The organism is Curvibacter sp. T50, from assembly GCF_057219955.1.
Map to the genome: position 1 here is coordinate 956,031 of NZ_JBXVVU010000001.1, position 113,715 is coordinate 1,069,745.

The 113,715-nt window shown below is 65.3% G+C and carries 105 protein-coding genes, 2 other RNA genes, 2 pseudogenes and 1 riboswitch (1 of these 110 cut by a window edge); of the genes and pseudogenes, 50 read left to right on the plus strand and 59 right to left on the minus strand.

Annotation, left to right across the window (positions count from 1 at the left end; all coding sequences use genetic code 11):
* The first annotated feature begins 59 nt into the window (after positions 1-59).
* From AC2EBU_RS04555 to AC2EBU_RS04575, 5 genes are all read left to right on the plus strand, one after another.
* Entirely contained in the window at positions 60-917 is an 858-nt protein-coding gene (locus AC2EBU_RS04555) for an esterase/lipase family protein (RefSeq protein ID WP_484609181.1), read from the plus strand.
* 26 nt (positions 918-943) lie between these two features.
* Positions 944-1,264, plus strand: a complete 321-nt coding sequence (locus AC2EBU_RS04560; RefSeq protein ID WP_484609182.1) for a hypothetical protein — start codon at positions 944-946, stop codon at positions 1,262-1,264.
* A 17-nt stretch (positions 1,265-1,281) separates the two neighbouring features.
* Positions 1,282-1,773, plus strand: a complete 492-nt coding sequence (locus AC2EBU_RS04565; RefSeq protein WP_484609183.1) for a bactofilin family protein — start codon at positions 1,282-1,284, stop codon at positions 1,771-1,773.
* Positions 1,774-1,784: 11 nt separating this feature from the next.
* Entirely contained in the window at positions 1,785-2,357 is a 573-nt protein-coding gene (locus AC2EBU_RS04570; RefSeq protein WP_484609184.1) for a bactofilin family protein, read from the plus strand.
* Between the two features lie 486 nt (positions 2,358-2,843).
* Entirely contained in the window at positions 2,844-3,254 is a 411-nt protein-coding gene (locus AC2EBU_RS04575) for a bactofilin family protein (RefSeq protein WP_484609185.1), read from the plus strand.
* Positions 3,255-3,344: 90 nt separating this feature from the next.
* On the opposite strand, the gene ppa is transcribed toward AC2EBU_RS04575, so the two are convergent.
* The gene (gene ppa, locus AC2EBU_RS04580; protein WP_484609186.1) at positions 3,345-3,887 is read right to left on the minus strand and encodes an inorganic diphosphatase; all 543 of its coding nucleotides are present in this window, start codon (positions 3,885-3,887) and stop codon (positions 3,345-3,347) included.
* A 231-nt stretch (positions 3,888-4,118) separates the two neighbouring features.
* On the opposite strand from ppa, the gene AC2EBU_RS04585 reads away from it, so the two are divergent.
* A complete protein-coding gene (locus AC2EBU_RS04585; RefSeq protein WP_484609187.1) occupies positions 4,119-6,188 on the plus strand; it encodes a sodium-translocating pyrophosphatase in 2,070 nt (689 codons plus the stop codon).
* 113 nt (positions 6,189-6,301) lie between these two features.
* On the opposite strand, the gene AC2EBU_RS04590 is transcribed toward AC2EBU_RS04585, so the two are convergent.
* Entirely contained in the window at positions 6,302-6,925 is a 624-nt protein-coding gene (locus AC2EBU_RS04590) for a TetR/AcrR family transcriptional regulator (RefSeq protein WP_484609188.1), read from the minus strand.
* A 173-nt stretch (positions 6,926-7,098) separates the two neighbouring features.
* Here AC2EBU_RS04590 and AC2EBU_RS04595 point away from each other — a divergent pair, with 173 nt between their 5' ends.
* Positions 7,099-7,923, plus strand: a complete 825-nt coding sequence (locus AC2EBU_RS04595; RefSeq protein ID WP_484609189.1) for a metal-dependent hydrolase — start codon at positions 7,099-7,101, stop codon at positions 7,921-7,923.
* A 54-nt stretch (positions 7,924-7,977) separates the two neighbouring features.
* Here AC2EBU_RS04595 and AC2EBU_RS04600 read toward each other — a convergent pair whose 3' ends face one another.
* On the minus strand, positions 7,978-10,101 hold the full coding sequence (locus AC2EBU_RS04600; RefSeq protein WP_484609190.1) for a beta-propeller domain-containing protein: 2,124 nt from the start codon (positions 10,099-10,101) through the stop codon (positions 7,978-7,980).
* A 116-nt stretch (positions 10,102-10,217) separates the two neighbouring features.
* On the opposite strand from AC2EBU_RS04600, the gene AC2EBU_RS04605 reads away from it, so the two are divergent.
* The 5 genes from AC2EBU_RS04605 to AC2EBU_RS04625 all read left to right on the plus strand — a co-directional run bounded on the left by AC2EBU_RS04605 (position 10,218) and on the right by AC2EBU_RS04625 (position 14,570).
* Positions 10,218-11,084 carry a DUF6502 family protein gene (locus AC2EBU_RS04605; protein WP_484609191.1) on the plus strand — a complete coding sequence of 289 codons (867 nt, stop codon included), beginning with the start codon at positions 10,218-10,220 and terminating at the stop codon, positions 11,082-11,084.
* Positions 11,044-11,598 (plus strand): hypothetical protein, encoded by a 555-nt coding sequence (locus AC2EBU_RS04610; RefSeq protein ID WP_484609192.1) that lies wholly within the window; start codon positions 11,044-11,046, stop codon positions 11,596-11,598. Before AC2EBU_RS04605 ends, AC2EBU_RS04610 begins: the two co-directional genes overlap by 41 nt.
* Before the next feature lie 56 nt (positions 11,599-11,654).
* Positions 11,655-13,088 (plus strand): aldehyde dehydrogenase family protein, encoded by a 1,434-nt coding sequence (locus AC2EBU_RS04615; protein ID WP_484609193.1) that lies wholly within the window; start codon positions 11,655-11,657, stop codon positions 13,086-13,088.
* A 109-nt stretch (positions 13,089-13,197) separates the two neighbouring features.
* Positions 13,198-13,959, plus strand: coding sequence for an SDR family oxidoreductase (locus AC2EBU_RS04620; protein ID WP_484609194.1), 762 nt, complete (start codon positions 13,198-13,200; stop codon positions 13,957-13,959).
* Positions 13,960-14,003: 44 nt separating this feature from the next.
* Positions 14,004-14,570 (plus strand): glutathione peroxidase, encoded by a 567-nt coding sequence (locus tag AC2EBU_RS04625; protein ID WP_484609195.1) that lies wholly within the window; start codon positions 14,004-14,006, stop codon positions 14,568-14,570.
* A gap of 19 nt (positions 14,571-14,589) precedes the next feature.
* On the opposite strand, the gene AC2EBU_RS04630 is transcribed toward AC2EBU_RS04625, so the two are convergent.
* Both AC2EBU_RS04630 and AC2EBU_RS04635 read right to left on the minus strand, forming a co-directional pair.
* Complete coding sequence (locus AC2EBU_RS04630; protein ID WP_484609196.1) at positions 14,590-16,332, minus strand: cation:proton antiporter domain-containing protein; 1,743 nt, start codon at positions 16,330-16,332, stop codon at positions 14,590-14,592.
* Positions 16,333-16,452: 120 nt separating this feature from the next.
* A complete protein-coding gene (locus tag AC2EBU_RS04635; RefSeq protein ID WP_484609197.1) occupies positions 16,453-16,989 on the minus strand; it encodes a TlpA family protein disulfide reductase in 537 nt (178 codons plus the stop codon).
* Between the two features lie 146 nt (positions 16,990-17,135).
* Between AC2EBU_RS04635 and moaA the strand changes: the two genes are divergently transcribed.
* From moaA to moeA, 4 genes are all read left to right on the plus strand, one after another.
* The gene (gene moaA / locus AC2EBU_RS04640; RefSeq protein WP_484609198.1) at positions 17,136-18,272 is read left to right on the plus strand and encodes a GTP 3',8-cyclase MoaA; all 1,137 of its coding nucleotides are present in this window, start codon (positions 17,136-17,138) and stop codon (positions 18,270-18,272) included.
* Positions 18,273-18,367: 95 nt separating this feature from the next.
* Positions 18,368-18,928 carry a cysteine hydrolase family protein gene (locus AC2EBU_RS04645; RefSeq protein WP_484609199.1) on the plus strand — a complete coding sequence of 187 codons (561 nt, stop codon included), beginning with the start codon at positions 18,368-18,370 and terminating at the stop codon, positions 18,926-18,928.
* Positions 18,925-19,545, plus strand: a complete 621-nt coding sequence (gene mobA / locus AC2EBU_RS04650) for a molybdenum cofactor guanylyltransferase MobA (RefSeq protein ID WP_484609200.1) — start codon at positions 18,925-18,927, stop codon at positions 19,543-19,545. Before AC2EBU_RS04645 ends, mobA begins: the two co-directional genes overlap by 4 nt.
* Positions 19,542-20,873 (plus strand): molybdopterin molybdotransferase MoeA, encoded by a 1,332-nt coding sequence (moeA, locus tag AC2EBU_RS04655; RefSeq protein WP_484609201.1) that lies wholly within the window; start codon positions 19,542-19,544, stop codon positions 20,871-20,873. Before mobA ends, moeA begins: the two co-directional genes overlap by 4 nt.
* Before the next feature lie 69 nt (positions 20,874-20,942).
* On the opposite strand, the gene AC2EBU_RS04660 is transcribed toward moeA, so the two are convergent.
* A complete protein-coding gene (locus AC2EBU_RS04660; RefSeq protein ID WP_484609202.1) occupies positions 20,943-22,418 on the minus strand; it encodes a phenylacetate--CoA ligase family protein in 1,476 nt (491 codons plus the stop codon).
* 293 nt (positions 22,419-22,711) lie between these two features.
* On the opposite strand from AC2EBU_RS04660, the gene AC2EBU_RS04665 reads away from it, so the two are divergent.
* The gene (locus AC2EBU_RS04665; RefSeq protein WP_484609203.1) at positions 22,712-24,481 is read left to right on the plus strand and encodes a PHA/PHB synthase family protein; all 1,770 of its coding nucleotides are present in this window, start codon (positions 22,712-22,714) and stop codon (positions 24,479-24,481) included.
* 59 nt (positions 24,482-24,540) lie between these two features.
* On the opposite strand, the gene AC2EBU_RS04670 is transcribed toward AC2EBU_RS04665, so the two are convergent.
* From AC2EBU_RS04670 to AC2EBU_RS04685, 4 genes are all read right to left on the minus strand, one after another.
* Entirely contained in the window at positions 24,541-27,633 is a 3,093-nt protein-coding gene (locus tag AC2EBU_RS04670) for an efflux RND transporter permease subunit (protein WP_484609204.1), read from the minus strand.
* Between the two features lie 12 nt (positions 27,634-27,645).
* Positions 27,646-29,151, minus strand: a complete 1,506-nt coding sequence (locus AC2EBU_RS04675; RefSeq protein WP_484609205.1) for an efflux RND transporter periplasmic adaptor subunit — start codon at positions 29,149-29,151, stop codon at positions 27,646-27,648.
* Between the two features lie 115 nt (positions 29,152-29,266).
* Entirely contained in the window at positions 29,267-29,719 is a 453-nt protein-coding gene (gene rnhA, locus AC2EBU_RS04680; protein ID WP_484609206.1) for a ribonuclease HI, read from the minus strand.
* Complete coding sequence (locus AC2EBU_RS04685; RefSeq protein WP_484609207.1) at positions 29,706-30,533, minus strand: class I SAM-dependent methyltransferase; 828 nt, start codon at positions 30,531-30,533, stop codon at positions 29,706-29,708. The genes rnhA and AC2EBU_RS04685 overlap by 14 nt, the downstream gene beginning before the upstream one ends.
* On the opposite strand from AC2EBU_RS04685, the gene gloB reads away from it, so the two are divergent.
* On the plus strand, positions 30,532-31,299 hold the full coding sequence (gene gloB / locus AC2EBU_RS04690) for a hydroxyacylglutathione hydrolase (RefSeq protein WP_484609208.1): 768 nt from the start codon (positions 30,532-30,534) through the stop codon (positions 31,297-31,299). The two genes, AC2EBU_RS04685 and gloB, sit on opposite strands and share 2 nt — an antisense overlap.
* Entirely contained in the window at positions 31,296-32,897 is a 1,602-nt protein-coding gene (locus tag AC2EBU_RS04695; RefSeq protein WP_484609209.1) for a transglycosylase SLT domain-containing protein, read from the plus strand. The genes gloB and AC2EBU_RS04695 overlap by 4 nt, the downstream gene beginning before the upstream one ends.
* Before the next feature lie 86 nt (positions 32,898-32,983).
* Here the strand turns inward: AC2EBU_RS04695 and AC2EBU_RS04700 are convergent, their stop codons facing one another.
* The 5 genes from AC2EBU_RS04700 to dnaX all read right to left on the minus strand — a co-directional run bounded on the left by AC2EBU_RS04700 (position 32,984) and on the right by dnaX (position 37,510).
* Positions 32,984-34,036 (minus strand): ABC transporter substrate-binding protein, encoded by a 1,053-nt coding sequence (locus AC2EBU_RS04700; RefSeq protein WP_484609210.1) that lies wholly within the window; start codon positions 34,034-34,036, stop codon positions 32,984-32,986.
* Positions 34,037-34,168: 132 nt separating this feature from the next.
* Positions 34,169-34,594, minus strand: coding sequence for an MAPEG family protein (locus AC2EBU_RS04705; RefSeq protein ID WP_484609211.1), 426 nt, complete (start codon positions 34,592-34,594; stop codon positions 34,169-34,171).
* A gap of 63 nt (positions 34,595-34,657) precedes the next feature.
* A complete protein-coding gene (recR, locus tag AC2EBU_RS04710) occupies positions 34,658-35,254 on the minus strand; it encodes a recombination mediator RecR (protein WP_484609212.1) in 597 nt (198 codons plus the stop codon).
* Between the two features lie 51 nt (positions 35,255-35,305).
* The gene (locus tag AC2EBU_RS04715; RefSeq protein WP_484609213.1) at positions 35,306-35,638 is read right to left on the minus strand and encodes a YbaB/EbfC family nucleoid-associated protein; all 333 of its coding nucleotides are present in this window, start codon (positions 35,636-35,638) and stop codon (positions 35,306-35,308) included.
* A 72-nt stretch (positions 35,639-35,710) separates the two neighbouring features.
* Positions 35,711-37,510 (minus strand): DNA polymerase III subunit gamma/tau, encoded by a 1,800-nt coding sequence (dnaX, locus tag AC2EBU_RS04720; protein ID WP_484609214.1) that lies wholly within the window; start codon positions 37,508-37,510, stop codon positions 35,711-35,713.
* Between the two features lie 175 nt (positions 37,511-37,685).
* On the opposite strand from dnaX, the gene AC2EBU_RS04725 reads away from it, so the two are divergent.
* The 5 genes from AC2EBU_RS04725 to AC2EBU_RS04745 all read left to right on the plus strand — a co-directional run bounded on the left by AC2EBU_RS04725 (position 37,686) and on the right by AC2EBU_RS04745 (position 40,951).
* Entirely contained in the window at positions 37,686-37,928 is a 243-nt protein-coding gene (locus AC2EBU_RS04725) for a hypothetical protein (RefSeq protein ID WP_484609215.1), read from the plus strand.
* A 5-nt stretch (positions 37,929-37,933) separates the two neighbouring features.
* An RNA gene (gene ffs / locus AC2EBU_RS04730) (signal recognition particle sRNA small type) lies at positions 37,934-38,030 on the plus strand.
* A gap of 166 nt (positions 38,031-38,196) precedes the next feature.
* On the plus strand, positions 38,197-39,168 hold the full coding sequence (locus AC2EBU_RS04735) for an MBL fold metallo-hydrolase (protein WP_484609216.1): 972 nt from the start codon (positions 38,197-38,199) through the stop codon (positions 39,166-39,168).
* A gap of 63 nt (positions 39,169-39,231) precedes the next feature.
* Entirely contained in the window at positions 39,232-39,684 is a 453-nt protein-coding gene (locus AC2EBU_RS04740; protein WP_484609217.1) for an EVE domain-containing protein, read from the plus strand.
* A 49-nt stretch (positions 39,685-39,733) separates the two neighbouring features.
* Positions 39,734-40,951, plus strand: coding sequence for a formylglycine-generating enzyme family protein (locus AC2EBU_RS04745; RefSeq protein WP_484609218.1), 1,218 nt, complete (start codon positions 39,734-39,736; stop codon positions 40,949-40,951).
* A 75-nt stretch (positions 40,952-41,026) separates the two neighbouring features.
* Here AC2EBU_RS04745 and AC2EBU_RS04750 read toward each other — a convergent pair whose 3' ends face one another.
* Together AC2EBU_RS04750 and AC2EBU_RS04755 are read right to left on the minus strand one after the other, a co-directional pair.
* Positions 41,027-43,990, minus strand: a complete 2,964-nt coding sequence (locus tag AC2EBU_RS04750; protein WP_484609219.1) for a hybrid sensor histidine kinase/response regulator — start codon at positions 43,988-43,990, stop codon at positions 41,027-41,029.
* A gap of 24 nt (positions 43,991-44,014) precedes the next feature.
* On the minus strand, positions 44,015-45,130 hold the full coding sequence (locus AC2EBU_RS04755) for a response regulator (protein ID WP_484609220.1): 1,116 nt from the start codon (positions 45,128-45,130) through the stop codon (positions 44,015-44,017).
* Between the two features lie 240 nt (positions 45,131-45,370).
* Here AC2EBU_RS04755 and AC2EBU_RS04760 point away from each other — a divergent pair, with 240 nt between their 5' ends.
* Positions 45,371-46,282 carry an alpha/beta hydrolase family protein gene (locus AC2EBU_RS04760; protein WP_484609221.1) on the plus strand — a complete coding sequence of 304 codons (912 nt, stop codon included), beginning with the start codon at positions 45,371-45,373 and terminating at the stop codon, positions 46,280-46,282.
* 64 nt (positions 46,283-46,346) lie between these two features.
* Here AC2EBU_RS04760 and AC2EBU_RS04765 read toward each other — a convergent pair whose 3' ends face one another.
* Both AC2EBU_RS04765 and AC2EBU_RS04770 read right to left on the minus strand, forming a co-directional pair.
* On the minus strand, positions 46,347-46,493 hold the full coding sequence (locus tag AC2EBU_RS04765; RefSeq protein WP_484609222.1) for a cation transporting ATPase C-terminal domain-containing protein: 147 nt from the start codon (positions 46,491-46,493) through the stop codon (positions 46,347-46,349).
* 110 nt (positions 46,494-46,603) lie between these two features.
* Positions 46,604-47,524 (minus strand): alpha/beta fold hydrolase, encoded by a 921-nt coding sequence (locus AC2EBU_RS04770; RefSeq protein ID WP_484609223.1) that lies wholly within the window; start codon positions 47,522-47,524, stop codon positions 46,604-46,606.
* Between the two features lie 214 nt (positions 47,525-47,738).
* Here AC2EBU_RS04770 and AC2EBU_RS04775 point away from each other — a divergent pair, with 214 nt between their 5' ends.
* From AC2EBU_RS04775 to AC2EBU_RS04785, 3 genes are all read left to right on the plus strand, one after another.
* The gene (locus AC2EBU_RS04775) at positions 47,739-48,854 is read left to right on the plus strand and encodes a phosphoserine transaminase (RefSeq protein WP_484609224.1); all 1,116 of its coding nucleotides are present in this window, start codon (positions 47,739-47,741) and stop codon (positions 48,852-48,854) included.
* Between the two features lie 80 nt (positions 48,855-48,934).
* Positions 48,935-50,107 carry a phosphoglycerate dehydrogenase gene (locus tag AC2EBU_RS04780; RefSeq protein WP_484609225.1) on the plus strand — a complete coding sequence of 391 codons (1,173 nt, stop codon included), beginning with the start codon at positions 48,935-48,937 and terminating at the stop codon, positions 50,105-50,107.
* Between the two features lie 183 nt (positions 50,108-50,290).
* Positions 50,291-51,991, plus strand: a complete 1,701-nt coding sequence (locus AC2EBU_RS04785; protein ID WP_484609226.1) for a hypothetical protein — start codon at positions 50,291-50,293, stop codon at positions 51,989-51,991.
* 161 nt (positions 51,992-52,152) lie between these two features.
* Here the strand turns inward: AC2EBU_RS04785 and AC2EBU_RS04790 are convergent, their stop codons facing one another.
* From AC2EBU_RS04790 to AC2EBU_RS04800, 3 genes are all read right to left on the minus strand, one after another.
* Complete coding sequence (locus AC2EBU_RS04790) at positions 52,153-53,586, minus strand: LutB/LldF family L-lactate oxidation iron-sulfur protein (protein WP_484609227.1); 1,434 nt, start codon at positions 53,584-53,586, stop codon at positions 52,153-52,155.
* A 58-nt stretch (positions 53,587-53,644) separates the two neighbouring features.
* Complete coding sequence (locus tag AC2EBU_RS04795; protein ID WP_484609228.1) at positions 53,645-54,355, minus strand: LutC/YkgG family protein; 711 nt, start codon at positions 54,353-54,355, stop codon at positions 53,645-53,647.
* 70 nt (positions 54,356-54,425) lie between these two features.
* On the minus strand, positions 54,426-55,244 hold the full coding sequence (locus tag AC2EBU_RS04800) for a (Fe-S)-binding protein (RefSeq protein ID WP_484609229.1): 819 nt from the start codon (positions 55,242-55,244) through the stop codon (positions 54,426-54,428).
* 381 nt (positions 55,245-55,625) lie between these two features.
* Here AC2EBU_RS04800 and AC2EBU_RS04805 point away from each other — a divergent pair, with 381 nt between their 5' ends.
* Positions 55,626-56,246, plus strand: coding sequence for a glutathione S-transferase family protein (locus AC2EBU_RS04805; RefSeq protein WP_484609230.1), 621 nt, complete (start codon positions 55,626-55,628; stop codon positions 56,244-56,246).
* Between the two features lie 3 nt (positions 56,247-56,249).
* On the opposite strand, the gene AC2EBU_RS04810 is transcribed toward AC2EBU_RS04805, so the two are convergent.
* Entirely contained in the window at positions 56,250-56,981 is a 732-nt protein-coding gene (locus tag AC2EBU_RS04810; RefSeq protein WP_484609231.1) for a tRNA-uridine aminocarboxypropyltransferase, read from the minus strand.
* 230 nt (positions 56,982-57,211) lie between these two features.
* Here AC2EBU_RS04810 and AC2EBU_RS04815 point away from each other — a divergent pair, with 230 nt between their 5' ends.
* Positions 57,212-57,535 carry a hypothetical protein gene (locus tag AC2EBU_RS04815; protein ID WP_484609232.1) on the plus strand — a complete coding sequence of 108 codons (324 nt, stop codon included), beginning with the start codon at positions 57,212-57,214 and terminating at the stop codon, positions 57,533-57,535.
* A gap of 203 nt (positions 57,536-57,738) precedes the next feature.
* Here AC2EBU_RS04815 and AC2EBU_RS04820 read toward each other — a convergent pair whose 3' ends face one another.
* The 3 genes from AC2EBU_RS04820 to AC2EBU_RS04830 form a co-directional block, all read right to left on the minus strand.
* Positions 57,739-58,056 carry a hypothetical protein gene (locus AC2EBU_RS04820; protein ID WP_484609233.1) on the minus strand — a complete coding sequence of 106 codons (318 nt, stop codon included), beginning with the start codon at positions 58,054-58,056 and terminating at the stop codon, positions 57,739-57,741.
* A gap of 331 nt (positions 58,057-58,387) precedes the next feature.
* On the minus strand, positions 58,388-58,870 hold the full coding sequence (locus AC2EBU_RS04825; protein ID WP_484609234.1) for a hypothetical protein: 483 nt from the start codon (positions 58,868-58,870) through the stop codon (positions 58,388-58,390).
* A gap of 255 nt (positions 58,871-59,125) precedes the next feature.
* Positions 59,126-59,971 carry a hypothetical protein gene (locus tag AC2EBU_RS04830; protein ID WP_484609235.1) on the minus strand — a complete coding sequence of 282 codons (846 nt, stop codon included), beginning with the start codon at positions 59,969-59,971 and terminating at the stop codon, positions 59,126-59,128.
* A gap of 339 nt (positions 59,972-60,310) precedes the next feature.
* Between AC2EBU_RS04830 and AC2EBU_RS04835 the strand changes: the two genes are divergently transcribed.
* The gene (locus AC2EBU_RS04835) at positions 60,311-60,967 is read left to right on the plus strand and encodes a hypothetical protein (protein WP_484609236.1); all 657 of its coding nucleotides are present in this window, start codon (positions 60,311-60,313) and stop codon (positions 60,965-60,967) included.
* Between the two features lie 261 nt (positions 60,968-61,228).
* Here AC2EBU_RS04835 and AC2EBU_RS04840 read toward each other — a convergent pair whose 3' ends face one another.
* Positions 61,229-62,329 carry a YeeE/YedE family protein gene (locus AC2EBU_RS04840; protein ID WP_484609237.1) on the minus strand — a complete coding sequence of 367 codons (1,101 nt, stop codon included), beginning with the start codon at positions 62,327-62,329 and terminating at the stop codon, positions 61,229-61,231.
* 97 nt (positions 62,330-62,426) lie between these two features.
* Between AC2EBU_RS04840 and AC2EBU_RS04845 the strand changes: the two genes are divergently transcribed.
* On the plus strand, positions 62,427-62,696 hold the full coding sequence (locus AC2EBU_RS04845) for an MBL fold metallo-hydrolase (protein ID WP_484609238.1): 270 nt from the start codon (positions 62,427-62,429) through the stop codon (positions 62,694-62,696).
* Positions 62,697-62,717: 21 nt separating this feature from the next.
* On the opposite strand, the gene AC2EBU_RS04850 is transcribed toward AC2EBU_RS04845, so the two are convergent.
* Complete coding sequence (locus AC2EBU_RS04850) at positions 62,718-62,840, minus strand: hypothetical protein (protein WP_484610155.1); 123 nt, start codon at positions 62,838-62,840, stop codon at positions 62,718-62,720.
* Between the two features lie 80 nt (positions 62,841-62,920).
* Positions 62,921-63,925, minus strand: a complete 1,005-nt coding sequence (locus tag AC2EBU_RS04855; RefSeq protein ID WP_484609239.1) for a putative transporter — start codon at positions 63,923-63,925, stop codon at positions 62,921-62,923.
* Between the two features lie 519 nt (positions 63,926-64,444).
* Here AC2EBU_RS04855 and AC2EBU_RS04860 point away from each other — a divergent pair.
* Positions 64,445-64,654 carry a hypothetical protein gene (locus AC2EBU_RS04860; protein ID WP_484609240.1) on the plus strand — a complete coding sequence of 70 codons (210 nt, stop codon included), beginning with the start codon at positions 64,445-64,447 and terminating at the stop codon, positions 64,652-64,654.
* A gap of 71 nt (positions 64,655-64,725) precedes the next feature.
* On the opposite strand, the gene AC2EBU_RS04865 is transcribed toward AC2EBU_RS04860, so the two are convergent.
* Positions 64,726-66,762 (minus strand): oxidoreductase, encoded by a 2,037-nt coding sequence (locus tag AC2EBU_RS04865; RefSeq protein WP_484609241.1) that lies wholly within the window; start codon positions 66,760-66,762, stop codon positions 64,726-64,728.
* Positions 66,763-67,188: 426 nt separating this feature from the next.
* Here AC2EBU_RS04865 and AC2EBU_RS04870 point away from each other — a divergent pair, with 426 nt between their 5' ends.
* Positions 67,189-67,443: a type II toxin-antitoxin system Phd/YefM family antitoxin gene (locus tag AC2EBU_RS04870; RefSeq protein ID WP_484610120.1), complete on the plus strand. Its 255-nt coding sequence runs from the start codon at positions 67,189-67,191 to the stop codon at positions 67,441-67,443.
* A gap of 5 nt (positions 67,444-67,448) precedes the next feature.
* Complete coding sequence (locus tag AC2EBU_RS04875) at positions 67,449-67,715, plus strand: Txe/YoeB family addiction module toxin (protein WP_484609242.1); 267 nt, start codon at positions 67,449-67,451, stop codon at positions 67,713-67,715.
* Positions 67,716-67,816: 101 nt separating this feature from the next.
* Here AC2EBU_RS04875 and AC2EBU_RS04880 read toward each other — a convergent pair.
* The 7 genes and pseudogenes from AC2EBU_RS04880 to aceE form a co-directional block, all read right to left on the minus strand.
* A pseudogene (locus AC2EBU_RS04880) lies at positions 67,817-68,626 on the minus strand (FAD-dependent oxidoreductase); the annotation flags it as partial.
* Positions 68,627-68,649: 23 nt separating this feature from the next.
* Positions 68,650-69,702, minus strand: a complete 1,053-nt coding sequence (locus AC2EBU_RS04885; RefSeq protein WP_484609243.1) for a hypothetical protein — start codon at positions 69,700-69,702, stop codon at positions 68,650-68,652.
* A 272-nt stretch (positions 69,703-69,974) separates the two neighbouring features.
* Positions 69,975-70,174 (minus strand): annotated as a pseudogene (locus AC2EBU_RS04890) (IS91 family transposase); the annotation flags it as partial.
* A 165-nt stretch (positions 70,175-70,339) separates the two neighbouring features.
* Positions 70,340-72,199 (minus strand): dihydrolipoyl dehydrogenase, encoded by a 1,860-nt coding sequence (lpdA, locus tag AC2EBU_RS04895; RefSeq protein WP_484609244.1) that lies wholly within the window; start codon positions 72,197-72,199, stop codon positions 70,340-70,342.
* A gap of 37 nt (positions 72,200-72,236) precedes the next feature.
* The gene (locus AC2EBU_RS04900) at positions 72,237-72,821 is read right to left on the minus strand and encodes an MFS transporter (protein ID WP_484609245.1); all 585 of its coding nucleotides are present in this window, start codon (positions 72,819-72,821) and stop codon (positions 72,237-72,239) included.
* Positions 72,822-72,840: 19 nt separating this feature from the next.
* On the minus strand, positions 72,841-74,532 hold the full coding sequence (gene aceF, locus AC2EBU_RS04905) for a dihydrolipoyllysine-residue acetyltransferase (protein ID WP_484609246.1): 1,692 nt from the start codon (positions 74,530-74,532) through the stop codon (positions 72,841-72,843).
* Between the two features lie 18 nt (positions 74,533-74,550).
* Positions 74,551-77,256 (minus strand): pyruvate dehydrogenase (acetyl-transferring), homodimeric type, encoded by a 2,706-nt coding sequence (aceE, locus tag AC2EBU_RS04910; RefSeq protein WP_484609247.1) that lies wholly within the window; start codon positions 77,254-77,256, stop codon positions 74,551-74,553.
* Positions 77,257-77,406: 150 nt separating this feature from the next.
* On the opposite strand from aceE, the gene AC2EBU_RS04915 reads away from it, so the two are divergent.
* From AC2EBU_RS04915 to AC2EBU_RS04935, 5 genes are all read left to right on the plus strand, one after another.
* Entirely contained in the window at positions 77,407-79,947 is a 2,541-nt protein-coding gene (locus tag AC2EBU_RS04915; protein WP_484609248.1) for a PAS domain S-box protein, read from the plus strand.
* Complete coding sequence (locus AC2EBU_RS04920; protein WP_484609249.1) at positions 79,944-80,570, plus strand: response regulator transcription factor; 627 nt, start codon at positions 79,944-79,946, stop codon at positions 80,568-80,570. Before AC2EBU_RS04915 ends, AC2EBU_RS04920 begins: the two co-directional genes overlap by 4 nt.
* A 70-nt stretch (positions 80,571-80,640) precedes the next feature.
* The gene (locus AC2EBU_RS04925; protein WP_484609250.1) at positions 80,641-81,522 is read left to right on the plus strand and encodes a bifunctional methylenetetrahydrofolate dehydrogenase/methenyltetrahydrofolate cyclohydrolase; all 882 of its coding nucleotides are present in this window, start codon (positions 80,641-80,643) and stop codon (positions 81,520-81,522) included.
* Positions 81,523-81,552: 30 nt separating this feature from the next.
* Positions 81,553-83,607 (plus strand): M3 family metallopeptidase, encoded by a 2,055-nt coding sequence (locus AC2EBU_RS04930; RefSeq protein ID WP_484609251.1) that lies wholly within the window; start codon positions 81,553-81,555, stop codon positions 83,605-83,607.
* Positions 83,608-83,630: 23 nt separating this feature from the next.
* Complete coding sequence (locus AC2EBU_RS04935) at positions 83,631-84,296, plus strand: glutaredoxin family protein (RefSeq protein ID WP_484609252.1); 666 nt, start codon at positions 83,631-83,633, stop codon at positions 84,294-84,296.
* A gap of 101 nt (positions 84,297-84,397) precedes the next feature.
* On the opposite strand, the gene rpiA is transcribed toward AC2EBU_RS04935, so the two are convergent.
* On the minus strand, positions 84,398-85,075 hold the full coding sequence (rpiA, locus tag AC2EBU_RS04940) for a ribose-5-phosphate isomerase RpiA (RefSeq protein ID WP_484609253.1): 678 nt from the start codon (positions 85,073-85,075) through the stop codon (positions 84,398-84,400).
* 37 nt (positions 85,076-85,112) lie between these two features.
* On the opposite strand from rpiA, the gene AC2EBU_RS04945 reads away from it, so the two are divergent.
* Complete coding sequence (locus tag AC2EBU_RS04945; protein WP_484609254.1) at positions 85,113-86,162, plus strand: quinone-dependent dihydroorotate dehydrogenase; 1,050 nt, start codon at positions 85,113-85,115, stop codon at positions 86,160-86,162.
* 133 nt (positions 86,163-86,295) lie between these two features.
* Positions 86,296-88,674: a GspE/PulE family protein gene (locus AC2EBU_RS04950; RefSeq protein WP_484610121.1), complete on the plus strand. Its 2,379-nt coding sequence runs from the start codon at positions 86,296-86,298 to the stop codon at positions 88,672-88,674.
* Between the two features lie 64 nt (positions 88,675-88,738).
* On the opposite strand, the gene AC2EBU_RS04955 is transcribed toward AC2EBU_RS04950, so the two are convergent.
* Both AC2EBU_RS04955 and AC2EBU_RS04960 read right to left on the minus strand, forming a co-directional pair.
* Entirely contained in the window at positions 88,739-88,993 is a 255-nt protein-coding gene (locus AC2EBU_RS04955; protein ID WP_484609255.1) for a hypothetical protein, read from the minus strand.
* 50 nt (positions 88,994-89,043) lie between these two features.
* On the minus strand, positions 89,044-91,122 hold the full coding sequence (locus AC2EBU_RS04960) for an oxidoreductase (protein ID WP_484609256.1): 2,079 nt from the start codon (positions 91,120-91,122) through the stop codon (positions 89,044-89,046).
* A 66-nt stretch (positions 91,123-91,188) separates the two neighbouring features.
* On the opposite strand from AC2EBU_RS04960, the gene AC2EBU_RS04965 reads away from it, so the two are divergent.
* A complete protein-coding gene (locus AC2EBU_RS04965) occupies positions 91,189-91,818 on the plus strand; it encodes a TetR/AcrR family transcriptional regulator (RefSeq protein ID WP_484609257.1) in 630 nt (209 codons plus the stop codon).
* Between the two features lie 21 nt (positions 91,819-91,839).
* On the opposite strand, the gene AC2EBU_RS04970 is transcribed toward AC2EBU_RS04965, so the two are convergent.
* Both AC2EBU_RS04970 and AC2EBU_RS04975 read right to left on the minus strand, forming a co-directional pair.
* The gene (locus AC2EBU_RS04970; protein WP_484609258.1) at positions 91,840-92,469 is read right to left on the minus strand and encodes an FHA domain-containing protein; all 630 of its coding nucleotides are present in this window, start codon (positions 92,467-92,469) and stop codon (positions 91,840-91,842) included.
* A 130-nt stretch (positions 92,470-92,599) separates the two neighbouring features.
* On the minus strand, positions 92,600-93,793 hold the full coding sequence (locus tag AC2EBU_RS04975) for an aminotransferase-like domain-containing protein (RefSeq protein WP_484610122.1): 1,194 nt from the start codon (positions 93,791-93,793) through the stop codon (positions 92,600-92,602).
* Positions 93,794-93,896: 103 nt separating this feature from the next.
* Between AC2EBU_RS04975 and AC2EBU_RS04980 the strand changes: the two genes are divergently transcribed.
* A complete protein-coding gene (locus tag AC2EBU_RS04980) occupies positions 93,897-94,940 on the plus strand; it encodes a BLUF domain-containing protein (protein WP_484609259.1) in 1,044 nt (347 codons plus the stop codon).
* Entirely contained in the window at positions 94,937-95,575 is a 639-nt protein-coding gene (gene nth, locus AC2EBU_RS04985) for an endonuclease III (RefSeq protein WP_484609260.1), read from the plus strand. The genes AC2EBU_RS04980 and nth overlap by 4 nt, the downstream gene beginning before the upstream one ends.
* Positions 95,576-95,630: 55 nt before the next feature.
* Here the strand turns inward: nth and AC2EBU_RS04990 are convergent, their stop codons facing one another.
* The 9 genes from AC2EBU_RS04990 to AC2EBU_RS05030 form a co-directional block, all read right to left on the minus strand.
* Positions 95,631-96,548 (minus strand): HTD2 family dehydratase, encoded by a 918-nt coding sequence (locus AC2EBU_RS04990; RefSeq protein WP_484609261.1) that lies wholly within the window; start codon positions 96,546-96,548, stop codon positions 95,631-95,633.
* A 178-nt stretch (positions 96,549-96,726) separates the two neighbouring features.
* Positions 96,727-97,341: a histidine phosphatase family protein gene (locus tag AC2EBU_RS04995; protein WP_484609262.1), complete on the minus strand. Its 615-nt coding sequence runs from the start codon at positions 97,339-97,341 to the stop codon at positions 96,727-96,729.
* Positions 97,338-98,138 carry an adenosylcobinamide-GDP ribazoletransferase gene (gene cobS / locus AC2EBU_RS05000; RefSeq protein ID WP_484609263.1) on the minus strand — a complete coding sequence of 267 codons (801 nt, stop codon included), beginning with the start codon at positions 98,136-98,138 and terminating at the stop codon, positions 97,338-97,340. Before cobS ends, AC2EBU_RS04995 begins: the two co-directional genes overlap by 4 nt.
* A 5-nt stretch (positions 98,139-98,143) precedes the next feature.
* A complete protein-coding gene (cobT, locus tag AC2EBU_RS05005; RefSeq protein WP_484609264.1) occupies positions 98,144-99,202 on the minus strand; it encodes a nicotinate-nucleotide--dimethylbenzimidazole phosphoribosyltransferase in 1,059 nt (352 codons plus the stop codon).
* A gap of 31 nt (positions 99,203-99,233) precedes the next feature.
* A complete protein-coding gene (locus AC2EBU_RS05010) occupies positions 99,234-100,013 on the minus strand; it encodes an ABC transporter ATP-binding protein (RefSeq protein WP_484609265.1) in 780 nt (259 codons plus the stop codon).
* The gene (locus AC2EBU_RS05015; RefSeq protein WP_484609266.1) at positions 100,010-101,026 is read right to left on the minus strand and encodes a FecCD family ABC transporter permease; all 1,017 of its coding nucleotides are present in this window, start codon (positions 101,024-101,026) and stop codon (positions 100,010-100,012) included. The genes AC2EBU_RS05010 and AC2EBU_RS05015 overlap by 4 nt, the downstream gene beginning before the upstream one ends.
* Positions 101,023-101,907: an ABC transporter substrate-binding protein gene (locus AC2EBU_RS05020; RefSeq protein WP_484610123.1), complete on the minus strand. Its 885-nt coding sequence runs from the start codon at positions 101,905-101,907 to the stop codon at positions 101,023-101,025. The genes AC2EBU_RS05015 and AC2EBU_RS05020 overlap by 4 nt, the downstream gene beginning before the upstream one ends.
* Before the next feature lie 190 nt (positions 101,908-102,097).
* Positions 102,098-102,928 (minus strand): ABC transporter substrate-binding protein, encoded by an 831-nt coding sequence (locus AC2EBU_RS05025; protein ID WP_484609267.1) that lies wholly within the window; start codon positions 102,926-102,928, stop codon positions 102,098-102,100.
* Positions 102,929-102,950: 22 nt separating this feature from the next.
* The gene (locus tag AC2EBU_RS05030) at positions 102,951-104,819 is read right to left on the minus strand and encodes a TonB-dependent receptor domain-containing protein (protein WP_484609268.1); all 1,869 of its coding nucleotides are present in this window, start codon (positions 104,817-104,819) and stop codon (positions 102,951-102,953) included.
* A gap of 80 nt (positions 104,820-104,899) precedes the next feature.
* A riboswitch (cobalamin riboswitch) is annotated at positions 104,900-105,138 on the minus strand.
* Positions 105,139-105,188: 50 nt separating this feature from the next.
* Here AC2EBU_RS05030 and AC2EBU_RS05035 point away from each other — a divergent pair.
* The 4 genes from AC2EBU_RS05035 to AC2EBU_RS05050 all read left to right on the plus strand — a co-directional run bounded on the left by AC2EBU_RS05035 (position 105,189) and on the right by AC2EBU_RS05050 (position 106,867).
* Positions 105,189-105,413: a cell division protein ZapB gene (locus AC2EBU_RS05035; protein WP_484609269.1), complete on the plus strand. Its 225-nt coding sequence runs from the start codon at positions 105,189-105,191 to the stop codon at positions 105,411-105,413.
* Positions 105,410-105,781: a cell division protein ZapA gene (locus AC2EBU_RS05040; protein WP_484609270.1), complete on the plus strand. Its 372-nt coding sequence runs from the start codon at positions 105,410-105,412 to the stop codon at positions 105,779-105,781. Before AC2EBU_RS05035 ends, AC2EBU_RS05040 begins: the two co-directional genes overlap by 4 nt.
* Positions 105,782-105,811: 30 nt before the next feature.
* Positions 105,812-105,991, plus strand: a non-coding RNA gene (ssrS, locus tag AC2EBU_RS05045) — 6S RNA.
* Between the two features lie 60 nt (positions 105,992-106,051).
* The gene (locus AC2EBU_RS05050) at positions 106,052-106,867 is read left to right on the plus strand and encodes a sulfite exporter TauE/SafE family protein (protein WP_484610124.1); all 816 of its coding nucleotides are present in this window, start codon (positions 106,052-106,054) and stop codon (positions 106,865-106,867) included.
* Positions 106,868-106,884: 17 nt separating this feature from the next.
* On the opposite strand, the gene AC2EBU_RS05055 is transcribed toward AC2EBU_RS05050, so the two are convergent.
* Complete coding sequence (locus AC2EBU_RS05055; protein WP_484609271.1) at positions 106,885-107,568, minus strand: sulfite exporter TauE/SafE family protein; 684 nt, start codon at positions 107,566-107,568, stop codon at positions 106,885-106,887.
* A 9-nt stretch (positions 107,569-107,577) separates the two neighbouring features.
* Positions 107,578-108,960, minus strand: coding sequence for an oxygen-independent coproporphyrinogen III oxidase (gene hemN / locus AC2EBU_RS05060; protein WP_484609272.1), 1,383 nt, complete (start codon positions 108,958-108,960; stop codon positions 107,578-107,580).
* A gap of 181 nt (positions 108,961-109,141) precedes the next feature.
* Between hemN and fnr the strand changes: the two genes are divergently transcribed.
* Positions 109,142-109,867, plus strand: coding sequence for a fumarate/nitrate reduction transcriptional regulator Fnr (fnr, locus tag AC2EBU_RS05065; RefSeq protein ID WP_484609273.1), 726 nt, complete (start codon positions 109,142-109,144; stop codon positions 109,865-109,867).
* Between the two features lie 30 nt (positions 109,868-109,897).
* On the opposite strand, the gene AC2EBU_RS05070 is transcribed toward fnr, so the two are convergent.
* The 6 genes from AC2EBU_RS05070 to ccoO form a co-directional block, all read right to left on the minus strand.
* Positions 109,898-110,191: a hypothetical protein gene (locus tag AC2EBU_RS05070; RefSeq protein ID WP_484609274.1), complete on the minus strand. Its 294-nt coding sequence runs from the start codon at positions 110,189-110,191 to the stop codon at positions 109,898-109,900.
* A 39-nt stretch (positions 110,192-110,230) separates the two neighbouring features.
* Positions 110,231-110,482 carry a nitrogen fixation protein FixH gene (locus tag AC2EBU_RS05075; RefSeq protein WP_484609275.1) on the minus strand — a complete coding sequence of 84 codons (252 nt, stop codon included), beginning with the start codon at positions 110,480-110,482 and terminating at the stop codon, positions 110,231-110,233.
* A 9-nt stretch (positions 110,483-110,491) separates the two neighbouring features.
* The gene (ccoG, locus tag AC2EBU_RS05080; protein ID WP_484609276.1) at positions 110,492-111,862 is read right to left on the minus strand and encodes a cytochrome c oxidase accessory protein CcoG; all 1,371 of its coding nucleotides are present in this window, start codon (positions 111,860-111,862) and stop codon (positions 110,492-110,494) included.
* A gap of 325 nt (positions 111,863-112,187) precedes the next feature.
* Positions 112,188-113,090 carry a cytochrome-c oxidase, cbb3-type subunit III gene (ccoP, locus tag AC2EBU_RS05085; protein WP_484609277.1) on the minus strand — a complete coding sequence of 301 codons (903 nt, stop codon included), beginning with the start codon at positions 113,088-113,090 and terminating at the stop codon, positions 112,188-112,190.
* Positions 113,091-113,100: 10 nt separating this feature from the next.
* Positions 113,101-113,262, minus strand: a complete 162-nt coding sequence (locus AC2EBU_RS05090; protein WP_484609278.1) for a cbb3-type cytochrome oxidase subunit 3 — start codon at positions 113,260-113,262, stop codon at positions 113,101-113,103.
* A 23-nt stretch (positions 113,263-113,285) separates the two neighbouring features.
* Positions 113,286-113,715, minus strand: partial view of a cytochrome-c oxidase, cbb3-type subunit II gene (gene ccoO, locus AC2EBU_RS05095; protein WP_484609279.1) — the 3' portion only. The gene runs 197 nt beyond the window's last position; 430 of the gene's 627 nt are visible here — the last part of the coding sequence; its start codon lies beyond the right edge, outside the window — the gene reads right to left on this strand; it ends in the stop codon at positions 113,286-113,288.

Sequence of the window (113,715 nt, forward strand, 5' to 3'; positions counted from 1 at the left end):
TACCGTACGCGGTTGTCCCCTTCTCTGATTCCGGGCTTTGTGCCGTGGAACCGTAATTCATGGCAAGCATTCGACCCCGATCCGCCGCTCCCGCCAAACCGAAACAGCCGGCGCCTGCGCCGTCCGAAACCGATCACAAGGATCAGCGCCATGACGGGCCGCCACCCAGTCCACTGCTTCTGGCCTTGGAACTGCGTGCCTTCTGGGAACTCGGACTGATTTTCCCGACCTGGCCCCTGCTGCAGCGCGCGCCCGCGGGCGACGGACACAGCGTGATTGTTTTTCCCGGCCTGTCCGCAAGCGACGGCTCAACCATTCCGCTGCGCAACTATCTTTTGACCCGGGGATATCGCGTCAGTGGCTGGAACCAGGGCCACAACTTCGGCCCGCGCGCAGGTGTACTGGAAGCCGCGTCGCTGCAGATTCTGGAAACCTACCAGGCGGCTGGCAAGCGAAAAGTCAGCCTGATCGGCTGGAGTCTGGGTGGCATCTATGCACGCGAGTTGGCAAAACTGCACCCGGAGCTGGTCCGCAGTGTGATCACGCTGGGTACCCCGTTCTCGGGCGCCCCGCAAAGCACCAACGCGTGGCGCCTGTTTCGGCTCACCAGCGGCCGGGATATCCGGACCGAGACGAACCGTTTCGACTTGCCCACCGCACCGCCGGTGCCAACGACCAGCATTTTTTCGCGCTCGGATGGCATCGTGGCATGGCAAGGCAGCATCCAGAGGCCCTGCATCCAGCAGCCGCAGACGGAAAACATCGAAGTCATCGCCAGCCACCTCGGCATCGGAATGAACCCCAGTTCCTTTTGGGCCGTCGCCGATCGGCTGGCACAGCCGGAAGGGGCGTGGCAGCCGTTCGACCGCAGGGCCGGCGCACTGCGAGGACTGATATTTCCGGACCCCGACCGGTGAACCGCCGCGCCTACAATGGCGCCCTGATGGACGATACCGCCCGCTTCTTCACCAGCACCATCGTCGGTCCGCCGCGCAGCATGGTCATGGGCCGGCGAATCACTGCTGCGCGGATGGAAATCGCCGGTGTGGAAGTGGATCTGCGGCAGGGGACCCATCGACTGGGTGACGCCTGGCGCGAGGATGTATTGATACTTCCTGCCGACGACCCCTGGCAGATCGGGCGGCCCCAGCCCCACAGAAACGGCTTGCAACGCTGGTTGCGCAGCCACTCCCTGTTCCTGGCTTTGTCGGGGTGGACCGGCCTGCTCGCCCTGGCCGGATACCTAGTGGCGCGCCAGTTCTGAGCTGAACGGACGAAACGATGGGCCCCCAGGACACGCTGACCATAGATCCCATTGCGATGAATGTCGTCAGCCGCATTGCGTCCGGCTGCCGAGTCGATGGCCATAATGTCTTCGAAGGTGGCCTGCTGGTTCAGGGCGAACTGGGCGGAAGCAGCGAAATCCGCGGTCGCCTGATCGTATGGAAAGACGCGGTTGTGACCGGACGGATCCGAGTGCTGGGCGACCTGTACCTGTTCGGACAACTGGGTCAATCCGACGCCGCCGCCGGCGAAACGGTTCTGCATTGCCATGGCACGGCGTGGGTCGCCAGTACCGGTGTTTCGACCGGTACCCTGCATGCCCAGCGCCTGCAACTGTACGAGGGGGCAGACCTCCAGGGGCCTTTCCATACCTTGCCACGGTCCATGGCACTGCCGGTGCTTGATGATCGTCCCGCTGACCCCCGCTCCGTGGCCTCGACCCCACCCACAGCGCATCCGAAAAGCCGCGCGAACGCGCCCACATCATGAGGAAACCTGCGATGAAGGAAACAGCCCCCGCCGCCCATGAAGCGGAGACACCGTTCGAGCCCTACCCTGCGGACGGATCGTCCGAGCCCTTTGGAGCTGACGCCACCCCCACCGAAGGCCTTGCTGTCGACCTGGGCTCAGCCATGCCGTCTGCGGTCGCCTCGCGGCTGCCGATGCTCAGTCCGCAGACTCAAGGCGTCGCCACCGAATCGTCGGACGACAGCGGGCGTCACAGCCGCATCGCCGCCGGAATTGCCTTCAAAGGCAACGCGACCCTTCAGGGTCCGATGAGCATCAGTGGCCGGTTCGAGGGCAACATCGCACAGGCCACAGGTTGCCAGGTCAGCGTCGTCATTGCCGAGGAAGGCGAAGTCCGGGGTGACATTCGGGCCGACAAGGTCTCCGTGATGGGGCTTGTCGATGGGCTGATCGATGCGGGCGCCGGACAGGTTTCCCTGCATGACGGGTCCAGCGTCAGCGGTCACGTGCGCTACGGCCGCATTCAGGTCAATGGTGCTGACCTGAATGCCACGCTGGAACGCGTCGGCGGGCCGTCGACGGGATCGCGCCGGAGCAGCAACTGACGGTTCGCCCGTGTTTCGCCGGACCAGCCCCCCGCCAGGCCCCGCCGGCCTGGTGCCAGACCCTGACGCTTTGCGCCAGGCCGCACTGCGAGCCAGTTGGGCCAGGGACCGGAAGGTTCGTCAGCGCCGTATCGCCTGGCGATGGCTTCTGTGGGCGCTGGCGCGATATGTCCTGCCGGCAACTGGAGTCATCACTGTGATTGCCGTGGTGGTGCACCAGTTGGGATGGTGGCATGGTCCCGAATTGCCGCCATGGTTCCGGAAGGACCAGGCGCCGCAGCAATCGCAACCGGCAACAACCGGTTCGAATGCGCTGCCGCCCTTGGCTCGCGATTCTTTTGGTACCATGCCTTTGAAAATCGATTCCCGGCTCGGCCCGGGCCCCGCCTCTGCCACAGTGCCCGATCGGGTATCTGCGACGGTGGCGGAAGAACCGGCCCGACTAAGAGCGGCACCGACCCTGCTGACGAACAAGGAACCCTGACGATGTCCCGCAACGAACCCGCATCCACCCGCCTCGTCCCTGCCGACCGGCTGACCGCCATCAACAGCCTCCTGGCCGAGGGTGCCGTGTTTGAAGGATCGTTCCATACCGCCAAAGACCAGGGCATCAAAGTCGATGGACTGCTCAAAGGCGGCATCAGCTTCGAGCAAGGGGGAACGATCCACGTCGGCGCGACCGGCCAGATTGAGAACACGACCCTCGAAGCCGATTACATCTTCATCGAAGGCAAAGTCACCGGTACCATCGTGGCGCGCAAAGCCCTTGAAATCGCCGGATCGGCCACCGTCATCGGGGACGCCAGCTACGACGAAAATCTGGACATCCACCCGCGGGCGCGGGTGCGCGGAAAAATCGAATACCGAGGCGATATCGAGGCGCCATCGGCCCGCTGACCGGCGACGCTGCAGGCAGCCCACAAAAAAAGCCCGTGAACGGGCTTTTTTTGCGTCCGACCGGACAGGCGGCCCCGTCCGAAGGGCCTTTTATCCCTCGGGATGAGCCTTCTTGTAATTGGCGATGCCTTCGATGATCTCCTGGTGGGCCGATTCCGGCCCTTCCCAGCCCAGCACCTTGACCCACTTGCCTGGTTCCAGATCCTTGTAGTGCTCAAAAAAGTGGGCAATGGTCTTCAGGCGGATCGGGCTCAGGTCCTCGGGCTTGAGCCAGCGCGTGTAGAGGGAAAGAATCTTGTTGATCGGCACGGCCAGTACTTTGCCGTCCAGTCCAGCCTCGTCTTCCATTTTCAGGATGCCGATGGCTCGGCATGGCACCACCACGCCGGGAATCAGCGGCACCGGGGTCACCACCAGCACATCCACCGGATCGCCGTCACCCGAAATCGTCTTGGGAACATAGCCGTAGTTGGTCGGGTAGTGCATGGCCGTGCTCATGAAGCGGTCGACAAAAATCGCCCCGGTCGCCTTGTCCACTTCGTACTTGACAGGATCGGCATTCATCGGAATTTCGATGATGACGTTGAAGGATTCGGGAGCGTTGTTGCCCGGGGTGACATTGTCTAGGGACATGAGAAAACCTGTGAAGTTTGCGTTGGATCAGCGAACTGCTGCGAAGAGCCTAGGATTAACCCGCATTTTACTTTCACCGGCCTTTCTCGGCGCTTTCTGAGCAGTTTTTCACGGTAAATTCCCGGTGTTGGCCAATCAGCTCCCGGTTCAGGAGCGAGGAAGCAACGCAGCGGGGGTTCCTCGACGGCGTTGAACCCCTTCCACGCGAAACAACGATTCGAGGAGTAAGAAATGGCAGGCAACTCGGCGCTCATTCTGGCGCTTGTCTGTGGACTCATTGCCGTGATCTACGGTTTCTGGGCCCGCGGTTGGATTCTTTCCCAGGACGCGGGCAATGCCCGCATGCAGGAGATCGCAGCGGCCATCCAGGCCGGCGCAGCGGCCTACCTGGCCCGGCAATACAAGACGATCTCCGTGGTTGGCATCGTGCTGGCGGTGTTGATCGGCGTTTTCCTCGACGGCAAGACTGCCGTGGGCTTCGTCATCGGCGCGGTGCTCTCCGGGGCTTGCGGTTTCATCGGCATGAATGTCTCGGTGCGGGCCAACGTGCGCACCGCGCAGGCCGCCACCCGCGGCATCGGCCCGGCGCTGGACGTCGCCTTCCGCGGCGGCGCCATCACCGGCATGCTGGTGGTGGGCCTGGGCCTGCTGGGCGTGGCCGGTTTCTTCTGGTTCCTGGTCGGCAACGGCAACCTGACGCCCGACCGCAAGCTCGCTGACCTGCTGAATCCGCTGATCGGCTTTGCCTTCGGCTCCTCGCTGATCTCGATCTTTGCCCGGCTGGGTGGTGGCATCTTCACCAAGGGCGCCGACGTCGGTGCCGACCTGGTGGGCAAGGTCGAAGCCGGCATCCCCGAGGACGACCCGCGCAATCCGGCCGTGATTGCCGACAACGTGGGTGACAACGTGGGCGACTGCGCCGGCATGGCCGCCGACCTGTTCGAAACCTACGCGGTGACCCTGATCGCCACCATGGTGCTGGGCGCGCTGCTGGTGGCCGCCGCCCCGATGAACGCGGTGCTGTATCCGCTGGCCCTGGGCGGCGTATCCATCATCGCTTCCATCATCGGTTGCTTCTTCGTCAAGGCCTCGCCCGGCATGACCAACGTGATGCCGGCCCTGTACAAGGGTCTGGCGGTGGCCGGCGTGTTGTCGCTCATCGCCTTTTACGGTGTGACGCTCTGGATCATCCCCGACAACGCCGTCGCCGCCAGCGGCAGCCAGATGCGGCTGTTCGGCGCCTGCGCCGTCGGTCTGGTACTGACTGCCGCGCTGGTGTGGATCACCGAGTTCTACACCGGCACCCAGTATTCGCCGGTGCGCCACATCGCCCAGGCGTCCACCACCGGCCACGGCACCAACATCATCGCCGGCCTGGGCGTGTCGATGCGCTCCACCGCCTGGCCCGTGCTGTTTGTCTGCCTGGCCATCATCGCCGCCTACGGACTGGCCGGCCTGTACGGCATTGCTGTGGCGGCCACCTCCATGCTCAGCATGGCCGGCATCGTGGTGGCGCTGGACGCCTACGGCCCGATCACCGACAACGCCGGCGGCATTGCCGAGATGTCGGAACTGCCCTCGAGCGTGCGCGACATCACCGACCCGCTGGACGCGGTGGGCAACACCACCAAGGCCGTCACCAAGGGCTACGCCATCGGCTCCGCCGGTCTCGCCGCGCTGGTGCTGTTCGCCGACTACACCCACAAGCTCGAGACCTACGGCAAGCAGATCAGCTTCGACCTGTCGGACCCGATGGTGATCGTGGGCCTGTTCATCGGCGGCCTGATCCCCTACCTGTTCGGCGCGATGGCGATGGAGGCCGTGGGCCGCGCCGCCGGTTCCGTCGTGGTGGAAGTGCGCCGCCAGTTCCGCGAGATCAAGGGCATCATGGAAGGCACGGCCAAGCCCGAATACGGCGTCGCCGTGGACATGCTGACCAAGGCGGCGATCAAGGAGATGATGATCCCGTCGCTGCTGCCCGTGGTGGTGCCGATTCTGGTGGGCCTGATCCTCGGCCCGAAAGCGCTCGGCGGCATGCTGATGGGCACCATCGTGACCGGCCTGTTCGTGGCGATCTCGATGTGCACCGGCGGCGGTGCCTGGGACAACGCGAAAAAGTACATCGAGGACGGCAACCACGGCGGCAAGGGCAGCGAGGCCCACAAAGCCGCCGTGACCGGCGACACCGTGGGCGACCCCTACAAGGACACCGCCGGCCCGGCCGTCAACCCGCTGATCAAGATCATCAACATCGTGGCGCTGCTGATCGTGCCGCTGGTGGTGAAGTTCCACGGCGGCTGAGCCGCGCCAGGCGACCGGTTCGCATGGGGCGACCCGGCATGGCCCCAAAAGCCCGCTTCGGCGGGCTTTTTTTCGCCCTGGCCAGCGGAGGAAGGTCTGGTGACGAGGTCAGATCAGGGGAGCATCCGGGGATCGCGCTCATCACCGGCGCTGTCGGCGGCGACCGCGCGAAGCAGGTCGGCGGCAGGCGCGGCCAATCGCTGCAGCTCGGCCAACTGGTCACGCTCGATGCAATGCAGAACCAACTCGTGAATGCCGCCAATCACCGCCAGGGCCATCGGTCGGCTCAGCGGCGCTGGGCGGCGGCGCGCATTGATCACCGAGAGCAGGAAATCGGCGATCCCGTCATTGGCCCGGCGCCGGGCAAGCAGGCCCTGCGGACCCAGGGCCAGGATCTCGATGAAGAGGGTCCGCAGCAATGTGGGGTTTTGCGCCAGACTGGCCAGGTAGGCCTCCAGCACCCGCTGCGCCTGGGCAGCCCAGTCCACCGCCGGGTCCAGCGAATCTTCCAGAACCCGCAGACTGTGCCGGCTGGCGTTTTCGTACAAGGCAATCAGCGCTTCACTTTTGCTGTCAAAGTGTTCATAGAACGTGCGTCGCGATACGCCCGCCTCGCGCACGATGTCCGCGATGGTGGTTTCGGCATACCCCTTGCCGGCCACGCTGTGGGCGAGCCCCTCCAGCAAGCGCTTTCGATGCTCCGTACCGCGTGAACCGTCCGGACTCTCCATGGTCATGGCGAACCATGCTATCGGGCCGGGGAAGAAATTCGCATCCGGCAAGACCCTGAGACAGCCTTGCCCGAGCGACGCGGCATGCGGCTGGTACTTGACAGTACCAAACGGAAGCCGCACTATTGCCTCTTTGGACCGGCGACCTTCTGCGACGGCCAATTCGTGAGGATTTCGTCATGACCGAACTGGTGGTGCGCCGATTGCTGATTGACCTCAACACGCCGGTCGATCGCCATTGGTGCGGGGGCGACGCCTTCCGCAGCGCGTTTTTCGGCGCACTTTCGATGAGTTTTCCGATCGGCGAGCAGTTCTTCATCGATTCCGTGCGCGCCGCCCACAAGGCTTTGCCGCCTGAGCAGCGAGCCCAATTTACGGCCGAGGTGCAGGGCTTTGTCGGCCAGGAGGCCACGCACCGGCGCATCCACAGCCTGTTCAACGCCCAGATCGAAAAACATGGCCTGGTCAACGCATGGGAGCCCCGCGCCCGCCCGCGCATGGTGAAGGTGCTGTCCATGAACCCGTTGCATGGCGTCGCCATCACCGCCGCCAACGAACATTTCACCGCCTTGTTTGCCGACTGGATGCTGACCCATCCCGAATGGCTGGACGGAAGCGAACCGCGCCTTCGCACCCTGTGGCTGTGGCACGCCGCAGAAGAATCCGAGCATCGGTCGACCGCCTTCGACCTGTACCGGGCCCTGGGGGGCAACGAAGCCTGGCGCCGGCGCTGGATGCGCCTGGTGACCGTGTATTTCCTGGTCGACGCCGCGCGGCAGACCGTCAACAACCTGCAGCGTGACGGAACCCTGTGGCGCGGGTCCACCTGGCGAAGCGCGGCCTCTTTCCTGTTTGGTCCCAGGGGTCTGGTGCGCTGCACTTTCCGGCCGTGGCTGGCCTGGTTCCGCGCCGATTTCCACCCCAGCCAGCATTCCGCCGAACGATCCGAGCGCTGGCTGCGCGAAAACGCCGCCAGCTACACACCGGTCGGACGCGCTGTCTGACCCCTGCGCCCGCGACCGCCAAACCACCCGGGGGCTCAGGGTCGCGGATGAGCTTCAAGGCCACGGATGGGCGGCCAGGGCGCCACCGCTGAGGTAGTAGGAATGCCCAGCGGAAACCAGGACGCGTTCAAGTGCCAGATCGAACTCGATCATGCGCTGGCTGTCAGAAGGACCCCCATCGAACACGGTCGACACCACCATCGGGCGGGCGACCAGACTGCCGGTTGTGGTGTCTATTTCGTAGCGCAGCAAGCCCTGACGACTGAGGTTGATGCCGCCGCGCACGTTTTCGTACAGGCGAACCGGCAACGCCACCCGAGCCGAATTGCCCTCCTCGCGAATGGCAATCGCATGGCGGCTGAACGCCATCGCGTACTGGCTGCCACGCGCGCCCATCAGCTGTGACGATTCGATTCGCGGCTTCGCCGGGTCACGCACGTCGAACACGGCCACTTTCAGGCCTTGCTGGAAACCCCGGTCATCGGCGTCTTTTCCGACGCCCAGCAGTCGCCCGTTCGCCAGCGGGAAAAGGTAATCCGAGAACCCGGGCACGGCCAGTTCACCGGCGACTTTCGGGTCCGCCGGGTCCGACAGGTCCAGGACATACAGCGGATCGGTCAACCGAAAGGTCACCACGTAAGCGCGTGCCCCGGTGAAGTGGACCGCGTAAACCTGCTCGCCCGCATGGCCGATCGCGGCCGGACGCTTGCTGTTGGGCAAGGTCCCAATCGCCGCCAGCGCGCGTTTGCCGGCATCTTCACGCAGGACGGTCAACGTGGCTGGCGAGGCCTTCGCGGCCGTCGGCGCGGGCGCCGGAAGAGGAATGCCAACCCAGCCCGACTCACCCGTGAACGTGAGCACGCGCAGGTCGCCGTTGTACTCGCTCATGCGGTACGGGGCTTTCTCCCGGTCCCATCCCAGGTGTCCGGCCACATCGCCCGAACCGCGGTAGTCGATGTTCTGTGCCTGAAGGGCGAATTTGTGAATATCCGTGCGCGCCTGCGGTGCCACCAGCGACACCGTCGACTGCCCCCCGGTCCAATAGCTGCGGGAGCTGGCCAGGTACACGGCGGACGCCGACATGTAGATCGTCTCGGTGCCGCCGATGAAGCAGCGGCTTTTTCGCGGCGGCACCCCGAAACCACTCAGATCCCAGGCGGTGATCGTCGTGATCTGCAGGTTGAGCGCCTGATTGGCTGGCTGCAACAGGCAATCCGTTTCGGTGACCAGTGGCTGGGCCGGCGCATTGCCCACCCGCAGTTGCGGCAGCAGTGACGCCGCAGACAATGTTGCCAGCGTGCGCGACACCTGGTCCGGCGTGCTGCCCACCGGCACCCCGAAGTTGCTCAGGTTCGGCGCATGCGTCGTCACCGTGTACAAGGTGCTGCCGATCACCCGCGTGCCAACCAGCACGCCGTCCAGTTCGATACGTTCGGAAAGCACCGGAACGCCGCTGTCAGCCAGCGCAAAGACCCCCATGCCAAACACCGGCGGCCGGTACGGGTAGAGGAAATCCGTGGGCGGAAACGCATCGGACGCCACCGCATTGCCGCGGCTCAGCACCACCAGCCGGCGCGCAGACGACAGGACATGCATCCCGGTGTAGGCCCCGCCCGGTGTCATGGCCACGGTGGACAGGTTGTTGCGCGACACCGGCACCAGACCCCCGTCCGCTGCCACACGGAAGGTTTCCAGCGACGGCACGGTGGGGCTCGCGCCGACCTGCCGCTGCGGATGCAGCGCATACACCAGCGAACCGTTGCTCTTGAGCAGATCATCCTCCAGCACACCGGCTTCCTGTTGCGGCGCGCCGCCCAACGCCCCACCCCCCGCCTGCGGAGACGCGCTGAACACGAACTGGGAGCCAGACGAGACATCGCCGACCGGAACGTAGACCGTGCCATCGAGTCCGCCGGCAACACGCTTCTGGATCCGATCGACGAAAAACTTCGTCAGGTCGCCCGGCTGGGCGGGCACCAGAGCGGCCGTCGTGACAACAACCGGCGGTGGTTCGGGTGCAGGCGCACCCCCTGTGGTGCCCCCGCCGCCCCCGCAACCGGCCAGGCTCCCGACCGTCGCCACAGACGCCGCCCACAGCGCCAGCGCCCTCGGCCCGGTCGCCTGCGGTGTCCGGCTGCGCGGCGCGCCAACCGCGCGCCAGGTTGTCTTCCACCCCATGATCACCTCCTTGTGAAACCCAGAACCCATTGACCCGAACCACGGGCCCCACCAGGGCGCACCGCAGAATCGTTCGTCCCCGGTCGCCTCAGTTTGTGGGATAATATCCCACATTCATGCAAACCGGTCAAGTTCCTGCCGCCGCCAAAACCGCCGATCCGGGTGGTACGCGACCCGCCATCGTGCTGGACGCAGCGCTGCAACTGCTGCGTCCGCTGGTTCGCCTGCTCGTTCGCCATGGCGTGGGCTACCCGGCTTTCGCCGCCGCACTCAAAGCCGTCTTCATGCAAGCTGCCGAGGACGAACTCGCCCGGGAGGGGAAAAAGCGCACCGACAGCGCCGTCAGCCTGCTCAGTGGGGTGCACCGGCGGGATCTGCGCACGCTGGCCCGCCCGGATACGGCCGCCCAGCGGCGCCATGACGCACCCATGAACATGGCCAGCCAGGTCGTGGCCCGCTGGCTTCAGGAATGCGGTGATTCCGACTCCGAAGGCTTGCCCGCCGCGCTGACCCGGGCCGAATTCGACCATCTGGTCAGCCGCATCAGCACCGACACCCGATCCCGCGCCGTGCTCGATGAACTGCAGCGCCTGGGCCTGATCTCTGTTTCGGCCGAAGCCGACCGGATCGAACTGCTGCAACCCGGCTTTGCCCCGCGCCAGGGCTTTGCTGAAATGGCCGCGCTGCTGCGCGACAACCTGCACGACCACCTGGGTGCGGCGGTCAGCAATATCGACGGGGGCGGCAACTACCTCGAACAGGCGATCTTTGTCGATCAGCTGACCGAGGCGTCCGCCCGGCACCTGCACCAGACATCGGCCCGTGCCTGGCGCACGGCATTTCGGACCGTGATGCGCGAAGCCCAGGTGCGCTTCGACCACGACCAGATCCACGAACCCGCCCACGCCCGCGTTCATCGGGCCCGTTTTGGAGCGTATTTTTATGCCACCGAAGAACCATCCCCGCCCCCACACAACCCGTGACCCGCTGCTGCCACGCAGCCTCCAGCGGCTGGCCGGCATCGCCTTGGCGCTGGTGCTGGCCGCCTGCGGCCCGGGCACCGGCGGCACCGGCACCGGCCCGATCGCGGCCACGTCCCTGCCGGCGGGAACCAGCCTGTATTTCGGCGCCTCGCAGCCCGGTTTCTCGGCCTCGCCGTCGAACTGCATCGGCAGTCAGTGCCTGGTCCAGAGCCTCACCCTGGAGGCGCAGCGCATCGACTTGCGCGCCGGTTGCATTCGCTTCATCCGCACTGACGCGTGGAGCATCGACGAGACCCAGCTGGCCATCGTCCGCGGGCAGATCGAAACCACCACCGCCGCGGGCGTGACCCGAACGGACGGCACCCTGCGCCTGCAATTTGACGGCCCCTGGCAATCCGCCCCGACCCTCAGTGTCACGCTGACCGACGACCAGGGGCGTGTGCTGGTCGGCCCGACCGCGCTGAGCCGGTTGGGCACCACCGCGGCGCCCGCATCCGGTGTCTGTAACGCCTAGACGCACGGGCGCCCGCGAGGCCCCCATGCGGCGAGCGACTGCCGCACAATGCGGCCATGCAGCACAACTTCATTGCCAATGCCGCCGTGCCCGGCGCCAGCGGGCGGCTCATTGACGTCATCGACCCGTCCGACGGCCAGCCCTTCGAGCAGGTGCAGCGCAGCACCGAGCACGATATCGACCAGGCCGCCAGCGCCGCGCGGCAATGTCTGGAGGCACTGTGGCGCCACACCGGCGCGCAGGAGCGCGGACGCCTGCTGATGAGACTGTCCGCTGCCGTGGCGGACCATGCCGACGAACTGGCCGCCATCGAACAGCGCGATTGCGGCAAGCCCACCCGGCAGGCCCGCGCCGACGCGCTGGCGCTGGCCCGCTATTTCGAGTTCTACGCCGGCGCCTGCGACAAGCTGCACGGCCAGACCCTGCCCGGCACCCAGGACACCAGCGTGTTCACCTGGCGCGAACCGCATGGCGTCACCGGCCACATCATTCCGTGGAACTACCCCCTGCAGATCTTCGGCCGCAGCGTGGGCGGCGCGCTGGCCGCCGGCAACTGCTGTGTGGTCAAACCCTCCGAAGATGCTTGCCTGTCGCTGCTGCGCGTCGCCCAGCTGGCGGCGGAAGCCGGCTTTCCGGCCGGCGCGCTGAACATCGTCACCGGCTACGGCCATGAAGTCGGCGACGCATTGGCCCGCCACCCCGGCATCGACCACATCAGCTTCACCGGCAGCCCGCGGGTGGGCACACTGATACAGCAGCGTGCCGCCGAGCGCCACTGCCCGGTCACGCTGGAGCTGGGCGGCAAAAGCCCGCAGATCGTTTTTGCCGACGCCGACCTCGACGCCGCCGTTCCCGCCATCGTCAACGCCATCATCCAGAACGCCGGCCAGACCTGCAGCGCCGGCTCGCGGGTGCTCATCGACGAGCTGATCTACGACAAGCTGCTCGACCGCCTGGGCGCCGCCTTCGACGCGCTGCGCGTCGGCCCGGCCGCGATGGACCTGGACCTCGGCCCGCTGATCCGCGCCAGCCAGCAGCAGCGGGTGTGGGACTTTCTCTCCGACGCGCAGGTCGCCGGCATCCCGCTGGTGGCGCAAGGCCGTGTCGTCGACTCCGCGCCCGAAACCGGCTTCTACCAGGCGCCCACGCTGCTGCGCGACGTGCCCCCTGAGCACCGCCTGGCGCAGGAAGAAATTTTTGGCCCCGTGCTGTGCGCCATGCCCTTCCGCGACGAGGACCATGCCGTGGCGCTGGCCAACGCCACCCGTTACGGCCTGGTCGCCGGTGTGTGGACGCGCGACGGTGCGCGGCAGTTCCGCCTGGCGCGGCGCATCCGCGCCGGCCAGGTTTTTGTCAACAACTATGGTGCCGGCGGCGGCGTGGAACTGCCCTTCGGCGGCGTCAAGTCCAGCGGCCACGGCCGCGAAAAGGGCTTTGAAGCCCTGTACGGCTTCACCACCCTCAAGACCGTGGCCATCCGGCACGGCTGAGGCACCCCCTGGGGCGATTTCGGGCCGATTTCAAGCGAAATCTGCCCATACCCAGCGAAAAAAGGTCGTTTTTAGCTATTGTTTTTATAGTATTTCGGAGGCATTGACCATGCGTTTGGCCCACAAATCCGTCATCGTGACCGGCGCTGGCAGCGGCATTGGCGCGGGAATTGCGCGCCGGCTGGCGTCCGAAGGGGCGCGGGTGATCGTCAACGACATTCATGCCGAGGCGGCCGGGCAGGTGGTGGACGAGATCCGCCGCGCCGGCGGCGATGCCGCGTTCTGCCGGGCGGACGTCACGCAGTCCGCCGACGTGCAGGCGCTGGTGGCGGCGGCGCTGGCCCGCCACGGGCGGCTGGATGTGATGGTCAACAACGCCGGCTGGACGCACCGCAACCGCCCGGCGCTGGAGGTCAGCGAGGCCGAATTCGACCGCTGCTACGCCGTCAACGTCAAAAGCATCTACCTGGCCACCCTCCACGCCGTGCCGGCCTTCCGGGCGCATGGCGGCGGCTGCTTCATCAACATCGCCTCCACCGCCGGGGTGCGCCCGCGCCCGGGCCTGACCTGGTACAACGGCTCCAAAGGCGCGGTCATCACCACCAGCAAGTCGCTGGCGGCCGAACTGGGGCCGGAGAACATCCGCGTCAACTGCATCAACCCGGTGTTCAACCCCACCACCGGCCTGGCGGCCGAATTCGCCGGCGGCGAGCTGACCGAGGATCGCCTGGCCAAATTCCGCGCCACCATTCCGCTGGGCCGCTTTTCCACGGCGCTGGATGTGGCCAATGCGGCCCTGTTCCTGGCCAGCGACGAGGCCGCCTTCATCAGCGGTGTGTGCATCGAGGTGGACGGCGCGCGCTGCGTATAGCGGGGCCGGCCGCAGGGCTTTGCGCCCTGCCCTACAGTGGCGCCATGAACGCTGCACACCGCTTTTTCGCCCTGCCGCTGGCAGCCTGCCTGCTGGCAGCGCCTGCTGGCGCACAAACGGCCAGTTTCTGCGCCGGGCTCGACAGTTACAAGGTCAACCCCATCATCGGCGGCACGCCGGTGGATCTGTGCCGGGTCGACGCCCGGGCCGTGCTCCTGGTCAACACCGCCAGCGCCTGTGGCTTCACGCCGCAGTACGAGGGACTGGAAAAGCTGCACCGGCGCTACGGCACCCAGGGCTTGCGGGTCGTGGCCCTGCCCGCCAACGATTTCGGTGCCCAGGAGCGGGGCAACAACCAGCAGATTGCCGAGTTCTGCCAGATCAACTATGGCGTGACCTTCACCGTGGGGGAAAAACTCACCACCCCGATCCGGGCAGACCGGCTCTACAGCCAGCTGATCCGCCGCACCGGGCAGGCGCCGCAATGGAACTTCCACAAGTACCTGATCACCGCGGACGGCGAGGTGCAGAGCTTCGATTCCGCCGTCACCCCCCAAAGCCGCCTGCTGGTGCAGGCGGTCGAAGCGGCGCTGAAGCCGGCGGCTCGCTGACCGGCCGCCAACCCCGTCCTCAGTGGACCGCCACGGAAGAACGGGGCGGTGAACCCGGGACGGGCCGCATCCGCAGGTGCTCCAGCACGTGACCGGTCATGCCGCGGGCAAGCTCCTCCGCACCGAGGAACACGGTGCCCAGGTTCTCCCCCCGCAGCAATTGCGCCTCGGCTTCACTGCGGGTCCGCAGCACCACCACAATCGCCGGATTGAGTGTGCGGGCGGTCTGCACCATCTTGCGCACGTCCACCACATCGGGGATGGCGATGACCAGCATGGCGGCATGGGCCACATGGGCCTGAACGAGCACCTCGGCCGTCATCGCGTCGCCACTCACCGCGGCGATGCCTTCGCGACGAAGGTCTTCCACGCGTTCGCGGTTCTGTTCCACCACCACCAGGGGAATGTTGCGCTCGCGCAGGGCATCGGAAATCCGCCGTCCGACGCGGCCGTAGCCGACCAGCACCACCTGCCCGCTGAGCACGCGGCGGTCGGTCGAGGTCGGCAGCTCCGCCAGGGGGTCGTCGCGCATTTCCAGGCGCCGGGCCAGTTCGGAGCGCGCCAGAATCCAGCGGCGCAGCGGCTCCACCGCCGAGAACAGGGCCGCGTTGGCGGCAATCGAGATCAGCGCGCCGGCCAGCACCAGGCTCTGGCCCTCCCGCGGGAGCAGGTCCAGCGCGACCCCCAGCCCGGCAAGGATGAAGGAGAACTCGCCGATCTGCGCCAGACTGGCGCCGACCGTGAGGGCCGTGTTGAGCGGATACCGGAAAAGCAGCACCAGCGCGACGGCCGCCACGGTCTTGCCCACCAGAATGATGGCCACCACCGCCAGCAGTTTGAGGGGCTGCTGCACGATCACCGCCGGATCGAACAACATGCCCACCGAGACAAAAAACAGCACCGCAAACGCATCGCGCAGCGGCAAGGACTCGTCCGCCGCGCGGTGGCTGAACTCGCTCTCGCGCATCATCATGCCGGCGAAAAACGCCCCCAGCGCAAAAGACACATCGAACAGCTTGGCCGCGCCGAATGCCACGCCCACGGCTATGGCCACCACCCCCAGGGTGAACAGTTCCTGCGAGCCGGTGCGCGCGATCCACCACAACAGCTTGGGCAGCAGCCGCCGGCCCACCACCAGCATCAGCACCACAAACGCGGTCACCTTGGCCAGGGTCCAGCCCACGGTGCCCCAGATCGAACCGGCATCGGCCACGGCGGCGGCATCGGTGTTCGCCTTGAGCAAGCCCGCCACCGCCGGCAGCAGCACCAGCACCATGACCATGACCAGGTCTTCCACCACCAGCCAGCCGACTGCAATCTGGCCGTTGACCGACTTGAGCAGGCCCTTGGCCTCCAGTGCCCGCAGCAGCACCACCGTGCTGGCGACCGAAAGACACAGCCCGAACACCACCCCCGAGCCCAGGTCCCAGCCCCAGGCCATGGCAACCACCGCGCCCAACAGCGTCGCCACACCGATCTGCACGATGGCTCCGGGCACGGCAATTTTCTTGACCGCCATCAAGTCGGCCAGCGAGAAGTGCAGCCCCACGCCGAACATCAGCAACATCACGCCGATTTCCGCCAGTTGCCCGGCCAGGCCCACATCCGCCACATAACCCGGCGTCGCCGGACTGACCACAATGCCCGCCAGCAGGTACCCCACCAGCGGCGGCAGCTTCAGCCGCGCCGCGCCCAGCCCGAACACCATCGCCAGGCCAAAAGCCGCGGCGATGGTACTGATCAGGCTGATGTCATGGGGCATGGGCGGGGGACCTCGGGTGTTGCCCCGATCGTAGTGCGGTCTCGCCCCCGGCGCCGGGCCTCGCGGCGAATACACCGGCCGGAAGCCGGAAATGCGCCTGCCGATTGGCGATGCTTCGGATCAGCCCAGCCAGCGCACGAGCTGCTCGACATCCTCGGCGAACATCTGGCCTTTTTCGGCCTGCAGCACCCGCCCGTCGCGGCCTCGGACCACGGTGATGGGCAGCCCGCGCGGCTTGGGCAGCGCCCGCTGGAATTCGGGCGTCACCCACGCGGCGGGGAAGGTGTAGCCCTTTTTCTGCAGGTAGGCCGTGGCGTCCTCGGGCCTGCGGTCCACGGACAGCGCCAGCAGGCGCAGACCACGCGGTCGCGCCACGGTCCAGAGTTTTTGCATCTCCGGGCTTTGCAAGGCACAGAAGGGGCAGGTGCTGGCCCACCAGTACAGCACGGTGATCTGGCCGTCGGCCTGCGCGGGGACAAAAGTGCTGCCATCGACCAGCGTCACCGCCGGCAGGCGCAGGGGCGACCCCACGGCGGGCAAAGCCGGGGCAACCGCTTCGCTCGGTGGTGGTGACTGGGCCAGCACGGGCAGCCCGGCTGCGGCGGTCGCCAGGCCGGCGGGCAGCGCCAGCATCAGCTGTCGTCTTCGGGCTTTCATGGGCTCTCCTTCCGGTCTCGGGTGCAGTGCCCCATGGTAGCGCGGACCGGCGGGATCGACCAAGGGCCTGGCGGTCGTTTGCCCGCGTCGCCGGCAGGGCTACGGCCGGACCATTGCGCCGGCAGTGGCCCGGCATAATGCCGCGCATGTCCGAACGCGTCATTCCCCTGGTTGACCAGCGCATTGCCGCCCTGTCGGCACCACGGCCCGCCCATCCCGTTCCCGCCACCGGTCTGCTGGGCGATGCGCTGGGCCGGCCGCTGCGCGACCTGCGCATCAGTGTCACCGACCGCTGCAACTTCCGCTGCAATTACTGCATGCCCAAGGAAGTGTTCGACAAGGACTACCCCTACCTGCCCCACAGCGCGCTGCTGACATTCGAAGAAATCACCCGCCTGGCGCGGCAGTTCATCGCCCACGGTGTGCAGAAAATCCGCCTGACCGGCGGCGAGCCCCTGCTGCGCAAGAACATCGAGGTGCTGATCGATCAGCTGGCAGCATTGCGCACGGTGGACGGGGAGCCGCTGGACATCACACTCACCACCAACGGCTCGCTGCTGGCCCGCAAGGCCCGCGCGCTGAAGGACGCGGGCCTGCGCCGGGTCACCGTGAGCCTGGACGGGCTGGACGACGCGGTGTTCCGCCGCATGAACGACGTGGACTTCCCGGTGGCGGACGTGCTGGAGGGCATCGCCGCCGCGCGGGCCGCGGGTCTGGGCCCGGTGAAGGTCAACATGGTGGTCAAGCGCGGCACCAACGAGCATGAAATCCTGCCCATGGCGCGCCATTTCCGGGGCAGCGGTGTGGTGCTGCGGTTCATCGAATACATGGATGTCGGCGCCACCAACGGCTGGCGCATGGACGAGGTGCTGCCGAGTGCCGACGTGGTGCAGATGATCCGGGCGGAACTGCCGCTGGTGCCGCTGGAGCACACGGCCACCGGCGAAACCGCCGAACGCTGGGGCTACGCCGGCGCCGACGGCCGGCACGACCCGGCCCTGGGCGAGATCGGTGTCATCAGCAGCGTGACGCAGGCTTTCTGCCGCGACTGCAACCGCGCCCGCCTGTCCACCGAGGGGCGCCTGTTTCTGTGCCTGTTTGCCAGCAACGGCTACGACCTGCGCGCCCTGCTGCGCGGCGGCGCCGACGACACGGCCATCGCCAGCGCCATCGGCGCCATCTGGCAGGGCCGCAGCGACCGCTATTCCGAACAGCGGGCCAGCCTGCCGCCCGACGCCGGCACCGGCGCCCGGCGGGTGGAAATGAGTTACATCGGCGGCTGAGCCGGTTGCGCAGGTCGCCCGACGGTGCCCAGCCCCCGGAGCCGCCGCGCATTGTTGGCCCCTCTGTCACCCTTTCACCCGTCCACGGACCTGTCATGACAACTCCCGCCGTCCTGGTCATCGACGTGCAGCAAGCCCTGTGCGAGGGACCTGGCGCCGCGCACGACGGTGCCGGCACCATCGCACGCATCAACGCGGTCACCGCCCGGGCCCGACAGGCCGGGGTGGCGGTGATCTTCATTCAGCACGAAGGCCGCGACGGCTATCTGGAACACGGCACACCCGGCTGGCAGCTGGCCGCGGGCCTGAGCGCCCTGCCGGGCGACCTGCGCCTGCGCAAAACCACACCCGACAGTTTTCACCACACCGGGCTGCAGGAACTGCTGCAGGCGCGCGGCATCGACACCCTGGTGATCTGCGGCATGCACACCGAGTTCTGTGTCGACACCACCACCCGCCGCGCCATGGCGCTGGGCTACCCGGTGACGCTGGTGGCCGACGGCCACACCTCGGCCGGCAACCCCCACCTGAGCGCGCCGCAGGTGATTGCGCACCACAACGCCACCCTGAGCAACATCTCCAGCTTCGGCCCGCGCACCCGGGTGGTGCCGGCCGAGGCCATCGACTTTTCGCCACCGGAGTCCCCTGCCCCATGATTGAACCCTTTGACATCACCGCGCTGGTCCTGGCTGGCGGACGCGGCTCCCGCATGGGAGGCGTGGACAAAGGCCTGCAGAATTTCAACGGCGTGCCGCTGGCGCTGCACACGCTGCTGCGGCTGCAGCAGCAGGCAGGCGGCCTGATCGGGCAGACGCTGATCAACGCCAACCGCAACCTGGCCGCTTACGAGGCCTTCGGCGCCCCGGTCTGGCCGGACGCACTGGCCGACTACGCCGGGCCGCTGGCCGGCTTCCTGACCGGTCTGGAGCACAGCGAGACCCCGTGGCTGCTGACGGTGCCGTGCGACACGCCGCTCTTCCCGCTGGACCTGGCCGAACGCCTGGCCGAGGCGGCCACCCGCGAACACGCCGACATCGCCATGGCGGCCGCGCCGGAAGAAGACGGCAGCGTGCGCCCGCAGCCGGTGTTCTGTCTGCTGCGCACCAGCATGCTGGAAAGCCTGGTGCGCTTCACCCAGGCGGGCGGTCGCAAGATCGACCGCTGGACCGGCGAACACCACACGGTGGTGGTGCCGTTTGACCGGCCCGGTGACGACCCCCGCGCCTTTTTCAACGCCAACACCCTGGCCGAACTGCGTTCGCTCGAAACATGAAAACCCTGGAACAGATTGCCGCCGAACTCCAGGGCTACGACCCGAAAGCCCTGGGCGCGGCGCAGGTCAATGAGTTTCTGGCGCGGCTGGTGGAGCCTGTCACGGACGTGGAAGACGTGGGCATTTTCCAGTCGCTGGGGCGGGTGCTGGCGCGGGACGTGGTCTCGCAGGTGAGCGTGCCGCCGCACGACAACTCGGCCATGGACGGCTACGCCTTTGACGGCGCGGCCTTGCAGCCCGACGGGCCGCTGGCGCTCACCGTGGTGGGCACCGCGCTGGCCGGCAAAGCCTGGCAAGGCCGTGTCGGCCCGGGCGAGTGCGTCAAGATCATGACCGGCGCCATCATGCCGGCCGGGCTGGACACCGTGGTCCCGCAGGAGTTCACCCGCGTGGAGGGCGACACCGTCCACATCCCCGCCGGGGTGCTGCAGCGCGGCGACAACCGCCGCCTGCTGGGCGAAGACCTGATGGCCGGCCGGCCGGCGCTGGCCGCTGGCAGCCGCATCGGGCCGGCCGCCTGCGGCCTGCTGGCCAGCCTGGGCGTGGCCACGGTGCCGGTGCTGCGGCGCCTGCGGGTGGCGTATTTCTCCACCGGCGACGAAATCCTCAGCATCGGCGAGGCGCCGCGCGAAGGCGCGGTGTACGACAGCAACCGCTACACCGTGTTCGGCCTGCTCACCCGGCTGGGCGTCGAGGTGCTGGACCTCGGCGTCGTGCGCGACGAGCCCACGCTGCTGGAAGCCGCCTTCACCCGCGCCGCACGCGAAGCCGACGCCATCATCACCAGCGGCGGCGTCAGCGTGGGCGAGGCCGACTTCACCAAGACCATGATGAAACAGCTGGGCGACGTCGCCTTCTGGCGCATCGCCATGCGCCCGGGCCGCCCGATGGCCGTGGGACGCATTTCAGCCATGAAATTGGCCGATACCCAGCGTGAAAAGGTCGTTTTCAGCTCTGATTTCGGGAGCAATCATGAGGCCATCCTCTTCGGATTGCCCGGCAACCCGGTGGCGGTGATGGTGACCTTTCTGGCCTTCGTGCGACCCGCCCTGCTGCGCATGATGGGTTGCACCGCCTGCACGCAGCCGTTGCTGAAAGCGCACAGCCAGGAGGCGCTGCGCAAGAAACCCGGCCGCACCGAATACCAGCGCGGCATCGTCAGCACCGCGGCCGATGGCACGCTGCAGGTGCGCACCACCGGCAACCAGGGCTCGGGGGTGCTGCGCTCGATGGTCGAAGCCAACGGCCTGATCGTGCTGCACCACGACCAGGGCAACGTGGCGGTGGGCGATGCGGTGGACGTGATGATGTTCGACGGCATGGTCTGATCGGCTTTTGGCCAAAATCAGCCCCTACCCAGCGCAAAAGCGTCCTTTTGCGCTATTTATTTTGAACCTTCAGTCGGCGTGGGTGCACGGCGCTTCGGCCTGGACCCGCGCACCCGGGCCTGCCCCGGCCGCGGTGGCCATGCCCGACACCGCACCGCCCAGCACCCGGCAGACTTTGCCGCTGTGCCCGCGCGCCAGGGTGACGGCGCGCTCTTCATGGATCGGCAAACCCCGCAGACCCTGACTGGCGGCAAATGCCGCCAGCGCGCTGCGGCAGCGGGCGAAGGCGGCATCGGCGGCTTCGCCGCTCAAAGGCAGGCGCAGCGTCAGGCTGTGGTCGTCACGCTGCACCAGCTGGAAGTCGAAAACGCCGGCCTCCTCCTCCAGCACCGTGGTCAGGGCCATCGGCAGCAGGGTCACCGTTTCGCCGTGGCGGCCACGCAGCACCAGGGGCTCGTCGTCGCGTCCACGCACCTGGATGATCGGAAGCGGCGAACCGCAGCGACAGGGCTGGTCGGACAGCATGATCTGGTCACCCAGGTCGTAGCGGATCAGGGGCTGCACCGTGTTGGCCAGGTGGGTCAGCAAGACGCTGGCCGAGGCAGCCCCGGGCGGCACCGGCTGGTACTGTTCGTCCACCGGCTCCAGGATGACCCAGTCGGCGTTCAGGTGCAGCTGGCCGTGCGCGCATTCCCAACCCATGGCCAGAAACTCCGACGCACCATAACTGTTGCGCACATTGCAGCCCAGTTGCTGCTCGACGTGGCGTCGCATGCCGGGACTGAGGGTTTCACCGCCCGTCCAGACTTCGCGCGGGCGCACCCGCAGCCGCCCGGCGGCCGCCTCGTCGGCCAGCAAGGCCGCCGCCGTGGGGTACGTGGCCAGAACGGTCGGGTTCCAGGTATTGAGTGCGTCCACCAGGCGGGCGGTGGGCTCCAGCACGGAGAAACTGCGGGTGGCCCCCCCCATCCAGGGGTTCAGCGCGCAAAGCCGCTGCAACGACACGATACTGGCGAAGTGCCCGCCGATGGCGCCCACAAAGGCCATGCGCTCCGCCAGATACCACGGGTCCATCCAGCGGCTGAGCGGCCGGGGCGCGCTGCGGCGCAGCGATTCGAGGGCGTCATACACCGCCATGCATTCGGCGTCCTGCACAAACAGTCCGGGCTGGCCGCTGGTGCCTGAACTTTCCCAGACGATGTAGCGGCCGTCATAGGGCACAGCAATGTTCGCCGGTTCGGCCATGAACGCCGCCAGCGCGCTGCGACGCAGGCGCGGATCAGTCACCCAGTCGTCAAACTCCGCCATCAGCTGGGCGCGGTGGGTGACTGGCAGCGCGGCCAGCGCGGCATCCGAGGCCAGGCCGCCGGGGGCGTGGTTCGCCACCAGCCGCCGGTACAGCCGCGAATCCCGCAGCGCCGCCGCAACGACGCGTTCCAGACGCCGCCGCTGCCGGTCCGCCACAGCCCGGGCGCCGCCCCGGTTGACCGCCGCGATGTCCAGCGACACCGCCGAAAGCCGCAGGGAGTCAAAAACCCGGCTCATGCCAGCGCCCGCCCGGCGCGAAGCGCGCCAGCGCCCACACCCCCGCCGCGCGTGCCCGAGTGGCAAAACGCAAATTGCACCATGAGCCGACGATGCGGCGAGAGCACGGCGCTGTCAAGCGCGTTGGTCAAAAGGCTGCCGGAAAGCCGACAACTATCGAAAACATAGCCAAAAGCGACCTTTTTGCCGTGGGTACGGTGACTTTTCACGGAAAACCGGCGGCCCACGGCCCGTATGCAGCCTCTTGATGTGTGTCATGTCGATGTCACGGCCCAGCCCGGACAATGGCCGCCATGAAAACGCCCGCCCCCCACCCCAGCCAGGACCCGCCACGCGCTGCCGAAACCGAGACCGAGCGGCTGGACCGCCTGCTCCATGCCGCTGCGGCGCCGCTGTTCGGCAGCCTGTCTCCCGTTTCGCTCAGCCTGGCGGCAGCCGACTGGGCCTGGCACCTGGGTGTTTCGCCCGGCCGGCAGATGGAACTGGCGGCGCTGGCGGCACGCCTGTGGCAGGACACGCTGACACAGCGCGACAGCGTGTCGGAAGGCGCGGGCGCCGCCGACGATGACCCGCGCTTTCGCCACGAGGCCTGGGCGCAGTGGCCCTTCAGCCAGATGCGGGCCGGCTTTCGCAACGCCGAAGCCTTCTGGCGCGAGGCTTCACGCGTACCGGGAATGACGGCGCATCACGCCAACATGACCGAGTTCTTCGCCCGGCAGTGGCTGGGGGTGATGGCGCCCGCCAACTGGCTGGCCACCAACCCCGTCGTACTGCGTGACGCCATCGAATCGGGCGGCGCGCACCTGGCGCAGGGCGCCCGACACTGGCTGGCCGACGTGACCGGCGTCGCCGAACCGGACCAAGGTGCGACCGAGGCGAAGTACGTCGTGGGCCGCGACGTTGCGGTAACCCCCGGCGCCGTGGTCTACCGCAACCACCTGATCGAGCTGATCCGCTACGACCCGCAGACACCGCAGGTTCACCCCGAGCCGGTTCTGGTGATCCCGTCGTGGATCATGAAGTACTACATCCTGGACCTGTCCCCGCACAATTCGATGGTCCGCTACCTGGTCAGCCAGGGCCACACGGTGTACATGCTGTCATGGCGCAACCCGGATGCCAGCGACGCCGAGCTGACGCTGGACGACTACCTGCGCATGGGCGTACTGGACGCGCTGCAGGCGATCGGCCAGCACAGCGGCCCCGGCACGGAGGTGCATGCGATGGGCTACTGCCTGGGCGGCACGCTGCTGGCCATTGCCGCCGCCGCCATCGCCCGCAAGGGGGGCGTGCGTGGCGCGCGAGCCCTGCCGCCGCTGGCCACCCTGACGCTGCTGGCCGCGCAGACCGATTTCTCCGAGCCGGGCGAACTGGGCCTGTTCATCGACGAAAGCCAGATCGGCTATCTGGACAACATCACGCGCGGTCAAGGTTACCTGTCCGGCAGCCAGATGGCCGGTTCGTTCCAGTTCCTGCACTCTCGCGACCTCGTCTGGACGCGCCGCATGCGTGAGTACCTGATGGGCGAGCGCGAGCAACCCAACGACCTGATGGCCTGGAACGCCGACACGACACGCATGCCGGCACGCATGCACCACGAGTACCTGACCTCGCTGTACCTGCACAACGCGCTGGCCACCAGCACTTACCGGGTGGAGGGACGCACGGTGTCGCTGGGTGACATTCGCCAGCCGGTGTTCATGGTGGGAACGGAGCGGGACCACATTTCGCCCTGGCGCTCGGTCTACAAGCTGCACCACCTGTGCGACGCCGAGATCACCTTCGCGCTGTGCAGTGGCGGCCACAACGCCGGCATCATCTCCGAGCCCGGGCACGCAAACCGCCGCTACCGAATGGCGACCCGCCCGGCCCACGGCGACTGGGTCGAGGCCGACGAGTGGGCGCGCAACGCGACGCCGTGTGAGGGCAGCTGGTGGACAGCCTGGCAGGCCTGGCTGGCCGCGCGATCCGGCCCCCGGCAGCCCGCCCGCCGCACAGCCCGCGCCGCGCGACTGAGCGAGGCGCCCGGCACGTACGTGCTGCAGCGCTACGCCGAAACCTGACCAACCGCCCCCTGCGGTTCGGGCGGGGCTGCGGCCGTGGCGGTCGGCGCTGCTCCGCGTCAGTGCGCGGCGGCGCCGGTGGCCGCCGGTACACCTTCACCCGCTACCGGGGTTCGTATGGCGCCCGGCGTGCGCCGGCGGGCCAGCAAGGTGTACATGGTGGGCACCACAAAGATGGTCAGCACCGTGCCCAGACTCATGCCACCGACAATGACCCACCCGATCTGGCGGCGGCTTTCGGCGCCGGCGCCGGTGGCCAGCGCCAGGGGAATGGCGCCGAGCACCATGGCGCCCGTGGTCATCAGAATGGGGCGAAGGCGCTGCACGGCGGACTGGCGGACGGCATCCAGCATGGCATGACCTTGCTCCCGCAACTGGTTGGCAAATTCCACGATCAGAATGCCGTGTTTGGTGATCAGCCCGACCAGGGTGATCAGCCCGATCTGGCTGAACACGTTGAGTGTGCCGCCCGTGAACTGCAGCGCCAGCAGCGCGCCGGCCATGGACAAGGGCACACTGAGCATGATCACCAGCGGATCCACGAAGCTCTCGAACTGCGCCGCCAGCACCAGGTAGATGAACAGCAAGGCCAGCACAAACACCATCGCCAGCGAGCCGGAGGCGTTGCGGAATTCGCGGCTGCTGCCATTGAGGTCGGTGGCATAGCCGCTCTTGAGCACTTTCTGCGCCGTGCTGTCCATGAACGCCAGCGCCTCACCGAGCGAATAGGTCGGCGCCAGGTTGGCCGTGATGGATGCCGAACGCCGTTGGCCGAAATGGTTGAGTTCGCGGGGAACCACCACTTCGCGGGTGCGCACCAGTGCCGAGAGCGGAATCATGGTGTCGTTGCGGCCACGGACAAAGATTTTCTCGATGTCATCGGGGGTGTCGCGCCCGCTGGCGGTGGTCTGCACCACCACGTCGTACTGCTCGCCCTCTCGTTTGTAACGGGTCACGTTGCGTCCACCCAGCATGGTTTCGACCGAGCGGGCCACGGCCTCGACGCTGACGCCCAGGTCAGCGGCCTTCTCGCGGTCCACCTCCAGGCGGATTTCAGGCTTGTTCAGGCGCAGGTCGGTGTCCACCTGAACAAAGCCGGGGTTCTTGGCCAGTTCGTCCTGGAAGGCGCGGACCACCTGCGCCAGATTGGCATAACTTTCGCTGGTCATGATCACAAAGTTGACCGGCCGCTCCCGAAAACCCTGGCCCAGCGAGGGCGGCGTGATCGGGAAGGCCTGCACACCCGGCAGCCCGGCTACCTTTGGGGTGATCTCGCGGGCAATGTCGAGCGTCGTGCGGGTGCGCTCCTCCCACGGCAAGGCCCGCAGGAACACGTTGCCTTGCGCCACCGAGGGGTTGCCGTTGACCACAAATACCCGGTCAAACTCGGCGTAGGACTGGCCGATTCGCTCAATGGCCTGCGCATACCGGTTGGTGTAGTCGAGGGTGGCACCGTCGGGGCCGTTGATCACAGTGAGGATCACCCCCCGGTCTTCCAGCGGCGCAAGCTCGCTTTTGATGCCGGACAGCAGGTGCCAGGTCAATACGCCACTGCCAACCATGACCAGCACAACCAGCCAACGGGCGGCCAGCGCCCAGCCCAGCAGGCGGGCATATCCGCGTGTGACAGCCTGCAGGAAACGCTCGATGGTCCGGTCGAACCAGCCATGCTCGCTTTGGTGCCTGAGCAGCTTGGAGCACATCATGGGCGACAGGGTCAAGGCCACAAAACCGGACACGATCACCGAGCCGGCCAGTGCCAGCGCGAACTCGGTGAACAGCCGCCCCGTCCGCCCCGGCGTGAAGGCCAGCGGCGCATACACCGCCGCCAGCGTGAGCGTCATGGCCACCACGGCAAAGCCGATTTCCCGCGCTCCCTTGATGGCGGCGGCAAAGGGGCTCAGACCCTCTTCAATGTGTCGGTAGATGTTCTCCAGCACCACAATGGCGTCGTCCACCACCAGGCCGATGGCCAGCACCAGCGCCAGCAGGGTCAGGGTGTTGATGGTGAACCCGGCCAGAGCCATCAGGGCAAACGTGCCGATCAGCGAGACCGGGATGGTGACCAACGGAATGATCGATGCCCGGAAGGTGCGCAGGAAAAAGAAGATCACCAGCGCGACCAGCACCACGGCTTCGGCGATGGTCTGGTAGACCGCCTTGATCGAGCGGTCGATGAACACCGAGTTGTCATTGGCGACATCGACATCCACACCCGGCGGCAATTCGCGCTTGACCTTGTCCAGAAGCTGGCGCACCCCGGCGGACAGCTCCAACGGGTTGGCCGTCGCCTGGCGGATCACCCCCAGCGAGACGGAGTCGCGACCGTTGAGACGCACACTGGTGCGTTCGGCGAGCGGCCCCTGCTGCACACGTGCGACATCACCGATGCGCACCGGCTGGCCGTTGACCGTGCGTATCACGACCTGGGCGAACTCCTGCGGGCGTTGCAGGTCCGTTGCGGCCGTCACGTTGAATTCGCGGTTGCGGCTTTCGATCCGGCCGGCGGGCACCTCCAGATTGCTGCGGCGCAGCGCGTCCTCCACATCCTGCACCGTCAGGCGGTAGGCCGCGAGGCGGTCGGGGTCCAGCCAGATGCGCATGGCGAACTTGCGCTCGCCGAAAACCCGCACATCGGCCGCGCCGGGCGCGGTCTGCAGCACCGGCTTGACCACGCGGTTGGCCATGTCGGACAGCTGCAGCGCACTGTGGGTATCGGAACTGAGCGCCAGCCAGATCACCGGAAAGGCGTCGGCCTCGACTTTGGCAATCACGGGCTCATCGATGCCCTGCGGCAGACGCTGACGCACGCGGCTGACTTTGTCACGCACATCGGCGGCTGCCGAGTCGGCATCGCGGGCGAGCGAGAAACGCACGGTAATCTGGCTCTGTTCCTGGCGGCTGATGGACGTGATCACGTCCACCCCCTCGATGCCGGCCAGCGAGTCCTCAAGGATTTTGGTCACCTGCGATTCGATGACTTCGCTGGAAGCACCGCCGAAGCGGGTTTCGACCGTGACCACCGGTTCGTCGATTTTCGGGTACTCGCGCACCGACAGGCGCGTGAAGGACACATAACCGATCAGCACGATCAGCAGCGACAACACGGTGGCGAACACCGGCCGGCGAATGGAGGTTTCTGCCAGTTGCATGCGCGCTTCCCCTTACCGTGCGGCAGAACCGGTGCCGGCCGGTGGTGCCGCGGCTGCCGGAGGGACCGCCGCTGCGGAGGCAGGGGGCACGGGCACGCCAGGCGAGCCGCCAGCGGAAGAACCCGGCCCTGCCGCGGGAGTGGCACCACCGCCGGGACCCGCGCCAGCGCCTGGGGCCGGGGCTCCAGGGCGTCCCGCCTCGACGATACGAACGGGGGTGCCGTCCCGCTGCAGGCGTTGCTGTCCGGCAACCACCACGGTTTCACCGGCTTTCACACCGTCGAGCAATTCCACTTTGCCCTGACGGCGTACCCCAAGGCGGACTTCCTGGCGCAATGAAACAGACTTGACTTCTGGCGGCAGGGCCGCCGTGGCGGTGCCTGGCACCGCCGAAGGCTCGACCACCTTGATGACAAACTGCCGCCCGCCCTGTGGCACGATGGCTTCTTCGGGCACCATGAGGGCGGCCTCGCGCACATCGAACACCGCCGTCACGCGGGCGAACATGCCCGCTCGCAAGGGCCCGGTGCCACCGGAGCCCGAGCCGCGCGCGACCGGCCCACCGGAAAGCGCAACACGGCGCGCCGACGAAGCGGCAACGGCGGCCGGTAAGCCCGGCCCCGCAGCGGCCGTCGCACCACCCGGGCGAGCGGCCGCGCCGCCACCACCGGCCGCAACGATGGCCACGCCGCCGGTGTTGGGCAAGGTCGCGCGGACCGCCACCGAGCGACCATTGGCGTCCAGCAACGGGTCGATCGCCTCGACCCGGGCCTCGAATTGCCGGCCGGGGAAGGCATCCAGCTGCAATTCCACCCGCTGGCCACGGCGCAGCCGGGTCTGGAAACGTTCGGGCAGGCGGAAATCGACCAGCATCGTGGACAGATCTTCCAGATTGACCAGGTCGGCACCGTCCTTGACGTAGTCGCCGAGGTTGACCGAGCGAAGGCCCAGCACACCGTCAAACGGCGCAACGATGCGCATCCGTGCCAGGCGGGCGTCGGCCAGCGCCAGTTGGGCCTGGGCCACCTGCAGCGCCGCGGCACTTTCGTCAAGCACCCGTTGGGCAACGAAGTTCTGTGCCACCAGTTCCTGGTTCCGTTTGAAGTTGGCCTGGGCAATCGACACCTGCGCCTGCGCCTGGGACCGTTCGGCCTTCTGCAGCGTGTCGTCGAGCTGGACCAGCAACTGCCCGGCCTTGACCGCCGCGCCATCGGCAAAGCCCAGGCTCACCACCCGTCCGGCCACCTCGGGCCGCAGCATCACGCTCTGGCGGGACCGCAATGTGCCCACGGCCTGGGCATCGTCCTGCAGGCGGGTCGCTTCGACGCGGGCCACTTCGACACCAGCCGGTCGCGCCGCCGGGCCGCCCGGTGCGGACGCACCCGCACGGGCTGCTGCAGCGGGCGGCGCGCCGACTTCTTTGGGCGCGACAGGGCGGGACTGGTACCACCAGGCAGCAGCGGCGGCCGCTGCAATGCCAACGGCGGCAACGCCGGTATAAAGGATTCTGGATGCCATCGGACGGTGTCGCTGAAGCGAATGTCGAAAAGCGGCCAATGTAGCAGTTCAAACCGCACCGCGTGCGTCACACCCGCGTCGGCTTCGCGCGCGCGGCGCCGGCTTTACCCCGGCTTTACACGCGCTGTGCCCGGGCCTGGTCGACACCAAGGTTGGCCAACGCGTCGGCGCGCTCGTTGCCCGCGTTGCCGGCATGGCCTTTGACCCAGTGCCATTCGATCTGGTGGGGCCCGCTGTGGACCAGACCGTCCAGCACCTGCCACAGGTCCGCATTCTTCACGGGCTGTTTGGAAGCCGTACGCCAGCCTTTGGCTTTCCAGCCATGTATCCATTCCGTGATGCCTTTGCGCACGTACTCGCTGTCGAGATACAGGGACACCCGGCACGGCCGCTTGAGCGCTCGCAAGGACTCGATGACCGCCGTCAGCTCCATGCGGTTGTTGGTGGTTTCGGCTTCGCCGCCGAAAAGCTCGCGCCGCACCGCGCCAGACTGGAGCACCACACCCCAGCCGCCCGGGCCCGGATTGCCCTTGCAGGCGCCGTCGGTATGGATTTCAACGTGATTCATCGTCTTTTCGTTCTTTACCCGTTGCGGAAAGGTGATAGTTTGCTACAGAAACAGAAGCAGGCTGAACCACCGGCGCCGCCTTCCACGGATTCGCCAGCGGGCGCATACCCCGCACCCGCTTGCAGGCGACCACAAAATAGGCGGCGCCCAGGATGGGCCACCAGCGCGCGCCAGCCCGGTCCATCCAGGCCAGCCGCTGCAGCCAGCGCTCGGAGCGGACCGCCGCCCGGTAGCAGCCGAAGCGCACCACCTCGACTTCAAATCCCAGCAGGCGCAGCCAGTCGCGAAGGCGCCAGTAGGCAATGAACTCGCCGGCATCGGGCAGGTACAGCGAACCGAATCCGAGGCGGCGGCACAGGTGGGCCCGTTGCTGGCGCAATCCCCACAGGCTGGCCGGATTGAGCCCGCTGATGACCACCCGCCCTTCCGGCACCAGGACGCGCTCGACCTCGCGAAGCGTGGAATGCGGGTCCAGGTTCAGTTCCAGCGCGTGCGGCAGGGACACCAGGTCAAGACTGTGTTCGGGAAATGGCAAGGCCGCGTGGTCACACAGCAAATCGAGGCCGGGGCCGCGTTCTGCTTCGTCCGCTGGCAGTCCGCAGCGGGGTGATTCCAGTGCAAGCCAGCGATGGGGCATGCGGTTGTTGCGCAAGGTATCGAGATCGTCCAGGCCCAATTGGAGCGCGTGATAGCCGAACAGATCCGCCACCGCCTGGTCGAACTGATCCTGCTCCCATTCAAGCAGATAACGCCCCGACGGGGTCTGGAACCAGTCGTGCAGGCGAACAGGGGTTTCTATAATCTGGGCTTTCATGGACCTGACTGCACTACCCGCCTACTCCGACAACTACATCTGGCTCCTGCACGACGGTCACCGGGCGCTGGTGGTCGACCCCGGCGATGCGGAGCCGGTATTGCAGGCGCTTCATCGATGGCAACTGCAACTGGAGCAGATTCTAGTCACCCACCATCATCCCGATCACACCGGTGGCATCGACCGGCTGCGTCACGAAACCGGTGCCCTGGTGCGCGCGCCCGCTCGGGAGTCGGTTTCCCCGCCAGTCACGGGCCAGATCGGCGGTGACCGATTCGACGCGCTGGGCCTGCGCTGGGACGTCCTGGATGTACCCGGCCACACGGCGGGCCATGTGGCCTATTTCTGTGCCGACGTGGACGGTGCACCGGTGCTCTTTTGCGGCGACACCCTGTTCTCCGGCGGTTGCGGACGCCTGTTCGAAGGCACGGCGGCGCAGATGCTGTCGTCGCTGGACCGCCTGGCGGCGCTGCCGGATGCAACCCAGGTCTGCTGCGCGCACGAGTACACCCTGTCGAACCTGCGTTTCGCGCGGGTCGTCGAGCCACACAATGCCGATCTGGAAGCGTATCAGAAGCGGTGCGAGGCACTGCGAGCGACCGGCCAACCGACCCTGCCAGCTCGGCTGTCGGTCGAGCGGGCAATCAATCCGTTCTTGCGCAGCCGCGAGCCATCGGTCCGGCACGCACTGGCCGGCCAGTGTGACACCGGCGACGATATCGCCGCCTTCGCCGCGCTGCGCGAATGGAAGAACCGTTTCCAATGAAGACTATCGCTTGTTTTCTGCTTCTGGGCGCAAGCCTGCTGGCGGGCTGTGCCGCACCGATGGGCAGCGTGCGGGCGAACGTGAACACGGCCGCTTCAAGCGACGCCATGCCATCCCCGGCCGTGATGCCGGCCGACCCGAAACCGACGCCCACCACCGCCCCGGTGTCCGCGCCAACGCCCGGGCCCTCCCGTTTTTCCCTGTCTGCGCCCTACCTGGCACCGCCGGGGTCTGCCGCCGACATGCGGCCGATTGAAGCCGTCGCGCTGCGTGCATCGGCCGTGGCGGCGCTAGAGCCTCCGGCCGACATCTGGGACCGGATTCGGCGGGGATTTGCCATGCCGGATCTGGAGACCGACCTCGCCCAGGACCGCACCGAGTGGTACGTCAGTCGCCCGGACTACATGCAGCGCATGGCGGAACGTTCGCGCAAGTACCTGTTTCACATCGTCGAAGAGCTGGAGCGGCGCAACATGCCCAGCGAGCTGGCCTTGTTGCCCTTCATCGAGTCGGCCTTCAACCCCCAGGCGGTCTCCCATGCGAAAGCCGCCGGCATGTGGCAGTTCATGCCGGCGACGGGGCGGGATTTCGACCTGAAGCAGAACATGTTCCGGGACGATCGGCGCGATGTGCTCGAATCGACGCGTGCCGCACTCGACTATCTGCAAAAGCTCTACCGCCTGTTCGGCGACTGGCACCTTGCGCTCGCCGCCTACAACTGGGGCGAAGGCAGCGTGATGCGTGCCATGGCACGCAACCGTTCGGCGGGTATGGGCTTGCGCTACACGGAACTGCGTATGCCGGACGAAACACGCTATTACGTCCCCAAGCTGCAGGCCGTCAAGAACATCGTCGCCCGTCCGGACTACTACCGCACACGGCTGCCGGACATTCCGAACCACCCATTCTTCGACACGGTCGATATCACCCGCGATATCGATGTGGCGCTGGCTGCGCGGCTCGCCGAAGTCGCGGTCGATGACTTCCGGGCGCTCAACCCGTCGGTCAACCGACCGGTGATCCTGGCAGCCGGCACACCCCAGGTCCTGCTGCCGTGGGACAACGCAGCGGTATTCAAGCAAAACCTGGCCCAGCACGGCAATGCCCGACTGGCCAGCTGGACCGCCTGGCAGGCGCCCGTCAACATGACCGTCGCCGAAGCCGCACGTCGCGTGGGTACCAGCGAAGCCCAGTTGCGGGAGGTGAACGGCATACCGCCAAGGATGCTCATCAAGGCTGGTTCAGCCCTGGTGGTCCCCCGCAAAGAGTCGCAAGAACAGGACGTTGCCAGCCATGTTGCCGATAACGGCCAGCTCGCGCTCGCACCGGAAGTGGTCCTGCGGCGAAGCACCGTGAAGGCCCGCAAAGGTGAAACCGTCGCCAGCCTGGCGGCGCGGCTGCGGTTGAGTGCCACCAGCGTCGCTGAATGGAACCGCAGCAGCCCGTCCGCAGCGCTCAAGGCAGGCCAGGCCGTGGTCGTCTATCTGCCGGTTCCGGCGCGGGCTGCCGCACGTGGCCCCGCGGGTGCCCGCAAGGCAGCGCCTGCGCCGACCCGACGGCCCCCCGCGCGCCCCACCCCAGCGCGCCCGCGTCGCTGAGCGACGCATCGCTGCAGGGCGCCCGGGGTGCCCTGCAGCGGTGTGCGTCGCGGCCGCTGCCCGGCGGCGGCAGCTGGGGTTGGCCCTCAGAGCCGGAATTGCTCGCGCGCCCGCAACGCAAAACTCCCCGACCATGTCTGCGACAGGTCGATACGGCCGAGACGGACCTCGGGATCATTGGCGGCCAGGTGCCGCAATGCAGTCCAGGCGCCGTCCTCGGCCAGAACACCGTCGGTGGAGAAGCCTTCCTGGTTCTTTGCCAGTGCTGCAAGGTAGACCGCCCGATCCCCCAGGAACATGCGCTCGGGCAAGGTTCGCACCAGATCCCGGGGTCCCGCCGTCTGCAGCCAGCGAAGGGCGTGGACCACCGCGTTGGCCAGGGCCTGGGCATGACGGGGGTTGCGCTGGAGAAACGCCGACGTGGCATACAGGCACAGGCCGGGCATGGGTCCGCCGAAAAGTTCGGCCGTTCCCCGCAAGGTGCGGGTATCGGACAGCACCCGCACTTCGGAGCGCTGCTCCAGCTGGGTCATGGCCGGATCCCCATTGCACCAGGCATCGAGTTGCCCGCTTCGCACGCCATGCAACCCGGTCACTGCGTCGGCAACCGCCTGCCATTGAACCTCGGTCGGGCGCAGTCCGGCCCGACTCAGCACCTGGCGGGCGACCAGCTCGGACGTGGTGCCCGCACCGCCGTAACCGACGAGTTGGCCCCGAAAATCTGTCAGAGCACGCAAGGTGGCGTGCTTGCGGGTTGAGATGCCAAAGACCACCTTCGGCACCCGGGCCAACATCACAAACGCCACACCGGGTTTGCCGCGCGCCTGCAACCGCATCGTCTGCTCGTACGGACCACAGACCAGCTCGGTCCCGCCCGAAAGGAAGGCCTGCTGGGACTGCGCTTCGTCCAAGGATTCGACGAAATCGACGTCCAGCCCTTCCTGGCCAAAGAATCCCCGGTGTAACGCCACGCTCAGTGGCAGATTGGCCAGCGACAGGCCCCCGGCAACGGTCACAGTGACCCGGTTGCGCTCGGTGCCGGTCTGGCTGCGGACCATCGGCGCGCCCACAACGGCCAGGCCCGCACCCGTCCAGCGGAGAAAACGCCTTCGCTCCGGCATCCACAGCGCTTGAGCCACCCTCACCCTCACCTCTTGAAAACTGTTCTTGTGACAGTTCCGAGCTTAGGCGCAGTTCGGGTGGCAGACCATCGGTAGCTACCCCGTTCGGGTTTTCACGACTCACCGGGGAAACCCCGATGACGAAACGGTTCAGCGGAATCCGGCAAACAGGATCGCGATATTGGCGCCCAGCCCAACCATCCAGGCAATCGAGCGAAAGGTCGCCAGGTCACCCACGTACATCAGGATGTAGAACAACCGCGCCACGATGAAAATGAACGCCAGCAAATCCACCCGCAACTGGGGAGCGCCCATCTGGTGGGCGATGATGACAGCGCCGATGAAGAACGGCAGGGCCTCGAAACTGTTGGCCTGCGCCGCGTTCGCCCGGGCCCGCCAGTCGGTCTGTCGGGCAAGCCACGCCCTCGGGTTGTGGTTGTCGTAGCCACCATCACGCCGGGCCTTCCTGAACATGCCCCATTTGGCAATGCCGGCGCAGGCCAGAGGCAGCAGCGCGGCCACGAGGACACACCAATAGGCCACGGAAAAACGAACCAGCGACAGGGAGGTATTCATGGGTGTTTCCTTTTCCGCCGGTTTGCCGGCAAACGGGGTGCGGAGAGCACGGGGGAGAAAAACTCAGGTCTGACGACGATCGACCATGGCGTGGGCAATCGTTCCAAGGTCGACATATTCAAGCTCGCTCCCGGCCGGCACGCCGCGTGCCAGGCGCGTAACCTGCAGGCCCCGGCGGCGCAGCGCCTCGCCCAGAACGTGGGCGGTCGCCTCGCCTTCGGCAGTGAAATTGGTTGCCAGGATCACCTCCTGCACCACGCCGTCGGCAGCCCGTTCCAAGAGGCGGGCCAGTCCGATCTCACGCGGGCCGATCCCGTCCAGCGGACTCAGCCGCCCCATCAGAACAAAATACAGCCCGCGGTACGCGGCAGTCCGTTCCACGGCGGCCTGATCGGCCGGCGTCTCGACCACACACAGCTTGCTGTGGTCACGCGCCGGGTCCATGCAGGTGCGGCAGATCTCCGATTCCGTCAGCGTGTAGCAGCGACTGCAGTGGCGCACGTTGGCCTGCGCCTCGTTGAGGCTGTTTGCCAGCAAGCGCATGCCCTCGCGGTCATGCTGCAACAGGTGAAACGCCATCCGTGCCGCCGAGCGTGCGCCCACGCCGGGCAGCCTGCGCAGCGCCTGCACCAGCAACTCCAGTGATCGGGTATCCGACAAAGGGTCAGCGACCGATAAGTGACAAGGCCTCCGATACGCGAGCGACGCGCATCAGAAAGGAAACTTCATGCCAGCAGGCAGGCCGGGCATGCCGGCTGTGAGTTTCCCCATGCGCTCTTGCGCCGTGTCATCCGCCTTGCGCACGGCCGCGTTGAAGGCCGCCGCGACCAGGTCTTCCAGCATTTCCTTGTCATCAGCCAGCAGGCTCGGATCGATCGTGACACGCTTGACGTCATGTTTGCACGTCATCAGAACCTTGACCAGACCGGCACCGGATTCGCCCTCGACTTCGACAAAAGCGAGTTCATCCTGTGCTTTCTTGAGGTTGTCCTGCATGGCCTGCGCCTGCTTCATCAGACCGGCGAGTTGTCCCTTGTTGAACATGAACGAATTTCCTTCGCAATGGAGGTTGGTGATGGCGCCCACCCCGACAATGGAGCGAGCGCCGGATAGAAATCAGCTGCGGTCCGGTCCCGCCTTGATGCTGCCGGGCACAATTTTCGCCCCAAACTCGCGCATCATCTCCTGAACGAACGGATCGGCCTGAATCAGTTCCTGAGCGGCACGCTGGCGGCGCGCCAGTTCCATCGCCAGCCGCCGCGCCGGAGAATCGCTGACCTGACCGATTTCCACGGTCAGGCTGACCGGGTGGCCGGCCGCGTGCAATGCGGCCTGCAGCCGCTCGCGGGTGCTGGCCTGATTGAGCGATTCACGCTCTACCCGCAGCACCCAGCGGTCGCCGTCGCGACCCACCAGTTGGGACTGCAGGGCCAACTCCCGCACCAGCGCACTGATGGCGTCGCGATCCATCAAGGTCCGCACCGTCGCCTGCCAGAGGTCACCCGCATCATCCGTGAAGGGCATGGACCTCGACGGCGTTTCGGCACGTGGTGCGTCATCGGCACCCGCCTCAGGCGCACCGAGGCCTGCAAGCGCTGTGCGCGGCCCTGGCCGGGGCTGTTCACGCACCGGAATCGATACGATTTTTGTAGCGCCAGAAGACCTTTCCGCGCCGGGTATCGGGCTATTTTTATCGTTTTCCGGTACTTCGCCACGGCTGACGGTGCTTTCACCTGCCGGTCCCGGCATCGACGGCACTCCGGCCGCCTCAGGTGCTGGCTTCAGGCTTTTTTTTTCCACCCCGGTCCCTGCGGTCGCCGGCTTGAAGGCCAGCAGACGCAGCAAGACCATGGTCAGGGCGCTGTATTCATCGGGCGCGAGCCCCAGTTCGGCACGCCCGTGCAGACACAGGCTGTACAGCAACTGGGTTTCATCAGCGGGCATCAATGCGGCCAGACGAGCCACCTCTGCCGCCTCGGGGTCCGGATCGGACAGGTCAGGGCCGGCGCCACTTTGGGCTACGGCCATGCGCTGCAGCAGCGTGACCATGTCCTCCAGCGTGCTCACCGCATTCAGCCCGTGTTCGCGCAAGAGGTCCACCGTCTCGACAAGCACCCGCCCCTGCCCCAGTGCCGAGGCTTCGATCAGGCGCAGCACATGGCCGCGGTCGGCGCTGCCCAGCATCTGCCGAATGACCGGCAGCTCGATGCGGCCGGCACCGAACGCAATCGCCTGGTCGGTGAGGCTCAGCGCATCCCGCATCGAGCCGCGCGCGGCGCGGGCCAGCAGATGCAGCGAGGCCGCATCGGCCGGCACGTTTTCGCGAGCCAACACCTGCTGCAGATGCTCACGCACGGTATCAGGGGCCATCGGGCGCAGGTTGAACTGAAGGCAGCGGGACAACACGGTCACCGGCACCTTCTGCGGATCGGTCGTCGCCAGCACGAACTTGAGATACTCGGGCGGCTCCTCCAGCGTCTTGAGCATGGCGTTGAAGGCATGGTTGGTCAGCATGTGCACTTCGTCGATCATGAAGACCTTGAAGCGACCCTGGACCGGCTTGTAGACGGCCTGCTCCAGGAGCTGCTGCACCTCATCGACGCCGCGGTTGGACGCGGCGTCCAGTTCGGTGTAGTCGACAAACCGGCCGGCGTCGATGGCCTGACACGCCGGACAGACCCCGCAGGGCTCCGCCGTAATGCCGCCTTGGCCATCCGCACCCTGGCAGTTGAGCGACTTGGCCAGAATCCTCGCTACCGTGGTCTTGCCCACCCCCCGCGTACCGGTAAACAGGTAGGCATGGTGCAGACGCTGCCGCTGCAGCGCGTTGACCAGTGCCTGGACCACGTGGCCCTGCCCCACCATCTCGGCGAAATTGCGCGGACGGTACTTACGGGCGAGCACAAGATAGGACATGACCGGATTCTAAGTCGCCCCCCCTGATCAACCGGTCGGGGTCAACCCCGCGGCGAAATAGGGCGTTGTCTCCAAAACATCGAAAAAACCGGGCCGGCGAAAGGTCCGGTAAGGTTTTATTGGGTATGCTGCGACGCACCAACCGGGAATCACACTGCTTCAAAGCCAAACAGCCATGCTGCAACGTGTCCACTGTCTGCCGATCGGATGTTCCGACGAACTGCTCGCCTTCGCCAGTCCGGAAGTTATCCGTCTTGTCAATGCGCTGGAGGGCTGTTGCCACCCCAAGCGCGAACGGCTGCTGGCGCGCCTGGCCCTGGACCCTCGCGATGAGGAGCTTGCCAAAGCCCGATACGACGTTCTGGAACTGCTGACGCTTTCCTTCGGACCGGCCGAAGCCCGTCGTCGCCTACAATAGACCCCGACGGGCCTTCCCGCATGGTGAAGCGGCCAACCGGGTCAGGTGGGGAACCAAGCAGCCCTAACTGTGGAGTCAGTGCCGGGGTCAAGGCTCGTCACCCCTTTCAAACCTTCAGGTCATGCGCATTGGGCTTTCAGGACCCGTGCCGTAACGCAGGCTGAACGCCAATTCCCCTTCTTGCATCCCCGGAAATGTGACTGATCAGTCGCAACTTGGGCGACCTGGTGCACCATGGTGACCCTTATCACCTTCACCGGAATTGCACATGATTCGACGACGCGACCTGCTTGTAGGCGGCTCTGCTGCCACCGCCGCCTATCTGGCGGGCTCATTTCTGCCACTGGTAGCCCAAAACGCGCCCAACTTCGGCGCCCCTTCCGTCGTGCAGGTCGGATTTCGCCGGCAAAAGCTCGGCGACATCGAAATCATTGCACTCAATGACGGTGTTCTTCGCCGCCCGCTGGCGGCGGAGTTCGTGCGCAATGCCCCACTGGCCACCGTGCAGGAGCTGTTGCGCTCCCAGAACATGCCGGTCGAATACATCGACATTCCGTTTACTGCCTTCCTGGTCGTCGCAGGCGGGCGCCGCATCCTGATGGATACCGGCTTTGCCGACAACGGACCAGCCACGACCGGACGTCTGCTGGCCAACTTGCAGGCCGCCGGACTGCGCGCAGAAGACATCGATACGGTCCTCATCAGCCATTACCACGGCGACCACATCAACGGACTGCGTAACCGGGCCGGCCAACTGGTCTTCCCCAAAGCCCGCATTCTGGTCCCGTCCATGGAACACGGATGGTGGATGGACGATGCCCGTATGGCCGCCGCGCCCGATGCCATGAAGGGCGCATTCCAGGCGGTCCGACGCGTTTTCGGTGGCCTGGGTGCCGATGTGCTGTCGACGTTCGAAGCCGGCGCGGAGCTGGCGCCGGGGGTGCGCAGCATGGCGGCCTATGGCCACACGCCCGGACATACCCTGTTCACCGTGCACAGCGGCAACGAGAAGTTTGCCTATGTCGCCGACATCACCAATGTGCCCCAGCTGTTTGCGCGCAATCCGGACTGGGCCGTTCAGTTCGACATGGATGCCGATGCCGCGCGTGAATCGCGCCGCAAAGTGTTCGACATGGTGGTCCGCGACAACATGGTCACCGGGGGCTACCACTTCCCCTTCCCGGCTTTCGGCAAGGTCGAAAAGCTGGGTGCCGGCTTCGACTTCAAGCCGGTCGCCTGACCCAGGCGAGGAAGAATGCTGCCTGCATCGTCCGATCGGTTGCCTGTGCCTCGGTTCTGGTTGATGAAATCCGAGCCGGAGGACTGCTCGGTCGACGATGCTCTGGCGGCGCCGCAAGCGACGGTGCCGTGGACCGGAGTACGCAACTACCAGGCCCGCAACTTCCTGCGAGACGCCATGCAAGTGGGTGATGGAGTCCTGTTTTACCACTCCGGGTGCGCCCAGCCGGGCATTGTCGGGCTGGCACGCATCGCTTCGGAAGTGCTGCCAGACCCCACCCAGTTCGATCCGGCCTCACCGTATCATGATCCCGCCGCCAGGCCCGAGGCCCCCCGCTGGTTGCTGCGTGAAGTGCAAGTTATCCGGCGAACGCGGCTTCTGTCCCTGACCGAGATGCGGGCCGACCCCGCCCTGGTCGACCTGCCGGTGTTGCGCCGCGGCAACCGCCTGTCGATCACCCCCGTGACCGCAGCCCAGTGGCACCACATCGTCAGCATTGTGGACGCCCCCCGCTGACGGTGGTCAGCGTGCGATACTTGTTTCGCACTTCGCAGGGGATTGTCGTATGGAGTTCCTGAAATGGGTCGGCGTGGCTGTTGGCGCCGCTGTCGGTGGTTACTACGGCCAGCAGCTGATCGGATGGTGGGCCGGTGGCGCCGCGGGCTTCGTCGGCGTAGCCATTTTTCTGAGCTTGTTGCTCAAAGGTCAGTGGCTCATGTCCATCCTTGCCTTCGTTGCGGGCTTTTGGGCGCTGTTTTCCCTGATCGGAGAAGCTCCGCCGGCCGCAAAGACGCCGTTGTCCCCCGCGTCCCAGGCCGCCACACCCGGCTCCGCACAACGTGCGGCCCAGGAAAGCTTACCCGCCGTCGCGCCGGCCTCACGCGCTGTGCGCAGCGACGAACCCAGCCCGCGGCCCACGGCCCTGCCCGAATCGGTCACCCGCGACGGCGCCATTCGGGACTGCCCACAGTGCCCCGAACTGGTGAATATTCCACCTGGGAGCTTCCAGATGGGCAGCACGCCCGGCAAGGCCATTGCGGGTCGCACCGTGGATGCCCGTGAAGGCCCGGTTCACCGGGTATCGGTAGCGTCCTTTGCGGCCGGCCGACACGCCGTGACACGGGCTGAGTTCTCGGCATTTGTGCAGCGCACCGGGCACAAGACCGATGCCGAGCGGGACGGCGGCTGTTTTGTCTGGTCCAGCGGCGAGTGGGCGCTGCGCGCGGGCACCTCCTGGAGAAACAGCCTGTTGAAGCAGGCCGACAACCATCCCGTTGTCTGTGTCAGCTGGGACGACGCCCAGGCCTATGTGAAATGGCTCAGCCAGGAAACGCGCCGGAACTACCGGCTGCTCAGCGAAGCAGAGCGGGAATATGTGGCCCGCGCGGCAACCACAACCCTGTTCTGGTGGGGCGACGAGCTCACACCGGACAAAGCCAACTACCAGACAAGTGCGCCGGATTTCCAGGGCAGCGCCAAAGGTCCCTGGCGGCAATCGACGACACCGGTCCATCAATTTGATCCGAACCCGTTCGGCCTGTACCAGGTCCACGGCAACGTCTGGGAGTGGGTTCAGGACTGCCACCATGACTCTTACCAGGGCGCGCCGGCAAACGGCAGCGCCTGGACTGAGAAATGCGCGTCGCCCGCCCGTGTCTTGCGCGGCGGCGCCTGGGTGGGAGACCCTGCCGATCTGCGCGCCAGCAGCCGGCTATGGCTTTCGCCGGCGATGCGTTTGCAGGCGGCCGGCTTTCGGGTCGCCCGCGACCTCACCAAGCCGTAATTCGGGCAAAAATCGCCCGTACCCAGCGTGAAAAGGTCGCTTTAAGCTATCTTTTTCATATCGTGGCAGGTCGGCTCAGAGGGTTCCACCGAGCCGCTCGACCGCCTGGCGCAGTGCGTTTTGGGCTTCGGCCGCCACAACACGCAAGCTGTCAGCCGCCAAAGGGGCCACCTGCCCGGCGCGCGCCTGCTCTTCGATCTGCTCGCAACATGCCGCCAGTGCGGCGAGGCCGATGTTTTCGGCCGCACCGCGCAGCCGGTGCGCCGCCGACGCAAGGGCCGGCGCATCACCCGCCTGGGCGCTCAGAACAATGGCGTCGACACGCTCGGTCACGGTCTGCAGAAAGTCTGACGCCAGGTCACGGCGGACCGTCCCCAGGGCGTCATCGATCTCGCCCAGCAGCCGCCAGCGCCCGGCATCCATGGCCGGTCGCGGCGACGTCACGGCGTCGTGCGGCGCGGCCGAGGGTGACGAACCCGCGGTCGGGCCGTGCCTCTCCAGAACGCGGGCCAGCAATGGCAATTCCAGAGGTTTGGACAGGAACTCGACCAGACCCGCTTCGCGCGCACGATCCAGGTCCTCGCCCAGGGTCGATGCCGACATGCTGATCAGCACCGGTGCCCGCGTAGTCCATCGGGCGGCGATGGCCCGCGCCGTGGCAAACCCGTCCATCTCGGGCATGTGGCTGTCAATCAGTGCCATGGCGTACGGACGTCCGTCCTCGAAAGCACGCTCCAGCGCCAACAAAGCCTCGGCCCCACCGGGCACCCCGGTATGCGAGTAGCCCAGGCGCTCCAGCATGGCGGCCGCGACCTTGAGATTGATCGGGTTGTCATCGACCACCAGAACCCGCACCGCATGGTGCCTCTGGCGCGGCACCTGCGGCTCGGGTGTCGGCACGCCCGCCGGATCGGCGGGCACGGCATTGACGGTGAACCGGAATGTCGAGCCGTGCCCCGGCTCGCTGGCCACCGTAATCCCGCCGCCCATCCGTGTGACCAGGTGGCGACAGATCATCAGACCCAGGCCGGTGCCGCCATAGACCCGGGTTGTGGAGGTATCCCCCTGGGCGAAGGGCTGAAAAAGGCCCGCAATGCGCTCTGGCTTGATGCCCACTCCCGTATCGGTCACTTCCCATCGCAGCTGGGGCGTGCCACCGACCGGTGACAGGGCCGGGTCGACCCGCAATGTCACGCCACCGATCGCGGTGAACTTGATGGCGTTGGACAGCAAATTGAGCAGCACCTGGCGCAGGCGGGTCACGTCGCCCCGGATCGCCACCGGAACGTCCGGCGCGACCTGGACATCGACGCTCAGGCCTTTTTCCTGCGCTTTCAGGCGGATCATGTCCACTGCCTGGCCGATGGTGGCACGCACGTCCAGAGGCTCGTCTTCCAGGGTCAATTTGCCGGATTCGATCTTGGAGAAATCCAGAATGTCGTCCACCACCGCCAGCAACTGGTCGCTGGAAACCCGCAGGACGCCGATCAGGTCCCGCTGCTGGGTCGTCAGTGCCGATTCCGCCAGCAGCTGGCTCATGCCGACCACGCCGTGCAAGGGGGTACGGATTTCGTGGCTCATGACCGCCAGGAAACCGGCCTTGGCTTTGACAGCAGCCAGCGCTTCCTCGCGGGACGCGGCCAGTTCGGCCGTGCGCTCCTGCACCCGGCGCTCCAGTGACAGGGCTGCGTCCTGCAGGGCTTCGTTTTTCTCCTGCACCTCGACCCGATAGGCGGCCAGACGTACGGCACTGTCGTGCATCACCTGCGACAGGTGGTGAACTTCACGAAAAGGCGTATACAACTGCACCGCAGGCACATGGCCGGACCCCAGGCGCTCGGCCGATGAATTGAGCAGGCGAAAGCCCCGCGACAGACGGGCGGCCACCCAGATCGCCAGCAAGGTTGACACCAGAATCAGGGCAGCCATGGCGGCATAGGCCCATTGACGGGCCTGGATCACCTGGCGGGTGAAATCGCTCTCCGGCGCCACCACGACCAACTGCCAGGCAAGCCCATAGCGATCGCCGAACGGCCGCTGCAAGGCAATCAGACGGCCGCTGTCCAGCCCCAACGAGCTGCGCCAATCCCCTTCGCCGCCCATCCGCATCATGCCGGGCACCCGGACGTTCACGCGCGGGTCAGCGACACGAACAAACCCCTCGTAGGCTGCGCGGACCAGCGGATTGGTACTCTCCTGCGGACGGATTCGTTTGTATCTGTCGCCCTCCAGACGGTCGAGCGGCTCATCGAGGGAGGTCGCCACCATCAGCCCCTGGGCGTCGACCAGGAAGGTCACCGCGTTGTCGCTGACGCGGGTGCTGCGGATCAGGTCGGTCAGCCGGGCCAGACTCATGTCCACCGCCATCACGCCCAACAGGGTTTTCTGGTCTTCGGCGTAGATGGGATGGGCCAGGGTGAGGTCAAACTGCTTCTTGACGGCGGACCGGTAAACGTCGGTAAACACCCGTTGCCCCGTACGGGTCGCCAGACCGTACCAGGGCCGCTGTCGTGGATCGTAGATTCGGTCTTCCACCTTGATCAACTGGCTGCGGTCGCCGGGCGCGGCGATCCGGTAGTGGCGACGCCCGGTGTCTCCGGGGCGGATGGTGCGTACGACCGTGGCGTCCCCTTCGCGCTCGACGCCCAGAAAGGTCCCGTCCTGTGTGCCGAAATACAGGTACGGGACATTGATCGACTGGCGCGTGAGCGCGTAGGCCATGTTCTCGAACAGCGCGTGGTTGCGCAGCCAGTTGCGGGTGCGTTCGGCCTCGGTGCCTTCGGTCGTCACCGGGGGAACCAGCGCATTCACGATGGTGTGGGATTCGCCCAGATGGGCCATGGCACCCACCTCCACCCGGTGCGCCGCCTGGCCCATCGCGTTCTCCGCCAGGGTTTCGATGGCCCGCGAGCTGTTGGACGACAGCAGCCAGGACACCAGAACGGCGGGCATCAGCGTGGCCAGCACCAGTGCCGCAACAACCGCCGGCCCCAGCGGAATGCGCCGGGCCAGCCCAATTTTGAGTGCTCTGGCATTCATTCCCGGCCCCACGACACTGGCATTTCAGGTGCCATGGGGTTCCACCGAGCAGACATCCATCGGCCCGGTCCGGTTGGGCAGCGTCAGCAGATACCGCGCGCAAGGCCGCAACGCACCGGTAACCTGTCGCAACAACGGAATCGACACGGTGACATTGCCCAGCGCCGGATTGGCGTTACGCTGCATCGCCAGCACGTCAACGACCACTTCACCCACCGGAATCAGCTGGGGATTCCCCCCCAGGTACCCCTGCAGCTTCATCATCGCGACCGGGCCGCCATGAAGCGCCACATCGACATCAAAAGACGGCAGGTTGCGACCGGGAAAGGTCCGCTGAACGAAATCCGCCATGCCGGATGCCGACTTCTGCAGGCCGAAGGCTGCCTTGATCGCCCGCAGCGCGTGGGGCGCGGTTGCCGAGGGCTCGGGATCGGCGAAGACCGCCAGCACCCCTTCGCCGACAAACTGCAGCACACTGGCGCCGAACAGATGAACGGTGTCGCCGCTTTGCTCGTAAAAGCGGGTCAGCAATTGCGCCATTTCGGCGGGATCGAGCTGGGCAAGCCAGGCACGGCAATCGCGGATGTCGGCAAAAAGCACGGTCGCTTCGTCATATTGCGAACTGACATCAGATTCGGAGTGACCCGGCCAGCGCTCGCTGAGCTCGCGGGCGAGACGCTTTTCATAGCGGTCTTGGAGGTCCCAGGAGTGTTCCTCCAGCGCTTCCGACAAGGCTGTCTTGACGTGCAAGGCCTGCGCCGCCTGGCGCATCGACTGGCGGTTGAGCTGGGCGGCCACGGCGTCCAGCACCTCACGGGGGCGAAGGGGTTTGGTGATGTAGTCGTCAGCCCCCAGTGTCATGCCCTGGCGCATCGCACGACGCTCCTGCAGCGAGGTCAGCAGGATGAAAGGCGTCAGGCCCACCCCGGCATGCTCGCGCACCCGGGTCAGCAATTCGAAACCGGTCATGCCCGGCATGTCCACGTCGCTGATCACCACATCCGGTTGGTGTTCGACCAACTGCGTCCAGGCGCTGGCACCATCGGTTGCCGTCAACACCTTGTACCCTTTGGTCTGCAAGGCCACGCTCAGCAACCTGAGCGTTCCCGCGTCGTCTTCTGCCACAAGTATCCGAGCCATCTTGATTCTTTTATACGAAAGTATTCCATACTACGAGCATTGCCCCGCCCAGATTGGCGCCGCGGCGACAAAACCAGGCCGTTCAGCCACTGCGCTGTGACATGCGACCGTTCTCCGTGGCGGTCGGCAACACATTTCATGTCGTCCGGCCACACGCCGGACGCGCCCTGACCACCGGCCGGACCGCCACGGTACAGTCGGAGCCACCCACAACGGACCCGTCACGCGCGCCGCATTGCCATGAAACCCGCAGAAACGTTCTCGATCACCGCCGATGACGGTCACCGGTTTGAAGCGTCCCTGCACGCCACGGCCGACCCGACCGCACCCGTTCTGCTTTTCCTGCCGGCGCTGGGCACGCCCGGCCGGGTGTATCGCGGCTTCGCCACCGCATTGGCCGCCCAGGGCGTGCAGGTATGTATTACCGACTGGCGTGGCATGGCCAGCAGCAGCGTGCGGGCATCCCGCGGACACAACCACGGCTATCAGACCTTGGTCGAAACCGATGTGACCGCGCTGCTTGCGCAGCTCGCCCGGCGGGTTCCCCAGGCGGCGCTGTGGGTCGGCGGCCACAGCCTGGGCGGACAGCTTGCGACCTTGCTGGCGGCCCGCCAGTCTCCGCCCGTGCGGGGCCTGGTCCTGGTGGCCAGCGGCAGCGTCTATCGACGGTGTTATTCGCCGGGCTTACAGATCGGCATCCGTTTTCTGGGCCTGATGGCGGCAATCACCGGCGCGCTGATCGGGCATTTTCCGGGGCGGCGGTTCGGTTTCGGCGGCCGGGAAGCACGGGGCGTGATGGACGACTGGCTTCACGTCGCCCGCACCGGACGCTACGAGCCCGCCGGCTCCACTTTCGACTACGAAACCGCATTGCGCCGTCTGACCCTGCCGGTGCTGGCGCTGAACTTCCGCCGCGACACCTGGGCACCCGAAGCCGCGGCGCGGCATCTGCTGGACAAGCTGGCCGCCGCGGACCGGCATCCCTGGATCTGGGGCGATGCCGAAACGGACGGGCAGCCGCTGGACCATTTCTCCTGGGCCCGCAAACCCGATCTGGTGGCCGCGCCAGTCGCGCAGTGGATACACCAGCACCGCACCGCTCACTCGCGGGAAAGCGCCCCGAATAGCTATGTTATTTATAGCTATAAGTGACCTTTTTACGCTGGGTATCGCCCGAAAACGCCCAAAAACCCTTGCTGCGGGCGTTTGCGGGGGGTCAGCTGCGGCTGTGATGTCGCAAAAGGGCCTTCTCCAGCTCCAGCAGCACCAGCACTGCCACACCGGCCAGGGCACATAACAACACCTGGTCGGGCCGCAGCGCACGGGTGTCGAACCAGTTCTGCATGAACGGCGCATAGGTCACACGGCCGACACCACCCGGTCGAGCGAGCCGGAGAACATGGCGATGGCACAAAGAGCAGCATGCGGCACCGTGGGTCCGGGGCCTTCCTGCCCGATCGCCCGAGGCAGGTGCTACGGCGCGACACCCGCACCGTATCGGCCCACCCAGGTTTCAATCCATCGCCGGACCTCGGCGGGCTGCTCGGTCACCGGCCAGTGGTGGCAATTGATCGTCTCGACGTGGCACCGTTGCAATTGCCCCAAGCGTCGCTTGACGGCCGTCTCGTCCTGAAAGTCGGCAAAGGCGGAGCGCAGTACCAGCACCGGCGCGGCAATCGCTGCCAGTGAGGCAATCGGCCGAAAAATCTCGACCCAATCCTGAAGGTAGTTGGCCAGGGGAATATGTCGCAAATCTTCCCGCGCGGCGCTGTAGCGCCGAACAAAGGCGTCCCGCGCGGCCGGATCGGACAGTGCGGCACGCGCTTGCCGGTCCAGGTGCTCCAGATCGAGCGCCACAAGCCGGCGCCGATACAGGCCCAGGGCATTCAAGCCGCGGACCGCACGCGCCGCTGCATCAAAAACCGGGCCGGCCCGGACGTAGTGGCGCTTTCCGGCGACAACGGCCTCCCGGAATACCGGGTCGACCAGCACCATGGCAGCCACACGCTGCGGCGCCACGGCAGCGAACTGCATGGCAACCGTTGCGCCCAGGCTATGACCGACCAGAACGGCTTGCCGCGCCTGTTCGACGTCCAGCAATTGCCGCAAGTCGTCGCACCAGTCCGACAGGACAAATCGCCGCCGGGTCATCGATTCGCCATGCCCCCGCAAATCGACCCGGATCAGGTTGTGGCGTTCGACCAAGCGGGTAACGCGGACCAGTTCAGCCCAGCGCGACATATTGCTGGCCAGGCCATGGATGAACACCACCGGATTGCCAGGCTGGGCGTTCGGGGTGGGACGGACCCGGTAGACCACCTCCCCATCCGGCCGGGGCAGCACCTTGCGCACTTCGGATGGGATAGGCGAGACCGGTGCCGGCGATCGGATCATGGAGCAATCTCGACAAATCGGAGTATCAGGATCACGGATTCAGCCCGCAGAGAAAACCGCAAGATACCTCACGCCACGGAAGGCAGAAGACCCGGCGGTCTCGGGGTCGCTGCCAAAAAACCCCGTTGCTAGAATCAGCCGCTGATCCGGACGCGGCACGCGCCCCCCCCCCCCTTTCTCCCCTCCGATCCCCTGCCTCCACGGACCCCTCCCCATGCAACCCACGGTCAAACCCCGCAATCCCAATTTTTCTTCCGGCCCCTGCGCCAAGCGCCCCGGCTACGATGTGGCCGCCCTGCAGCTCGACGTGCTGGGCCGCTCGCACCGCTCGGCGCTGGGCAAGAAGGCGCTGGGCCTGGCCTGCACCGAGACGGCGCGCCTGCTGGGCCTGCCCGAAGGCTACCGCGTGGCCGTGGTGCCGGCCTCCGACACCGGCGCGGTGGAAATGGCGATGTGGTCGCTGCTGGGCCCGCGCGGCGTGGACGTGCTGGCCTGGGAATCGTTCGGCTCCGGCTGGGTGACCGACATCGTCAAGCAGCTCAAACTGCCCAACGTGACCAAGCGCGAAGCCGGCTACGGCGAGATCGTGGACCTCTCCACCGTCAACTTCGACAACGACGTGGTGTTCACCTGGAACGGCACCACCTCGGGCGTCAAGGTCCCGAACGGCGACTGGATTCCGGCCGACCGCGCCGGTCTGACGATCTGCGACGCCACGTCGGCCGTGTTCGCGATGGCGCTGCCCTGGGACAAGCTCGATGTGGTCACCTACTCGTGGCAGAAGGTGCTGGGCGGCGAAGGCGCGCACGGCATGCTGATCCTGAGCCCGCGCGCGGTGCAGCGCCTGGAGAGCTACAGCCCGCCGTGGCCGATGCCCAAGATCTTCCGCATGACCTCGGGCGGCAAGCTGACCGAGGGCCTGTTCAAGGGCGAGACCATCAACACCCCGTCGATGCTGTGCGTGGCCGACTACCTGGACGCGCTGGCCTGGGTGGAGCGCCTGGGCGGCGTGAGCGCCACCATCGCGCGCAGCGAGGCCAACCTGAAGGTGATCGAAGACTTTGTGGCCGCCAACGACTGGATCTCCTTCCTGGCCAAGGACCCGGCCACCCGCTCCAACACCAGCGTCTGCCTGAGCCTGAAGCTCGCCGAAGACCAGGTGAAGAAGGTGGTCAAGCTCCTGGAGGCCGAGGGCGTGGCCTATGACATCGGCGCCTACAAGGACGCGCCGGCCGGCATCCGCATCTGGTGCGGCGCCACGGTCGAATCCGCCGATCTGCAGGCCCTGATGCCCTGGCTGGCCTGGGCCTATCAGACCGTCAGCGCCTGACCCCCGGCAGGCACCCCGCCTGCCCCGACTGCGGGCCATCTCCCGCGCCAAACGCCCCCCAAACCCGACGGAGCCGCGCCATGTACAAGGTCAGAACCTACAACCAGATCTCCGTCAAGGGCCTGGAGCGGTTTCCCCGCCAGTCCTATGAAGTGGGCAGCGATATCGGCCACCCCGATGCCTTCCTGCTGCGCAGCCAGAAGCTGCAGGGCGTGGAAGTGCCCGCATCGCTGGTGGCGGCCGCGCGCGCCGGCGCCGGCGTCAACAACATCCCGGTGGCCGACTACAGCAAACAGGGCATCGTGGTGTTCAACACGCCGGGCGCCAACGCCAACGCGGTGAAGGAACTCGTCATGGCCGGCATGCTGCTGGCCACCCGAGGCATCCTGCCGGGCATGGCCTATGTGCAGTCGCTCACGCACCTGACGGACGCAGCCGAGATGTCGGCGCTGCTGGAGAAGGAGAAGGCGCGCTTTGCCGGCGGCGAGATCAAGGGCAAGACCCTGGGCATCGTCGGCCTGGGCGCGATCGGCTCGATGGTGGCCGAGATGGCGCTGGCCATGGGCATGAAGGTGGTCGGTTTCGACCCGGCGCTGTCCATCGACGCGGCCTGGCGCCTGTCCAATGAAGTCACGCGCATGGAGAACCTGGCCACGCTGCTGGCGCGCTCGGACTACGTTTCGCTGCACGTGCCCGCCATGGACGCCACGCGCCACCTGATCAGCGCCGATGCGCTGGCCGGCATCAAGCCCGGCGCCGTGCTGCTGAACTTTGCGCGCGAAACGATTGTCGACTCGGCCGCGGTACAGCGCAGCCTGGACGCCGGCCGGCTGGGCCGCTACGTCTGCGACTTCCCCGAGCCCGCGATGCTGGGCCACGCCAAGGTGATCGCGATGCCGCACATCGGCGCCAGCACCGAGGAGTCGGAGGAAAACTGCGCCGTGATGGCCGCCAACCAGCTGATGGACTATCTGGAGCACGGCAACATTACCAATTCGGTCAACTTCCCGGCCGTGCGCATGGAGCGCACCCCGGGCGCCACGCGCATCACGTTCTCCAACGACAACGTCGCCGGCGTGCTGGGCCAGGTGCTGTCGGTGCTGGCCGAGCGCCAGGTCAACGTGATCGACATGATGAACAAGAGCCGCGGCGAGCTGGCCTACAACGTGATCGACGTCGATGGTGCACCCGACCCCGCCGTCACCGCCGCCATTCAGGCGGTGGCGCACGTGATCCGTGTGCGTGTGGTGTGAGCAGTTCGGCGAAAATCGACAGGCCAGGCGCCGGCCGGAAAACACGCGAACAAGGGGGAGGAAATGAACCGGACTCTCGTTCAACTGTTCCGTGTCGGTCTGCTGGCGTGGTGCGCCGCGGCGCTTCCCGTTTCGGCGGCCACCGGCTTCGCACCCGATCCGACGTTCGGTACCGCAGGCGTGATGCGTGTGCCGTCCGCTCCCGACATGACGGGTCCCCACTACCTCGTCGATGTTCAGGCCGATGGGGATGGCGCGTTGCTGATCGCGCGGCGGGTCTTATTCCAGCCGATCCCCGCGCCCTCCGCCACGAGTTCGATCAGAGTCCCGAGCTCACAGATTGATCTGGTCCGGGTCTCCCATCGCGGCGTTTTCGACACCACTTACGGAAACCGTGGCCGAACCGTTCTGGAAGACGGCTATTTTCGGGCTGCGGCATCTCGTATCAGCGTGCGGCCCGACGGGTCGGCGGCATTTCTGTCCCACATCTGCATGGGCTCGGCAGGGCTGACTTGCGATGCCAAGGCCGGTACCGTGGCTGCCAACGGGACCATCCTCCAACTCGCCACATCGACATTGCCCTTCTCGGCCAACGGCGGCCATTGGCCGGGTTCCGTCGCCGCTGCCGCCGACGGTGGCTTCCATGTCGGCGGCGCACAACGGGTCGGCACGGGACTGCCGGCGGGTAACGCCAACCTCGTCAGGTTCCGAACCGACGGAACCGTTGAAGAGCGGTTCGGAACATGGGGAACCGTTTCCCGACCGTTGCGCAGTTCTCAACCGTGCAACGAACAGGTCTGTGGCGCGAACCAGATTGCGGTTCAACTGGACGGCTCGATTTTCTTCTCGGCCGTCGTCGGCGGGGGACTGATGATCTACAAGATGGACACTTGGGGTCTCAGGGACGACTCGTTCGGCGAAAAGGGCCAGGTCCTGCTACCGATACCTATAGACGAGTCCCGAAGCACCTTGTCGCAGGTGATCGTGCTGGCGCTGCCCGATGACTCAGTCGTCATCGCGACCCTGTCCCGCCTGCGCTGGACCGCAGCCAATCCCGATTCATATGTCTACGAGGGCACGCTGACCCGGTTGGATGCACGGGGAAGGCTGCAGCAGGCTTATCCCCTGGAGGGCAACGGCATCGCCGAAATCCGACTGCTCCCTTTGCGCGACAGCAGCGTTCTGGTCGTGGGGACCGGCGGCCCCCAGGTGTCGATGTTTCGAATGACGCCAAGCGGCGCATTGACAAGCCGACTCGGCAACATCGACCTGAACGAGACCCGGATTACCGGCAGCGCGACCGTATTCTTCGACCGGGCCGATCGGCTTGTGACGGTGGAGCCGGATACGGCCGACCCACGGGAATGGGTCGTTCGCCGTTTTCTGCCCGCAACCGAGCCCGTGCCGCAGCCGGTGACGGAGTTCTTCAACACGGCGCTGAGGCACTATTTCATCACCGCCGGGCCGGGCGAGGTGCAGTCCATCGAAACCGGCGGCGCCGGCCCCGGCTGGACCCGGACCTTCAGGGACTTCAAGGCCTACCTGCCGGAAACCGGAATTCCAGGGGGCGCAATGCCCGTCTGCCGGTACTATGGCACTCCGGGTGCGGGGCCGAACTCCCACTTCTACTCCATCGACAGCGCCGAGTGCGCCGAGGTGTCGCGCGACCCGGGTTGGACCTATGAGGGAATTGCCTTCTACCTGTTTCCGCCGACCCTCTCCGGCACCTGCCGCGCGGGTACGCGACCGGTCTACCGGGTCTACAATCGCCGATTCGCTCAGAACGATTCGAATCACCGCTACACGACCGATCCGGTCCTGTACGCGCACATGATCAACGAGGGCTGGGCGGCGGAGGGGGTCAAGCTGTGCGCTCCGTCGTGACGCCGGAAATCTGCACGTCGCGTCTGACCGGCAGATTGCGCCTCGGGAGCGGCACTCACAGCCGATGAGAGGTGGAGACACCACCATCGCCAAGCGATCCCGGACAGGACCGGGAAACGCCAACACGGCGTTTCAACCTGGCAAGTCAGGGTCGGGCCGTCCTACGGCTTGCGCTCTTTCAGCAGGTCGCGCAGGCGCTTGGGCGCGGGGACCAGCGGGGTGCGGCTGCGCGTCCAGGCGCCCTGCTCGCTCGGCGACAGCGCCCGGCCGCGGCTCATGAACCAGGAGGCCAGCTTGTACAGCCCGCTGCGGCTGTACACCTGCGCCCAGGCGCCCCACACCGCGCTTGCGGCCGCGGTGCGCCCGGCGCCACTGCCGCGCAGGGTTGCCTCTTCGCTTTCCGGCTTCGCCTGCGATTCATTGCGCAGGCGCACCAGGATGTCGGTGATCGGGATCTTCACCGGGCAGACTTCGACGCAGGCGCCGCACAGCGTCGAGGCAAAGGCCAGCGGATACGTGGCGTCCAGGCCCAGCATGTGCGGTGAAATGATCGCACCGATCGGCCCGGGATAGGTCGTGCCGTAGGCGTGCCCGCCGATGCGGGCATACACCGGGCAGTGGTTCATGCAGGCGCCGCAGCGGATGCATTTGAGCGTCTCGCGCAGCTCCCCGTCGGCATAGGCTTGCGTGCGCCCGTTGTCCAGCAGGATCAGGTGCACCTCTTCCGGGCCGTCCTTTTCGCCGGGCTGGCGTGGACCGCTGATCAGGTTGAGATAGGTGGTCATCGCCTGCCCCGTGGCCGAGCGCGACAGCAGGCTGAACAGCGGGGGCACGTGTTCGAGCTTCTCCACCACCTTCTCGATGCCGGTGATGGCGATGTGAACGCGGGGCACGGTGGTGCACATGCGACCGTTGCCTTCGTTTTCGACCAGGCACAGGCTGCCCGTTTCAGCCACCGCGAAGTTCACCCCCGACAGGCCGATATCGGCATCGGCGAACTTGCGCCGCAACACCTTTCGGCCAATGCGGATCAGCGCGTCGACGTCCTCGGTATAGGCTACGCCGGGGATTTCCCGGGCAAACAGTTCGGCAATCTCCTGCTTGGTCTTGTGGATCGCCGGCATGATGATGTGCGACGGGGCTTCACCGGCGAGTTGCACGATGTACTCGCCCATGTCCGATTCCAGCGCCTCCAGGCCAGCGGCTTCCATCGCGTGGTTGAAACCCACCTCCTCGCTGACCATCGACTTGCCCTTGATGATGCGCTTCGCATTGACCCGTCTGGCAATGTCCAGGGCAATCGCGTTGGCCTCGCCGGGGTCCTGCGCCCAGTGCACCTGAATGCCATTGGCGGTGAGCCGGGCCTCCAGTTGCTCCAGCAGGCGCGGCAGATTGGCCAGGCTGTAGCGGCGAATCTGCGAACCCAGTTCGCGCAGGCCCTGCAGCTCGTCCTGATCAGGAAACTGGGCGCGCCGCTTGGCCTGCAGGAAGTCCATCGCGCCGCGGAAGTTCTGGCGTTGCGCCGGGTCGTTGAGCACGCCGCGGCTGCGCGCCTTGAAATCGTCCATCGGATGGATCTTGATGACCTGGTTCATTGGAAAACCTCCGTGCTGCGCACTGCGGTGCTATTCGCCTTGGGAGCGGCCCGGCGGCTCATTCCGCTTCTCCCGGGTTGGCGGGCTCTGCGTGGCGCAACAGCAGGACCAGTTCCCGCGGCCCGTGCGCGCCAAAGGCCAGCGTCTGCTGGATGTCGGCTGTCTTGGACGGGCCGCTGATCAGCAGGGCATTGGTCGGCAGACCCTGCGCCCAGCCCTCTGCGGTGATCGCGGAAAAAAAGTCGGCATGGATGGTGGCCACGTCCAGCAACACGAAGTGCACCGAGGGCACCAGCGACATCAGGCGCGGCTCGGCGGGCGTGGGCCACAGCACCAGGGCGCCGGTTTCGGCAATCGCGCTTTTCGCCAGGGTGAGCGCGGCATCCACGTCGTCGAACAGCACGTCGCGCCAGCCGTCGATGGACTCGCTGTAGCGCTTGAGGATCAAGTGGGCGGGCTCAAGCGCCTCCAGTTGAGCGCCATGCGGGGTGTCCGATCCGATCAGCAGGTTGCGCAGCCCTTTGGCCGCGGCCAGGCGCAACAGCAGATCGGGCCATCCGTCGGCGGTGGTGTCGTGCACCTCCGTCTTCATGGCCTGCATCGCGTTGCGCAGGCGGCTCACGCGCTGCGCGGTGTCCTCCTGCCGCTGGCGCGCGTCAAACCAGGCCTTGACATCGGGCAAGGGCACCGGCTGGGGCGTGGCGGCGGCACGCAGTCGCGCCAGGATGCTGGCGCGGGCGCTGCCGTCAGGCGCAGGGGTGGAGTTCAAGCGGCTGTTCATTGCGTGACCTCTGTGCGCCGCACCGCGGCCTTGCCGGTCTGGGGAGCGTCCAGGCGACTCATGCGACTTCTCCGGTGTTCGATTGCGCCGTGGTTCGGCGGTACAAAAAGCTCGCCAGGTGTTCGCCTTGCAGCGTGGGCGCGGTCACACCGGCCAGTTCGTCCTGCCTGGCGGCGCGGCCGGTGATGTTGAGCAGACAGCCGCAATCGGCGCTGACCACACGCTCGGCGCCCGTGTCGCGGATGGCGGCCACCTTGTCGTTGACGATGGCCTCGGAGATATCGGGGTAGCGCATGGCGAAGGTGCCGCCGAAGCCGCAGCATTCCTCGATGCGCGCCTGCTCGACCACCCGGACCTGTGCCAGGCTGTCGAGCAGCGCAGCGCTGGTCTCGTGCGCGCCCATCTGCCGGCGGGCATGGCACGAGGTGTGCAAGGCGATGGTGCACGGCGCGCCCAGGTCGGGATGGCTGAAATTGACCACATGCACCAGAAACTCGCTGAGTTCATAGACCCGCTCGGACAGCGCGACGGCCTGGGCGTGCAGCACCGGGTCGTCGGCAAACAGATGCGGATAATGATTGCGGATCATGCCGCCGCAGGAGCCCGAAGGAATCACCACCGGCCACGGCTCGGTGAAAAGGTTCAACTGTTGCAGCGCCACGGCGCGCGCCTCTTCAGGAAAACCGCTGCTGTATGCCGGCTGCCCGCAGCAGGTTTGCTGCTCGGGAAAATGCACACGGATGCCCTCGCGCTCCAGCAGGCGCACGGTGTCCAGTCCGGCCTCCGGCGTGAACTGGTCGATCAGGCAGGTAGCGAACAAATACACGTCCGAGGGCCGGGACGGGTAAACGCGCGCCTGGTGCGTCGCTGTGGTCATCTCGTGTCTCCTTGACTTGAAAATTGGGAAATCACGCTCGGGGGGACACGGACTCGCGCCGCGCCAGGCGTCGGACCTTCAACACCGGTCTTCGCCCACCGAACTGAAAACGACGATACCAGTTCGCCGACACCCGCGAAAGCGGCATGCAGACGATTTCACGCCGGAAAAGCACTTTTCAAAACCGCCAGGCAGGCCTACCCGCCCAACCGCCCGCTCGCCTGGCGGTTGCCGGCGCCCAAAAACGGGACTTCGGTGGCTCCATGACGAGGGCCGGTGGCACATGTCGACGGGGACCTCCCGGCGAGGAAACCCCTGCCCGCCTAGAATAATCGCCACCCTCAACGCGGCAACGCCGCATCAACCCGACAGGTTCTTACCGTGCCCCAGATCAAGCTCAGTTACTTCGACTTCCACGGCGGCCGCGGCGAGCCGGTTCGCCTCGCTCTGCACCTCGGTGGCATCGCCTTCGAAGACAACCGCCTGTCCTACCCGGCGTTCGGTGACTTTCGCAAAACCACGCCCTTCGGCCAGGCACCGACGCTGGAGGTCGATGGTGTGATGGTCACGCAAAGCGACGCCATGCTGCGTTACGCGGGCAAGCTCGCCGGCCTGTACCCGAACGATCCGTTCCAGGCGCTCCTGTGCGACGAGGTCAGTTACGTGGTGGAGGAAGCCGGCGTCAAGCTGGGGCCCACCTTCCGTTTGACCGGTGAGGCCCAGAAGGAGGCGCGTCTGGCCCTGGTCAACGGCTCCATGCCGGTGTACCTGGCCTGGTTGCAAAAGCAGTTGCTCGCGCACGGCGGCGAGTACTTTGCCGACAACCGGCTCACTGTCGCGGACCTCAAGGTGTTCGTCGACGTGCGCGGGCTCAACTCGGGCCGGCTGGACCATGTCCCGACGGACCTGGTGGAGAAAGTGGCGCCGGCGTTGAACGCCCACATGCGGCGTGTCGCCAGCACACCGGCGGTAGTCGCGTACTACGCAAAGTTCGGACTCTGACGCTCAGCGGCCCGTGATCCCGCGCAGCCACTGGTGCGCCGCGCTGTCCCGGTCCAATGGCGGGCCGCGTTTGGCGCTGAGGTAGTGGGCGCTGAACACGTTCAGCCAGGCCCCCAGCACCTCGGCGGCGGCGCCTTCCCCGGCCAGCGACAGACACGCGGCGGCGACCTCGGCGGTGCAGAGGTGGTGGCCGTGGACCGATCGGCGCAGCCGGTAGCTGGAAGCCCCGGCCGGGTGCAGGCTCAGCACAGGCAGCGCATCCAGGTACGGGCTCTTGCGAAACATCTTGCGCGCCTCCGACCAGGTTCCGTCGAGCAGCACGAACAGCGGTCGCCGGCCACTGGCTGCGGTTTCCTCGGGCCCCGGTAGCCTCGTCACAACGCGTCCCGGCTCGGCATATTCGGCCGGGAAAACCAGCCAGGGTTGCCACTGGGAGTCGGCCAGCAGCGCCAGCAAGGACGGATCCACCGCAGTCCGTGCCCAGGCGAACGCGTGGGTGTCTGTCACCACATCAGCTACCAGCCAGCCGGTATTGCTGGGCTTGAGTGCCTCCGTGTCGCCCATGATCAGGCAAACCCCGGCGTTCACCGGCACCGACGGGCGCAGCCCACACACACAGTGGGTTTCCACCAGCCGGCAACCCGGGCAGCGCCCTGCCCCCGAGCCACGCGCCAGGAAAGGCTTGTCGCTGGCAGCCAGACGTACCGCGCGCAGGCGGGCAACGGCGTGGTTCATGCCGCCCGCCGGGAGTCATACGAGTCAATGCCCATGCCCCAACTGTAGGCGAAGCTCCCTAGAGAGGATGCTGCCTCTGGCCCGGTGACCCGAATCGCCGCCGAAAACCATCAATATTCATAGCAACACAGGACCTTTCTACGTTGGGAATTGGCCAATTTGCTCGCAAAAACGACGCCCGGAACGTTGTAAGAAAACGGTCAGGCACCGTTTCTATGCTGCACTGCAACATGACCACCTCGGACACCAACCAACTGGCGCTGGAAGACCTTCTGGCTGACCTGCACCATGCGCGCCGGAACCAGGATCTGGGCCGACTTGCCCTGCTGGCCTATTGCGAGGTGCGTCGCTGGGCACGGCAGGCCGGCAAGGGGGATATCGCCGACTGGGCGACGCGAATGTTCACCGAGAGACCCTGCGCCAGCCGCGACGAGTTCCTCACAAAAATCGACACCCTGATCGCCGCGCTCCAACGCCATCTCCAGCCCCGCGTGGCACCCTGTACCCCGACGGATGTCCCGCCCGTGCCGCCCTGCCCGCAAATGCCGCGCTGACTGGTATCGATCGGGCGGTGAACGAGCGGGCATGGTCATGAAACCGTGAGCGGTGGGGACGTTGAACCTCCCCCGCGCCAAGGTGATTCAGTTTGCCTGCGGCAGGGGAGAAAGCCGTTGCGTCAACGCTGAATACCGCCCGACATTGACCCAAGAAGCAGAGCGACCCATTCGATGGAACAACGCGATGAAGGCCTGAAAAGTTACCTGTCGGTATCGGGAAAAGCGAAATCCTGATCGTCCAGTTGAATACCCATCGTTTCGTACCAGTCGCGGCCCAATTCGTCCACTTCTGTTGTGGGGCAAGGCAGATTGGCAATCAGTTTGCCCTTATGTTCAACGGCCACACCTTGCAGCGCCAAAGGCCGACCTTTCGGCCCCCAGCGCCCGATTCCGGTGTACACCACATAGGCGTAAGCCCCTTTCTTGAAGCGCAACCAACTGCCAGCACCGCCTGCGTAAGTGGCCGTCTCACCCGTTGCAGTCAACCGCGGCGGCGTCGCCTTTTCGGGCAAGGTCATCTCGGGCTGTTGGCCACCAGCGAGCGGGCCAAACCGGTAGTACAGCGCACCCTTGTGGGCCGACGCATCCGGACTGGCACACACGGATACGGTTTTTTTCCCGGGATGACAGGTGAAAACGTTGATCTCCTGCGCGGTACACCATGACTTGGTCAACCTGGCAGTTGGCGCGGCCTGTGCGGCCGCCGTGCCTGGCACCGCACACAGGGCAAGGACGATAGATACCCACATCGCGGGCAGCGCAGGGCGTGAAGTGGGCCAATGGGCGTGTCGGGTCATTGCTGGGCGCAGGGTTGCGTCGAGGTAAGCGACTGTGCGCGGGGTTTCCGTTTCATTTGAGCACCGACAGCAGCTTGCGCATCGCAGCATGCTGCCCCGCCAGAGGCACGGTCAATTCAAGGCGGGTTTTGGCGTCACGGGCATCCTGAATGCTGATGGTCATGGACTGCGTGGTGTGGTCTGCCAGGCTTTCAAGCACGCGGCGTTCTGTGCTGGATTTCAGTCGACTCAGCGCCATCACGCCAAATGTGAAATCGTTGGTATCGGTGAAGCTGCCGCTCACGGCAAACGCGGTGTTCAAGGTCGCTTTGCCCGCCGACATGAGGCCAACGGTCATCAATTTGCGATTACCCGATATGGCGTCCGGGCCATCAAAAGCATTGAAATCGAAACCCCTGAGCTCGTCTGTGCCGCGTACCGTCACGTCCCAGCCCAAGGTGCCATGGATGTCTTTCCTGACCGTGGGAAAGGCAGAAAACCTCACGCTTACTGGTGTGGATTTGCCCAGCAGCATGACCCGGGTGCTGTAGGTCAATGTATGACCGTCGTTGACCGATGCCGCAGTCCAAGTGCCTGTTGCAGGCGGTGTTTGCGCCCGACCGCACAGGGGGAAGCTGAAAATTGACATCAAGAGCAGCGCAAGCGCGTGGCGCCGGTCTGCGCGTAGCGAAACATGGGAGGTCATGCTAGGGCCTCTGAACGGAATGTCGAATCACTGTCATCGGCAGGAGTGTGGCCTGTCCCGCTGGATTCACACAGGTAGTGGCTGCCAGTCGAGCTGCGGCCAGCGTTACCGCTTGACCGCGTTGGGCGCCATGCCTGCCGGCACTGCGCGCGTGACCAGCGCAACCGTGTCTTTCCTGGTGCAACCGATGTTGCCCTGACAAGCAGCCGCCATCACAGTCGCCGTGGTGTAGGAGAGGGTCATCTGGCGGTTCAGCAACTTTTCGGGTGCCTCGCACAGGCGAAAGTCTGCCATTTCCTGGTGAACTCTGCCAGCTGCATCGACCAGCTCGATGTGGCAGGCGGTATCACCGGTGTTCACGTTGATCACGGTTCCCTGGGCCAGCTTGCGCTGGCTGCCCACAGCTACCGTGGGTGAAGGTGGCGCGAGAGTCGCTTTGCGCAAAGCTGCTGCCATGGTCTGTGCGATGGCCGCTTCGGCTTGTGCGAACCGGTCCCCGGGCGGCAACGGTGTCTTGGTCATGCCAGCCAGCATGTGCACCAGCCGGTCTTGCTCGAAGTACAAGCGGTGTTCGTTGCGAGTCTTGACCTGCCCGCTGGCCGTGTAGCCCTGGGTGGTGCGCAGGGCAAAAACCAGCGCTCCATCGCTATCAAAGTACAGATCGGTCAACACGTTGCCTGAATCGTCTGGATCCGTTACCGCGAGTTTCCGCACCTGTCCCTTATCAACCGATGCGACCACCTCACTGACGTACTCGACTCCTGGCACCCGCGCAAGAAAACGCTGCGCGGACATGCGCTGGACGCCCTGGTTCACCTCTGTGTACACGGCGCGTGCCCGAGCCATCGGATCGGGCGGTGCGGCCCCTGTGGGCATAGCCAGTGTGCACGCGAGCAGAAGGTAACGCCAATGGGCGCGGCAGGCGGGTGTGGAGGCGAAAGAAGCGGGCATGAAGGCTCCAATTGGTGTTCCCAGCGGGTTGCGCAAGCGACTGACGCCGGTAGGAAATCCACCCGACCGTGGTTAATTATGGCCCAGGTTTGGGGCAACGAAAGCCAGCTCACCGGGCTTGAATGAGTGCTTGTTCATTGCCAAGCGCCGATGCTGTCAACCACACGCGGGACGGCTGGCGTGAAGGGCAGGCTGCGCCCTTGGGTCAGACACCCTGGCGCCCCACCGATTGACGCAGATCAGTGCGAACCCAGTCCAGAGGCCTAAATTGAACTTGGGCGCAGGTCCCGTGTCACTGCCGGTCGGCGGTGTGCACCGATACCACAAAAGGAAGTATTCATGAACATCAAGTTCACCACGCATGTCAGTGCAGCGTTGCTGACATCGGCCGCTCTTTTGCTGACCGCTGGCTGCGCGAGCACTCCACCGACGGCACAGAAGATGGTGATCAGCCCTGCTGGCACCGTCACCACCTACCACCGCAAGAGCTCGGGCAGCCTGGGCAGCTTTGACGGCCAGGTCGTCTGGACCCATGCAAGCTCCACCTGGGATGGAAAACCCGTCATCGCGTTCGGCGCACCGCAAGCGGGGGTAAGCCTGCACGATCCTGTTCATTTCGGCCAGCTGGCAACGCTCAACGCGAAGGGGCAGCCGGTGATGTCTTTCGACCCGCCGATCGACTACCCCTGGCCGCTTCAGGTGGGCAAGACGTGGGCAACGCAACACACGGTGACGCTGTACCCCTCAGGCAACCAAGTGCCTGTGAAGATCGAAGGCAAGGTGGAGTCCTGGGGCGATGTGACGGTGCCAGCCGGTACTTTCAAAGCCTTCAAGCTGGTCTGGAGCGTGAACCAGAGCGAACTGGAAACCCGCTGGTTGAATCCCGCCGAGGGCTTGGCGACGATCAAACGCCATGTGGAGCGTTCCGCCGCGCACCCGCAGGGTGCCGGTGTGCTGGACGCCGAGTTGCTCTCGCGTGTTGTACCGGCGCGGTGAGGAGGCAAACTTCGCAAGCGATCCTCCGGCTAGCGCCCCGGCAGCACCCGGCGTCAAGGCCGGGGCCGGGGCTTGGGCCGAAAGCGCCGGCGAACGCTATTACAAAAGTAGCAAACAATCACCTTCCGACGAAGGGTAGTGGCCGAAAGTGGCCAAAAACATCAGGAAAGTCCGCGTCAGCCGGCCGTCGGCAAGACCACGGGAATTCGGGTGCCGGGCGGCGTTCCAGCGACACCAGAAACCGGCAGGGAGCGACGAACGTCAGGGCGCCTTGACCGAGACGGCCAGCTCTGTGGCGGTGGAGGTCCCGCCCTCCGGTCGGTCCATCAGCCAGTCGGTCAGACCGGCTCCCAGCCACATCCCGACCAGGGTCAGCCACGCGGTGACCGCAAAAATGGCGCCGCCGGTGACACCTGCGCCGACGGCACACCCCCCGGCCATCATCGAGCCGAAGCCCATCAGCACCGCACCGACGATGTACCGCCGCATGCTGTAGCCATCCTTGAATCCTTCCAGTTTCAGATCCCGGCCCACCACGGCGCCGAGAAACGAGCCCGCAAAGACGCCCGGCAGCAGGCCGAAATCGAAGCCGACTTTCGGGGCGGGTGACGACAGCACCCGCATCAGCCATTCCGCCGACGGTCCGCTGAACGTCAGGCCCTGGATCTGCACGGCCTCGAACGACTGGGTGGACACCAGAAAGCTGAAGGTCCAGGCCGCCGCCACCATCAGGCCGGTGCCAATGCCGCCCACCCACATCCACAAGCCCCGGCTCGGGCTGCGCAGCGAAAAAACCAGCGCCGCCGCAAACCAGACCAGGCCCGACAGCAAGCCGCCCCAGGGGCCGATGCCGGTGAGCGCCAGCAGGTCCCGGGACGGCCCGCCGTCGACGGTCCACCAGCTGCTGATTTCGAGGCGCAACGGCGCCAGCGCACCCGACAGCGAAGCCTGGGCGGCCACGGCAAAGATCAGTCCGGACAGCAGGGCACGCAGGTTGCCATTGGCCGACAGCACCAGCAGGCGGCTGGCGCAGCCGCGCGTCATGATCATGCCCGCGCCGAACAGCAAGCCGCCGATCAGGGCGCCCGACAGGCTGCCACGCGAGGACAGCTGGCGGGCGCTGCTGATGTCCAGCGCATGCATCAGCACCAGCAGCTGCACCACCACCACGGCGGTCGAAAACGCCAGCAGCCAGACGGAGAGTTTTTCACCGAACGAGCGGTGCCAGAACTCGATGACCGCGGCACGCAGGCAAAAGCGTGAACGCTGGGCAAAAAATCCGAACAGCATGCCGATCACGGCGCCGCCCACAGCCAGCACGTTGCCGTCACCGAAGCGCTCCAGAAGGGTTGCCAGGTTCATGGGCTTCCTCGATACATCCGTTGTAACTTATGTGAATGCTAGTCTGTACCGGGGTGTCGCAGGTTGATGACGGTCAAGATGCCGACCGTGCTGCTGGGTGAGGGTGCCGGCCGACCGCTGGATCGACCCCGCGACCTCCCTCACCGTCGGTGGCGTTCGGTTCGACCTGCAGCCGGTCGGTCCGTCGCACACACCGGAAGACTTGGTCGTCTACCTGCCGGGCCAGAGGATTCTGTTTGCGGCAGACCTGGTGTTTCGCAGCCGCATCCCTTTCATCGGCCAGGCCGACTGCGGGTACTGTCGCAACAACAAACAGGAAAAGAAGAAAAGCGCAAAGCGCGAACTGCTGCCAGTTCGGGCTCTGTGAGATGGACCATACGCTGAGGACTTAGTTCCGCGCCGGCGGCACATCGGTGCAGCTACCGTGCGTCACCCGCGCCGCCATGCCAATGGATTCGCCCAGCGTGGGGTACGTGTGGATGGTCTTGTCGATGTCCACGGCGTCGGTCAAAGCTTTCTGCCTGACCAGGTGAACAAGCTACTGGCCTCGCGCATTTGCCCGCGCCAGGCACGCAGGAACGGGTTGGAGGCTCAGCCGGCGCCCAAGACCGGCGGGACCTCTGGCGCGTTGGCAATTGCCCGTTCAAACGCCCACAGGCGCTTGAAGACCGAGATCAGCTCAACGATGGTTTCCCAACTGTTGACCAGGTACTGGAACGAGTTTTCAACCTTGTCGAATGCATTGGAGATTTGCTGGAAGATGCCCAGCGTGATGACGCCCGCCACCAGCGTAGGGCCCAACGCGATGAGCGGGATCAAGACGCTGAATTGCAGGTAAGACCACTTGGCCACGTCGAAGTACAGGTAGTTGAAATACAAGCGAAAGTGATTGGTCCGCAAGGTACCCCACAGCTCGCGCAGCTTGGGCGGGTGGGCGCGGCTGGCATCATCCTCGCCCAGCACCAGTTCCTTGCGGTAGGCCGCCTCGGTGAGTTGGTTGTTGAATTCCAGCCCCGGCAAACGGATGCCCGCCAGCATCAGCAGCGTGGTACCACCAATGGCCGAGAGTAACGCCACGTACACCAGTCCCTGGTCCACCTGGCCCAACAGAGGCAGCTCGGTCACCTTGGCCGATAGACCCCAGAGAATGGGCAAGAACGCAACGAGCGTCATGACTGAGCGCATGAAGCTCACCCCCAGACCCTGCATGATGCGGGAAAACATGGCGGTGTCTTCCTGCACGCGCTGAGACGCCCCTTCAATATGACGCACCTTGTGCCACTGGCTCTCGTAAAACTCGGTCATGGCGGTGCGCCAGCGAAAAATCCAGTGCTTGGTGAAGAAGCCGACAAACACCGCGACCACGATGGCCACCACGGCAATCCTGCCAAACGACCAGAGGAACCCATTGAACTCGGACAAACTGGTCGAGCCGGGTTGGGACAGGATTTTCTGCAGGTAGTCATAAAACCCGCCATACCAATCGTTGATCTGGACGGATACCTGCACCTGGTACCAGACAGCAAACAGGATCAGCACCACACCGGGCCAGGCCCACAAGGCCCATTTTTTGTTGAGGAAAAAAGAACGAAACATTGACTATTCCTTGGTTTCTGAGCCGCCGGTGCGCCCAGGTTGGATTTTTCACCGCCGCGCCACAGGCAGCCCCTAAAGGCTGTTTGTATTATTTTCTGGCCTCCGTTGACCGCAGCGCTGGTAGCAGAATCTTTCATCGACCCGAGTTCGTGCTCCGCGCGTTCGGTAAGCGGCTCCTGCCCTGAGCGTCAACATCAAGCAAGCTGGCTTCATCCGTGACTAACCTGCCATCAGCGTGGCCATACCACCCGCGACGGACCTTGAATCGATCAATGAACGGCAAATGCGGGGAGTGATCTGTCACTGCATCCAGATTGGATCGCAGCTCACGAAAACTGAAACCCTCTGTCCACTTCGCTGCAGATTGGTACGCCACTACGCCACCGCAGTCATCATGCCTCCCCCTCCATGACGGTGCCCACTGACCCGCTGTCGTGACACGGGCACCGGATCCGGCCACCACCGACCAGACCGAAGCGCCTCCAGTGCAAGGAAATCCGATGCGCCGCCAATGAGGCCGTGACCATGACTGACGCCCGCGAACGCCCCACCCTGCAACGGACGTTGCTGGTTGCGATCGGCGTGGCAATTCGCCGGCCGCCCGTGGCTGCAGGGCACCGTGCCGGCGCTCGGTCTGGTGGGCGGCTGGGTGGTGTGGCGCATCCCCATTCGGCGTTGAACCTGGCCAGCGCCATCCAAGGCAAGATCAGCCAAGCAGTTTGCTCCTGAAATGGAAGCGAATGATGACCTTTTTACGCTGGATACTGGCCGAAATGCCTTGAAATTCGTCCCGGAAAGGCTCACACCACCGCCGCCAGCCGGCTGGCATGGTCGATCGCCCGCTTGGCGTCCAGCTCCGACGCCTCGAACGCGCCGCCGACCAGCGTGGCCTTCAGGCCCGCAGCCACCAATTCGTCGTACAACGTCCGCAACGGCAGCTGGCCGGCGCAGACGATGACCGTGTCCACTTCCAGCAGCTGCGGCTCGCCGTGCACGCGCACGTGCAGGCCGGCATCGTCCACCTTCAGGTATTCCACGCCATTGACCATCCGCACGCCGCGGCGCGCCAGCGTCATGCGGTGCGTCCAGCCGGTGGTGCGGCCCAGGGTCTTGCCGACCGGGTCCATTTTGCGCTGCAGCAACGTCACGCTGCGCCCGCTGGAGGCCACCTGCGGCACCACGCCCGTCACGCCGCCGCGCGGGTGATTGGCAAAGTCGATGCCCCACTCGCGGGCGAACACTTGAATGTCGGTCGCCCCCGACGGGCCGGCGTGCGTGATGAGTTCCGCCACGTCAAAGCCGATGCCGCCCGCCCCCATGATCGCCACGCGCTGGCCCACCGGCTGGCGACCCAGGATCACGTCGATGTAGCCCACCACCTTGGGGTGCCCGATCCCCTCGATCTCGGGCTGGCGCGGCGCGATGCCGGTGGCCACGACCACCTCGTCAAAGCCGTCGGCCTGCAGCGCCGCCGCGTCCACCCGCGTGTTCAGCCGCAGGTCAATGCCATACAGGTCAATCATCCGGCGGTAGTAGCGCAGCGTCTCGAAGAACTCCTCCTTGCCCGGGATTCGCTTGGCCAGGTTGAACTGCCCGCCGATCTCCTCCGCGCTGTCGAACAGCGTCACCGCGTGCCCGCGCTGGGCGGCCACCGTCGCATAGGCCAGCCCGGCCGGCCCGGCGCCCACCACGGCCAGCCGCTTGGGCGCCGGGGTCGGCCCGTAGTTCAGCAGCGTTTCGTTGCAGGCGCGCGGGTTGACCAGGCAGCTCACCTGTTTGTAGCCGCCAAAGGTGTGGTCCAGACAGGCCTGGTTGCAGGCGATGCAGGTGTTGATCTGATCCTCGCGGCCTTCGCGCGCCTTGTTCACCCATTCGGGGTCGGCCAGCATCGGCCGCGCCATCGACACCAGGTCCGCATCGCCGCGCGCCAGCACGGATTCGGCCACCTCAGGCATGTTGATGCGGTTGCTGGTGATCACTGGCACCGTCACCACCTGGCGCAGCCGCCCGGTGACCGACGCAAACGCCGCGCGCGGCACCATGGTGGCGATGGTGGGCACCGGGGCCTCGTGCCAGCAGAAGTGCGTGCTGAGGATGTTGGCACCGGCGGCTTCCACTGCGCGCGCCAGCGTCACGATCTCGTCCCAGGCCAGGCCGCCTTCGAGCATGTCCATCGCGGAGATGCGGAAGATCAGGATGAAATCCGGCCCCACGGCCGCGCGCACCCGGCGCACCACCTCCACGGGGAAGCGCATGCGGTGCTCGAACGCGCCGCCCCAGGCGTCGGCGCGCAGGTTGGTCTTCTGCACCAGGAAGGTGGACAGCAGGTAGCCTGCCGAGCAGATGATCTCCACCCCGTCGTAGCCCGCCTCGCGGGCCAGCACGGCGCAATTCGCGAAATCGCCCAGTTGCTTCTCGATGCCGGCCTCGTCCAGCGCCTGCGGCGTATGGGGCGCGATGCGTGACTTCACCGCCGAGGGCGCCACGCAGGCCGGGTTGGGCGCCAGCGCGCCCATGTGCAGGATCTGCATGCAGATCTTCACGTCCGCATCGGCCGCGTGCACCGCGTCGGTGATGAGCCGGTGCTGATCGGCCTCCGCCGGCGTGGACAGCTGGGCACCGAAGCCGCCCTCCTCGTTGGGCGGGATGCCGCCGGTGATGATCATCCCCACCCCGCCGCGCACCCGTTCCGCATAGTAGGCCGCCAGCCGCTCGAAGCCGCCTTCCGCCTCCTCCAGCCCCGTGTGCATCGAACCCATCAGCACCCGGTTTTTCAGGCGGGTGAAGCCGAGGTCGAGGGGGGTGAAAAGGTGGGGGTAGCGGGGGTGGATGGGCATGGCAGTGAGCTCCTTGGGAATGAGGGCGGCGACCGGGGGTCATTCTGGGGCCATGGCGCTGTGGTTCGGAAGAATCCGGCGTGAGTGCTGTGCACCATTTGCCGTCTTTTCGGTGGTTGGTCCGGCATGCAAAGCACCAAGCCCGAACCGTTGCCAGTTCGGGCTGTATCAAGGACGCTGGGTTGCGGGCCTAACTCTTGCCAGGCGGCAAATCGGTACGCGATTTGTCCGCGGCAATCTTCTTGCCATTGGGCGTGCGGCCGACAGCCTGCAGGACCGGGTCGCACATCGCTGGTGTGAGGTGCCGCAACGCGCGGTGGTGTGCTGACCGCAATGACAATCTCCTGCCTGGCCCGCGCGTGACCCTATTCAAAGTGGAAAGAGCTACACTTGGACAACTTTGAGTACAAGTTAGAAATGGTGCTTATGAAAATCGTGACCTATTCCGAAGCACGCAGCGCCTTGAAGGCGGTGCTTGACCGCGTGCATGAAGACGCTGATGTGACGGTGATCAGTCGGCGCGACGGGGCGGACGCTGTGGTGATGTCGCTCGACCACTACGAAAGCATCATGGAGACCATGCACCTGCTTTCCACCCCGGCGAATGCTGCGCACCTGGCCAAATCCATCGCGCAGCACAAGGCAGGCAAGGCCAGACGGCGCGAACTGGTCAAGGACTGAGCGGCGTGGCACGCTCCATTCGATTCACCCCGGCGGCGTGGGGTGATTACACCTGGTGGCAGGGGCAAGACAAGAAGACCTTGAGACGCATCAACACACTGATCGAAGCGGCGGCGCGTGATCCGTTCGCCGGGATTGGCAAGCCCGAGCCGTTGATGGGCAACATGACCGGGTACTGGTCAAGGCGCATTGATGACGTGCATCGACTGGTGTATGCCGTGGATGATGCAGACCTTGACGTGATCGCGTGCCGGGGCCACTACGACGATTAACGATTGACAGTTCGGCTTCGGGCACGCCCTTTTGCTGAGACACAAGGCAAAGTCCGAACGGTTGCCAGTTCGGGCTTTTTCCGGTTGGCCTGGAGACAGGTTTACTTCCGCGCCGGCGGCACATCCGTGCAACTGCCATGCGCCACCTCGGCCGCCATGCCGATGCTCTCGCCCAGCGTGGGGTGCGGGTGGATGGTCTTGCCGATGTCGACCGCGTCGGCACCCATCTCGATCGCCAGTGCGATCTCGCCGATCATGTCGCCCGCATGGGTGCCGACCATGCCCCCGCCCAGGATCTTGCCGTGGCCGTGGGCCTCGGGGGAATCGTCGAACAGCAGCTTGGTCACGCCTTCGTCGCGGCCGTTCGCAATGGCGCGGCCGGAAGCGGTCCAGGGGAACAGGCCTTTTTTCACCTTGATGCCCTGCGCCTTGGCCTGGTCTTCGGTCAAGCCGACCCAGGCCACCTCGGGGTCGGTGTAGGCCACGCTCGGGATCACGCGGGCGTTGAAGGCGGCGGCGGCCAGCTCTTTGTCGCCTTGCAGTTCACCGGCAATCACTTCGGCCGCCACATGCGCTTCGTGCACCGCTTTGTGCGCCAGCATGGGCTGGCCCACGATGTCGCCGATGGCGAAGATGTGCGGCACGTTGGTGCGCATCTGGATGTCGACGTTGATAAAGCCGCGGTCTGTGACGGCCACACCTGCTTGTTCGGCGGCGATCTTCTTGCCATTGGGTGTGCGGCCCACGGCTTGCAGCACGAGGTCGTACACCTGCGGCGCGGGGGCGCTGCCGCCCTCTTCGGCGGATGCAAACGTCACTTCGATACCGGCCGGTGTCGCCTTGGCACCCACCGTCTTGGTCTTGAGCATGATGTTGTCGAAGCGCTCGGCGTTCATCTTCTGCCAGATCTTGAATCAGTAAGGTACTCGGTCTGTCAACGCAGCGGTTGAACGCAGTTGTACTGAATTCCGAACGTTCCCAACAAGAATGCACCGCTGTCCGGGCCGCGACAGGCGCCCCAACGGTAGTCCTGTTTCGCCGATACCTGCCAGCTTCGATTTGGACCCAGAGTCCACGTGCTTCCAATGTCTTTGTCGCACTCCGGTCCAATCGCACACCAGAATGCCTCGATCGTGTAGCTGCACGTGTTGGTCATTACTTTGTTGCCACCATGGATTGCGGCATCGCCAGTACCAAGATTGGTGAAGCGGATGCAGTGCCGCGCGTCCTCGCCTGGAGGTCTCTTCATCTCTGGTGACTTGCTCGGGCGTGCCTCAAAGCCCGGCACCTCGGAAGAGGGGGGAGACCGGTCCGGATTCCGAGAGCTATCTACCAACTTGAGGACCCCGTTGTGCCAGATCTCGGTGAGCCTTCCACCCTCATAGCGTTCCCGACTGCCATTGGGGCGCGTAATGAGGTACATCCCATCTCGGTACATTTCCATGGTGCTGCCATCCTGCAGTGTTTGGCAACTGGGCGCCACACTACTACACCCCTTGGCTGGCGATGAGGCAGCAGGCTGGGATGGTTGGGCAATTTGGGATGCGCCGGCTCGCGAGGCTAGTGGCTGAGTAGGTTGCGCAAGTTGTGGCGCGCCAGAGTATGTGAGAAAGAAGCGGTGGCCGCACAAATCGAGGCGCCGGATGGCGATCCAAGCCTCGGACACGCCTCCATGGGCCGCGTAAGCGGCAATTCTGCCCTCAAAGGCTGAAAGCTGTTGCTGAAGCCTGAGCAGAGCAGCCTCGGGTAGCGGAAAACTCACTCGCTGATAATCAACAAGCACGTTGTTGGTGATGTACACAGGCGGATCCAGAGGCCCGCCCAGGAACTGAGAACCTGCCTGATTCACGGCGAGCGCGGCAGCGTCGACCTCCCGTTGGCACGCTTTGACGATCTGTTGCGCCAACGTCCTGTTCTGAGCCGGTGTTAATGCGCGGACCGTGAACGGATAGAGAGTCGCCAGGATGCAAAGGAGGAAGCGAATCATGTCGAGCCTCGTTCAAACTTGACGGATAAGAAATCCAATCGTATGAGTTCAAGTATGGCAGGCATTCTGGGCGATACCAACTCGATGAAATCCGCAGCTTGAGAGCTCACAGCGATCGAGGAGCGCGGATGCCCCTAAACAAGTCGGCTGTGCAGCGGCAGCGCACACAGCACCGCAACATCCCATTGACTCAAGGGATGTGCCGTTTTCCTTGGTCACCAATTGATGCGCTGATCAAGCTCGCAATCCGGTGCCGGTTGTTCCACCAAGTCTCAATCCTGCCCGATCTGACTGCCGTCGCGAAGGATCGCACCACTACCCCCCACAGCGGCGGCCGGCGCCGGGCAATGCGCGGTGGCTCTGACTCGACTCCGGCGTGCTCCAGGATGTGGCGGATATCGACGCTGGGCATAATGAAAGCGATGATGCGCATCTGCCCACCGCACAGCGGGCACAAAGGCGGGAACACTTCGGTTCCAACCAGATCTTGAAGAACTCGGCTATGGCTTGATACAGCAGTGTGCGCTCAGGGTGCCGCAGGTTGTAGAGCTTTGGTTGAGAAGAATCTGGCATGGAAAGCGCAAAGCCCGAACAGCTGCCAGTTCGGGCTTTGCGAGGTGGCCTGAATGCTGTGGGTTTACTTCCGCGCCGGCGGCACATCCGTGCAACTGCCATGCGCCACCTCCGCCGCCATGCCGATGCTCTCGCCCAGCGTGGGGTGCGGGTGGATGGTCTTGCCGATGTCGACCGCGTCGGCACCCATCTCGATCGCCAGTGCGATCTCGCCAATCATGTCGCCCGCATGGGTGCCGACCATGCCCCCGCCCAGGATCTTGCCGTGGCCGTGGGCCTCGGGGGAATCGTCGAACAGCAGCTTGGTCACGCCTTCGTCGCGGCCGTTCGCAATGGCGCGGCCGGAAGCGGTCCAGGGGAACAGGCCTTTTTTCACCTTGATGCCCTGCGCCTTGGCCTGGTCTTCGGTCAGGCCGACCCAGGCCACTTCGGGGTCGGTGTAGGCCACACTGGGGATGACGCGGGCGTTGAACGCGGCGGCGGCCAGTTCCTTGTTGCCCTGCAGTTCACCGGCAATGACTTCGGCCGCCACATGCGCCTCGTGTACCGCCTTGTGCGCCAGCATGGGCTGGCCGACGATGTCGCCGATGGCGAAGATGTGGGGCACATTGGTGCGCATCTGGATGTCGACGTTGATGAAGCCGCGGTCGGTCACGGCCACGCCGGCCTTGTCGGCGGCGATCTTCTTGCCGTTGGGGGTGCGGCCCACGGCTTGCAGCACCAGGTCGTAGGTTTGTGGCGGGGGGGCGCTGCCGCCCTCTTCCGCTGGCGCAAACGTCACTTCGATGCCCGCCGGTGTCGCCTTGGCACCCACCGTCTTGGTCTTGAGCATGATGTTGTCGAAGCGCTTGGCGTTCATCTTCTGCCAGATCTTGACCAGGTCGCGGTCGGCGCCCTGCATCAGGCCGTCCATCATTTCCACCACGTCCAGGCGCGCGCCCAAGGTGCTGTAGACCGTGCCCATTTCCAGGCCGATGATGCCGCCGCCCAGGATCAGCATGCGCTTGGGCACTTCCTTGAGCGCCAGCGCGCCGGTGCTGTCCACCACTCGCGGATCGTCGGGCATGAAGGGCAAGCGCACCGCCTGGCTGCCGGCGGCGATGATGGCTTTTTTGAACGCCACCACTTTCTTGGTGCCGGTCTTTTCCTGGCCGGTGCCACTGGTTTCCTCCACTTCCAGATGGTTGGCGCCGACAAAGTGGCCGTAGCCACGCACGGTGGTCACCTTGCGCATCTTGGCCATCGCGGCCAGGCCGCCGGTGAGTTTGCCAATCACCTTTTCCTTGTGGCCCCGCAGTTTGTCGATGTTGACCACCGGTGCGCCGAAGTCCACGCCCAGGTCGGCCATGTGGCTGACTTCGTCCATGACCGCCGCCACATGCAGCAGCGCTTTGGAGGGGATGCAGCCCACGTTCAGGCAGACGCCGCCCAGGGTGGCGTAGCGCTCTACGATGACCACCTTCAGGCCCAGGTCGGCCGCGCGGAAGGCGGCCGAGTAACCGCCCGGGCCCCCGCCGAGCACCAGCACGTCGCACTCGATATCGGCCGTGCCACCAAAGCAGGCCGCTGCGGGTGCCGCCACAGGCATGGAATTGATAGCAGAAGACGACGCGTTTGCGCTGGGTATTGCCACTTTTTGTTCCGAAACCGCGGGCGCAGCGGCGCTGGCGGCTCCGCTGGCGCCGGCGGCCACTTCGAGGGTCAGCACCACGGTGCCCTCGCTGACTTTGTCACCGAGCTGGACCTTCAGCGCCTTGACCACACCGGCGTGGCTGGAGGGGATTTCCATCGAGGCCTTGTCGCTCTCCACGGTCATCAGGCTTTGCTCGGCTTTGATCGTGTCGCCGGGTTTGACCAGCAGTTCGATGACGGCTACGTCTTTGAAATCCCCGATATCGGGGACCTTGATGTCGATCAGGCTCATGAACAGTCTCCTGGCAAGCCGCGGCAGGGGCCGGGCGTTACGCTTTCAGTTTGAGGGTTTGCAACTCCACCGGGGCGGCGGAGTTCTTGTCGAATTCGCAGGCGGATTCCAGCGCGGCCACCGCCACTTCACGGGCACTGCGGGCGCGCGGCCAGGCCGCATGCATCGCGCCCAGCGCAAAGGCGCGGCCCGATCCGATGGCCCAGAACTCCTCGAACTCGAACACTTCGCGGTAGCTGTAGACGCCGAAGATGCCGCTGGCATTGGCGATCAGCACGGTGAACTGGCTCGATTCGTAGGGGTCGTGCTCTTCTTCCTTGGTCTGCAGGAAGAAGTTTTCCTTGAGCAGCGGATGCAGCCGGGTGAAGGTGTCGAACACCGCGTCCTTGCTGCAAAGCAGGCGCTGCTCCGGCGGTAGCGCATTCAGGGCCTTGCGCACCACCGGAAAGTGCGCCACGGTACCGGCCATGCCCAGCCAGCTGGGGCCCGCCGGCGTGTCCACCCTGAAGAGCTTGCTGTTGGCCTCGTAGCGACGCGACAGGCGCGTGTCGCCGAAGGTCACCAGCGTGTCGGCAGCGATCGCCACCTGACCCGCCTTCTTCACGACCGCGATTGTTGTCACCGCGCCGTCTCCGCCGCGATCAGAGCAGCACCCGGCGGAAATCCGCCAGGATCTGACCCAGATAGGCGTTGAAACGCGCGGCCGCCGCGCCGTCGATGACCCGGTGGTCCCAGGTCAGCGACAGCGGCAGCATCAGGCGCGGCACAAACTGCTTGCCGTCCCACACCGGCTCCATCTGGCTCTTGCACACGCCCAGGATGGCGACTTCCGGCGCGTTGATGATGGGCGTGAAGTAGCGCCCGCCGATCCCGCCCAGGCTGGAGATGGTGAAGGTGGCGCCGGACATGTCGGCCGGGCCGAGCTTGCCGTCGCGGGCCTTCTTGGCCAGCTCGCCCATTTCCTGGCTGATCTGCAGGATGCCTTTCTTGTCGGCGTCCTTGATCACCGGCACCACCAGGCCGTTGGGGGTGTCGGCGGCAAAGCCGATGTGCCAGTACTGCTTGTAGACCAGCGCATCGCCGTCCAGGCTGCTGTTGAATTCGGGGAATTTCTTGAGCGCCGCGACGCAGGCCTTGATCAGGAAGGCGAGCATCGTCACCTTGACGCCGCTCTTCTCGTTTTCCTTGTTGGTGGACACGCGGAAGGCTTCGAGCTCGGTGATGTCGGCGTCGTCATGGTTGGTGACGGCGGGAATCATCACCGCGTTGCGGAACAGATTGGCGCCGCTGATCTTCTTGATGCGCGACAGCTCCTTGCGCTCCACCGGGCCGAACTTGGCGAAGTCGACCTTGGGCCAGGGAATCAGGTTCAGTTCGCCACCGCCGGTGACCCCCCCGCCGGCGGCGGGTGCCTTGGCGGCCACCGCGGCAATCGCGCGGGTCTGGGTGGCGCCGCCCATCACCGCGCGGGTGAAGGCCTGCACGTCGTCCTGGGTGATGCGACCCTTGGGGCCGCTGCCCTTGAGTTCGTCCAGCGGCACGCCCAGTTCACGGGCGAACTTGCGCACCGACGGGGACGCGTGCGGCAGGCCGACCGGTGCGGTCGTGGGGTTGTGGGCCGGCGCCAGTGGCGCGGCCGCTGCAGCCGTCGGCGCGGAGGCGGAGGCAGAGCCGGCTGCGGCCGGCGCACTCGCGGCCGCCGCAGCCGCGATTGGTGCCGGGGCTGCCGTGCCACCTTGCCCGTCCAGAATGGCCAGCAGGTCGCCAATGTTGACGGTGTCACCGAGCTTGACTTTCAGCTCCTTGATCACACCCGCGGCCGACGAGGGGATTTCCATCGACGCCTTGTCCGACTCCACCGTGATCAGGCTTTGCTCGACCTTGACCGTGTCGCCGGGCTTGACGAACACCTCGATGACGGCGACGTCCTTGAAGTCGCCGATGTCGGGCACACGGACCTCGACCGGGCCGGCGGGTGGCGCAACCGCTGCAACCACCGCAATCGCTATGCTTTCCGTAGCTGCAGGAGACGATTTTGCGCTGGGTATTGCCGATTTATCTTCAGAAACCGTGGCGGCAGGGCTGCTGGCGGCCCCTTCCGCCTCCAGCAGCAGCACCAGGGAGCCTTCGCTGACGGTATCGCCCAGCGCGACCTTGAGTTCACGCACCACACCGGCGTGGCTGGAGGGAATTTCCATGGAAGCCTTGTCGCTCTCCACGGTGAGAAGCGACTGCTCGGCCTTGACGGTATCGCCGGGTTTGACCAGCAGTTCGATGACTGCCACGTCCTTGAAGTCTCCGATATCCGGGACTTTCACTTCAATCAGTGCCATGTTGGTCTCCGGATGGGGTTAGGCGTACAGCGGGTTCACTTTGTCGGCCTTGATGCCGTACTTCGCAATGGCCTCGGCCACCTTGGCCACCGGCACCGTGCCCTCGTCGGCCAGCGACCGCAGGGCGGCCAGCACGATGTAGTGCCGGTTGATCTCGAAGTGCTCACGCAGCTTGCTGCGGAAATCGCTGCGGCCGAAACCGTCGGTGCCCAAAACCCGGTAGCTGCGCCCTTTGGGGATGAAAGGACGGATCTGCTCGGCATAGTTCTTCATGTAGTCGGTCGACGCCACCACAGGCCCCGGATGGGCATCCAGTTGCTGCGAGACAAAGGGCACGCGGGCCGCTTCCTGCGGATGCAGCAGGTTCCAGCGCTCGCAATCCTGGCCATCGCGTGCCAGCTCGTTGAAGCTGGGGCAGCTCCACACATTGGCGGCCACGCCCCAGTCCACCGCCAGCAGCTCCTGCGCAGCCAGGCTCTCGCGCAATATGGAGCCGCTGCCCAGCAGCTGCACACGCGGGGTCATCTTGGGACCTTCCTTGCACAGGTACATGCCCTTGATGATCTGGGCTTCCGTGCCCGGGGTCAGGCCGGGCATGGCGTAGTTTTCGTTCAGCAGGGTCAGGTAGTAGAAGACGTTTTCCTGCTTCTCCACCATGCGTTTGAGGCCGTGGTGCAGGATGACACCGACTTCATGCGCAAACGTCGGGTCGTAGCTGACACAGTTGGGAATGGTCCCGGCCAGGATGTGGCTGTGGCCGTCTTCGTGCTGCAGGCCTTCGCCGTTGAGTGTGGTGCGCCCGGAGGTCCCGCCCAGCAGGAAGCCGCGCGCCTGCATGTCGCCCGCCGCCCAGGCCAGGTCGCCGATGCGCTGGAAGCCGAACATTGAGTAATAGACATAGAACGGCACCATGATGCGGTTGCTGGTGCTGTAGCTGGTGGCGGCCGCCATCCAGCTGGCCATGCCACCGGCTTCGTTGATGCCTTCCTGCAGGATCTGGCCCGCCTTGTCTTCGCGGTAATACATGACCTGGTCCTTGTCGACCGGGGTGTACTGCTGGCCTGCGGGGTTGTAGATGCCGATCTGGCGGAACAGGCCTTCCATGCCGAAAGTGCGGGCTTCATCGACCAGGATGGGCACTACGCGCGGGCCCAAGGCCTGATCACGCAGCAACTGGGTGAGGAAGCGCACGTAAGCCTGGGTGGTGGAAATCTCCCGCCCCTCGGGCGTGGGCTCCAGGACGGCCTTGAAAATCTCGATCGCGGGCACCGTGAAGCTTTCGTCGGCGCGGGTGCGCCGGTGCGGAAGGTAGCCGCCGAGCGCCTTGCGCCGCTCGTGCAGGTATTTCATCTCCGGTGTGTCGTCGGCCGGCTTGTAGAACGGAATCTTCGGCAACTCGCTGTCGGGAATGGGAATGTTGAAGCGGTCGCGGAACTCGCGGATGTCCTCGTCCGTGAGCTTTTTGGTCTGATGGACCGCCATTTTTCCCTGCCCGGCCTTGCCCATGCCGAACCCTTTGATGGTCTTCACCAGCAGCACGGTGGGCTGCCCTTTGTGGCTGACGGCGGCGTGATATGCAGCGTAGACCTTCTGCGGGTCGTGACCGCCGCGACGCAAGGCCCAGATGTCGTCGTCACTCATCTTGGCCACCATTTCCAGCGTGCGCGGGTCACGGCCGAAGAAGTTCTTGCGCACATAGGCGCCGTCATTGGCTTTGAAGGACTGGTAATCGCCGTCGAGCGTATCCATCATCACTTTGCGCAGGGCCCCGTCCTTGTCACGCGCCAGCAGCGGGTCCCAGTTGCTGCCCCAGAGCAGCTTGATGACGTTCCAGCCCGCGCCGCGGAACTCGCCTTCGAGCTCCTGCACGATTTTCCCGTTGCCACGCACCGGCCCGTCCAGTCGCTGCAGGTTGCAGTTGATGACAAAAATCAGGTTATCGAGGTTCTCGCGCGCGGCCAGGCCGATGGCGCCCAGGCTTTCCACCTCGTCCATCTCGCCGTCGCCGCAGAACACCCAGACCTTGCGGTTTTCCGTGTTGGCAATGCCACGCGCATGCAGGTACTTGAGGAAACGCGCCTGATAGATCGCCATCAGCGGACCCAGTCCCATGGACACCGTGGGGAACTGCCAGAACTCGGGCATCAGCTTGGGGTGCGGGTAGCTCGACAGCCCTTTGCCATTGACTTCCTGACGGAAGTTGAGCAATTGCTCTTCGCTCAGGCGCCCTTCCAGAAAGGCGCGGGCATACACACCGGGCGCCACGTGGCCCTGGATGAAAACGCAATCACCGCCATGGCCTTCACTTTCGGCATGCCAGAAATGATTGAAGCCGGCGCCGAACATGTGCGCCAGCGATGCAAACGAGCCGATGTGCCCGCCCAGGTCGCCGCCGTCCTCAGGGTTGTGGCGGTTGGCCTTGACCACCATGGCCATCGCGTTCCAGCGCATGTAGGAACGCAGGCGCTCTTCGATCTCGATGTTGCCGGGGCACCGCTCTTCCTGGTCCGGTTCGATGGTGTTGACATAGCCGGTGTTGGCGGAAAACGGCCGGTCGATGCTGTTTTGCCGCGCGTGTTCAAGCAGTTGCTCCAGCAGAAAATGGGCGCGGTCGGGACCTTCGGACTGGATGACTGCGGACAACGCATCCATCCATTCGCGGGTTTCCTGATGGTCGGGATCGGCCGCAACGCGGCCCGGTGGGATTTCGGACTGGCTTGACATGAGGTCTCCTCGGTGGTTTTTCACGGACTGTAGTACGACAGACGAAGTTTCTCACAGAATATCTGAAATTTCAAATGCTGGATACCGTTTCCGTATCATGAAATATTTTCACAAACTTCCAGACGGTTCGCGCTCCCCTACACTTGCCCCATGGCAGCACAGCGAGACCCCCGGGACGGCGAAGACGCCGCAACACTGCGCCCATGGCACTGGGTGCGGCGCTGGTGGAGCCGCCTTGCGCCCACCCGCCAGGATCGCTTCGCCATGCTGGCGCCGCTGGCGGCGGTCTGCCTGTTCCTGGCAGCGATCGCGTCAGCCTTCTGGTACCTGCGGCTGGAAGAGGTCGAACGCGAGCAGGAGGCGGTCAAGCGGGATGTTGAATATGCCCAGCAGCGCCTGCGACTGCGCCTGCTGGAGCGTCAGGAGCAACTGATGCGTCTGGCACGCGATATCTCGTCGCGCGAGCTGGACCCGGAAGAGTTCATGGCGCGGGCGGAATCGCAGATTGCCCAGTACCCTGAGATACAGGCCATTACCTGGATCGATGACCGCCGCAAGATCATTGCCAGCCAGGCCGCACCATCGGTCATGGCACAGCAGCAGTGGATCGCCGGCGAACTGCTGCCCCTGGGTGAAACCGAGCGCAGCTTCAGCCTGGCGCGCGACCTGGCCCAGCCCGTTTTTTCGCAGCCTCCTCGCGGTACCGGCACCGTGACATCCCTGCAGTTGCACACGCCCCTCACTGACCAGGGGCGTTTTGCCGGTGTGGTCCTGGGCGAATACTCGATCGACGGACTGCTGCGGTACGGCGTACCGCCCGAGGTTTCGGCCCGATATGCCGTGGCCCTTCTTGACGGCCACGAGGGTTTGCTTGCCGGTCAGCAGATTCCGTCCCGCAGCGCCGAAGCCGATCTGATGCCATGGCGGGACGGCGTCAACTCCTACGAAGTCCCGGTATCGCCGGTCGGCAACGGGCTGGTCCTGCGCGCCCAGGCCTGGCGAACTTCCCTGGGTGTCATCGGCAGCGGGCTGTTCTGGCTGGTCGTGGCCCTGAGCGTGATGACCGCATGGATGCTGATCGGCAACTGGCGGCATACCCGTCGGCGGATGCGCGCACAACAGGCCCTGGTGACCGAGACCAACTTTCGCCGTGCCATGGAAAACTCCATGCTCACGGGCATGCGCGCCCTCGACATGGAGGGCCGGATCACCTATGTCAATCCCGCGTTCTGTTCGATGACCGGCTGGTCCGAAGCCGAGCTGGTCGGCTGCACCGCGCCATTCCCCTATTGGCCGGACGCTGACCGCGAAGCGCTGGCACAGCGCCTGGACGACGAGATCAGCGGCCGCACCACACCGGGCGGTTTCCAGGTGCGGGTCAAGCGACGCGACGGGTCTCTGTTTGATGCGCGAATGTACGTTTCTCCCCTGATTGATGCCCAAGGGAACCAGAACGGATGGATGACATCCATGACGGACATTACCGAACCGAACCGCATCCGTGAACAGCTGTCGGCCTCGTACGAGCGATTCACCACGGTGCTGGAAGCGCTGGATGCGTCGGTCTCGGTCGCGCCGCTGGGCAGCGCCGAACTGGTTTTTGCCAACAAGCTCTACCGGCAGTGGTTCGGCGCCGAGGCCAGCGGCCATCTGCGGCTGGTCGAGCAGGCGGGGGTTCCGACCTCTCCCGCAAGTGGCGAGGGCGGCGATGCGGTCGACTCGTTTGCCGGACTGCCCACGGGCGGGTTGACCACTGCAACCACCGAAAATGCCGAGATTCTTGTTTCCGACCTGGGCAAGTGGCTGGAGGTGCGATCGCGTTACCTCAACTGGGTCGATGGCCGCCTGGCCCAGATGGTGATTGCCACCGACATCACCCCCAGGCGCACGGCCGAAGAGCAAGCGGCTGCCCAGGCCGAACGGGCGCAGACGGCCAGCCGGCTGATTACCATGGGCGAGATGGCTTCCAGCGTGGCCCACGAACTGAACCAGCCGCTGACAGCCATCAACAATTACTGCAATGGCATGATCTCCCGAATCCGCCGCCAGCAGATCGAAGAGAAAGAGCTGCTGGGTGCACTGGAGAAAACCGCGCACCAGGCCCAGCGTGCCGGCCAGATCATCCAGCGCATCCGCTCGTTTGTGAAACGCAGCGAACCCAATCGGACGCCGTCATGGGTGCCGGACATCGTGCACGAAGCCGTTGAACTGGCCGATATCGAATTGCGGCGGCGCAACGTGCGCCTCTCGCACTACGTCGCCGCGCGGTTGCCACAGCTGATGGTTGATCCGATCCTGATCGAACAAGTCCTGGTCAACCTGCTCAAGAACGCTGCGGAGGCCGTCGACACCGCTGCCCGCCCGCCGGCGCAACGCAATGTGGAGCTGCGGGTGCTTCCCCGCAACATCAGCGGGCAGGACTGCGTACAGTTCCTGGTCACCGACTCCGGCCGGGGTCTGCCGCCGGAGGTCATGGAGCGCCTGTATGAGGCCTTCTTTTCGACCAAAGCCGAGGGCATGGGCATCGGCCTGAACCTGTGCCGCTCCATCGTCGAGTCGCACCAGGGCCGGATCGCGGCGGAGAACCTCTACAATGGCAACGAGGTGGTCGGCTGCTGTTTTTCGTTCTGGATTCCAGTGTCCGACATGGCACCAAGCCAAGCATTCAAGGATTCCGGGGTGACTGCATGAGTTTGATTCCCAAGCGGGGCACGGTCTACGTGGTCGACGACGACGAGGCCGTTCGCGATTCGCTCCAGTGGCTGCTGGAGGGCAAGGACTACCGGGTTCGCTGCTTTGATTCGGCCGAGACCTTCATGGCCCGCTACGACGTGCGGGAGGTGGCCTGCCTGATCGTCGACATCCGCATGGGCGGCATGACCGGCCTGGATTTGCAGGACCGTCTGATCGAACGCCGCTCGCCCCTGCCTATCGTTTTCATTACCGGCCATGGCGACGTGCCGATGGCAGTCAACACCATGAAGAAGGGCGCCATGGATTTCATCCAGAAGCCCTTCAAGGAAGACGAACTCCTCGGCCTTGTTGAACGCATGCTGGAACAGGCGCGCGCCGCGTTCGCTGACTACCAGCAGGCAGCAAGCCGCGACGCCCTGCTGTCCAAACTTACCGGTCGCGAAGCCCAGGTGCTGGAGCGCATCGTCGCGGGACGCCTGAACAAGCAGATCGCCGACGATCTGGGCATCAGCATCAAGACGGTGGAAGCGCATCGCGCCAACATCATGGAAAAGCTCAACGCCAATACCGTGGCCGACCTGCTCAAGATCGCGCTCGGCCAGAACGCTCCGAAAAACTGAGTGTTTCCCCCTGACGAAACCAACGCCCGAGGGACAATGGCCAACGGGCGTTTTTGCTTGGATAGTCCCCATGACCGCACAAACCATTGACGGCAATGCCCTCGCCCGCGCGATCCGTGCCGAGGTGTCCGGGCGCACGGCCGCCCTCAAAGCGCGCGGTGTTTCCCCGCAGCTGAACATCATTCTCGTCGGCGAGGACCCGGCCAGCCAGGTCTACACCCGGCACAAGGTGAACGACAGCACCGAAACCGGCCTGGGCGCGACACTGGAGCGATACCCGGCCGATATGACCGAGTCCGCGCTGCTCGACCGGATCGACGCCCTCAACCGCGACCCGTCGGTCCACGGCATCCTCGTTCAATTGCCGCTGCCGCGGCATATGGACGCCGGCAAGGTGATCGAAGCAATCGCCCCCGCGAAAGATGTGGACGGCTTTCATGTGGCCAGCGCCGGTGCGCTGGTGACCGGCCTGCCCGGCTTCTGGCCTTGCACACCCCACGGCTGCCTGAAAATGCTTGACAGTATCGGCTATGACCTGCGCGGCAAACACGCGGTTGTCATCGGCCGCAGCAACATCGTCGGCAAACCCATGGCCCTGATGCTGCTGCAGCGCAATGCGACCGTCACCATCTGCCACAGCGCGACGGCCGACCTCAAGGCGCTGACCCGGCAGGCTGATGTGGTGGTCGCCGCGGTGGGCAAACGCAACGTGCTGACGGCCGACATGGTCAAGCCGGGTGCGGTCGTCATTGATGTCGGCATGAACCGCAATGACGAGGGCAAACTTTGCGGCGACGTGGATTACGCTGGCGTTGCCGCCGTGGCCAGCTGGATCACGCCGGTGCCTGGCGGCGTCGGCCCCATGACCCGTGCCATGCTGCTGGTCAACACCATCGAGGCGGCCGAACGGGCATGCACCGCCGCCGAAGGCGCCCGGCCCACCGCCACTTGATCCTGCCGTACACGACCGCATTTCAGTCCCATGAGCAATCCACTCCTCGATTTTTCCGACTTGCCCCGCTTTGATGCGATCCGCCCCGAACATGTCGCCCCGGCACTGGATCAGCTGCTGGCCGACGCCGACGCCGCACTGGCGCAAGTAACGGCAGCGACCTTCCCGGCCCGCTGGGTCGACATCGCGCGGGTACTTGATGTCGCGACCGACCGGCTGGGTCGTGCCTGGGGCGCGGTGAACCATCTCAACAGCGTGGCCGATACGCCGGAACTGCGAGCCGCCTACAACGCTGCTTTGCCGCGGGTCACCGATTTCTGGACCCGTCTGGGTGCCGACGAGCGCCTCTACGCCCGGTACAAGGCCATTGATCCGTCCGAGCTGAACACCGAACAACGCCAGGCTCATCGCAATGCCTTGCGCAACTTCGTCCTCGGTGGCGCCGAACTGGTGGGCGAGGCCCGGGATCGGTTTGCGGCGATCCAGGAGCGGCTGGCCGAGCTGGGGCAGAAGTTCAGCGAGAACACCCTCGACGCCACCGACGCGTACAGCCACTTTGCGACCGAGGCCGAAATGGCCGGTGTACCGGAGGACGTCCGGCAGGCGGCGCGTGCGGCGGCCCAGGCCGAGGGCCGGGACGCCTTCAAGCTGACCCTGAAAATGCCCTGTTACCTGCCAGTCATGCAATTCGCCCACGACGGTGCGCTCCGAGAGCGGCTGTACCGCGCCTACGTGACGCGGGCCTCGGATCAGGCCCAGGGCGACGGCATGCGCTTCGACAACTCGGCGCTCATCCGCGAGATCCTGGCATTGCGCCATGAAGAGGCCCAGTTGCTGGGCTACCGCAATTTCGGTGAGGTGTCGGTGGTGCCAAAAATGGCCGAGTCACCCCAACAGGTCATCGCTTTCCTGCGCGAACTGGCCAAAAAAGCCCGTCCCTACGCGCAGCGCGACATCGATGATCTGCGTGCGTTCGCCGCGAAGGAACTGGGCATCGCCGACCCGCAGGCCTGGGACTGGCCCTACATCAGCGAAAAGCTCAAAGAGTCCCGCTATGCCTTCAGCGAGCAGGAAGTCAAGCAGTACTTCACCGCGCCCAAGGTCGTTGCAGGACTGTTTCGGATCATCGAAACGCTGTTTGAAGTGGCCATCCGGCGCGACGTCGCGGCCGTCTGGAATCCCGCTGTGGAGTTCTACCGTATCGAACGCGCTCATCCGGACGGCCCGGACCACCCGCCCCAACTGGTTGGCCAGTTTTACCTGGACCAGCCCGCCCGCGCGGGCAAACGCGGCGGCGCCTGGATGGACGACGTGCGCGGGCGCTGGCTGCGCCCCGACACCGGGTCGCTGCAAACCCCGGTAGCGCACCTCGTGTGCAACTTTGCGGCGGGCGTCGACGGCGCCCCCGCCCTGCTGACGCACGACGACGTCATCACCCTGTTCCATGAGTTCGGGCACGGGCTGCACCACCTGCTGACCCGGGTCAACGAACGCGACGTCTCCGGCATCAGTGGCGTGGAATGGGACGCGGTAGAACTGCCCAGCCAGTTCATGGAGAACTTCTGCTGGGAGTGGAACGTGCTGCGGCACATGACGGCCCATGTCGATACCGGCGAGCCGCTGCCACGGGCGCTGTTTGACAAGATGGTCGCCGCCAAGAACTTCCAAAGCGGGATGCAAACCCTGCGCCAGATCGAATTCGCCTTGTTTGACATGCTCTTGCACACCGAACAGCAACCGCCGAAGGACTTTCAGCCCTTGCTGGACCGCGTGCGTGCCGAGGTCGCGGTGGTGCAGCCGCCGGCGTTCAGCCGGACTGCCCATACATTCAGCCACATCTTCGCCGGCGGCTATGCGGCCGGTTACTACAGCTACAAATGGGCTGAGGTGCTGTCTGCCGACGCTTACGCCGCATTCGAGGAAACTTCCGCGGAGGATGGCACACCCAGCCTGGAAACCGGCCGACAATACCGGCGGGAAATCCTGGAGGCCGGCGGCAGTCGGCCGGCGATGGAATCGTTCAAGGCCTTTCGGGGCCGCGAACCCCACCTGGACGCGCTGCTTCGGCACCAGGGCATGCACTGAACCGACACAAAAGGAACACCGCCATGATCAACCGCCCTCTGCCGACCGCGCTGGCCGCAGCCCTCGTGTTGACAGTCCATTTCGCGTCGGCCCAGCCGGTTTACCGGGTTGTCGGTCCGGACGGACGCGTTACCTTCACGGACCGTCCACCCCTCGCCGCCGCATCTGCGCCGGTCCGCGCAAGCGGCGGTGGCTCCGGTGGCGTCGCGTTGCCATTCGAGCTGGCGCAGGTTGCCAGCCGCTACCCGGTGACGCTTTACAGCGGACCGCAGTGCGCGGCCTGCGATGCCGGTCGCCAGTACCTGATCGGACGGGGCATTCCTTTCAGCGAACGCACCGTCAGCACACCCGACGACATTGCGGCGCTGCAGCGCCTGGCCGGTGAAGCGGCGCTACCGCTTCTGACCATCGGCGGCCAGCAAGTCCGGGGCTTTTCGGATGTGGAGTGGGGACAGTTCCTTGACGCCGCAGCGTATCCGGCCAGCTCGCAGTTGCCACCGGGATACCGCCGGCCTGCGGCAACCCCCCTGGTCGCGGCCGAACGTCCCGCGGTGCCGGCAGCCGCACCCGCAGCGTCGGCCGCCGCGGCCAGCTCCGACCCGCCGGTTCAGGCGGTGCCGACCCGCCCTCGCGCCGCGCCTCAGCGCGCTCCGGTCGACAACAGCAATCCTGCGGGAATCCGGTTCTGAACTTCGCGCGGGAAACAGCCGCAGGCGCAACGCTGCCACCGGCGGCGATTTACTACATTATTAGTAGCGTAAAGTGACCTTTTTACGCTGGGTATCAGGCATTATTGCGTGAAATCCAGTGTCCGGACCCCTTGCGGGGTGCCCAGCAGGCAAACCGACGCTTTCTGGTGCGCGAAAATACCCACCGTCACGACACCGGGCCATTGGTTGACGGTCGACTCGAAACCCAGTGGGTCGTCAATCTTGAGGCCGGTGACATCCACAATGTGCTGACCGTTGTCGGTGACCAGCGGCCGCCCGTCCTTGAGACGCACCGACGCCTGCGCCCCCAGCGCACCGAATTGCCGCATCACCCGACCCGTGGCCATGGGAATGACCTCAACAGGCAATGGGAAAGCCCCTAATGTGCGCACCAGCTTGGACTCATCGGCGATACAGACAAAGCGGCGTGACTGCGCTGCCACGATCTTCTCGCGTGTCAGCGCCGCGCCGCCACCTTTGACCATGTAGCCCCGGACATCGATTTCGTCGGCGCCGTCGATGTAGACGGCCAGCTCACCCACCTCATTGCAGTCGAACACCGGGATGCCCAATGCGGCCAGCCGCGCCGTAGAGGCCTCCGAACTGGATACCGCACCGGGAATGCGGTCCTTCACTGTGGCCAGCGCCGCGATGAACTGGTTCACTGTGGAGCCTGTTCCCACGCCGACAATCTCGCCGGGCACAACATAGTCAATGGCGGCCCGTCCAACCAGAGCTTTGAGTTCGTCTTGGGTCATTTGCGACAATCCACGGAAGTTTGACGAGAATTATCCGATGTCCCTGATCCCCTATGGCCTCGCCCGCCCCTTTCTGTTTGGCCTGGATCCCGAAGCCGCGCACGAACTGACGCTGCACGCACTCGAACGCGCCAGCGGTACACCCTTGCAATGGGCCTGGAGCAACGGTCTGGTCGATGACCCGGTCAGCCTGGCCGGCCTGCGCTTTCCCAACCGCGTCGGCCTGGCCGCCGGTCTGGACAAGAATGCCCGCTGCATCGACGCGCTGGGTGCCATGGGTTTCGGCTTCGTTGAAGTGGGCACGGTGACACCCAAAGCCCAGAGCGGCAACCCCAAACCCCGCATGTTCCGGCTGCCACAGGCCCATGCGCTCATCAACCGGCTTGGTTTCAACAATGAGGGCCTGGACGCTTTTGTCGCCAATGTGTCGCGTTCCAGCTTTCGCAGCAACGGCCGCATCCTGGGCCTGAACATCGGCAAGAACGCGGTCACTCCGATCGAAAACGCGACGGAAGACTACCTGATTGGCCTGGACGGCGTGTACCCGCATGCCGACTATGTCACCGTCAACATCTCCAGCCCCAACACGAAAAACCTGCGTGCCCTGCAAAGTGATGCGGCGCTCGACGGCCTGCTGGGTGCCATCGCCGAACGCCGGGAACAACTGAACAGCCAGCATGGTCGTCGGGTGCCGGTATTCGTCAAGATTGCCCCGGACCTGGATGATGAGCAGGTTCAGGTCATTGCCGCGACCTTGCGGCGCCACGGCATGGACGGCGTTGTTGCAACCAACACCACACTCAGCCGTGACGCGGTGAAGGGCTTGCCCCACGCGGACGAAACCGGCGGCCTGTCAGGCGCCCCGGTTCTGGAGGGCAGCAACCGGGTCATCCGCCAGTTGCGCGCCGCGCTGGGGCCCGGCTTTCCGATCATCGGGGTCGGTGGAATTCTCAGCGGCGCCGACGCAGTGAGCAAAATCGAGGCCGGAGCCGATGTGGTGCAGCTCTATACCGGACTGATCTACAAAGGCCCGGCGCTGGTGGCCGAGGCGGCGCGTGCCCTGCGGCAGCACCGGCGCTCGCCATGAGCGTACGGCATCCGTGACACCATCGGACGGGCCGGTTACCATTGCACCCGCATGCCGAACCGAGCCGGAGCCCCCCGCCGTGAATGATTTCCAGTCCACCCTTCCCCCCTCGTGGAAGGACTCCGAGCAACAACTGGCTGCCGCTCAGGCCCGCCCCCCCGGCGAACGGGACATCAGCTTTGCCGCGCTGTTCTACCGGCAACTGCAACTGGTCACGACCCGCATTCACGAGTCCCAGAATCTGGATGCGCTGATGCTGGAGGTCAGCCAGGACATCTGCAAACTGCTCAACGCCGACCGCCTGACCCTGTACGCCGTCGGCGAAGACGGCGCGACCATCGTCTCGAAAGTCAAGACCGGCCTGGCGTCCAGCAAGGAACTCAAGCTGCCCATTGGTGGCAAGACGATCGCCGGCTTTGTGGCCAAGACACACCGGGTTCTCAACATTGAAGACGTCTACGACGCTGCGGCCCTCAAACGCATTGACCCGGAACTGAATTTTCTGCAGGAGGTTGACCGTCGATCCGGCTACCGCACCAAGCAGATGCTGGTGGCGCCCATCCTCGACGGCGAGACGCTGCATGGTGTGATGCAGGTCATCAATAACAAGAGCGACTCGCCGTTCGGACCGCTGGAGCTCGATGGTGTCACGCAGTTGTGCCACACCCTGGCGACGGCAATCCGGCAACGCATCGAGAAAGAGCGTAACGCCAAACGCGGCAAAGCCACCAAATACGACGGACTGGTCACCGACGGCGTTCTCAGCCACGCCGATCTGGAAAAAGCCATCCAGCATGCCCGCGAGTCGGCCAAACCGGTTGAGCACGTGCTGATGGCGGAATGGCAGATCCGCCCCGCGCAGATGGGCCCGTCCTTTGCCCGCTTCTTCGGTGTGCCCTACGAGCCGTACTCACCGACCCGTATCCGTTCCGAGATGCTGCACGGCGCGCTCAAACGGGAATTTGTCGCTGCCCAGGCGTGGATCCCGCTGGAGGAAACGCCCGAAGGACTGGTGATCATGTGCCTGGACCCGGAGGCGGTTCGGGGCTCACGGATCGTGCCGCAGGTGTTTCCGAAACAGACCCGGTTCAGCTACCGGGTCACCACACAGACCGAGTTTGAAGAAACGCTGAGCCAGTTGTTCGGCTCGACCGGCGGCGCCGATTCCACCTCGATCGACGACATGCTGGCGGACCTGAGCGCGCCGTCGGACGACGCCGATCTGGGGGAAGATTCCGCCCTGGAATCTGCCGCAGCCGATAACGAACTGGTGAAGTTCGTCAACAAGATCATCATCGACGCCTACAACATGAAGGCGTCGGACATCCATATCGAACCCATGCCGGGCAAGGCCAAGACCGGTATCCGGCTTCGCATTGACGGCAGCCTGCAGCCCTATATCGAGGTACCGGCCCATTTCCGGCAGGCCCTGGTCACACGGCTGAAGATCATGTGTGACCTGGACATCTCCGAGCGGCGCAAGCCGCAGGACGGCAAGATCAAGTTCAAGAAATACGGACCGCTGGACATCGAGTTGCGGGTCGCGACCCTGCCTTCGGCAGGCGGTGTCGAGGACGTGGTGATGCGGATTTTGGCGGCTGGTGAACCGATCCCGCTCGAAAAGCTCGGCCTCACGCCCCACAACCGGGAGCGGGTGGAAAAAACCGTCAGCAAGCCCTACGGCCTGTTCTACGTCTGCGGGCCGACCGGCTCGGGCAAGACGACGACCTTGCACTCGATCCTGAAGTTCCTCAACACCCCGGACACCAAGATCTGGACCGCCGAGGACCCGGTGGAAATCACACAGAAGGGCCTGCGCCAGGTCCAGATCAACAAAAAGGCCGGGATCGACTTTGCCCTGGTCATGCGGGCTTTCCTGCGCGCCGACCCCGACATCATCATGGTGGGCGAATCGCGTGACAAGGAAACAGTCAGCATGGGGGTCGAAGCCTCCCTGACCGGGCACCTCGTGTTCTCCACACTGCACACCAACAGTGCGCCTGAGTCCATCATCCGACTGCTGGACATGGGGATGGACCCTTTCAACTTCGCCGATGCGCTGCTGGGCATCCTCGCGCAGCGTCTGGCAAAGCGCCTTTGCGACTGCAAACAGGCGTACACGCCGGACCAGGAGGAGATCCGCCTTTTCATCACCGAGTATGCCGAGGACTTGCGAATGTCACCGGCGTGGAAAGCCGATCCCGCCGGCGAAGCGCGAAAGCTCTATGAAGGCTGGGTCAAAACCTACGGCGAGGACGGCAAACTGAAGTTCTATCGGGCCGTGGGCTGCGACAAATGCAACAAGACCGGCTACAAGGGCCGGCTAGGGCTTCATGAACTGCTGGTGGCTGACGACGCAATCAAGAAACTGATCCAGGAGCGTGCCCGCGTCGCCGAGATTTTTACCGTTGCCGTGGCCAGCGGCATGCGCACCCTGAAAATGGACGGCATGGAAAAGATCATGATGGGCATGACCGACATCAAGCAGGTTCGTTCGGTCTGCATCCGCTGACCGCCGCCCGCACCGCAGAAAGGGGCCGTGTGGCGCCGTTCTCGGGTCGCGTCCCGTCCTGTCGTCAGTCGGGCACGAACAGGCGCTGGAAAGTCACCGTATCGGCCGGGTTCTCGAAACTGACCAACTGCCCCATTTTCCTGTCTGCAAGCCGGCAGGCCGCAAACAGGCTGCTCCGTCCGGCCAGCGAATACGATGGCAGGTCAATCAGCGCATAGGGATACGGAACAAAGACCTGGTGTTCGAACAACTCCCGGTGCTGGTTGCGCGGCGAGGGGTACAGCTTGTAGTCTGGCGTCTCGATAACCTTCTCGGCCATTCAATGATCTCCCGCAGGACATGGCCCCCAATGGCCGTCCCGATCGACGATCATAGCCGGGCCGCCAGTCGCGCCGCCTGATCGATGGCCCGTTTGGCATCGAGTTCACCCGCTTCGAATGCACCACCGATCACATGGGCCTTCCGTCCCGCCTGCGCCAGTTCGTCGGCCAGATCGCGCAAGGGCACCTGTCCCGCGCACAACACGACCGTATCGCAAGCAATGGTGGTCGGGGTTTCGCGCTTCTCGCCAAAACTGATCATCAGTCCCTCGTCGGTAATGCGCTCGTAGTTCACGCCTCCGACCATTCGCACACGTTTCATCTTCAGCGCAGTACGATGAATCCAGCCTGTCGTCTTCCCCAGCCCGTTGCCGAGTTTGCCGGCCTTGCGCTGCAAGAGGGTCACTTCGCGCGGTGAAACAGGCGGTTGGGGGCCCTGAGGAGCCAGTCCGCCAGCTGCGGTTTCGGGGTCGGTGACCCCCCACTCCGCCATCCATGCTGCCACATCGGTTGCCGTCGAGTGCCCATCGCTGGTCAGGTATTCGGCCACGTCAAAACCGATTCCCCCCGCGCCAATGACCGCCACGCGACTTCCCACCGTCTTGCGCCCGGCCAGAACGTCGATGTAGCTGACGACACGCGGATGGTCCTGACCGGCGATGCCCGGATCGCGTGGCCGCACCCCGGTTGCCACAATCACTTCGTCGAACTCAGCCAGATCGTTCGCGCCGACCTTGCGCCCCAGACAGACTTCGACGCCCGTGATCTCCAGTCGACGCTGGTAGTAGCGCAGCATCTCGTAGAACTCCTCTTTGCCCGGAACCTGCTTTGCCAGATTGATCTGGCCACCAATGGTGTCAGCGGCCTCGAACAGCGTCACCCGATGTCCGCGCTCGGCCAGAATGGTCGCTGCGGTAAGTCCGGCAGGCCCGGCACCCACCACCGCCATCCGCCGTGCGGTCACGCCAGGACCCAGCGGTCGGTAGATCAGCTCGGTTTCATGGCAGGCCTGCGGATTGACCAGGCAGCTGCTCAGGCGGTTGCGAAACACGTGGTCCAGGCATGCCTGATTGCACCCGATACAGGTATTGATCTGGTCGGCCTGCCCCCGGGCCGCCTTGCGCACGAAATCCGGGTCCGCCAGCAGCGGCCGGGCCATGGAGACCATATCCCCACAGCCGTCAGCCAATGCCTGCTCGGCCACATCGGGTGTATTGATGCGGTTGGACGTAATCAGCGGGGTGGTGATGCCATCGGCCAGAAACGCCTGCTTCATCTTGCCGGTGACCCACGCAAAAGCCGCACGCGGAACACTGGTGGCAATAGTCGGGACCCGCGCCTCGTGCCAGCCGATACCGGTATTGACCAGCGTCGCCCCGCCTCGGGCAACGGCCTTGCCCAGGGTGACGATTTCGTCCCATCGACTCCCGCCAGGGACCAGATCGATCATGGACAGTCGGTAGATCAGGATGAAATCCGGGCCAACCGCTTCGCGTGTCCGGGCGACAATTTCGAGCGGCAGGCGCATGCGGTTCGAATAGTCGCCGCCCCACTCGTCCGTTCGGTGGTTCGTCGCTGCGGACAGAAATTGATTGATGAAATAGCCCTCGGACCCCATGATTTCGACGCCGTCATAGCCGGCCTCGCGGGCCTTGACCGCACAGTTGACGAAGGCGCGAATCTGCCGCTCGACACCCCGTGCCGAAAGTTCGAACGGCGTGAAAGGTGAAATCGGTGCCTTGAGGCGAGACGGCGCAACCAGCAGGGGCTGGTAGGCATATCGCCCGGTATGCAGGATCTGCAGGGCAATCTTTCCGCCGGCGCCATGAACCGCATCGGTGACCACGCGGTGCCGCCGGGCAGCGCCGGAAGTTGAAAGCGTTCCGGCAAAGGGTTTCGCCCATCCCGCGATGTTCGGCGCAAAACCGCCGGTCACGATCAATCCCACTTCGCCTTCTGCGCGAGCGCGGAAATAGGCTGCAAGTCGGCTGAGATCGCGGCCGTCCTCCAGGCCGGTGTGCATCGAGCCCATCAGCACCCGGTTACGCAACCGGGTAAAACCCAGGTCCAGGGGGGCGAGCAGCCGGGGATACAAGGATGAGCCAATGGGCTTGCTCAGGTCGGTCATGCGTTCAGCTCGGTACAGGGCAAAGATTAGAATATTATTCTAGAACATCTTTCTGCAGCAAATCCGATGCCTGACGAAACGTCCGTCGCACCCCGCACCAGCCCCGGTACCCGCGGGACCACCCCAGACCGACAGCGCCTGATCCTTCAGGCCGCGCTGGATTGCGCCATGGACTGTGGTGTGGATGCCGTGTCCATCGACGCGGTCCGCGCCCGGTGTGGCGCCAGCGTGGGCAGCATCTATCACCATTTCGGCAGCAAAGAGGGTCTTGTTGCCGCGCTGTTTTTCGACATTTTTGACGAGCAATCACGCGCCATTCAAGATGCGCTGGATCACGCGCAAGGACTGCGCGAAGGCGTTTGTGCGCTCGTGACCGGTTACCTGGACTGGGTCGTCCTGGCGCCCGACCGGGCGCGCTTTCTCTTCCAGGCCCGCAGCCATGTCGCCAGCGGTCCCCGCCGTGCGGACTTGCTGGCGGCGGCCCAAAACCGCAACCGGGCATTGTTGCGTTGGTTTGAACCGCATCAGGCCAGCGGCGCCGTACGCGATCTGCCCTGCGACATCCTGCCCTCTCTGGTCATGGGGCCCGTACAAAGCTATTGCCGCGCCTGGTTGGGCAGTCCGGGCCAATTGCCAGGCCCTCAGACCTACCGGGAGATTCTGGCCGACACGGCCTGGCGCGCGGTACGGAACTGACGCCGCCGCGGCGCCGGACAATCAGGCCAGGATGAACTGCATCCGGGTGCCGGCCAATTCGAGGATTCCGCCATCAGGCAAGGGCATGGCTTCGCCCCCGAGCAATTGCCCGTCCAGCCTGGATGGTGTCTTTCCCACTTCGACCATGGCCACGTAATAACCGCCAATGCGGTTGTACACCGCCATGACCGCGATTCCGGGCTTGCCGAAAGTCGTGACCGCCTTGACGAGTGGCACTTCCAACCCGGAAGTCGGTCCGCTGATCACCCTCAGCCGCGCCGCCGCGGGCGCACCTGCCGCACGCCGGGGTGCGATGTCTTCCGGCCGTAACGGGGTGGTTCGGCTCATCTCCGGCACTTCAGCGCGGCCACGGAACTCTATGCGGTAGATGCCCACCGACAGGCGATCACGATCCTTGAGCAGGCACCGGTTCACCCGGATCCCATTGACATAGGTCCCGTTGGTGCTGTCCATGTCCTGCACCCAGACCTCGTCGGTGTCGGTGCGTTCAAACGCACAGTGCACGCCGCTGACGGAAATGTCACTCAGCGCCAGATCGTTCAGATGACGCCGTCCCACCACCGTACGCTCTTTGACCAGCCGAATCCGCTGCGAAGCGGATCCATCCATCGTAACCACCAGTTCAGCCATGTTCTTGGTACTTCGTCGCGTGCTTTTGCTCGTATGTGAGTACTTTGTAACACATATTCACCTGTCAGCGCCAGCCCGGATCGGAGGTTTCCGCCCAATTGGGGCCCGCGTTTCGGGCTGCGGAATACGTTCAGGCGAGAGCACGCGCCAGTCGCCGCACACCTTCTTCGATCCGCTCCTTACCGACCGTCGCAAAACTGAGGCGGAACGTGGCCTGGTCCGGGTCAGCGCAGTAAAACGGCGCGCCCGGGACAAAGGCGACACCTTCATCGATCGCACGGCGCGCCAACGCGGCGGCGTCGGTTCCCCGACCGTCAGCGCCGGTCAGGCGTGCCCAGACAAAAAGCCCGCCGGCCGGCGGCACAAAACTGACGGCTGCTCCGATTTCACGCCGCAAGGCCTCGCCCATGCTCACTGCCCGCTCGGCATACACGCGTCGAACCGCCGAAAGAGCCGCAGGCAATCGGCCCGCGGCGAGATACTGGGCCGCTGTCGCCTGCGCAAAGGTGCTGGTGTGTGCATCACTGAACTGTTTGCACATCGTTGCCTTCGCCAGCAACTCGGCCGGCGCCACCATCCAGCCCACCCGCAGACCGGGCGACAGAATCTTGCTCAGGCTGCCGCAATGCACCAGTCGCTCACGGCTCCCGGGAACTTCAGCGCTGAGCTGGAGCAGGCTCGGCGGCGGAGGCGCGTCAAAATACAGGTCTCCATAGGGGTCGTCCTCGACGACCACCGTGTCGTATCGTGCGGCCAGTTCCAGCACACGGCGACGCCGATCCAGACTGAGCATCGCGCCGCTGGGATTGCCGAAAGTCGGGATGAGGTAAATGAACTTGGGTCGATGCTCGACGATGAGACGCTCCAGTTCGTCGGTGCGAACGCCCTGCCCGTCGATCGGCGCGCTGACCAGCCGTGCACCGTAAAGCCGGAAACACTGAATGGTCGCCAGGAAGGTCGGGCCTTCCACGATCACCGTGTCACCGGGAGAGATCAGCGTCTTGCCCAGCAGGTCGAGCGCCTGCTGACTGCCGGTAGTGACGATCAGGTCCTCGGCCGCTACCGACTGCGCGCCTTTGGCAGCCATGAATGCAGCGAGTTGCTCGCGCAAGGGTTGAAAGCCCTCGGTCGCACCATACTGCAAGGCGGCGCCCGGATCCGTGCTCAGTGCCGCGTCCACCGACGCACGCATTCCCTCCACATCGAACAATGCACTGTCGGGAAATCCCCCGGCAAAGCTGATGATGCCGGGCTTGCCCAGCAATTTGAACAGTTCGCGAATGGCAGAGGTTTCGACGTTGTCGAGGCGATCAGCAAAACGTATGGGCATGGCAACAGGCGATGAAATCGAAGGTTACGCTATTGTGACGCCTGCGGGAAACCGCCAGAAGGAGCGCGTCGCTTTGCCTCTATGATCAACCACCATCATGCAACTGCCCGACCGCCCTGTCCCCATTCCACCGGAGACGCCGCGAACCGGCGAGGAGACCGTCGAGCGCCTGATCTTCGCCAGTGTGGTGGCGCAGCGCCAGGGCATTTACGCCACGATGGAGACCATCCGCGATGCCGCGTTGCGGCACAACCCGTCCGTCGGCATCCACTCGACGCTGATCTACCAGAGCGGCTGGTTCATCCACTGGGCCGAAGGGCCGCGGGTGGCCGTGCGGGCACTGGCTGACCGCCTGGCCACCGACCGCCGCCATCGGGCCCCCCTGGTGGTGCATTACAGCCTGGGGCCCCGAAACCTCACGTCGCCCTGGTCGATGGCGCTGGGTTCGTCAAGCGAAGGTGCTGCCGAAATGGGCCGGCGGGTCATGCACTTGCGTGCCTGTATGGCCGAGGGTTTGCAGTTTCGTCCGACATCGGTGATCCGCCGCCTGACCATGCCCATGCGGCTGCCACAAGCTCTGCGCCTCCCGGACCCCGAGAAATTCCACCGCGTCGGCCTGGTGGCTGCGACCGGGGCGTCGGCCTATGATCTGGTGGGCTGGCTGTCCAGCTACTTCAAGGCCGAGCGCTATAGCCTGCGGGTTGCCGGCGAACGCGGTCTGGATACCGCCTCAGACTACGTCGACTTTCTGCGTCAGGAACTGCCTTGCCGGGTTCTGGCGGTTTCACGCGTTGACTTGCGCCATGGCATGCGGCGCGCCTTCCTTCCGGAGTGGCGCTTCATCGCCCTGCTGTTCAGCGGAAGCATCAACAAGGACGCCGAACTGGTCGATCTGATCGATTTCTCCTTGCGGGGACTGCCCTCCGCGCCGCAACTGATGGCCTTTGCGCCCGATGAAGCGGCCCTGGAACGGGTGGCGAGCCATGCCGCAGCCAAAGGACTACGCTTTGCGGTCGCCGAGCCATGGCGCGAGCGCGACCATGCCGCCTTGTGGGCCCGCATCGACCGCGAACTGGGCGAAGCCGGAGTGCCGGACAGTTCGGGCTGGTATGAAAGCCGACCCGACCCGACCGCACCATGACACCGACTTCTGTCGAGACATTTTTTGCCACACTGCGGGCCGCCAATCCGCAGCCGGTTACCGAACTGGAGTACACCAGCGTCTTTGAGCTGCTGACCGCCGTGCTCTTGTCGGCCCAGGCCACCGATGTGGGGGTAAACAAGGCCACGCGACGCCTTTTTCCGGTGGCCAACACCCCCCGTAAACTGCTGGAACTGGGCCTTGACGGTCTGGAGCACCACATCCGCACGATCGGCCTGTACCGCAGCAAGGCACGGCATCTGTTGCAAACCTGCCGCATTCTGGTCGATCAGCATGGCGGCGAGGTACCGCGGACCCGCGAGGCTCTGGAGGCCCTGCCCGGCGTCGGTCGCAAAACCGCCAACGTGGTGCTCAACGTCGCGTTCGGCCAACCGACGATGGCCGTGGACACCCATATATTTCGTGTGAGCAACCGAACTGGCCTGGCGCCCGGGGCGACGCCACTGGCGGTAGAGCACCAACTGATGCAACGGGTGCCGCCAGCGTACCGGGTGGACGCCCACCATTGGCTGATCCTGCACGGCCGCTATGTCTGCCAGGCCCGCAAACCCCGCTGCTGGGAATGTGCGGTTGCAAGGACCTGCGATTTCCGTACCAAGACGCCCGCGCCCTGAGCCTCGCCGGCACTGGGGGGCGCCTCCGCGAAGATCGTCCGATGGACCTGGCCCCTCAGGCCAGATGCACCTCACCGCGCATGGTCAGCCGCCGCTCGTGATCACAGGCCCAGACCACCACCGAGCGGCCATCCGCAGCGGGTTGCGCATTCAGTCCGATCGGGTGCCCGTCAAAGGTCGGATGGAGCGCCGTGAAGGCAAACCGCGTCACCGACGCCTGGGGGGCATGTCGCTGCACCAGATCGAGCAGCAAGGTGGCAATCAGCGGCCCGTGCACCACCAGGCCGGCGTAGCCTTCGACCTCGGTCACGTACCGGCGGTCGTAATGAATGCGGTGGGCGTTGAACGTCAGCGCCGAGTAGCGAAACAGCAGCACATCGTCCGCCAGCACGGTGCGCTGCCAGGCGGCCGCGTCGCCGGCGACCACCGAGTGCGCCGGCGCGACCGTGGGTTGATCCCCCACCGCGCCCGGTCCCGGCGATGGCGCTGCCGCCCGGTAGACAATGTCGTGCTCCTCCGTCAATGCAAGGCCGACGGTGTTGTGGATGGCATGCCGCACCAGCACAAATACCAGATCGCCACTGCGCCCGCGCTTGTGGGTGACCGATTCGATCCGAGAATGGCGTTGCACCCGGTCACCGACCCGCAGCGGGTTACCCGGCTGCCACACCAGGCGACCACCGGCCCACATGCGCCGCGGCAGCGGCACCGGTGGCAGAAAGCCGCCGCGGCGGGCGTGGCCATCGGGGCCGAGTTCACTGTGCCGGTGCCGGGGCAGGAAAAACAGCCAGTGTCCCAGCGGTGGCACCACATCGCCGTCGGCCGGTGGCGGATCATCCCGATCCAGCGTCGCGGACAGGCCAAGCAGCGGCGCGGCCGTGATGGTGTCGGTCAGCGTCTCGCATCGGCCCACCCACTCACGCAGGGCGGCCAGTGCTTGCGGACCAGGCAGGTTCGATTGGGCAGATGTCATGACCGTGCATCTTCGCCGATACGTGGCGCCAGCGCCGGCCTGTCCCGCGCCAAACCGCCGCCAGCGTCCGGAAGGACTATGTTTTATATAGCAAAAGAAGACCTTTTTGCGCTGGGTATAGACCGAAAACACCTGAAATCGTGCGCAAAAAGGCAAACCGGGCAACCCGCAGCCCCCGCTAACCTTGCAATCCAACAAACCGGGTCGCGGGAACCGGCAAGGCAATCCAGCGGCCCCAACCGGGTGTCAATGCCGGCCAGTTGCCGGCCCGGGGCAGTTCGGCCGGCCCGTGGCAACGCAACCACAGCGCCGCGCGGATCACTCCGGCGTGGGTGATCCAGACCGCGTCACCGCCGCCTGGCGACCGGGTATCGGCATCAGCATGCGCCAGTGCGGGTGCCACCCGGGTGAGCAGATCGGCAACCGATTCGCCGCCCCCCGGCCGATGCGTCGCGAAGTCGGCCACCCAAGCGTCCAGGTCCGCGCGGGATATGGCGCCCCAGAGCATTCCTTCCCAGCAGCCAAAGTTCAACTCCTGCAAGCGCGGATCGGTGGTCGCGCGCAAGTCGGGCCGCAAGGCCTGAAGGGCCTGCGCCAACGCCCGGGTTCGCCCGGCGGGGGAAACCTGCAAACGCGCGCCTGGCGGCAGCGCCACGGCCAGGGCCTGCGCGGCACGGCCGGTCTCGGCCCGGTCCGCGGCCAGATCGGTGCGGCCATAACACCGGCCCTCGGCGCCCAAGGCACGCGCATGGCGCACCAGCCACAGGCGCCGGCCACAAGGTGAACCGTTCATGCCGCCAGCGCCAGCCCGAGGTAAAAGCCCAGCTCGCTTGCCTGCTGCGTCGCGCCCAGCCCATCCCCCGTGAAGCCGCCCAGTCGACGCTGCAACAAGCGCCACACCCAGGCCAGCCCCAGCGCGGCACCCAGCACCGCCGGCAGCCATTGCAGGTCCGGCGCGGTCGACCCGGCCAAGAGGACCGCTGCGAGCCACCACAGCAGCGCCACGGCCAGACCGCTGGCATCGATGCGATCAGCCAGCGGCTTGCTCTTGGAGGTCGGGGTATCGCCCACATGCTCCAGGGTCGCGATCACCAGCAAGGGCATGAACCGCGATGTGACATGCGCCGCCAGCAAAGCCCAGGCCACCTGGGTAGCGCCCCAGGCCTGCACCAGCAGGCCCAGCAGCAGAACCTTGGTCAGCACCGCCAGGACCAGCGCAATGGCGCCGTACGTGCCGATACGCGAGTCTTTCATGATCTCCAGCGCACGTTCGCGGCTGACATGGCCGCCCAGCGCATCGGCCGTGTCGGCCAAGCCGTCTTCGTGAAAGGCGCCGGTGAGCCACACGCCAAATGCCGTGCTGAGGACCGCTGCCACCCAGGGCGCTGCCGGCTGCGCCACCAGCGCCTGCATGAGCCCCCAGAAGACCAGCGCCACCAGGCCACCCACCACCCAGCCGACACCGGGGAAATGGGCTGCACTGGCGCGCAGCCGGGCTGGCGAAAAACCGACCCAGTCCGCCAGCCGCCCGGTAATCGGAATACGGGTAAAAAACTGCACCGCAATCAGAAAATGGCGAACAGGTTCCATGCGCGCTAGGGTAGCGCGGTTTGCGCCGCGTCCTGCCGCGACACGCCGGCCGATTCGAAACTGGCCATTTCGCGCAGGATGGCACAGGCACTCACCAGCAGCGGCCAGGCCAGCGCAGCGCCGGAACCCTCACCCAGTCGCAGGCCCAGATCGAGCAGCGGCTCGGCCCCGAGGTGGGCCAACATCAGCGCGTGGCCCCGTTCGTCGGAGCGGTGGGCAAACACACAGCGCTGCAGCACCGCCGGCTGCAACTGGCTGACCACCAGCACGGCAGCACTGGCAATGAACCCGTCGACCACAATCACCCGCCGTTCCGCTGCGGCCTGCACCACCGCGCCGACCATGGTCGCCTGCTCGAAGCCACCGAACGCTGCCAGCGCCTCCAGCGGGTCCGTCGCGTCGGCATGGCGCGCGAGCACCGCGCGCAGGATCTCGATCTTGCGATTCACCGCCGGCGTATCGAGGCCGGTACCTGCACCCGTGCAGTCGGCGATGTACAGGCCGGTCAGCCGGCTCATCAGCAGCGAGGCCGCCGAGGTGTTGGCAATGCCCATCTCGCCCAGAAGCAGTGCGTTACCGGGCAAGCCCGCAACAAGCGCCGCGCCGTGCGCCATGGCGGTGTCACACTGAGCCGCCGTCATGGCCGGTCCGTGCAGCGCGTCGGCGGTGCCCGGGGCCTGCTTGCGGATCAGCAAACCCGGTCGGGGGGCAAAGTCGTGCCGCACGCCGCAGTCCACCACCGTCAGGCCGATGCCGTGCTGGCGCGCGAGCACACTCACCGCCGCGCCACCGGCCAGGAAGTTCTCCACCATCTGCCAGGTCACGTCGCTGGGGTAGGCGGACACGCCGTGGGCCGCCAGACCGTGATCACCGGCGAACACCACCAGTTGCGGATCGCGCAGCACGGGCGCTTCATCACCCAGAACAAGGCCGATGCGCAAGGCCAGCTTTTCAATCGCACCCAGCGAGCCCACGGGTTTGGTCTTGTTGTCGAGTCGATGCCGCAACCGGGCCGCCAACGCAGGTTGCGAAAGGTCATTCAGATACGCGATGGGTAAGGCCATGGTCAGGAAAAAGTTCCGGTCCGTCGGGCAGTCAGCGCGGCAGAGCCACCCACTGGCCCTCCAGCGGGTGAATGCGGATGCGTTGCTCAAACACCTGCTCGAGCGCGCGGTGGGTTGCGGGGTCTTCGCAGGCGCCGTGCCAACGCACCGAACCGCCGGCAACAATCACCAGCGCGTCAGCGCCCAGCGCCATCGTCAGTTCATGCAACACGGTGACCACCGTGCGGCCCTGCGCGACCTGCTGGCGCACCAGCGCCAGCCAGTCGGCCTGGTGAGGTGGATCCAGGTTGCCCAGTGGTTCGTCCATCAGCAAGACATCGGCCTGCACGGACAGGGCGCGCGCCAGCAGGACCCGCTGGCGTTCGCCGCCTGACAACTGTCCGACCGGCCGGTCACGCCAGTCCCAGGCCTGGGTGGCCCGCAATGCCTGCTCGACCACGGCATGGTCCACGGGTCCGGGACTGGCCAGCCAGGCCAGGTGCGGAAGACGCCCCAGCATCACCAGATCGTAGGTCCGCAGATCGCCCGAGGGAACTTCGCCCTGGCCCAGCCAGGCCAGCCGGCGACCCCGTTCGCGGCCCCGCCAGTCGGCCAGCGGCCGACCGAGCAGTTCCACCGCACCGCTGCTGGCGACCAGCCCGGCCAAACCCCGCAGCAGCGTGGACTTGCCGGCGCCGTTCGGGCCGACAACGGCGGTCCATCGCCCGGTCGGCAGTGCCAGGTCAACCCCGTGCAGGATTTCGACGCCCCCCAGCCGCACCCGAAGCCCGCGGGCGCAGATCGCCGACGGGCGGCCCGCAAGCGCGGTCACCTCAGTCCCCCGGACGCCGCACCGCGGCGCATCAGCCACAACAGGTAACCGCCGCCCAAAATGGCGGTCAGCACACCCACGGGCAACTCCTGCGGCGCCAGCACACCACGCGCAGCAATGTCGGCCGCGAGTAGCAACACCCCCCCGGTCAGTGCAGACAACAGCAACAAGGGCCCGGCCATGGGCCGGGACAAAGAGCGCACCAGATGGGGTGCCGCCAGGCCGACAAACGCAATCAGGCCGGTCTGCGCCACGGCCGCGCCCGTTGCCAGAGCCAGTACCGCCAGCAAGGCCAGGCGCATGGCCGCCAGCGGCAGACCCAGGCTGCGCGCCGTTGCTTCGCCCAGACTCAGTCCGTCCAGCACCGGGCTGAGCATCCAGCCGGTCAGGACCGCAACCGCCAGACTGACCGCCATGAGGGCGCAACCCGACCAGCCCACCATGGCGGTGGACCCCAGCATGAAGGCCTGCATGGCCGGCAGCGTCTGGGGTGACAACTGGCTGAGCAATGACGCCAGCGCGCCCAGGACCACGCCCACCACCACGCCGGCCAGCAGCAGACGCAGGCTGTCGTGGACGCCCTGCGCCAGCGCCAGGGTCATCGCCACCGCCGCCAGTGCGCCTGCGAAGGCGGCGCCGGTCAGCCCCAGCCCGTGCGGCCCGAATCCGGCGCTCAGCACGCCGCCACCGGCGACGAGCACCACCGCAACCCCCAAGGCCGCGCCCGACGCACTACCCAGCATGAACGGATCGGCCAACGGGTTGCGAAACAGCCCTTGCGCGACCGCGCCGGACAGCCCCAGCAACGCGCCGGCAAGCCAGGCGGCCAGCGAACGCGGGAGACGAATCTCCCGCACGATCTGCCCCGCCGTGTCGTCTGCCCACAAGGCGGTCCAGTGGCTCGCGCCCGTGCTGCCCACCGCTGCGCCCGCCGCCAGCAGCGCGCCGCTGGCCAGCAGCAGGGCCGTCGCCAGCAAGGCCGACTGATACCGCGCCGTGCGGGGCTGGGTCATGGCCGCAGCGCCGGCATGGCCGGCGGCATCGCGCCCGGCGCGACCGTCGGCAGGGTCGGCGCCTTCGACGCCAGGCAAGACGCCAGCAGGCGTGCGGCTTCGGCCAGGCGCGGCCCGGCCCGCACCAGAACATCCCCCTCTGCCGGCGAAAAAGCACAGACCCGCGCTTCGCGCACGGCACGCAATCCGGCCCAGCCCGGGCGGGAGGCCAGGCCCGCAGCCTGGTCGGCCGCGATCAGGATGACACCGGGGTCGGCACGAACGACAAATTCCGGATTGATCTTCGGAAACGGCCCCAGCGCTGCCGGCACGATGCTTCGCGCCCCCAGACGTGCGATCAGTTCACCGATGAAGGACGCTTCACCGGCAGCGTACGGACCGCTGCCCACCTCAAAATACACCGTGCCCCCCCGAGAACGCGGCGGAATGGATTGCGCCGCGTTACCGACACCGGTCTCCAGCCGCACCCAGGCGAGCGTGCCGTCCCGGTCTGACCCGGTGAGCACGCGCGACACCTCCTTGAGCACCCGGCGTGTATCCGCCAGCGTGCGGGGCTCCAGTGCGATCACGGTAAGGCCCAGCGCCTGCAGCCGCTGCGCCACCCGGCCGGAGCCCGAGGTCAGCACCAGATCAGGGCGCAGCGCCACGATGGCTTCGATATCCGGATCCAGGCCACCGCCGACCCGTGGCAGACGCGCGATGCTGGCGGGCCACTGGGTGAACCGGTCGACGCCGACCAGCCGTGGGCAATGGCCCAGTTCGCAAACGGTTTCGGCCAGCGACGGCAGAAGCGTGACGATACGCTGGGGCGCCGCCATCACATTCACCTGCCGGCCCTGGTCATCGGTGACGACCACCGGGAAAGCCAGCGCCGGCACCATGCTGGCCGCCAACGCCGACACGCCGACCCATCGCGCGCACGATCGCCACCACCACCGGGTACCGGAACGGACAAGCCGGACCACCATTACATCAAAAACAATAGCAAAAAGAGACCTTTTCATGCTGGGTATCGGGTGATTTTTCTCAAAAAATGCCAAAAAGACCTCTGACGACTGGCGCACGCGACCCTCAGCCCTGCTGCCGCGCCTGCCAGTCGGCAAACAAGCGGTGCAACTGCTCGACCCCGTCGGTCAGCGCCGCCGGACCGGGCTGCAGAATGTCGGCAGACTTGATCTCGTACAGGGCGCCCTCACGGACCGCCGCCATGGTCGCCCAGCCCGCACGGGCGGCCACCCGCTCGGGACGGAATTTCTTGCCGCACCAGGAACCGATGATCAGGTCGGGTTGCCGCCGTATCACCTCCGAGGGGTCCGACAGGATGCGGTCGCGGCCCAGCGGCTGACGCGCGAGTTCAGGAAACACATCGTCGCCACCGGCCACGGCGATCAGTTCGGACACCCAGCGAATTGCGGAAATCGGCGGCTCGTCCCACTCTTCGAAGTACACCCGCGGGCGGCGGGGCCAACCGGCAGCTTCTGCCGCCAGGGCCCGCAGCCGCTCGCGGATGGCGGCGATCCGGGCCAGCCCCTGGGCCCCCTGCCCCACCATGGCGGCGACCTGGGCCATCATCGAAAAAATCTCCTCGATGCTGCGCTGATTGAACACCGTCACCGGCACACCCGCACGGATGAGTGCCGCCGCGATATCCGCCTGCAGGTCGGAAAAGCCGAACACGCAGTCGGGTTCCAGCTCCAGGATGCGATCGATCTTCGCACTCAGGAACGCGCTGACCTTGGGCTTTTCCTGCCGGGCCCGGCGCGGGCGCACCGTGTAGCCGGAGATGCCGACAATGCGCTCTTCCTCGCCGAGCAGATACAACCACTCGGTGGTTTCCTCGGTCAGGCAGACGATACGGCGCGGACCGTAGTCGGTCCGCGGTGTGCGCTCGGCGAGGTTCATGATCGCGATCGGCCGGATGCTGTCAGCGCAGCGGTTGCCAGCGCAGGCCCAGGTACAGGCTGCGCGGCTGCTGGTGGTAGCCATAGACCGTCTGGTAACGCCGGTCGGCGGCATTGTCCAGGCGGGCACGCAGCTCCACAGCCGACGTCAGGCGCCAGGCCAGCGCCAGGTCCAGCACGCTGTGACCGGCCAGGACGGTGTTCACTGACGCAAAGGTCGCCGGGTCGCTATAGCGATCGTCACGTTTGCCGCCGTAGCTCAGGTCGGCGTCCAGGATCAGGGCACCCCAGCGCTGCGTGGCGCCCAGGGACAACAGCGTCTTGGAACGGCGGATCAGCGGCTTGCCGGTGCTGGCATCCACCGGGTCCTGCAGCGTGAGCGACGAGCGCAGATCGGTCGACCCGACCTTGCCGGTGTAAGACAGCTCCAGCCCGTCATTGCGGGTACGCCCGATGTTGGCAAACGCGAACGTGACCGGGTTGTAGTCGATCTGGTTGCGCACCCGCGTATCAAACCAGGTCGCGCGCAGGCGGTGCGGCCCCTGGTCGAACTGGACGCCGATTTCGTGGCTGCGCGCGCGTTCGGGTTGCAACGCGGGATTGCCGAATCCGGGTGCGTACAGATAGCCCAGCGGCGGCGCGTTGAACGCGGTCGAGGTGCTGGCGATGAGGCGCAGTCGCGGCGATACCGGATAGCTGTAGCCCAGAAAGCCGCTGGTCGCCGACAGCGGGCCCAGTTTGTCGTGGCGCAGGTTGAACTGCAACTGGCCGGACGCGAGCGGGCCTTCGACACCGGCGAAAAGGGCATCGGCGGTACGCTGGACCTTGTACGGCGTCACAAATGCCGAGGTGCTGGCCGTGCGCACCCGCTGACGCTGCGATTCCAGGCCCGCCGTGCCCAGCCAGTCGCCGCCAAGTCCCAGGGTATTGACCCAGGCCAGGGTGGTCGCGCCGGTGCGAAAACGGTCGTCCGAACCGAAAAGTCCACTGTCCGACGTGGCACTGTCGTCATGCTGCGACGACAGGGTCAGGCGGCTGCGCCAGTTTCCCGAGCGGTAGTCGGAATACAGACTGGCCTGCTGCAGACGGCTCTGCGACGTTTGCCGGTCGGTGGCCGCGCCATAGGGGTTGTCGTAGCTGGTATCGCCCCGGCTGCGGCTGGCGCGCAGGCCGATGTCGTGCTGCGGCGTCAATGCGTGCTCCAGCGACAGGTTCCACGACTGGTTGTCGTAGGCGTCTCGATCGGGGTTGGCGCCGGCAAACTGGGCGGTGTCGACCGCCGAGAAGCCGTCGGTCCGGTAGTCCGACAGCCCGGCGGCCAGTCGGGTCGCGCCAACCTGCCCGGATGCCTGCACGGCAACTTTGCGGGTGGAGCGCGGCCCGACTTCGGCGGTGATGGCGACCGCCGGCTCGCGCGAACCCGCACGGGTGAAGATCTGGATCACGCCGCCGATGGCGCCCGAGCCGTAAATGGCCGACACATTGCCACGCACGATCTCGACCCGCTCGATGGAATCGAGCATGAGGTGCTCCAGACCGACCCCCCCCGAGGCGTCTTGCCGGGTCTGGGGCACGCCGTCAATCAAGACCAGCGTCTGGCGCGCCGGCGCCCCGCGCAGGAACATCGTGCCCACCGTGCCGATACCGCCATTCTGGGCGCGCTGCAGGCCCGCTTCACGCTGCAGCAAAGTGGCCAGATCGGTTGCCTGGGACCGCTCTATCGCGTCGCGGGTAATGACGGTGGTGTGCTGCAACGTGGCCGATAGCGGCTGGCTGTTGCGGGTGGCGGTGACCACCGTTTCGGACAGATTCCCCTGCCCGAACGCAGGCACGGCGGCGGCGCAAGCCAGCGGAATGACCGCCAGGCGCGCGCAATGACGAGAGATTTTCATGGAAAACAAAGACACAACGGATGCCCTCACCGTCCTCCCCGACGGTGCGTGGGCGTCATGACCGTGCGTACCAAACTGGCCGCACGACCGCCTTGTTGGCCGGTATCCGGGCTGGTGGAGCGACTTGCCGCGCCTTCCCGGAAGCCCGAAGGCATTTCCAGTGGCATGGGACAACAAGCGGAATCCGGCTGGATTCGTCCACTTACCGTTGCGGGGGCAGCGCAGGTTAGGTCAGTCCGACTGTGAACTTTCCCTCCTGCTTCCCGTTGAACTGCGGCATGAGTACCACACCGCAAGCACCAACACCGGACATTGTAAGCGCCAGTCCCCGCCCCGCCCTAAAATGGGCGGACACATTCAGCGGCATCCATGGCCCCCACCCCTCCCATCGAACAGCTTGCCGACCGCGTCGAGAGGCTCATCCTCCGCCACGAGGAACTCCAGCGCACCAATACCCTGCTCGCCGAAGAGCTGGCGGCAGTCACGCGGGAACGCGACACCTTGCGCTCGCGTCTGAACGCGGCGCGTGCCCGGGTTGATGCGCTTATCGAACGCCTTCCGGTGGAAGACCCGGCCGGAGACCTTGGGCCATGAAACAGATCGAAATTCAGATCATGGGCCAGGGCTACCTGCTCGGTTGCCCTGAAGGCGGCGAATCGCGCCTGCTGGAGGCCGTGGAACGGGTCGATACTGCAATGTGCCGCATACGCGACGCCGGCAAGGTACGCGCCCGCGACCGCATCGCGGTGCTGGCCGCACTCAACCTCGCCTTCGAACTGACCGACCACAGCCTGGGCGAGTGGCAGGCCCGACTGGCCCCCGCAGGGACCGCGCCGGCCGCATTGGCGCCTTCTTCCGGCCCTGCGCAAGGCGCGCCGCCGGGTGAAGCGGCCGATCCACGCATCGATGCGCTCATCCACCGCATCGACGCCGTGCTCGGGCAAGACGGCCAATTGCTCTGACCCGGCGGCGACCGCTACGCTCTACAATGGCAGCGTCTGCGGTGCCTGCCGGGCTTTATATTTCCTTGAACCAATGCTCATTGAGCCCGGGCTTGGAACATCCCCTGGCGAGCGTGATCGTCTCGCGTCAGATGAACCCAACGCCAGGTTGACCTAGCCCACCTGAACCCCGGTTCAGGATGCCGGTCCGGTGGCATTCGCAGACGCCTGTTGCATTCGCCAGCCGTCTCCCTGAAGCCGGCTGGCGATTCTTTTGTGATTGTGCCCACTGTGCTGCTGGAACCATTGCTGATCGCTGAACTGGCTTTGCTGGGCCTGGCCACCGGATTCCTGGCGGGCTTGCTGGGTATTGGCGGCGGCATGCTCATGGTCCCCTTTCTGACCATGATCCTGGCCGGACGCGGCGTCCATCCCGACCTGGCGGTCAAGGTGGCGATTGCCACTTCGATGGCCACCATTGTTTTCACATCGGTCTCCAGTGTCCGAGCGCATCACCAGCGCGGGGCGGTGCGCTGGGATCTGGTGCGCGGTCTTGCGCCAGGCCTCGTTTTGGGGGGCGCCTTGGCCAGTCTGGGCATTTTTGCCCTGCTCAAAGGGTCTTGGCTGGCCTTGTTTTTTGCCGTCTTTGTGAGCTTCTCCGCCACCCAGATGCTGCTTGATCGCAAGCCTGCACCAACTCGGCAGGTGCCGGGAACCGCGGGTCAGTGGGCGGCCGGCGGTGTGATCGGCCTGCTGTCCGGACTCGTGGGTGCGGGGGGCGGATTCGTCAGCGTTCCGTTCATGACCTGGTGCAATGTGGTCATCCATCAGGCGGTTGCGACCTCTGCCGCGCTGGGGTTTCCGATCGCCGCGTCCAACACGCTCGGTTACATCATCGCCGGACAGGGTGTTGCCGGTCTGCCGGAGGGCACGCTGGGCTACCTGTGGCTTCCCGCCTTGGGCGTGATTGCCTGCGCCTCTGTACTGATGGCCCCGGTGGGCGCCAGGGCGGCCCACCGTTTGCCCGTGCGCCAGCTCAAGCGCGCATTTGCGACCATCCTGTACCTGCTCGCGGCCTACATGTTGTACAAGGGCTTGCGCGGCTGAAAGCGGCGACTTGCGCTTCAGACGGGCGGTGTGACACACCACGGGGCCTGGTCGTGGGCCAGATCCATCCACAAAGCCCATCCGGCGGCGCCGATCAGGGCCAGACCCGCCAGGCGCATGGCCCACTCGCCAGCCTTGCCGCCGCGCAGACGCAACAGAAGCCACGGAGCAATCAGCATGGAAACACTGGTGCCGGCCGCAAACAGGGCCATGGTCAGTGCGCCATCCCGAGGCCCATTGGTCAATGCCGCCACCATCAAGCCGGAGTACAGCAAGCCGCAAGGCATCAGGGCCCAGGCAACACCGATGGCCAAAGGCGCGCCACTCCCCCAGCGCGCCTGAAGGGCCCGCACGCGGACCCACAGGCCCCGCGCACCTTCTTCCAGCCATACGGGCTGGCGTGCCTGTACCAACAAAAGCACACCAGTGATCATCACTGCCAGGTGCATCAGCACCCACAACGGCCGAATCGCTGCCGACTGCGTCGTCATCCAGCCCAGAGCCTGCGCGGAAGCGGCTGCCAGCGCACCCAGAGCGGAATACCCTATGACCCGACCGAACTGGAAGGCCCAGAGCGCCCAGGTTGAACGGGGGCCGGCCGCCTGGGCGATCCCGGCGCAGGGTGCGCCACACATGGCGATACAGTGTGGTCCCCCCAGCAAACCCATCAGAAGCGCGGTCAGCGCGAGGGAGCTTTGCATGCGGGCAGATCAGATGATCTTGGAGAACCGCGCTCGCGTCCGGTCGGCCTGAAGATACCGGTCGAACACCATGGCCACACCCCGGACAAAGAACCAGCCGGTCGGTGTGACGCGGATAGCGCCGTCCAGCAACTCGACCAGGCCCCGTTCCTGCATGCCAGCCAGCACGGCCAGTTCGGCGGCAAAGTACTCGCGAAAGTCGATCAGGTAAGCCAGCTCAATCGACTCGAATACCAGTTCACCCTGGCACATCAGCGCCATGATCACGCCGCGCCGAAGTATGTCGTCGCGATACAGTGCCAGTCCGCGGACAATCGGCAACTGCCCCTGGTCGAGGAAGTCGTAATACTCCTCCAGCGTCTTGGCATTCTGACTGTAGGTCGCGCCAATGCGGCCAATGGCCGACACCCCCAGCGCGACCAGATCACAATCCGGCTGTGTGCTGTAGCCCTGAAAATTCCGGTGCAAACGGCCCTGGCGCTTCGCCACCGCAAGTGCATCGTCCGGTAGCGCGAAATGGTCCATGCCGACATAGACGTAGCCGGCATCCAGAAACGCACTGAGAGAGCGGGAAAGCATTGCCACCTTGGAACCGGCCACCGGCAATTCGGCAGCAATGATCCGGCGCTGGGGCTTGAACCGCTCGGGCAAATGGGCGTAGGCGTACAGCGCAATGCGGTCGGGCCGCAGTTGGTTCACCTGCGCCAAGGTCCGGTCAAACGACTCCGGCGTCTGTTTCGGCAGACCGTAGATCAGATCGACGTTCACCGACTCAAAACCCAGCTCCCGGGCGGTTTCGACCAATTCGAACACCTGTTCGGCCGGTTGGATGCGATGCACTGCCTTCTGCACTGCCGGGTCGAAATCCTGAACACCGAAACTGAGCCGGTTGAAACCCAATGCTGCCAGGGTTTCCAGGCGCGCACGATCGACTGTGCGTGGATCGACCTCAATCGAATACTCCCCTCCCGGAACGAGTACGAAACTGCGCCGCAGCATCGCCATCAGGTCACGCAATTCCGCGTCGCTGAGAAAGGTGGGCGAGCCGCCACCCAGGTGCAGTTGACTGACGGCATGACCTGTACCGAGATGCGCCGTGTGCAAATCGACTTCGCGTCCCAGGTAGCGCAGGTACTCCGCGCCCCGCTCATGGTGCTTGGTGATGATCTTGTTGCAGGCGCAGTAGTAACACAGCGACTCGCAAAACGGGATGTGCACGTACAGGGACAAGGGCAATGCCTTGCCGACGCTGCCCTGACGCCGCTGATCAAGCGCCTGGATGTACTGGGTCTGCCCAAAGGCCTCGACAAAGCGGTCGGCAGTCGGATACGACGTGTATCGGGGTCCCGGTACATCAAAACGTTTCAGGAGATCGGGCGATACAGCTTCCATCGGCGCACTCGTGTTTGCAGCAAGCCAGTAATGTCGCCGTAAGTCAACACTTGAACCTTGACAAAGATCAAGTTACTCTTGTGTACCCGCTCGCGGTCATGACCCATGTCAGAATCCGGGTGCGCAACTCCTTCTGCACGGCTACGGTGCGAACCCATCAAACCGACATTTACCTGCCAGCATGACACCCCAATCGATCAAAGTCGCCTGTTCCAATTGCAATCTCCGGGAACTCTGCATGCCGGTCGGCCTTGCGCCGTCGGATCTGGAACGCATCGATGAAGTCGTCGCAACGCGTCGAAAGGTCAAGCGTGGCAGCACCTTGTTCAGCAATGGCGAGCGTTTCTCCTCCCTCTATGCCATCCGCACCGGTTTTTTCAAGACCTGCATCGCGACGGAAGACGGACGTGACCAGGTCACCGGCTTCCAGATGGCCGGCGAGATCATCGGCCTTGATGGCATCGTCAATGACCACCATACCTGCGACGCTGTCGCACTGGAGGACGCCGAGGTTTGTGTGATGCCCTTTGATCGTATCGAGGAGCTCTCGCGCGAGGTCACGGCCCTGCAGCACCATGTTCACAAGATCATGAGCCGGGAAATCGTGCGTGAGCACGGCGTGATGCTGCTGCTGGGCAGCATGCGGGCCGAAGAACGTCTTGCCGCCTTCCTGCTGAATCTGGTGCAGCGTCTGCACGCCCGGGGGTTCTCTCAGCACGAACTGATCCTGCGGATGACCCGGGAGGAAATCGGCAGTTATCTTGGACTGAAACTGGAAACCGTGAGCCGCACGTTCTCGAAATTCGTCGAAGACGGGATTGTGGAAGTCAAACAGCGCCACGTCCGTATCCTCGATACGGAGGCGTTGCGCCACATTGTCAACAACCAGCAGCCCTTGTGCGAATGAGTACGCGACCGCCCCGGCGGCGACGCTGAATCAGCTGCACTGCCCGTTCTTGGGGCAGCCCTCCGGTCGGTCCGTCACAGGCAACGGGCACCGGTTGACCTCGAAGGGTGACAGTGAGAGCAGCGTCGTCAGGGCGCCGGACACCATCGTCAATACCCAGAACACAAAAAAGGCGACGGTGTAGACGCCCTCACGCGACAGTGCCAAAGGACTGCCAAACCAGTGCAGATCCTGGGGGTCCACCATGGCGAAAACCAGCATCTCGATCACGCCGGCCACAAGGAACGCAGGCCAGGCAATCCACATCAATCGTTGGGCTAGCATCTTTTCATCACTCCTGATTCGCTGAAAGTGCCCTGCCAATCAGGGCTTTTTCTCTGCCGGTAAGGGCACACCCGTCTGGGCATGATTGCGCGCCTGGCCGGCGGGAGCATTGGCGGCATAGGTCTTCGGGTCCAGACTCCCCGCCGTTCGGGACTCGTCTCGTATCACCGGATCCGGAGTACTGATTGCCAGGTAAAGCGTCACAAAACCTGCCACGACCACAATCGCCGGGCCGGCAATCACCATCCAGACATGGCCAAATTTCCACCAGGGCTTGGCTGAATCAGACATCACTTCTCCTTAGCGCGGAACAATGAACACCGATTTTTCGGTGAGGTGCCCCGACCCATCGGTGGCTTCGATCTCGAAATGAATGGCATGCGAGCCGGGCTTGGCCCCATCGTAGGGCAAATGCAGCGTGGCAGGAACCCACAGATTCTGGGCCGCCTCGACCGATACCTCCGGTTCGGACACCAGGACCAGCCCGGGCAAACCAGTCGCACGCAGCTTGAAGGTCAGTTTGCGCTCGGTCGCATTCATGACCTGCAGGCGGTAGATATTCTCCAGCTTGCCGCCCTCGACGATCCGCGCCAAGGCCGCGCGGTCGCGAACCACATCGACCTTGAACGGAATACGCATTGACAGACTGACCAGCATGGCCACCACAATCGCAAGCAAGATACCCGTATAGATCATCACCCTCGGGCGGAAGACATGCCGGATGATTTCGCTGGTGCCCCAATGTTCCGCCACCGCATGCTGGGTCGAATAACGCACCAGACCCCGCGGATAGCCAACCTTGTCCATGACCTCATCGCAAACATCCGCACAGGCTCCGCAGCCGATGCATTCGTACTGCAGTCCTTTGCGGATATCGATGCCTGTGGGGCAAACCTGCACACACAGACTGCAGTCGATACAAGAGCCCAAGCCCAGGGCCTTCGGATCCGCCTTCTTCGAGCGGGCGCCGCGCGGCTCACCCCGTTCGGCGTCATAGGTCACGATCAGCGTGTCCTTGTCAAACATCGCGCTCTGGAAACGGGCGTAAGGACACATGTATTTGCAGACCTGTTCCCGCATGTAGCCGGCGTTCCCGTAAGTCGCAAATCCGTAGAAGAAGACCCAGAACGTTTCCCACGGTCCCATACCGAAGTTGACGAAAGACAGGCCCAATTCACGAATCGGTGTGAAGTAGCCCACGAACGTGAAGCCAGTCCACAATGCGACCGCAATCCAGGCGGCCTGCTTCCCCGCCTTGCGGAAAAACTTCTCGGCCGACATCGGCGCAGCGTCCAGCCGCATGCGGGCCGATCGATCGCCTTCGATCTGCTTTTCGATCCACAGGAAAATCTCCGTGTAAACCGTCTGTGGACAGGCGTATCCACACCACAAACGCCCGGCCACCGCGGTAAACAGGAACAATGACAAGGCAGAGATAACCAGAATGCCGGTCAAGTAGATGAAGTCTTGCGGATACAGGACAAGACCCAAGATGTAGAAACGCCGCGCACCCAGATCAAACAACACCGCCTGGCGTTGGCCCCATTCGAGCCACGGCAAGCCGTAAAAGACCAGTTGGGTCAGGAAGACCAGACCCCATCGCCACCTGGAGAACAAGCCCGAAACGCTGCGGGGGTAGATCTTCTTGTGGGCTTGATAAAGAGACACCATTTCGGCGTCTATTTCAGCTGAAAGCGGCTGGTACGCCGCAGCACCGGCCGCGCCGGATGCGGGCGATGAAGGCTTGTCTAAGTCAGGGTTGCTCAAGGTGGTGCTCACAAAAACGGGGGTAAACCCGATTCGCAGAGTCTAGGGGCTGCCATGCCGTGAGGCTTGATTAATATCAAGACCGCAGGACCGTCGCAGCTTTCTTCCGCCTAATGCCGTTGAACTTGAGCAACATCAAATTCCGGGCAAAGGTGGGCTCGCTTTTTCCGCCTCAAAACACAAAGGGCTCCCGCAGGAGCCCTTTTCGAACTCAGGTTTCGCCGGTGAATTACTTCTTGGCGGACAGGTTCAATACGTAGCCGGTCAGCACGTGGATCTGCTCGGGGGTGAGTTTGGCCTCCCACGCCGGCATCACGTTCACTTTTCCATTGTTGATCATCGCAACAATCGCGTTCTCACCGAAACCATGCAGCCAGATGTTGTCTGTCAGGTTGGGGGCTCCCATGGCAACATTCCCCTTGCCATCCGCACCATGGCAGGCCGCGCAGGCGGCAAACTTCTCCTTGCCCAGATTGGCTTTGACCGAATCATGCGGAGCATTGGAAAGGCTCATCACGTAGTGGGCAACATTGCGCACATCGTCGGCAGAGCCCACAGCAGCGGCCATCGGCGGCATGTTGCCGATACGGCCCTTGACCAACGTCTCCTTGATCGCATCGGCGTTGCCACCCCACAGCCAATCTCCGTCGGTCAGATTCGCAAAGCCCTTGCTGCCGCGCGCATCGGACCCGTGGCACTGCGCACAGTTGTTCATGAACAGGCGGTCACCGATGGCCATGGCCTGCGCGTCCTTGCCCAGATCTTCCGGCTTCATGGCAGCAAACTTGGCATAGATCGGCGCCACGTCCTTGTTGCCCTTGTCCACTTCCGCCTGCCACTGGCCGTGGGAACTCCAGCCCAGTTTGCCGCCGAAACTGCCAAGACCGGGGTACATGACCAGGTAGGCCACTGAGAAAACGCAGGTGATGATGAACAGCCAGACCCACCAGCGCGGCAGGGGGTTGTTCATTTCGCGCAGGTCGCCGTCCCAGACATGGCCGGTGGTGTTGTCATGTGACGTCATCGCTTTGGTCTTGCCGCTGAACCACAGCAACAGCAGACAGGCCAAGATACTGACGATGGTGATGCCAGCCACATAGACCGACCAGAAATTACTCGTGAAGTCGCTCATTTTGATTTCCTTATGCTTTGTTGTCGCGCCGGGCGTCGTCTTCCACAAACGGCAGATGCGCGGCCTCGTCAAAGGCTGCCTGGTTGCGTTTGGACCAGGCCCAGACCACGATGCCGATAAAAACGACAAAGACGGTGACTGTGGCGATGCTGCGTAACGTGTTGATGTCCATGGTGATTGCTCCCGGCGGTCGGCTTACTTGCGGGCCAGGCCCAGTCCCTGCAGATAGGTGATCAGGGCTTCCATCTCGGTCTTCCCCTTGACTTCATCACCGGCTTTGGCGATCTGGTCGTCGGTGTACGGAACACCCACCAGACGCAAGGCTTTCATCTTGGGCGCCATGTCGGCGGGATTGACCATCGCCTTTTCAAGCCAGGGGTAGGCCGGCATGTTGGACTCGGGAACCACATCACGCGGGTTCGTCAGGTGGATGCGGTGCCACTCGTCGCTGTAGCGGCCGCCCACACGGGCCAGGTCCGGGCCCGTGCGCTTGCTACCCCACTGGAACGGGTGGTCGTAGACAAACTCGCCAGCCACCGAGTAAGGGCCGTAGCGCAGCGTCTCGGCACGGAACGGACGGATCATCTGCGAATGGCAGTTGTAGCAACCCTCGCGGATGTACACG

Coding starts and splice junctions, on each gene's coding strand:
- AC2EBU_RS04555 (WP_484609181.1), top strand. CDS start 60: ATGGCAAGCATTCGACCCCGATCCGCCGCTCCCGCCAAACCGAAACAG.
- AC2EBU_RS04560 (WP_484609182.1), top strand. CDS start 944: ATGGACGATACCGCCCGCTTCTTCACCAGCACCATCGTCGGTCCGCCG.
- AC2EBU_RS04565 (WP_484609183.1), top strand. CDS start 1,282: ATGGGCCCCCAGGACACGCTGACCATAGATCCCATTGCGATGAATGTC.
- AC2EBU_RS04570 (WP_484609184.1), top strand. CDS start 1,785: ATGAAGGAAACAGCCCCCGCCGCCCATGAAGCGGAGACACCGTTCGAG.
- AC2EBU_RS04575 (WP_484609185.1), top strand. CDS start 2,844: ATGTCCCGCAACGAACCCGCATCCACCCGCCTCGTCCCTGCCGACCGG.
- ppa (WP_484609186.1), bottom strand. CDS start 3,887: ATGTCCCTAGACAATGTCACCCCGGGCAACAACGCTCCCGAATCCTTC.
- AC2EBU_RS04585 (WP_484609187.1), top strand. CDS start 4,119: ATGGCAGGCAACTCGGCGCTCATTCTGGCGCTTGTCTGTGGACTCATT.
- AC2EBU_RS04590 (WP_484609188.1), bottom strand. CDS start 6,925: ATGACCATGGAGAGTCCGGACGGTTCACGCGGTACGGAGCATCGAAAG.
- AC2EBU_RS04595 (WP_484609189.1), top strand. CDS start 7,099: ATGACCGAACTGGTGGTGCGCCGATTGCTGATTGACCTCAACACGCCG.
- AC2EBU_RS04600 (WP_484609190.1), bottom strand. CDS start 10,101: ATGGGGTGGAAGACAACCTGGCGCGCGGTTGGCGCGCCGCGCAGCCGG.
- AC2EBU_RS04605 (WP_484609191.1), top strand. CDS start 10,218: ATGCAAACCGGTCAAGTTCCTGCCGCCGCCAAAACCGCCGATCCGGGT.
- AC2EBU_RS04610 (WP_484609192.1), top strand. CDS start 11,044: ATGCCACCGAAGAACCATCCCCGCCCCCACACAACCCGTGACCCGCTG.
- AC2EBU_RS04615 (WP_484609193.1), top strand. CDS start 11,655: ATGCAGCACAACTTCATTGCCAATGCCGCCGTGCCCGGCGCCAGCGGG.
- AC2EBU_RS04620 (WP_484609194.1), top strand. CDS start 13,198: ATGCGTTTGGCCCACAAATCCGTCATCGTGACCGGCGCTGGCAGCGGC.
- AC2EBU_RS04625 (WP_484609195.1), top strand. CDS start 14,004: ATGAACGCTGCACACCGCTTTTTCGCCCTGCCGCTGGCAGCCTGCCTG.
- AC2EBU_RS04630 (WP_484609196.1), bottom strand. CDS start 16,332: ATGCCCCATGACATCAGCCTGATCAGTACCATCGCCGCGGCTTTTGGC.
- AC2EBU_RS04635 (WP_484609197.1), bottom strand. CDS start 16,989: ATGAAAGCCCGAAGACGACAGCTGATGCTGGCGCTGCCCGCCGGCCTG.
- moaA (WP_484609198.1), top strand. CDS start 17,136: ATGTCCGAACGCGTCATTCCCCTGGTTGACCAGCGCATTGCCGCCCTG.
- AC2EBU_RS04645 (WP_484609199.1), top strand. CDS start 18,368: ATGACAACTCCCGCCGTCCTGGTCATCGACGTGCAGCAAGCCCTGTGC.
- mobA (WP_484609200.1), top strand. CDS start 18,925: ATGATTGAACCCTTTGACATCACCGCGCTGGTCCTGGCTGGCGGACGC.
- moeA (WP_484609201.1), top strand. CDS start 19,542: ATGAAAACCCTGGAACAGATTGCCGCCGAACTCCAGGGCTACGACCCG.
- AC2EBU_RS04660 (WP_484609202.1), bottom strand. CDS start 22,418: ATGAGCCGGGTTTTTGACTCCCTGCGGCTTTCGGCGGTGTCGCTGGAC.
- AC2EBU_RS04665 (WP_484609203.1), top strand. CDS start 22,712: ATGAAAACGCCCGCCCCCCACCCCAGCCAGGACCCGCCACGCGCTGCC.
- AC2EBU_RS04670 (WP_484609204.1), bottom strand. CDS start 27,633: ATGCAACTGGCAGAAACCTCCATTCGCCGGCCGGTGTTCGCCACCGTG.
- AC2EBU_RS04675 (WP_484609205.1), bottom strand. CDS start 29,151: ATGGCATCCAGAATCCTTTATACCGGCGTTGCCGCCGTTGGCATTGCA.
- rnhA (WP_484609206.1), bottom strand. CDS start 29,719: ATGAATCACGTTGAAATCCATACCGACGGCGCCTGCAAGGGCAATCCG.
- gloB (WP_484609208.1), top strand. CDS start 30,532: ATGGACCTGACTGCACTACCCGCCTACTCCGACAACTACATCTGGCTC.
- AC2EBU_RS04685 (WP_484609207.1), bottom strand. CDS start 30,533: ATGAAAGCCCAGATTATAGAAACCCCTGTTCGCCTGCACGACTGGTTC.
- AC2EBU_RS04695 (WP_484609209.1), top strand. CDS start 31,296: ATGAAGACTATCGCTTGTTTTCTGCTTCTGGGCGCAAGCCTGCTGGCG.
- AC2EBU_RS04705 (WP_484609211.1), bottom strand. CDS start 34,594: ATGAATACCTCCCTGTCGCTGGTTCGTTTTTCCGTGGCCTATTGGTGT.
- AC2EBU_RS04715 (WP_484609213.1), bottom strand. CDS start 35,638: ATGTTCAACAAGGGACAACTCGCCGGTCTGATGAAGCAGGCGCAGGCC.
- dnaX (WP_484609214.1), bottom strand. CDS start 37,510: ATGTCCTATCTTGTGCTCGCCCGTAAGTACCGTCCGCGCAATTTCGCC.
- AC2EBU_RS04725 (WP_484609215.1), top strand. CDS start 37,686: ATGCTGCAACGTGTCCACTGTCTGCCGATCGGATGTTCCGACGAACTG.
- AC2EBU_RS04735 (WP_484609216.1), top strand. CDS start 38,197: ATGATTCGACGACGCGACCTGCTTGTAGGCGGCTCTGCTGCCACCGCC.
- AC2EBU_RS04740 (WP_484609217.1), top strand. CDS start 39,232: ATGAAATCCGAGCCGGAGGACTGCTCGGTCGACGATGCTCTGGCGGCG.
- AC2EBU_RS04745 (WP_484609218.1), top strand. CDS start 39,734: ATGGAGTTCCTGAAATGGGTCGGCGTGGCTGTTGGCGCCGCTGTCGGT.
- AC2EBU_RS04750 (WP_484609219.1), bottom strand. CDS start 43,990: ATGAATGCCAGAGCACTCAAAATTGGGCTGGCCCGGCGCATTCCGCTG.
- AC2EBU_RS04755 (WP_484609220.1), bottom strand. CDS start 45,130: ATGGCTCGGATACTTGTGGCAGAAGACGACGCGGGAACGCTCAGGTTG.
- AC2EBU_RS04760 (WP_484609221.1), top strand. CDS start 45,371: ATGAAACCCGCAGAAACGTTCTCGATCACCGCCGATGACGGTCACCGG.
- AC2EBU_RS04770 (WP_484609223.1), bottom strand. CDS start 47,524: ATGATCCGATCGCCGGCACCGGTCTCGCCTATCCCATCCGAAGTGCGC.
- AC2EBU_RS04775 (WP_484609224.1), top strand. CDS start 47,739: ATGCAACCCACGGTCAAACCCCGCAATCCCAATTTTTCTTCCGGCCCC.
- AC2EBU_RS04780 (WP_484609225.1), top strand. CDS start 48,935: ATGTACAAGGTCAGAACCTACAACCAGATCTCCGTCAAGGGCCTGGAG.
- AC2EBU_RS04785 (WP_484609226.1), top strand. CDS start 50,291: ATGCGTGTGCCGTCCGCTCCCGACATGACGGGTCCCCACTACCTCGTC.
- AC2EBU_RS04790 (WP_484609227.1), bottom strand. CDS start 53,586: ATGAACCAGGTCATCAAGATCCATCCGATGGACGATTTCAAGGCGCGC.
- AC2EBU_RS04800 (WP_484609229.1), bottom strand. CDS start 55,244: ATGACCACAGCGACGCACCAGGCGCGCGTTTACCCGTCCCGGCCCTCG.
- AC2EBU_RS04810 (WP_484609231.1), bottom strand. CDS start 56,981: ATGAACCACGCCGTTGCCCGCCTGCGCGCGGTACGTCTGGCTGCCAGC.
- AC2EBU_RS04815 (WP_484609232.1), top strand. CDS start 57,212: ATGACCACCTCGGACACCAACCAACTGGCGCTGGAAGACCTTCTGGCT.
- AC2EBU_RS04820 (WP_484609233.1), bottom strand. CDS start 58,056: ATGACCTTGCCCGAAAAGGCGACGCCGCCGCGGTTGACTGCAACGGGT.
- AC2EBU_RS04830 (WP_484609235.1), bottom strand. CDS start 59,971: ATGCCCGCTTCTTTCGCCTCCACACCCGCCTGCCGCGCCCATTGGCGT.
- AC2EBU_RS04835 (WP_484609236.1), top strand. CDS start 60,311: ATGAACATCAAGTTCACCACGCATGTCAGTGCAGCGTTGCTGACATCG.
- AC2EBU_RS04840 (WP_484609237.1), bottom strand. CDS start 62,329: ATGAACCTGGCAACCCTTCTGGAGCGCTTCGGTGACGGCAACGTGCTG.
- AC2EBU_RS04855 (WP_484609239.1), bottom strand. CDS start 63,925: ATGTTTCGTTCTTTTTTCCTCAACAAAAAATGGGCCTTGTGGGCCTGG.
- AC2EBU_RS04865 (WP_484609241.1), bottom strand. CDS start 66,762: ATGCCCATCCACCCCCGCTACCCCCACCTTTTCACCCCCCTCGACCTC.
- AC2EBU_RS04870 (WP_484610120.1), top strand. CDS start 67,189: ATGAAAATCGTGACCTATTCCGAAGCACGCAGCGCCTTGAAGGCGGTG.
- AC2EBU_RS04885 (WP_484609243.1), bottom strand. CDS start 69,702: ATGATTCGCTTCCTCCTTTGCATCCTGGCGACTCTCTATCCGTTCACG.
- lpdA (WP_484609244.1), bottom strand. CDS start 72,199: ATGAGCCTGATCGACATCAAGGTCCCCGATATCGGGGATTTCAAAGAC.
- aceF (WP_484609246.1), bottom strand. CDS start 74,532: ATGGCACTGATTGAAGTGAAAGTCCCGGATATCGGAGACTTCAAGGAC.
- aceE (WP_484609247.1), bottom strand. CDS start 77,256: ATGTCAAGCCAGTCCGAAATCCCACCGGGCCGCGTTGCGGCCGATCCC.
- AC2EBU_RS04915 (WP_484609248.1), top strand. CDS start 77,407: ATGGCAGCACAGCGAGACCCCCGGGACGGCGAAGACGCCGCAACACTG.
- AC2EBU_RS04920 (WP_484609249.1), top strand. CDS start 79,944: ATGAGTTTGATTCCCAAGCGGGGCACGGTCTACGTGGTCGACGACGAC.
- AC2EBU_RS04925 (WP_484609250.1), top strand. CDS start 80,641: ATGACCGCACAAACCATTGACGGCAATGCCCTCGCCCGCGCGATCCGT.
- AC2EBU_RS04930 (WP_484609251.1), top strand. CDS start 81,553: ATGAGCAATCCACTCCTCGATTTTTCCGACTTGCCCCGCTTTGATGCG.
- AC2EBU_RS04935 (WP_484609252.1), top strand. CDS start 83,631: ATGATCAACCGCCCTCTGCCGACCGCGCTGGCCGCAGCCCTCGTGTTG.
- rpiA (WP_484609253.1), bottom strand. CDS start 85,075: ATGACCCAAGACGAACTCAAAGCTCTGGTTGGACGGGCCGCCATTGAC.
- AC2EBU_RS04945 (WP_484609254.1), top strand. CDS start 85,113: ATGTCCCTGATCCCCTATGGCCTCGCCCGCCCCTTTCTGTTTGGCCTG.
- AC2EBU_RS04955 (WP_484609255.1), bottom strand. CDS start 88,993: ATGGCCGAGAAGGTTATCGAGACGCCAGACTACAAGCTGTACCCCTCG.
- AC2EBU_RS04960 (WP_484609256.1), bottom strand. CDS start 91,122: ATGACCGACCTGAGCAAGCCCATTGGCTCATCCTTGTATCCCCGGCTG.
- AC2EBU_RS04965 (WP_484609257.1), top strand. CDS start 91,189: ATGCCTGACGAAACGTCCGTCGCACCCCGCACCAGCCCCGGTACCCGC.
- AC2EBU_RS04970 (WP_484609258.1), bottom strand. CDS start 92,469: ATGGCTGAACTGGTGGTTACGATGGATGGATCCGCTTCGCAGCGGATT.
- AC2EBU_RS04980 (WP_484609259.1), top strand. CDS start 93,897: ATGCAACTGCCCGACCGCCCTGTCCCCATTCCACCGGAGACGCCGCGA.
- nth (WP_484609260.1), top strand. CDS start 94,937: ATGACACCGACTTCTGTCGAGACATTTTTTGCCACACTGCGGGCCGCC.
- AC2EBU_RS04990 (WP_484609261.1), bottom strand. CDS start 96,548: ATGACATCTGCCCAATCGAACCTGCCTGGTCCGCAAGCACTGGCCGCC.
- AC2EBU_RS04995 (WP_484609262.1), bottom strand. CDS start 97,341: ATGAACGGTTCACCTTGTGGCCGGCGCCTGTGGCTGGTGCGCCATGCG.
- cobS (WP_484609263.1), bottom strand. CDS start 98,138: ATGGAACCTGTTCGCCATTTTCTGATTGCGGTGCAGTTTTTTACCCGT.
- cobT (WP_484609264.1), bottom strand. CDS start 99,202: ATGGCCTTACCCATCGCGTATCTGAATGACCTTTCGCAACCTGCGTTG.
- AC2EBU_RS05015 (WP_484609266.1), bottom strand. CDS start 101,026: ATGACCCAGCCCCGCACGGCGCGGTATCAGTCGGCCTTGCTGGCGACG.
- AC2EBU_RS05020 (WP_484610123.1), bottom strand. CDS start 101,907: ATGGTGCCGGCGCTGGCTTTCCCGGTGGTCGTCACCGATGACCAGGGC.
- AC2EBU_RS05025 (WP_484609267.1), bottom strand. CDS start 102,928: ATGAACCTCGCCGAGCGCACACCGCGGACCGACTACGGTCCGCGCCGT.
- AC2EBU_RS05030 (WP_484609268.1), bottom strand. CDS start 104,819: ATGAAAATCTCTCGTCATTGCGCGCGCCTGGCGGTCATTCCGCTGGCT.
- AC2EBU_RS05035 (WP_484609269.1), top strand. CDS start 105,189: ATGGCCCCCACCCCTCCCATCGAACAGCTTGCCGACCGCGTCGAGAGG.
- AC2EBU_RS05040 (WP_484609270.1), top strand. CDS start 105,410: ATGAAACAGATCGAAATTCAGATCATGGGCCAGGGCTACCTGCTCGGT.
- AC2EBU_RS05055 (WP_484609271.1), bottom strand. CDS start 107,568: ATGCAAAGCTCCCTCGCGCTGACCGCGCTTCTGATGGGTTTGCTGGGG.
- hemN (WP_484609272.1), bottom strand. CDS start 108,960: ATGGAAGCTGTATCGCCCGATCTCCTGAAACGTTTTGATGTACCGGGA.
- fnr (WP_484609273.1), top strand. CDS start 109,142: ATGACACCCCAATCGATCAAAGTCGCCTGTTCCAATTGCAATCTCCGG.
- AC2EBU_RS05070 (WP_484609274.1), bottom strand. CDS start 110,191: ATGCTAGCCCAACGATTGATGTGGATTGCCTGGCCTGCGTTCCTTGTG.
- AC2EBU_RS05075 (WP_484609275.1), bottom strand. CDS start 110,482: ATGTCTGATTCAGCCAAGCCCTGGTGGAAATTTGGCCATGTCTGGATG.
- ccoG (WP_484609276.1), bottom strand. CDS start 111,862: ATGGTGTCTCTTTATCAAGCCCACAAGAAGATCTACCCCCGCAGCGTT.
- ccoP (WP_484609277.1), bottom strand. CDS start 113,090: ATGAGCGACTTCACGAGTAATTTCTGGTCGGTCTATGTGGCTGGCATC.
- AC2EBU_RS05090 (WP_484609278.1), bottom strand. CDS start 113,262: ATGGACATCAACACGTTACGCAGCATCGCCACAGTCACCGTCTTTGTC.